The following is a 113,014-nucleotide window of genomic DNA, read 5'->3' as shown; positions in this document are numbered from 1 at the left end:
GGACACTGGTCCGGGCACCGGTCCGGACGTCGAGTCCGACCTCGACGCGGCACCGGCCGAGCCGGTGCCGGCCGCGTCCGCCTCGTTGACCGAGCGCGAACAGCGGATTCTCGACTTCGAACGCCAGTGGTGGAAGCACGCCGGTGCCAAGGAACAGTCGATCCGGGACACCTTCGGGCTCTCCGCGACCCGCTACTACCAGCTGCTGCACCAACTGCTGGACAACCCGGCGGCGTTGGCGGCGGAGCCGGTGCTGGTGGCCCGGCTCCGGCGGCTGCGGGCCGCGCGGTCGCGGGCCCGCCGCCGCTGAAGCGGAGCCTACTTCCGGTTCCTCTCCGGACCTTACTTCTCGTACATCTTCAGCCCGTTGCCGAGGGCGATGAAGGTGGGTGCCCACTCGCCGACGAAGATGCCCCACCGGTCGGCCCGCTCGATCCCGGCCGCCTCGAACTTCTTGGACAGCACCCAGCTGGTGAACGACAGCGCGATGCTGGCGATGCCGGCGGCGTACATGTGTTCGGCCCGCAGGCCCTTCTCGTGCAGTTGCTGCAACATTTCGCTGCCCCCCTGTGTCCCCCGGGGTCGAGGCCGACCGCCGCGCGGCCCGCGATCCTCGACACCCGCCTACCGGTCAAGCTACCTTCGGTAGTCGAACGGATGCCTAGAGTTAGTGGGAGATGCTCAGGGTGATTCCCGCCGTGCCGACCATGCGGGTGGACGCCTGCTCGGTCGCCGCTCCCGGTCAACCGGACAACGAGGACCAGACACTGCAGTACGGCGACCTGGTGGCGGTCCTGGACGGTGCCACCGCACCGGCCGGCTTCGACACCGGCTGTCGGCACGGACCCGCCTGGTACGTGCGCAGACTCACCGCCCGGCTCACCCTCGCCGCCGCGACCGCACCGGCCGACCCGCTGGCCGCCCTGCTCGCCGAGGCCGTCCGGGCGGTACGCGGCGACCACGACGGCGACTGCGACCTGGGCCACCCCGGCACTCCGTCGTCGACCGTGTGCCTGCTGCGCCGCACCTCCGGACACCTCGACTACCTGGTGCTCTGCGACAGCCCACTGATCGTCGACGTCGCCGGCCAGGTCGGGGTGGTGGCCGACGACCGGCTCGCCGCCACCATGGACCGGCTCTGGCAGCGTGAGCCACCCGCCACCGACACCCGACAGGAGGCCGACTACCGCCGGGCCGTCCAGTGGCAGCGGCAGCACACCAACACCCCGGACGGCTACTGGGTGGCGGCCGCCGATCCGGCCGCCGCCGACCGGGCGCTGTCCGGCACTCTTCCGCTGACCGGGCCGGGCCGGGTCCGGCGGGCGGCCCTGCTCACCGACGGCGCAACCCGGGCGGTCGACCTGTTCGGACTCGTCGACTGGCCCGGACTGCTGGACCTGCTGGCGACCGCCGGGCCGGCCGAACTGATCCGCCGGGTGCGCGCCGCCGAGGCCGGCGGTGACAGCAGTGCCGGCGGTGACGGCAGTGCCGGCGGTGACGGCCACGGCGGGTCCGACAGCACTGTGAGCCCGGCGACAGTGCCCGGCCACAAGCGGCACGACGACGCCACCGCCGTATTTTGCCTTTTCGATGGCGGGTGATGCCGATCGTCGATCCCTGCTGAGCTGGAACAACTGGCCGACGCGGTGATGCTGGACGGACGCCGGGCCCGGAACGGGCGTTTCACCACCACCGGCGCTGAGCAAATAACCCGTACAGGGGCCAGAAGCTGGGTAGGTGGGAGGTGCGGAATGAGTAAGGCGGAGCCGGCACCGGCCTGGAAGACTACCGCCGTGCGGCATGACGTGCGGTTGACCCCGATGAGCGACGACCTGGTGGAACCGTTGCTCTCCGCCGCCGTGGCCGAGGCCGAGCCGGGCGAGGTGATGCCCCCGGTGCCGGGGCCGGCGGGTTGGACCGCCGCCCGCCGCGACGCGTTCCGCGAGTTCCACCGTGCCCACTTCGGCGGTGGCCACTTCGGGCCCGCCGGCACCATCATGTACGCCGTCACCCTCGGCGGCGACGTGGTCGGCGGCGTCCGGCTCACCCGGCTCGACGCCCCGTCCGGTGTCGTGGAGACCGGAATCTGGCTCGGTCGCTCCGCGCGTGGCCGGGGCATCGGTGCCGCCGCGCTGCGGGCGGTGCTCGACGAGGCGGTGCGTCTCGGTGCCCAACTGGTCGTCGCCCGGACCACTCCGGCCAACCGGGCCGCGATCAACCTGCTGCGCCGCTGCGGCGCGATCATCCAGGTCGAGCAGGGTCAGGTGCGGGCCCGGTTCTGGCTGGACGAAGCGTTCAGCACGGACTTAGCCGGCTGACGTTCGACCCACTGCGGGGTCGTGGACGAAACCCGCTCACCGCTGGGACTGCTGGTCGGCGTACGCGGCCAGCCAGGCGACCTGCGCCGGATCCAGCGACGGCCGGATTCGTTCCCGGGCCGTCGCGACGTGCGCGGCCGTCACCGACGACGCCTCCAACGACTCCCGCATCGCGGCCAGCGCCGCCTCGCGGATCAGCGCGGCGCAGTCCGCCGCCGAGAATCCGTCCAGCGACGCGGCCAACTCGGCCAGGTCGACGTCCTCGGCCAGCGGTACCGACTTCGCCGACGCCTTGAGGATCTCCACCCGGGCCTCGCCGTCCGGCGGCGGCACGTACACCAACCGCTCCAGCCGGCCCGGCCGCAGCAGCGCCGGATCGACCAGGTCGGGGCGGTTCGTCGCGCCGACCACCACCACGTTGCGCAGCGCCTCGACCCCGTCCAACTCGGTCAGCAGGGCCGCCACCACCCGGTCGGTGGTGCCGCCGTCGGACGCCTGCCCCCGGACCGGGGCGAGGGCGTCCACCTCGTCGAGGAAGACCAGCGTCGGCGCCGCCTGCCGGGCCCGACGGAACAGCTCCCGGACCGCCCGTTCGCTCTCGCCGACCCATTTGGACAACAGTTCGGCACCCTTGACCGACAACACGTTCGCCTTGCCGGTGCCGGCCAGCGCGGTCACCAGGAACGTCTTGCCGCAACCCGGCGGGCCGTACAACAGCACCCCGCGCGGCGGCTGCACCCCCAGCCGGGCGAACGTGTCCGGGTAGGTCAGCGGCCACAGCACCGACTCGGTCAGCATCTGCTTGACCTCGACCATGTCACCGACGTCGTCCAACGTGACCTGGGCCAGCTCCAGCGTGGAGGTGGCCATCGACGTCGGCCGGACCACCTCCAGGGCCGCCTCGACGTCGTCGGCCGCGACCAGCGGCGCGTCCGCCGTCTTCTGCCGCAACGCCGCCCGTACCCCGGCCTCGCGGACCAGCGCGGCGAGGTCGGCGGCGACGAAACCAGGGGTACGCGCGGCGACGTCGTCCAGCCGGACGTCCTCGGCCAACGGCATGCCCCGGGTCAGCACGGTCAACTGCTCCCGGCGCATCGCGGTGTCCGGCAACGGCACCGCGATCTGCACCGCCAACAGGTCCGGCCCGCGTAGGCCCGGATCCAGCGCCTCCGGGTGACTGGTGGTGCAGACCACGGCCGCGCCGGCGGCCACCGTCTCGGCCAGCAACTGGCGGAACACCGTGGACACCGGTCCGGGTTCGTCGCGCGGGGCCAACGCGTCCACGTCCGAGATGAGCAGGACCGCCGGGTCACCCCGGCGGACCGACTCGGCCGCGCGACGCAGCCGCTGCGCCGCCGCGTCGTTGGTCAGTGCCGCGACCTCCGGCGCCCAGAGCGCCTCGACCCGGGCGTCCAGGGTGGCGGCGACCGCGCGGACCAGCGCCGACTTGCCGGATCCGGCCGGCCCGCTGAGCAGTACGCCGAGCGACACGGTGGTGCCCAACCGGGTCAGCACCTCGCGGTGGTGGAAGCCCAGGTCGAGCAGTTCGGTCAGCTCGTCGGCCTGGGCGCGCAGGCCGGGCAGGTCGTCCAGCTGCGGCAGCGGCTCGTCGACGAAGTCCGCCGCCGGTGGCTGCGCCACCGCACCGACCGGGCGTACCTCCTCGCCGGTCGAGCCGTGGGTGACCGGTCCGTGCCGCCAGCCGACCACGGTGTCCATGGTGACCAGCACCGCGTCTCCGGCAACCGGTGCCGTCCCGGCTGGTTCGGCCGAGGCCACCGTGAGCAGGGTGCTGGTCCAGGCGTACCCGACGACGTTGGCCAGGCTGCGCCGGGCCGCCTCGAGCAGGCCCCGGTGCGCGACGTCGGAGAAGACGTCCTGCGGCAGCAGCGACACGTTGTCGCCGGCGGTGACGACCTTGCCGAGCAACGCCAGGCGCAGCATCTCCGGGCTGACGACGGCGACGATCTCCGCCGGCCCGTCCAGCGTCACCCGCTGGGCGGCCACCTGCGGTACGGGGGTGACCGTCACCTGGCCGCCGTCGCGCAACCCCAGGTTGCCCAGGGTCAGGTCGTCGGCGTACAGCAGGGCCCGGCTCGCGCCGGCCTCGGCGCGGGCGGCGACCCCGGCGGTGCTGCGTCGCCCGGTCAGCCGGACCGGCGTGCCAGCGGTGATGCCCAGCGCGGCCAGTACCTCCGGGTGCAGTCGGACGATGCCCCGGCGGGCGTCCAGCGCCGCAGGTCGCAGGCTCGCGGTCAGGGTCAGTTCACGGTCGGCCACCGCCCGAGACTAGCCGCCGTGCGCCGCCCGGCGACGGCCGGCGCACCTGAGCTGAGAGGGTTCACAGGTTGGCGGCGGGCGGGCACCGTACGGTTTGCTCATGCCGACTCCGATGTCCGCGCGGCTGCGCCGTGCCCTGCCCCGGCCCTACCAGCGGCGGCTGGCCGGCGGGCTGCTCGCGGTCGCCGTCGTCGCCGCCGTGGTGACCTGGGCGGTCTGGCCGGAGTCGGTGCCGTACACCACCGCCGAGCAACGGATCACGGTGCTCTCCGGCCCGGACGGTGACCAGCCGGTCGACCTCGACACCACGTTCTACCTGCCGAAGTCGGCGTCGGCGGCGCAGCCGGTGCCGGCGGTGCTGCTCGCGCACGGCTTCGGCGGCTCCAAGCAGACGGTCGCCGCCGACGCCGAGGAGCTGGCCGCCCTCGGGTACGCGGTGCTGGCGTACACCGCCCGGGGGTTCGGCGCCAGCGGTGGCCAGATCCACCTGAACAACCCCGACTACGAGGTCCGGGACGCGTCCCGGCTGCTCGACTGGTTGGCGTCGCGCCCCGAGGTGCGCACCGACGCCGACGGGGATCCGCAGGTCGGCGTCGTCGGTGGCTCGTACGGCGGCGCGCTGGCGTTGCTGCTGGCCGCTGCGGACGACCGGGTCGACGCGATCGTGCCGATGATCACCTGGAACGACCTGGCCGGGTCGTTCCTGCCGGAAGCCACCGGCGCGGACCCGGTGGACGGGGTGTTCAAGAAGGGCTGGGCCGGGCTGTTCTTCGGCAGCGGCGGGGTCAGCGCGGGCGGTCCGGGGATGCCGATCGGCGCGGGACAACCAGCCCCCGATCCAGGCACCGATCCAGGCACCGATCCAGGTGCCGACCAAGGCACCGCCCCGGGCACCGGTCCGGGCGACCCGACGGTGGACCCGACGGTGGACCCGGTGGCCGGCGGGGTGGCCTGCGGGCGGTTCGCCGCCGAGGTCTGCGCCGCCTACCTGCAGATCGCCACCACCGGCCGGGGCACCCCGGAGGCGGTGGCGCTGCTCGACCAGGCCAGCCCGGACCGCGTACTGGACCGGGTCACCGCGCCGACCCTGCTGATCCAGGGCGGTGCCGACACCCTGTTCCCGCTCGCCGAGGCCGACGCCAACGCCCGGGGAATCGCCGCGAACGGCACTCCGGTGCGGGTCGCCTGGTACACCGGCGGGCACGACGGCGGGGCCGGCCCGCTCAACGACCAGGACCGGGTCAAGTTCCTCACCGCCGGCTGGCTCGACCACTACGTGGCCGGTGCAGGGGCCGCCCCCGACGACAGTTTCACCTGGTCGCGGGTTGCCGGCTTCGACGCGATGGACCGGGGCCTGGTGGCCACCGGCTACCGGATCGCCGACTACCCGGGCACCGCCGGCACCGACCGGACGAGCGTCGAGGTCACCGGGCCGGCACGGCCGGTCGCGAACCCGCCGGCCGGCAACCCGGCGGCGATCTCGTCGCTGCCGTTGGCCGGCGGCCTGGCCGGCCTGCTCGGCGGGGTGGTCAGCGAACTGCCCGGCCAGCACACCCACTTCGACTCGGCACCGCTGGCCGACCCGGTCGAGGTGGTCGGTGCGCCGACCGTGACCATCCGGGCCGCGTCGCCGACCGGCGAGGCGGTGCTGTTCGTCAAGCTGTACGACGTCGACCCGGACGGCACGATGAGCCTGCCCAGCGGGCTGGTCGCCCCGGTACGGCTGACCGGCCTGCCGGCGGACGTCGCGCAGGCGCAACCGGTCGAGGTGACCCTGCCGGCGATCGTGCACCGGTTCGAGGCCGGCAACCGGCTGCGGATCGTGGTCGCCACCTCCGACCAGGCGTACGCCACGCCGGTCGAACCGACCGTCTACACCGTCGGGATCGGGTCCGCCGACGCCGCGCCGGTGACCCTGCCGCAGGTGGCCGGTGAGCCGATCGCCACCTCGGCGGCGCTGTGGCGCTGGGTGCTCGCCGGGCTGGTCGCGGCGATCGTGATCGGGCTGGTCGTGGTCGTCACCGTCGTGCGGCTACGCCAGCGCCGGGCCGACCACACGGTGGTCGCCGCGCACGCCCAGACCCCGCTGGTGGTACGTGACCTGCGCAAGGAGTACGCCGACGGGTTCGTCGCCGTCGAACGGGTCGACTTCACCGTCGAACGTGGTCAGGTCGTCGGCCTGCTCGGGCCCAACGGCGCCGGCAAGACCACCACCCTGCGGGTGCTGATGGGGCTGACCCAGCCGACCACCGGCGAGATCCTGGTCTTCGGTCACCGGCTGGTGCCGGGCGCGCCGGTGCTGTCGAGGATCGGGTCGCTGGTCGAAGGGCCCGGGTTCCTGCCGCACCTGTCCGGCATCGAGAACCTGCGGGCGTACTGGCGGGCCACCGGACGCCCGGCGGCGGACGCGCATTTCGACGAGGCCCTGGAGATCGCCGGCCTCGGGGATTCGGTGCACCGCAGGATCCGCAACTACAGCCACGGCATGCGGCAGCGGCTCGCCATCGCCCAGGCGATGCTGGGCCTGCCGGAGCTGCTGGTGCTCGACGAACCCACCGACGGGCTCGATCCGCCGCAGATCGCCGAGATGCGCCGGGTGCTCAAGCGTTACGCCACCGGCGGGCGTGCGGTGCTGGTCTCCAGCCACCTGCTGGCCGAGGTCGAGCAGACCTGCACCCACGCGGTGGTGGTCAACAAGGGCCGGATCGTGGCCGCCGGGCCGGTCGACGAGATCGTCGGTGACTCGCCGAGCGTGCAGTTCGACGTCTCCGACGTGGCCGCCGCCGAAGCGGTGCTCGACCGGCTGCCGGGCGTACGGGCCGTCGCCGCCGACAACGGCGGGCTCATCGTCGACGTCGACGGCACCGCCCGCAGCGAGGTCGTGGCCGAACTGGTCCGGGCCGGCGTCGCGGTGGACCGGGTGGTGCCGCGTCGCCGGCTGGAAGACGCCTTCCTCGCCCTGGTCGGCGAGAACTCACGGGGGAGCGGGGACCGCTGATGAACACTGTGGAATCGCCGGACGTGCGCCAGCCGGACCGGGCGGCGCAGCGCTCCGGCGCCGCCGCCGGCTACCGGGCCCGCGTCACCTTGCCGTTGTGGGCCGAGGTACGTCGACAGGCGTCGCGCCGACGTACCCAGTTGACGCTGGGCTTCATGGCACTGCTGCCGTTGATCGTGCTGGTCGCCTTCGAGTTCGACGACGGCGACGACGACAACGGCGGCGGTGAGTTCGCCAGCCTGGTCGAGTTGGCCACCTCCGGCGGGCTGAACTTCACCCTGTTCACCATTTTCGTGTCGTCGTCGTTCCTGCTGGTGGTGGCGGTTGCGTTGTTCTGCGGGGACACCGTGGCCAGCGAGGCGAGCTGGGGGAGCCTGCGGTACCTGCTGGCCGTACCGGTGCCCCGGGCCCGGCTGTTGACGGTGAAGCTGGTCGTCGCGCTGGCGTACTCGGGGTTGTCACTGCTGGTCCTGGCCGCGACCGCGTTGCTGGTCGGCACCGTCCGGTACGGCTGGTCGCCGCTGCGCTCGACGGTGGCCGCCGAGATCCCCGCCGGGGAAGGGCTGCTGCGGCTGCTGGGCATCGTCGGCTACCTGGCGGTGGTGCTGCTGATCGTGGCGTCGTTGGCGTTCCTGCTGTCGGTGTCGACCGACGCGGCGCTCGGCGCGGTCGGCGGCGCGGTGCTGCTGTGGATCCTGTCCAGCATCCTGGACCAGATCACCGCGCTCGGGGTGCTGCGGGACTTCCTGCCGACCCATTTCAGCACCGCCTGGCTGGGGTTGCTGTCGACGCCGACGCAGACCGACGACATCGTCAAGGGCTGCGTGTCGGCGTTGGCGTACGCCACGGTCTTCCTGTCGGTGGCCTACTGGCGGTTCACCCGTAAGGACGTCACGTCCTGACCGGTGAGGGGCGGTGCCGCGGGTACCCGCGGCACCGCCCCTCACCGCCGGCGGTGGTCAGCCGACGGTCTGCTGGGCGTCGCCGGTGACCTCGATGCCGGCGGCGAACTCGACGATCTGCTCGCCGGTCCAGCCGAGGCCGTCCCAGACCTGGATGGTCAGGTAACCGCCGCCGGGCTGCTCGACGAAGAGGGTCCGGCCGTCGGTGTTGTCCTCCATCGTGACCAGGTGGCCGGCCAGGCCGTTGACCGTGACCGACTCGGACGGCAGCCCGCTGGGCATCTGGGCCTGCGTCGACACGGCGATCTTGCCGGCGAGGCTGTTCGGGTCGGTGTCGGCGGTGTCGGCCGGGGCCAGGACCAGCGACCAGGCGTCCGAGCCCTGCACGACCCAGCCCTGCGGCACCGTCGCCAGCTTGTAGCCCTCCGGCTGGCTGCCGGTGTACGCCACCAGCTGCACGGCCGTGCCGGAGCCGCCGGTGGTGGAGCTGGTCACGCTGCCGGTGTCGGACGACCCGGCGGTCGAGTCGCCGTATCCGTACATGCCGAGGGCGAGCGCGCCGGCGATCGCCAGGGCGGCGAAGGCCGAGCCGGCGACGATCGGTCCGGTACGGCGACGACTGCGCGGTTCGTTCATGGTGTTTCTCCTCTTTGTGCTGCGGACGAGCCGGGACAATTGATCTGGTACGAGCGGGTTTGTCATCGCTCATCCCGTCACGCCTCCTTGACGGATCTCCGCCAGCGGAGGTTGCACGGCGGTCGGCGGCGGGCGCCAAGTTAGGGGACCGCCTGGGGATGTCCCCCTTGGCGCAACCGGTGCCATGCTTCCTACAGTGGTGTCATGGCACCGGCGCGCTCGCTGCACGAGATCTTCGCTGGGCTGTCCGGCGACGCCGCAGCCCTCGACGAGGCGGCTGCCGTGCTGGACGCCAACGGGTACGCGGATCTGCCGGCGGAGCTGCTGGCCCAGGCCGTGGTCAGTTACGCCGAGACGGCCCCGGTCGAGGTGGCCGAGCACCTGGCCCCGTTCGTCATGGCACACAGCCAGGTCGTCGGCGAGGGCGCCGTACCGGATGATCTCGCCGCGCCGCTCGACCTGCTCGCCTCGGCCCCGGCGGCCCCGGTCGACGCAGCCGAGCTCGACGACCTGCCGGAGATCGACGCGCTGGCCGAGCCGGGCGCGGACCTTGACGCCCCCGACAGCGTCGACGGCGGTGACAGCGTCACCGGCCCGGGGGAGATCGTCGCCGGGCCCGCCGACGGGTCTGCCGGTGGGCTGACGGTCGACGGGGCGTTCGGACACGGCGAGGGTGCCCCGGTCGACCGCCTCGACCCTGCTCAGGACATGCTCGATGCGATCGAGCCCGAGTCGGGTGCCGCTGGCCCGGCCGGCTACGACAGCCAGCTGGACGGGTCGGATCTGCCGACCGACGCGCTGCTGTCCGATGATCCGTGGGCGGTGCCGCCGGTCGCCGCCGGCACCCCGGAGATCGACGACATCGACGAAGGCTGAGCGCCTGACCCGACCCGCCATGTTGGTCAGGGTCAGGTCAGGGTCGGACCGGTCGGTCAGGTCGGGTCAGGTCGGCGCTCAGCCGACGATGGCGGCAGCGTGCTCCTTCAACTGCCGCAGCCGGTCCAGCTCGGCCTTCAGGTCGCGCAGCCGGCTCTCCCGGTCGGCCTTGGTCCGTTGCGCCGCCTCCGCGGCGGCGGCCAGCGCGGCGGAGTTGGACCGGGACAGCTCCTCGGCCAGCGCGCTGTAGTGGTCGCGCAGTTGCCGCTGGATTCGGCGCAGGGTGTCCCGGGAGTCCTTGGTCATCACGAAGCTGACCTCGTCGCAGTACCGGCGGACCGCGTTCCTCGCCTGGCCCTGCCGGTTGGCGCGCTGCCGCTTCTTCTCCTCCCGCAGACCCTTGCGGCCCATCACCAGCCCGATGCCGATCCCGATCGGACCGAGCGCGATGCCGGTCAACGAACCGAGCATGACGAACATCAGTGCGCCGCCGTACGCGCTCTTGAGCGCCACCATCGCCTGCTTGCCGAGCTTCATCTTGGCCAGCTCGATCTTGTGTTCCACCTGGGCGCTGCCGACCAGCGGAACCGGGTCGGGGATCGCGACGTGCCGCAGCACCTCGCCGGCGGCCTCCTGGAAGTGCAGGGCCACGTCGTCGCTGAGGCTCATCGCCCGGTCGCGCAGCATCATGTAGTTGGCCAGCAGCTCGTTGGAGACCCTGGCCTGCAACCACCGTTCGGTCTCGTCCCAGGCGTCGGCGGGGTCGATCTCCTCGATCGCGGCGTCCGCCTCCTCGAGGATTCGGCGGAGCCGACCACGCAGGTCGTGGTCGACGTCGGCGTTCAGGTCGGAGATGCCGTCGCTCAGCGTCTGCTGCCACTTCGCCGCCGCGGCCTTGAGCGACTCGACCCGCTGCTTCACCGCGTTGAGTTCGTGCACCACCTTCGCCGCCGCCTCCGGGTCGGCGAGCGCGGCGTGTTCCGCCGTGAACTGGTTCTCCATCTGTTCGCAGATCCCCACCACCGACGCGGCGGCCTGCGCGGCGACCCGGGTCGCCGCGCCACCGGCGACCCGTTGCGTGACGAACTTGACCAGCTCGGGGAACCCGGATTCGACGTTCAGTTCCTTGTCGTTGCCGGCGACCGCGCGCAGGCGCAGCGCGGACGACACCGGGACGATCGGCATCTGCACCTCACGGCTGAGGTGGCCGGTGTTCAGGTCACGGATCTTGCGCCAGTGCGGATAGAAGTCCGTCTTGGTCATCACGCACATCACGGTCGGACAGACCTCGCGGGCCTGCCGCAGGAAGTCCAGTTCGCTGCGGGTCAGCTCCTGCGCGGCGTCGGTGACGAACAGCAGCGCGTCGGCCATCGACGCGGCGGCCAGGCTGGACGCCGCGTGCACCGAGCCCAGCCCGCCGACCCCGGGGGTGTCGACCAGGACCAGGCCGTTGGACAGGATGTTGCGGGGGAGCCGGATCTCCACCCCGGCGATCCCCGTCGGGACGTCGTCGCCGGTGGTGCGCTCCAGGACCACGTCGGAGACCTGGTCGATCGCCAGCGGCTCCCGCCGGGCCGGGTCGTCGCTGAACAGCAGCTGCGCCGACGGCTGCGGGCCGTGCCGCAGGTACGTGGGCAGGACCGTGGCCACATCGTCGTCGACCGGGCAGATCTTCGTCCCGACCAGCGCGTTCACCAGTGAACTCTTGCCCTGTTTGAACTCGCCGACGACCACGACGTGCACCACCGGGTCGGACAGGGTGGTGCGGATGGTGGCCAGCCGGCGACCGAGATCGGGGCGGTCGTACGCCTCGCAGGCGCGCGCCGCGAGGTCGACGATCTGAGTCGCCCGTTGCAGTGTGCCGTCAGCGTCCGGGGGTGTCGTTTTCGCGGTCAACGTCGCTCCTGCGGTAGTGAGGTGGGTATCGGCAGGCGGGTGGTCGGCCGGTAGGTGGTCGGCAGGCAAAGCAGGGTGAGCGCCAACGTGGCGTGGCAGGCCCCGGCCGGACCTGCCACGCCACGTTGGCGCTCACCGGGCCGGACGCCGTACGACGTCCGGCCCGCTCAGTTGTCGTCCGGTCACGCCCCGAGGGTCGGGTCCGGAGCGGTCGCCTCGGCGGTGTTGTTGTTGTTGAACGAGTCGTCGGTCGTGAACGAGTCCTCCGTGTTGAAGGAGTCCTCCTGGTTGAACGAGTCCTCCTGGTTGAACGAGTCCTCCTGGTTGAACGAGTCGTCCGTGTTGACCGAGTTGTCGGTCGACTGGTCGTTGAACGAGTCGTTGGTGGACTGGTCGTTGAACGAGTCCTGGTTGCTGGTCGAGTTCCCGCCGGAGGCCAGCGAGGAGTCCTCGATCCGGGAGTCGGTGGTGTTCTGCTGGCTGCCGCCACCGAAGTTGATGTTGATCGGCCCCAGCGCGCCACCGGCACCGCCGCTGGCGTCACCGCCGGTGCCGGCGCCACCGGCAGCGCTGCCACCGGTCGCGGTGCCGCCTGCCCCGCCGGCCCCGCCGGCCCCGCCTTCGCCCTCGCCCTCGCCACTGCCTTCGCCCTTGCCCCGGCCCACGCCGACGCCGGTCCCCACGCCGGCCCCGACGCCGGTCGCGCCGTCGCCGCCGCTGCCACCGGCGGCGTTGGCGTTTCCGCCGTCACCGCCGGCCCCGCCGGTGCCGCTGGCGTCGCCGCCGGCCGCGCCGCTGGTGTCGATGTCGAACTGGGCGGCCTGGTTGTTGTCGCCGACCACGGCCTTGTCGACGTCGTCGGCGACGATGCCGGTGTTGTCGCCCAGCACGGTCCGGTCGACGTCGCCGTCGGCGATCACCCCGGTGTTGAGTCCGGTGTTGACCACGCCGTCGATGTCGTCGCCGGCGGTGACGGCGTTGTCGCCGGTGTTGCCGACCACGTCGCCGGACTCCGAGTTGCCGAGGAACGCGCCGTCGCCGGTCGCGCCGAGCACGTCGCCGTCGCCGGTGCCGATCACGGCCCCGTCGCCGGCGGTCACCTTGTCGCCGTCGACGAACTCCAGCGAGGAGTTGTCCCCGGTGACGCCGAAGGCGTCGTCGCCGGCCGCCACCGACCCACCGGTGGCGGCGACCTGGTCGCCGTCGCCCTGCTGAGCCACGGCGCCGTCGCCGGTCGCCGCGTTGACGTCCCCGGACCCGGTGTTGGCGACGTTGCCGTCCCCGGTCTGGTTGAGGTTTTCGGTCTCGACGTCGATGTCGCCGAGCACCGGTCCGTCCACGTCCAGGTCCACCGAGTTGTCGATGGAGTTGTCGGTGAAGCTCTGCGAGTTGTCGATGAAGTTCTGGTTGGTGAAGTTCTGGGTCACCTGGGTCACCTGCTGGACGACCTCCGGGGTCGGCACGTTGGCGGCGGCGCCGGCACCGAAGCCCCCACCGGCGCCGCCGCCACCCCCACCGCCGGCGAAGCCGCCCCCGCCGCCGCCACCGGTCCCCCCACCGGCGAAGCCGCCCCCGCCGCCCCCGCCGGTCCCCCCACCAGCGAAGCCGCCCCCGCCGCCGCCCCCGCCGGAGAAACCGCCCCCGCTGGACGGACCCTCACTGCTACCGAAGGCCGCCTCGTTGACGATCTGGTTGATGTCGACCTCGTTCAGCGTCTCCGCGTCGATCCCGTTGGCGGCGAACGCGCCCTCCGGGTCGGCGAGGAACTTGGCGGTCTCCGCCTCGCTGCTGAACACCTTGTCGAAGAGGTTCTTGATCTGCTCGATGATCAGCGGGGTGACTTCTACCGCGGCCATGATGTGTCTCCTGGGGGGTTAGGGGTTCGTCGGGTTCGTGGTCCGTCCTGACCGGCCGGACAGGTACAAGAGTGCGGGTCGGTGCTCACCCGTCGCATCGGGGCTTCCCCCCTGCCAGCTTCGGGGGTCTAGGGGGTGGCACCAAGCCCGCGTCGGCCAACCGACAGCTCAGGGCTCCTCGGGCAGCAGACTTCGCAGCGTAGCGATCATCTCAGCCCGGGTCGTGGCCCCCAACTTGCCCCGGATCCTGGCCACGTGGTGCTCGACCGTCTTGGGGGACAGGAACAGCTGCGTGCCGATCTCCCGGTGGGTCCGGCCGGCCAGCACCAGCCGGGCGACCTCGACCTCCCGGTCGGACAGGCCGCCGTGCGAGGACCCCGGCGCGGTCTCGTCCGGGACGGGATCCGGCCGGGACAGCTCCCGGGCCCGCTCCAGCAGCCGGCGGGCGGCCGCCGCGTCGGTGGTCCGCACGGCTGCCTGACCGATCAGTCGGGACGACTCCCAGGGCAGCTCGGCGGCGACCAGCGCGGCGGCGTCCGTCAGCACCGCATCCGGATCCACGTCGCCGCGCAGGGCGGCGGACCATCGAGCGGCCGCCCGACACTGCGCCTGCTGCCGGAAACCGGCCGGGTCGAGGGAGCCCAACCGCGCGGCCGTCGCCTCGGCCGTGAGCGGATCCTCGTCGACGACGGCGATCTGCAGCCGGATCCACTCCACCGACACCGTCCACGCGGCCGGCCGGCCCAGCCGGTCCAGGATTGCGTCCAGGTCAGCCAGGACCGGAGCGATCCGTTGGTGCTGGCGTAGTCGGGCGGCGGCGACCAGCAGCTCCTCGACCACTTCCAACTGGGACAGGTCGACCGCCCGGCGGGCCAGCACCGGCTCGGCGACGGACCAGGCCGCCCGTAGCTGGGCGATGTCCCCACTGCGCCGGGCGATTCCCGCGGTGAGGCCGGCGTAGACCAGCCGCTCGCGCCCCGGCAGCGCGACACCGGCCAACCGGCGCAGCTCCGCGAGGGCCGAATCGTACCGACCGGTCCGCATCCGGACCCAGGCCAGCAACGTGCGATGCCGGTCGAGCGCGACGGGCCCGCCGCATCCGCTGGCCACCGCCCGTTCCAACAGGTGTTCGGCCGTCGCGCAGTCACCGGCGGCCACCGCGATCAGCGCGCCGATCGCGTGCGGCGGGTCCGGTACGGCGACCTGCGGCGGCGTCCGCTCGAAGCCCTCGGCGGCCTCGATCAGCAACGGCAGCGCCGCCTGCGGGTCCGCCATCGCCAGCGCCGCCTCGGCCAGTCGGCGTACCGGCAGCGGGGCCGACCCGGTCGCCGCCGACCGGGCGGCGGCCGGTTGCCCGGTCACCATCAGCGCCGGCACCGCGAGGACCGGGCCGGGCGGGTCGGCACCGAGCAGCGCCTCTGCCGCCCGGCCGGCCCGGCCGTCGTAGGCGGCCGCCGCCCCGGCGACCAGGGCGACCCGGCCGGCGTCGGCCGGTGCCTCGACCGGGCCGTCCAGGTCCACCGGCATCCCCAGCAGGGTCGCCGCCTCGGCCCGACCAGCTGCCACAGTGGACGGCTCGGCTCCGGCGTCCAGCGCGTCGTCGTACCAGGTGAGGGCGCTGCCAGGGTCGGTGAAGCGCAGCCGGTCGGCGGCCCGTCGGTAGACGTCGGCGGCGGTCGGGTTACGGGCCCGGGCGGCGCGCAGCTGCTCGGCGGCACGGACCGGGTCGGCATCGGTGGCCAGCAACGCCCGGGCCACGGTCTCGTGCAGCCGGCGGCGTTCCGTCGGTGGCAGCTCGACCAGCACGGCGCGGGCCACCGCCGGGATCAACCGTTCACCGTCCGGGGTCAGCAGTCCCGCGTCGCGTAGTGACCGCATCCCGGTGGCCGCCTCGGCCGGTTTCAGGCCGGCCGCCGTACAGACGGCCTCGTCGGCCAGGTCGAGTCCGAGGGCGAGGATCGCGGCCAGCCCGGCGAGATCCCGTCCGGGGCCGGCGAACCGTCGCTGCAGCCGGGCGACGAGGGTGGGCGGCGTACCGTCGGGGTCGGCGGCGATCTCGACGGCGATGGCGGCCAGCCCGGCCGAGGCCGTCTGGAGCGCCGTCACCTGCTCCGGCGTGGCCGGCCGGCCGACGGCTGCCTCGACCAGCGCGGCCAGGGCCGTCGGGGGGAGCGGACCCAGCTGCTCGACCGGGCCCTGACCGGCGACCACCCCGTCGAGGTCGGCGAGCTCCGCGGAGTCGATCGTGGGCCGACGGGCGAGCGCCATCGTCACCCCGGCGCGGGCCGCCACCGTCAGTGATCGGACCGTCTCAATGGAGAGTTGATGCGCGTCGTCGACCAGGACCAGGGCGCCGTCGACACGTGCCTGTTCGAGGAGAACGGCCAGGTCCGCGCCGGTCGCGGGAGTCACGCGTACGGTCGTACGGCCGGCGGACGCGGCGATCTCGTCGAGCCGTCGGGTCCGGCCGGAGCCGTCCACACCCACCACGACAGTCACCGGTGCAGCCCCTCCTTGCCCGCGTCAGTGAGGCAGTGTACGGACGGCTCCCGACTCCGCTGCAGGGCATGACGTCGTTCGCATGTACCGTGTACTCTCGGCCCGACCTGGGGGCCTGGTCCGCCGGATGCCGAGCAGGCACCGGGTGAGCCGTGTGGTGCCCCTCCCGGCGAGGCTGTCCAGCCGGTCAGCAACCCGTTGATCGACAGGTCAGCCGGGACGGTCCGTGGTCGGCCCGGGGTGACGGCCGACTCGCTGAGACGTAGGACACCTCCCGGCAGATCAGAAAGCAGCGGCGTGAAGAATGTGGAATCCGAGCTGGCCGGTACCCGCCCGCATCGGCAGCGCCTACCGGCGGTGACGTGATGAGCCTGATCGACCGCACCCGCAGCGTGCTCGGCCACGCCGTCGACGTCTACCGGGGCACCGCGTACGAACAGCGGCTCACCGCGGTGCGCGACCGCCTGGACGAACCACTGCGGGTCGCGATCGCCGGCCGGGTCAAGGCCGGCAAGTCCACCCTGCTCAACGCGTTGGTCGGTGACCGGCTGGCACCGACCGATGCCGGCGAGTGCACCCGGATCGTCACCTGGTACCAGGACGGGCACACCTACCGGGTGCTGGCCACGCCGACCGGAGGTGAGCCGCGTCAGCTGCGGTTCAGCCGCGAGGACGGCGCGATCGACGTCGACCTGGGCGATCTGACCGTCGACGACGTCGCGCAACTGGAGATCACCTGGCCGTCGCAGGCGCTACGTACCGTCACTCTGATCGACACGCCGGGCATCGGCTCACTGTCCGAACAGACCTCCCGGCGCGCCTGGGACCTGCTCGTCCCCGACGAGGAGGAGACCCCGGCCGACGCCGTCGTCTACCTGATGCGTCACCTGCACGCCAACGACGTCGACTTCCTCCGGGCCTTCCACGACGTGGAGGTGTCCCGACCCAACCCGGTCAACGCCATCGGCATCCTCTCCCGGGCCGACGAGATCGGCGTCGGCCGGCTCGACGCGATGGCCTCGGCCCGGCGGATCGCCGACCGGCTGAGCACCGACGCGAACGTCCGCCGGCTGGTGCAGTCGGTGGTCCCCGTCGCCGGTCTGCTCGCCGAGACCGCCGCCACCCTCACCGAGGTGGAGGTCGCCCAGCTGCGCCGGGTCGCCGAACTGCCGGTGGCCCAGGCGGAGCAGCTGCTGCTCTCCGCCGACCGGTTCGTGCAGCACCTGCCCGAGCTCGGCCTGACCACGATCGAACGGGAAGCGCTGCTCGGCCGGTTCGGCATGTTCGGGCTGCGGCTGTCGGCGGCGATGCTGCGCCACAACCCCGGCACCACCGCGACGGAACTTGCTCAGGAGTTGACCGAGCGCAGCGGTCTCACCCAGCTGCGCGAGGTCCTCACCTCGCTGTTCTTCGAGCGTCGTGACGTCCTCAAGGCCCGGTCGGCACTGCTGGCACTCTCCGACGTCACCCGGGTCTGCGTCCGGCCCGGCAGCGACCAGGTCGCCGGCGCGGTGGAGGAGATCATCGCCTCGGCGCACCCGTTCAACGAGCTGCGGGTGCTCTCCAGCCTGCGCGCCGGCTGGGTCACCGGCAAGGCGGCGGTCGTCGCCGAGCTGGAGCAGGTGATCGGCGGTGGCGGCGCGGCGGCGCACCAGCGGCTGCGGCTACCGGCCGACGCGAGTGCCGCCGAGGTGACCGAGGGCGCCATCGAGGCCCTGGGCCGCTGGCAGCGGCGCGCCGAGAGCCCGATGACCTCGTACGAGATGGCGATGGCCGCCCGAGTGGCGGTCCGGTCCTGCGAGGGCATCATCGCCGACCAGCGGCGGTCCGCATGACCATCCGCCGGACCGTCGCCGCACGGTCGACCCCCCAGACCCGGCCATTCCTGTCTCCACACACTCCCTCGGAGCGACCACGATGTACGCACTTGGCATAGACCTCGGAACAACGTTCACAGCGGCGGCGATCTGGCGGGAAGGCCGGGTGGAGACCGTCTCGCTCGGCGGCCGTAGCGCGGCGATCCCCTCGGTGGTGCTGCTGCGGCAGGACGAGACGTTCCTCACCGGTGAGGCGGCCCACCGACGCGGACTGTCCGAGCCGAACCGGGTGGCCCGGGAGTTCAAGCGGCGGCTGGGCGACACCACCCCGATCCTGCTCGGCGGCGTACCGCAGTCGGCCGAGGCGCTGATGTCGCGCCTGCTCCACGCGGTGGTGGAGGAGGTCGCCCGTCGGGAGGGCGCCCTGCCGGCGTCGATCTGCGTCTCACACCCGGCCAACTGGGGTCCGTACAAGCTGGATCTGCTCCGGCAGGCGGTCCGGATGGCGAACCTCGAGGTGCCGGTGACGTACACCACCGAGCCGGCCGCCGCCGCGATCAACTACGCCGAGCAGCAGCGGATCGAGCCGGGTTCCATCGTCGCCGTCTACGACCTGGGCGGCGGCACGTTCGACGCGGCGATGCTGCGCAAGACCCCCACCGGCTTCGAGATCATGGGTCAGCCGGAGGGCATCGAGCGACTCGGCGGGATCGACTTCGACGCGGCGGTGTTCAACCACGTCCGTACCGCGCTCGGCGGCAAACTGGAGGAGCTCGACGAGGAGGACCCGGCGGCGATCGCCGCCGTGGCCCGGCTGCGTGACGAGTGCATCCAGGCCAAGGAGGCGCTGTCGTCGGACACCGACACCTCGATTCCGGTGCTGCTGCCCAACATCTCCACCGAGATCCGGCTCACCCGGGCCGAGCTCGAGGCGATGGTCCGTCCGGTGCTGCACGGCTCCATCGAGGCGCTGCACCGGGCGGTACGGTCCGCCGGCTGCTCGCCGGAGCAGCTGCACTCGGTGCTGCTGGTCGGCGGTTCGTCGCGGATGCCGGTCGTCGCCCAACTGGTCGGCTCGGAGCTGGGCCGGCCGGTGGCGGTCGACGCACACCCGAAGTACTCGGTCTCCCTCGGCGCCGCCTGGTTGGCCGCCGCTGACGCGATGGGCCGACACGGTGCGGGTGCGGGCCACGCTGCGGTGACTCCGCCGGCTCCGGCCGCCCCGGCCGCACCGACCGCCCCGGTCGCACCGACCGCTCCGGTCACGTCGGCGTACCCGGCCGCGCCGCCGGCCGCCGCGTACCCGGCCGCGTCGACCCCTGCCGCGTCGACCCCTGCCGCGTCGGCGCCGGTCGCGCCGAGCGCCGCCGGTGGGGCGGTGGCCCGGGCGAGCGTCGGTACGACGTACCCCGCGCGGACCGAGACCTACTCCTCGGCCGGCTCCGTCGGCGCCGACGACACCCCGCCGGGGTCGTCGCGAAGTGCCGGCGACACTGCGGCGAAGCGTGGCCGTGGCCCGCTGCTGGTGGCCGCGGCGGTGGTCGTCGTGCTGCTCGCCGGCGGTGGGGTGACCTACGCCCTGACCAGCGGGCAGAACGACGACGGTCAGGTGGCGGCACCCGGTGACGGCGCGGCCCCCGGCCAGGGCCAGGAGCAGCCGGAGCCGGAGCAGGTCGTCGAGTCGGAGCCGTCCGCGCCGGAGGTTCCGGCCGACGAGCAGTGCACGGACGAGATCAAGAGCAACTGGACCTGGGTCTGCCTGACCTCGGCCCGGGTCGCCGAGGGCAAGTTCACCGTCGAGTACGACGCCGAGTTCGGCGACAACGAGCCGGCTGCCAACGGCGGCTGGCACCTGCACATCTACGGCAGCGACGGCACCACCCCGGCGGACCGGGTGATGGGCACCCACGTCTCCAGCGCCGAGCAGGGCTTCTGGTACGTCGAGGACAAGCAGCCGTCGGTGATCTGGACCGACGACCCGGCCTTCGTCAACGCCATCGGCGACTACCCGAAGGTGTGTGCCCGGATCGCGAACTCGTCGCACGCTCTGGCGAAGCACGACAACGGCAGCTACACCACCGGCAACTGCGTGAAGATCCGCTGGGAGTAGTCTCCCGCGCGTTGCGACGACGGCGGCTGTGCCTGCGACGACCCTTGTCGCGGACGCAGCCGCCGTACCGTGCGCTCCGCCGGCAATTGATCTTCAATCCGGTGGTACGGGAGTGCAATTCGCATCCTGGAAACTGCATATCGGTGGCCTGCTCGCCCGACATTTCGGGATAGCCGGATTCGTCGTCGAGAATGTGAGACGGGTGACACCCCCGCCGTCGAAGATCGATTTCTCGTTGCACAATGACGGCGTGACGATGCCTGGGCCGGCTGACACTGATCAACACATGGTTCTGGTCGAGGTTCTGAAATTCCTCGAGTCAAACAATCGGTGGCCGAGATTCTGCGAGCTGGACAAGGTGATGGACACCGTTCACGGCCTGTCCGCAGAAGGGCTGCTCCACGACATCTCTCCGGAACTGGTGTGCGGCGTCACTCCTGACGCGCCCATCCCGGACGACCAATTGATCATGCTGACCGTGGCCGGGGCGCGGGCCACCGGGCGGGCGGACGATCTTCTCGATCTTTTCTTCCGGTCGGTACGGCTGGCGGTCAGCCGGGAACCGTCGGGCGAACCCGGAGTGCCGGTCCGGATCAGCAGCGCGGATGTCGGCACCAAACTGGGTTTCAAACGCAAGAACGTCAAGGATCTCCTTCCCGCCCTGTACGCACTGCTGCTCGTCGAACCGATGGGTTGGCGCACGGTGCCGACGGATGCTACGGCCAGCGGCTGGCTGATCGAGGCTCCGGCCCGCGCGGTACGCAGGTTCCGCGAGGCCCACGACCTGCCGACCTACTGGGCCATTCGAAGCACCCCGACCGAGCCCCGACCGAAGCAGCCCGGGTCGGAGCCGGCCAGGCAACGGGTGACGAGCGACCTCGGTCAGATCTGGCCGGTCGTCGGCGCTGTTCCCGGCCTGATGATCCTGGCGGGGACGGCGACGTTGCTCGACAAGGCGTTGTTGCGAACCGTCGCGACGATAGCGCTGCTCTTCGCTGGTGCCGCCCTGTTCCGCTGGTACCAGCGGGGTCTGCGCTGGCGGCGCCGCCGGTGGTGGACGACGCTCGTCGGCGCGGTCCTCGCGGTGACGGTGCTGACCATGTCGTTCCTCGTCGGCAGTAGTGGTGACAAGGCCGAAGCGGAGCCGTCGGACGAGAATGCCACGCCGGCGCCGCCGCACGGATCCTGCGTACAGATCACTGGCGTGACCTGCCGCAATCTGCGTCTGGCGGTCGGGCAGGGGTTCGACCTAGATGCGTGGCGGTTCGACGACGGCAACCGCAAGGATGTCCGGCTGGTCACCGCAGATCAGCTCGCACCCTACAACGAGGCGTCGCTCAGTACGGCTGTCCCGAAGCCGGCCGGCCCGCTCGACCCACGTGCCTGCTGGACCGCTGGAGTGTGGCAGCCCGAGCCGCAGGTCGCTGCGGAGGGCACCCGGCTCTGCGTCCGTACCGCCGGCAACGCCTACGCCGCGCTGGTGCGGACGTCGACGCCACCGACGGCGGCGTACGACGTGGAGTTCCTGGTCGCCGTGGCGACCTCGGATGTCACCCAGGGGATCTCGGAAGGCGCGCCGGTGGTCGTCGACAACCGGGTCACCGCCGGCAACCTGATGCGCGAGGACGTGTCGGCGTACCTCACCTCGGAGCCGGCCAACTGCGGGCAGCCGTGCGCCCTGGAGCAGACGCAGCTGCACAGCGGCGCGAAACTCAACGCGATCTGTCAGACGACCGGCCAGCAGCTCACCAACGGAAACCTCGGTGACCCGGCCGACGACGCCAACCCGTACCTCGACACGTCGAACCTCTGGTACAAGATCCGCTGGCCGGACGGGCGTACCGGCTTCCTGTCGGAGGTCTGGATCCGCAGCGCCGACCGGGGCGGCCTGGGGCTGCCGCTGTGCCGCTGAAACCCGCCCGGACGCCCGGACGCCGGTCAGCCCGATGACGTGACGACGCTGGGCCGGGGGCGGTCGCCGTACAGCCGCCCCTCGGTCGCCTTCACCGTCGCGACCAGGACGAACGACAGGGTGACCAGCAGCGACCAGGAGCCGAACTTGCTGGCGTGCACGAACGTCCAGACGTGCTCCTGGTCCGGGTAGGTCCAGGCCCCGAGAAACGTGGCGACGTTCTCCGCCACCCAGAGGAAGAAGCCGGTCAGCACGAACGCCAGCGCCAGCGGCATCCGTAGCCGGGCGTCGTCGACGGTGAAGTGCACCCAGGTACGCCGCAGCACGACCAGCAGCAGCGCGGCGAGGATCCAGCGCACGTCGGGCAGAAAGTGGTGGGTGAAGAAATTGGCGTACACGGCGACGGCGAGCACGGCCAGCGCAACCGGCCGGTAGCCGGTCACCCGCAGGTCCAGGCGACGCCATGCCTGACAGATGTACGAGCCGACCGCCGCGTACATGAACCCGGAGTAGAGCGGCACTCCGGCGACCCTGGTCAATGCCTCCTCGGGGTACGACCAGGAGCCGACCCGCACCTTGAACAGTTCCAGGGCCAGCCCGACCAGGTGGAATCCGGCGATGACGGCGACCTCCCGGCCGGTTTCCCAGCCGATGCGCCACAGTACGGCCGTCACCACGATCATGCAGATCAGCAGGGCGTCGTACCGGGGGATCGGCAGTGGAACCACCGACGTCACCGCCAGGCAGGTGAAGACGGCGACCGCGAAACCGCACGATTTCGCCTCGATCCAGGCGAAGCGCAGCAGCAGTACGGTGCCTCGCCGAAGGCCCGCTCCGGTCGACACCGCCGCCGTCATGTCCGTCATGATCCGGCACCTGCCCCGGCGACGCCAACCTTCCGGTGGTGAGCCGCAGGTTGTCGCAGGGCTGCCCGGCCGTCCCCTGGGGATAGATGGCGAATTGGGATGGAGGCCGAGATTACCACGATGGTCGTCTACGTCTGGCGAGTGGCATAAAAGTTATTGATGTGAATGCAAATAATCAACAAAAACTTATCGTGGTGTAGTGGTTGCCCCAATGTTAACATTGGTCAATCGCGAGACTTGTGATCACGGCCCGCGTCATGTCAATGCAGTTGCTGACGCCCAAGGGGGTGTGTAATGGCAAAGTGGGTCAAGCCTGAAATCCGTCCGACGGACTTCGCGGCCGCGATGGCGCTGCCAGGCGTGTGCGCCTGTGGTTGCAGCGGTGGTGCTGGGGCCGGCGCGGGATCCGGACGCTAAGACCGGCTGGCACCGATTCGCGGAGAATCAGTTTCTCCGCGAGACGACGAGTGCTGGCAGAAGAGTGCTGGTAAAAGGGTGCGGTCGGGCGGTAGTCGCAAGTGTCGGAACCGCCCGACCGCTTCCGCTCTCAAAAGGTGGTGATCATGCTTGTCGGGTTCCTGTCGTCCGACTCGGTTCCGGCGGATCTTGTCTATTTTCGGGACGGTGGTCGCAATCTCGTCGTCAACCCTGAGATAGGTGCCTGGCAGATCCTGGACGAATTCGAGATCGAGGTACTGCGGCGGTTGGCGAACGACCTCCCAGTTGGCGGGGATGAGCCGGATCGAACCGAGCGTCTCCTCGCCAGGTTGGTGATGGCGCGGCTGGTCTATCTGCCCGGCCAGCGGCCTGAGCTGCGGCAAGTCGACGCTCCGCTGAAACTTGTCTACTACGCGATCACCGATGGGTGCAATCTGCGCTGCCCGTACTGCTATGCCTCCTCCGAGAAGCGGCTGCCGGGCGAACTGGACACCCGGGAGTCGCTTGAACTGGTCGAACAGTCTGCGGACATGGGTGCCAGGACGATCATCTTCACCGGTGGCGAGCCGATGTTGCGTCGGGACCTCTTCGAGGTCGCCGGCCGGGTCCGGGAACTCGGAATGCAGGCGAACATCATTACCAACGCGACGCTCATCCGCAAACCTGAGACGGCCCGGCGGGTCGCGGAAACGTTCGCCGGAGTGACCGTCAGCATCGACGGGGGAACGGCGAAGACCCACGAGCGGACCCGGGGCGTGGGGACCTTCGCCAAGACCGTCGACGCCCTGCGGATGCTCAACACCTTCGGTGTGCGCCCAATGATCAATCATGTGGTCTCTGAGGACAACGTCGGCGAACTCGCTGACCTGTCCGTCCTTTTCGCGGACATCGACGTCGCGCACGTACGCCTGATGCATCACAGCGGTCTCGGTAGGGGAGCGACCGACGACTCGTCGTTCGGTTGGTCCGGCTACCAGACCGCACACCGGTTCGTCTGGACCGATCCGCGGGCACAGAACCTCTTGCCCGACGGTCCGCTCGGACAGCGATCGTGCGACACGAAAATCAACTGCGGTATCGGCGGCAACGAGATCTACGTCAACTCGCTCGGCGACGTGTACCCGTGCAAGCTCGTCACCGAACGCCACCACAAGGTAGGCAACATCCGCAGCACCGGGCTACGGGAACTGTTCGGGTCGCCGATGCTCGCTGATCTGCGCACGAGCGCCGTCTTTGCCGGCGACAATCTCGCCGACTGTCGTCGCTGCTACATCCGTGGGGCCTGCGCGGGCGGCTGCCGGGCGTACCACATGGCAGCGACCGGTGACCTGAAGCGCAACTCGCGAGCGCTGTGCCGGGTGTTGCGACATCAGATGATCACTTCGATGTGGGTCGCGGCCGGCGCCGGCCGCGAGACCGTACTGAGCAACGAGGACGAGGCGTTCCTGCCACTGATGATCGCTACCGGCAGCGTGCACCCGGTCTACGAGGACTGGAAGAAGGAAGCCGCGCTGCTCGCCCCGTCAGCCGGCGCCACGTCCCAGCCGCAACCCGCACACCGGCGACAACTGCCGGTCACCGCTGTCCGGAGGTCGTGATGGGGTGGGTGGTCAGTCCCAGCGTCGTCTGGGTCGATTCGCCGGACGAGATCCAGATCTACGACACCACAGCTGGAGAGTTCCAGACCCTCAACGCCACTGCGGCGGCCATCTGGCGACAGCTGGTCCAGACCGGCGACGAGGATGCCATCGTGGCCGGTCTCGCCGAGGAATTCGGAGCAGAGGATGACAACCAACGCGGCCTCATCGCCGACGACACTGGTCGGTTCATCGAGCAGCTCGCAGCGCAGGGCCTCATCCGCGTCGAGCCATCCGGCCCGGACCCCTCCGCCGCCGGCTCCTGAGCCGGCCAGCATCGTCCCGATCGACCTGATCGCACAGGGGCTACGGAAGTTCGGCCGCGTCACCGTGCCGGTCGACGGCCGGAGCATGCATCCCACGCTCCAGCCGGGCGAGCGGGTCCAGGTCCACCCTGTCCCCGACAGCGGGCTACGCCCCGGTGACGTCGTGGCGGTGCGCTACCGCGACCAACTGGTGCTGCACCGCGTACATGCGCTCGTCGACGACTGGGTGACGACGGCGGGCGACAGCCGCGACCTGTTCGACCCGCCGATGCCGATGGCGGATGTCGTCGGTGTCGTCCCCGGGATCGTCGCCCGCCCCGCGCCCCGCCGGTGGCCGCCCGCCGGCCGGGCCGTGCCGCCGGCCGCCGCCGTCGACCTGCCGGTGACCGTCTGGATCATCACCGACGATCCGTCGACCGGGCCGCCGTCGGGCCTGCCGGCCGGCTGGCGGGTGCGTGTCAGACCGGCGTACGGCATCGGAGTGGACGCCGTGGTCCTGGCCGAGCTGCGGGCGGAGTTGGCGGACCGGCCCTGCGTCGGGGTCACCGAGCACGCGGTACACGCCGTCGGCGAGGTCGTCGACGGGCCGCTGCCCCCCGGTACACAGATCGTCGTCGGTGGTTCCTTCGGCCAGCTCGACGACGATCTTCCCGGGTACCTCATCCCGCCGGAACTGGCCGAGGTACGGGTGCGCTGCGGACCGCCCCGGGTCCGCGTTTCCCCACTGGCCGCGCTTTCGGCCGTGCTCCGGGCGGTGGTCCCGGTCCCGGTCCAAACCACTGGTGGAGGCAGCTGATGACCGCGATCGTCGTTGCCGCCGGACTGACGAAGAAGTACCAGGCCATGTCCCGTCCGGCGCTGTCCGACGTCTCGTTCACCCTCGACCAGGGAGAGGTGATCGGCCTGCTCGGCCCGAACGGGGCCGGTAAGACGACCCTGGTGAAACTCATGTGCGGCATCACGTCCCGGTCGGCGGGTGCGCTGACGGTGTGCGGTGGGGACCCGATCGCCGACGCGGCCACGGTGAAGCAGGCGATCGCCGCCGTGCACCAGTCGGGACCGATGGACAACATGCTGCCCGCGATCGACCAGGTAAGGATCGCGGCGGCGTTCCGCGGGCTGCGCTGGCGTGACGTGCGGCGCCGGGTCGACGAGATGCTGTCCCTGTTCGACCTGCAGGAGGTCGCCGGGCAACTGGCGTTCACCCTCTCCGGCGGGCAGCGGCGTCGCCTGCAACTGGTCCGGGCGTTGCTCACCGTGCCGAGCCTGCTGATCCTCGACGAGCCCTCCGCCGGGCTCGACGTCCAGGGGCGGCGGCAGATGTGGGAACTGATCGCGAAGCTGAACGTCGAACACGGCACCACGATCATCTGGACCAGTCACTACATCGAGGAGATCGAACGGAACTGCTCCCGGGTGCTGATCATCGACCGGGGGAGACTGTCCGCTGACGACGCGCCCGCCACGCTGGTCGCCAGGTACGGCGAACAGTCGGTTCTGGTGCGGCTACCGGACGTGGAGGATCGTGACCGGCTGCAGGCACTGCTCCCGGCGGCCCGCGTCACCGCCGCCGACGAGGCCGCCTTCACCCTCGATGCCGCTGGGGCCGACGACCATCTGCCCAGCGTGATCGACCTCGTTCGAGGCGCTGCGGTACGGGGCGCCACGATCGAGTTCCGTACCCCGTCACTCGAAGATGCCTACGTCGCCCTGGTGGATCAGGGCCGGGAAGGTGTGACCGCGTGAACGCCACGACACCGTCGACCGGATCGGTGCTGGTCGCGCCCACCCGAGGCGGGACGCCCCAGGTCGCGCCGTCCGCCCGCCGGGCCGACCGGGTGCGGCTGCGGGGCCGCAGCGGTCTGCGGGCGATCGTCTACCGCGAGTTCCTGCTGTTGACCCGCAACCGCACCAACCTGTTGCTGGCGGTGCTGCCGACCGCCATCTACCTGCTGCTGTTCGCCACGTCGCTGACGAAACTGGTCGGCAGCGTCACGTACCAGGGGATCAGCGTCGGGTACGCCGAGTTCGCCATCCCCGCGATCATGCTGTCGTCGATGCTCGCCGCGACCACGACCACCGGGACCTCCCTGTTCCAGGAGGAGATGGGCGGGATGGCGGTCGAGCTGTGGTCCTATCCGATGAGCCGGGCGGGCTACATCGCGGGGAAGATCCTCGCCACCACCGGTCTGGTGATCGCGCAGAGCGTGGCCGCCCTGCTCGTCGGGGTGCTGTTGTTCGACCTGGGCTGGCCGTTGGCCAACTGGGCCGCCCTCGGGGCGGGTACGGTCGTGGTGTCGCTGACGTTCAACGGCCTCTATCTGCTGTTCGCGTCACTCGTTCGCGACTTTCAGCGGTTCATGGTGCTGATCAACGTGCTCGGTCCGTTCCTGCTCTTCTCCAGCCCGTCGTTCTACCCGGTGGAGCAGATGCCGGAGGTGCTCCGGTGGCTGTCGGTGGTGAACCCGGTGACCTACGGAATCTCCTGCCTGCGTAGTGGTGCGCTGTTCGGCTGGCAGGCGATGTGGCCGACCGCGCTCGGCATGCTGGCCGTCGCCGTCGTCCTGTTCGCGGCGATCTCGGTCGTGCTGACCCGCCGGGTGCGGGAACTGTGAGCCGGGTCGGCCTCAGCCGACCCGCAGCGGGCCCGGCTCGGGGTCGCGGTCGTCGACGCCGCCGACCGAACCGAGCTGCATGAAGCGCCGGAGCGCATGCTCGACCGTCGAGCCGACGGGTGCGGCGGTGTGCGGTGTCCGCCGTACCCGGGCCGGCCGTCGGCGATCCGACTCGACCAGCGTGCCTCGATGACTGCGACCCTGTCCCACGGCAAACTCCGTACCCTCGAGCGTGGTCTGTCCCACACGGTCCGGCCCCACTCTATCGTTGCCGACGGTGATCGTCGAAACATGCCCGCCGCAGCTGGGCGCGCGGCTGCCGCCACGTCGCCGGTGGTGCTGCGGCACCCGTCACCCGGTGGCGAGAAATCCGGTGCTGGCCTGTGTTTTCGCGTGCTCCACTACGGACGGTGGAACACAGGCGGACCGCGCGGTCGACGCTGCGTCACGAGCGTGGCGGTCGGGTCGTGTCAGGTCACGTCACGACCGTCTGTTATCACTGTGAGTTACTGTCGTGCCGGGTGGCGGCGCCGGTCCGGTAGCGTCGTACCGGACGGGACGTCGTCCGATGGGGAGGGTGTGCGCGTGGGTTCGGTCGAAGAGGTCAAGGCAGGGGTCGCCCGGTTCGGTGACGAGCTCGGCCAGCAGGTCGGTGCGATCCGGGCGAGCGCGGAGGCGCTGAGCAGCAGCGGGGCCGCGTTGCGGGCGATCACCAGCGGGTCGAGCCACTCGCAGGTGGCCGAGACGATCGCCAAGGTGGAGCAGGCCAAGCAGAAGCTGGCCGAGGCGGCGGCGCTGGCGCAGAGCGCGATCGAGTCCAGCCGCGGCTACGCCGCGAGTTTCTGACCCGATGGCGTCACTGGACGACCTGCTTGCGGTCGCCGTGCAGGCGGCCGCCCGTGGGGCGGAACTGATGCGGACCCGCGAGCCGGGGCGGCTGGCCGGCAAGGGCGACCGGGACTACGCCTCCGAAGTGGACCTCGCGGTGGAGCGGGACCTGCGGACCTTCCTCGCCGAACGGACCCCGCACATCGGGTTCCTCGGCGAAGAGGAGGGCACCAGCGGTGCCGCGACCGACGGCGAGCAGTGGGTGCTGGACCCGATCGACGGCACGGTCAACTTCGCGCACGGCGTACCGCTGTGCGGGGTGTCCCTGGCCCTGGTCCGCGACCGCCGCCCGGTGGTTGGCGTGGTCGAGTTGCCGTTGCTGGCCGCCCGGTACACCGCGACCGCCGGTGGCGGCGCGTGGCGCGACGGCGAGCCGATCCGGATCCGGGGTGCGGCGCGGCTGTCCGACGCGCTGGCCAACCTCGGTGACTACGGGGTCGGGGCAGGGTCGGGGGAGCGCAACGCCGTCCGGTTCGCGCTCACCCGGCAGGTCGCCCACCGTGCCCTGCGGGTGCGGATGCTCGGGTCGGCCGCGATCGACCTGGTCTGGGTCGCCGACGGCCGCACCGACGTGTCGATCACCCTGTCGAACAAGCCGTGGGACATGGCCGCCGGCACCCTCATCGCCCGCGAGGCCGGGGCGGCGGTCGTCGACGTCGACGGTACGCCGCACACCCTCGACTCGTCGGCCACGATCGCCGCGCCGCCGCCACTGCTCGACGAGGTGCTGACGATGGTGGCGGCCGCGGTCGCGGAGGCCGGCGCGGCGGCGCAGGCGGGTGGTGCGGTGCCGGAGTCCGGCGCGGTGGCACCGGGTGCGGGCTTGCTCACACCTCGGGACGACCAGGTGCCCTGAGCTGTCCACGCCCGTACACTCGCTGGAAACACAACTTCATACCTCATCCAGAGGGGCAGAGGGACACGGCCCGACGAAGCCCCGGCAACCACCCCGCACGACCCGCTCGGCGACCGGATCGCCCGAGGCCAGGCGCGGCAGGTGCCAATTCCGTCCCCGTCGCAACGTGCGGCGCAGGGGAAGATGAGAGGACGGCCTCGCATGACGTCGCTGATCGACGCAACCACCAGTTCCGACTCGGCTACCGTCAGCTCCGCCAGCCCGGCGCGGGCGTTGGTCTGCCGTGGCTGCGGCACCGAGTATCCGCTCGCCGCGCAGCACGCGTGTTACGAGTGTTTCGGGCCGCTGGAGGTCGCTTACGACCCGGCGGCCATCGCCCGCGTCACCCGGGCCGACATCGAGGCGGGCCCGGCCAACATCTGGCGGTACGCCCCGCTGCTGCCCGCCGGGCAGGACCCGGCCACCCGGGTCAGCCTGGACCCCGGGTTCACCCCGCTGGTCCCGGCCGCCGCGCTCGCCGCCGAGCTGGGCATCACCGGGCCGCTGTGGGTCAAGGACGACAGCGCCAACCCGACCCACTCGTTCAAGGACCGGGTCGTCTCGGTCGCCCTCACCGCCGCCCGTACGCTCGGTTTCTCCCGGTTCGCCTGCGCCTCGACCGGCAACCTGGCCAACTCGGTGGCCGCCCACGCGGCCCGCGCCGGCGTGCCGTCGATCGTCTTCATCCCCGGTGACCTGGAGCCCGGCAAGATCGTCACCACCGCCGTGTACGGCGGGGAGCTGGTCGCGATCGACGGCTCCTACGACGACGTGAACCGGCTCTGCAGTGAGCTGGTGGAGACCGACGAGTTCGCCGACACCGCGTTCGTCAACGTCAACGTGCGGCCGTACTACGCCGAGGGGTCGAAGACTCTCGGTTACGAGGTGGCCGAGCAGCTCGGCTGGCGGATCCCCGAGCAGGTGGTGATCCCGATGGCCAGCGGTGAGCTGCTCACCAAGGTCGACAAGGCGTTCGCCGAGCTGGTCGAGATCGGCCTGGTCGAGGCGCCGGCCAACGGCTGGCGGGTGTTCGGCGCCCAGTCGGCCGGCTGCAACCCGATCGCCACCGCGCTGCACCGGGACACCGACGCGATCGTGCCGGTGAAGCCGACCGGGATCGCCAAGTCGCTCAACATCGGCGACCCGGCGGCCGGGCTGTACGCGCTCGAGGCGGTCCGGCGGACCGGCGGCTGGATGGACTACGCCGACGACGACGAGATCCGCGCCGGGATCCGGCTGCTGGCCCGGACCACCGGGGTCTTCGCCGAGACCGCCGGCGGGGTGACCACGGCGGTGCTGAAGAAGCTGGTTGACTCCGGTCGGCTCGACCCGGCAGCGGAGACGGTCGTCTACAACACCGGTGAGGGTCTGAAGACGATCGACGCGGTGGCCGGACTGGTCGGGCCGACGCACCGGGTCAAGCCGTCGTTGCGCTCAGTCCGCGAGGCGGGACTCCTCGGCTGACCGGCTGAACAGCGGTCAATCCCTTGATCGGCCGGTCGGCGTGCGCCGATCGGCCGATGTGCTGTGTGCGGTCCGTAGTCAGAGTTTTGCCATAGGTTGAGAAAACACGCCAGCGGGGTCTTGACGACTGCACTTGCACCGCGCAGGATGCTCCGTGCGGGAGGGCGACTCGCCGTAAGGGCCTCGACAGAGCTTGGCAACAATCTCAACCCTGAGGTCCAACGACCAACAGCGCCGGCGGTGCTGTGCGAGCGCCCTCCCGACCAACGTCCGCCCCGAGTTGGCGCGGTTGCCGATCACGCCAGGTGTCGGTAAATCGGTCGCGCGGGCGGCTCCACCCCGTCACCCTCGACGGCATGGACATCACCATCACCCCGCTGGATCCCGCCGATCCGACCACCGTCGATCAGGCGTACGGGATCAAGGCCGCCTCGGTTCACGTACCGGACATGCCGCCATCACCCCGCCAGTGGTTCGAGGCCACCATCGGCTTCCAGCGCAAGGACGAACGGATCGACCATGCCCTCGCGTACCTCGACGGCGTCCCGGTCGGGCTGATCAAGATCGAGTACCCGCTGCTGGACAACCTGGACAATGCCGGCCTGGACATCCAGGTGCTGCCCGAATACCGACGGCGCGGCGTGGGGCGGGCACTGTACGCGTACGGGGTGGCGCAGGTCCGCGCCGCCGGCCGGACCCGGATCATGGGGCACTCGCCGGACACCATGCCGGGCGGTGTGGTCCGGGACCCGGCGCCGACCGCCTTCGCGCAGTCGCTGGGTGCCAAGTCCGCACTGGTCGATGTCCGTCGCCGACTCGACATCGACACGGTCGACGCCGCCGCGCTCGACGCGCTGCTCGCCGACAGCCTGCCACGGGCCGCCGGCTACGAACTGCTCACCTGGGCCGGCGAGGTCCCCGACGCCCACCTCGACGACATCGCCTACCTCGACGGCCGGCTGGTCACCGACGCGCCAATGGGCGACCTGCAATGGGAGGCCGAGCAGGTCGACGCCGCCCGGATCCGCGAGTTCGAGGCGTTCCGCCGCGCCCAGGGCGTCCGGGGCTACCACGTCGTCGCCCGGCACGTCGACAGCGGGCGGATCGTCGCCTGGACCCACATCACCTGTCCGGCCACGCCCGACTGGCACGCCATCCAGCAGATCACCATCGTCGACCCGGACCATCGCGGCCACCGGCTCGGGCTGATCGTCAAGATCGAGAACCTGCGGCTGGTGACGCGGCACGAGCCGGCGCTGCGGGTCATCGACACCTGGAACGCCGACAGCAACCGCCACATGATCGCCATCAACGAGGCGATCGGCTACCGGGCCGTCGACATCTGGCAGAACTGGCAGCAGACCATCTGAGGCATCCGGTCCGGCCGTCGGTGCCGCCACCCGGCCGGCCGGTTGCGGCATGATGGCGTGCATGACGGAGACCCCGCACCCCCTGTACGTCACGCACGCCGACACCCTGGCCCGTGCGTTGACCGCGATCACCGAACGGGACTACTGGTCGGCGTACCCCGAGTCGCCGAGCCCACGGATCTACGGCGAACACGCTGCGGACGAGGGCGCCACCGCGTTCCGTGGCTACCTCGGCCAGGACTTCCCACTGGACCAGGCCAGCGCCACCGGCGGCCCGGTCGCCACCGAGCGCAGCCCGTTCGGCGTCGAACTCGGCGTACGGTATCCGCGCCCCGACGTCGACCAGCTGATCGCCGCCGCCCGCGCGGCGCTGCCCGACTGGCGCGACGCCGGCCCCCGTACCCGGGCCGGGGTCTGCCTGGAGATCCTGGCCCGGCTGCACGCGCACTCCTTCGAGCTGGCCAACGCGGTGCAGTTCACCACCGGCCAGGCGTTCGTGATGGCCTTCCAGGCGGGCGCGACGCACGCCTTCGACCGGGCGCTGGAGGCGGTGGCGTACGCGTACGCCGAAATGACCCGCCACCCGGACACCGCCGACTGGTCCAAGCCGGCCGGTCGGGGCGAACCGCTGCGGATGACCAAGACGTACCACGTGGTGCCGCGCGGCGTCGCCCTGGTGATCGGCTGCCGCACCTTCCCGACCTGGAACTCCTACCCGGGACTGTTCGCCTCCCTGGTCACCGGCAATCCGGTGGTGGTCAAGCCGCACCCGGGCGCGGTGCTGCCGCTGGCGATCACCGTCCGGTACGCCCGACAGGTGCTCGCCGAGGCCGGCTTCGACCCGGACCTGGTGCAGCTGGCGGCCGAGGCGCCGGACGAGCGGCTGGCGACCGTCCTCGCCACCCACCCGCAGGTGCGCATCGTCGACTTCACCGGCTCCACCGAGTACGGCGACTGGCTGGAGGCCAACGCCCGGCAGGCCAGCGTCTACACCGAGAAGGCCGGCGTCAACACGGTCGTCGTCGACTCCACGGCGGACTTCGCCGGCATGTGCCGCAACCTTGCCTTCTCCCTGTCGCTCTACAGCGGACAGATGTGCACCACCCCGCAGAACATCCTGGTGCCCGCCGACGGCATCGACACCGACCAGGGTCACAAGAGCCTGGACGAGGTGGCCGCCGGCATCGCCACCGCGATCGGCAAACTGACCGGCGACCCGGGCCGCGCGGTCGAGATCATCGGGGCGATCGGCGACGACGGCGTACTGCAGCGGCTCGCCGACGCCGCGAAGCTGGGCGAACCGGTCCTGGAGTCGCGCGAGCTCGCCCACCCGGCCCACCCGGACGCGGTGGTCCGTACCCCGCTGCTGGTCAAGCTGGACGCGGCGGCCGAGGAGACCTACGGCCGGGAGTGGTTCGGGCCGGTGGCCTTCGTCGTGGCCACCGCCTCCACCGCGCAGAGCATCGAGATCTTCCGGCGGACCGTCGGCACCCGTGGCGGGCTGACCGCCGGCGTCCACTCGACCGACGAGCGGGTGCTCGACGAGGTCGAGGCGGCGGCGGTCGACGTCGGCGTGCACCTGTCGACGAACCTGACTGGCGGCGTGTTCGTCAACCAGTCGGCGGCCTTCTCCGACTTCCACGCCACCGGCGCCAACGCCGCCGGCAATGCGGCGTTGACCGACGGGGCGTACGTCGCCGGCCGGTTCCGCATCGTCCAGTCCCGCCGGCACCGCTGAGCCGACTGCGTGGCATCGACGTCCCGTGCAGGCCCGATCGGCCGGCGGATCGCCCCGCCGGCCGGTCAGCGCGAGGCGCGTGCGTACCGCGTCGGTCAGCGCGACAGCGTGCGTACCGCGTCGGCGACCGCCGTCGCCACCGCCGCCGCGAAACCCAGGTCGAGGGTGTCCAGGGTGTCGGTCGGCCGGTGGTAGTGCGGGTTGCGGAAGTCGGCGGTGTCGCTGACCATCACGGCGAGCAGCCCGGCGTCCCAGTACGGCACGTGGTCGCTGCGGGCGACGTCGCCGCCCTGCCGCCGGGGCACCGGCAGCGGCACCACCGGCAGCGACGGCTCCTGGACCCAGCCGGCCGCCTGGAAGGCGGCCAACCACTGGCTGGACTCGATGCTGCCGACCACGGCGACGAAGTCGCCCCGGTCGAGCCCGTCGACGTCGCCCAGCATGTCGCCCAGCCCGGCCGGGATCCGCTGACTGCCCACAGTGGCGTCGCGGTAGCCGATCATCTCCAGCACGACCGCCCCGGCGACCGGTACGCCGTCGCTGCCCAGCCGGGCGACGTGCGCCCGGCTGCCGGTGAACGGCACGTCGTCCTCCTCGCCGCCGAACAGGCAGAACCGGGGTCGCCGGGCCGGCGGGTCGGCGGCCAGCACCCGGGCGACCTCCAGCAGCCCGGCCACCCCGCTGGCGTTGTCGTCGGCTCCCGGGCTGCCGGCCACCGTGTCCCAGTGGGCACAGACCTCGACGATCGGCCCGTCGGCCGGCCGGCCCGCGTCGGCGATCAGGTTGACCTGGTGCGGGGCGTCGCCGTACCGCTCGACGACCACCCGGTGACCGGAATCCGACAGACGCCCGGTCAGGTAGTCGAGGACCGGGCCGGTCGCGGCCGGGTTGGTGTGATGTCGCGGCCCGCGCCGGGTCAGCTCCGAGATGTGGGTACGCAGCGCCGCAGCGCTGATGATCGTCACCTGATCCTGTGTACCAACCGGGATCCACGCCTCGGGTGGCTGCCCGGTCCGCCGTCGGCGCTGGTGCCGTCGGGGCCGCCGCAGGTGCGGGTCAGGCCGGGCGGCGCATCTGCAGCTCGGTCAGGTCCGGCAGCGTCGGGTGCGGCAGGCGGACCCCGGTGTCGGTGAACCCGAGCCGCTGGTACGCCCGCAGCGCCCGGTCGTTGCCGACCACCACCTCCAGCAGCAGCTGCGGGCGGCCCGCCGCACGAGACCAGTCGGCGACCGCGTTGACCAGGGCGCCGAGCAGCCCCTGCCCGCGCCAGGGCGGGCTGACGTAGACGGCGTACAGCACGGTGACCGCCGGATCGTCGCTGGCGGCGTGCGCCCCGGCGTGGGCCACGAACCGGCCGGCGGTGCGCCGCTGGGCCGGTCCGGCGGGACGCTGCTGCGCCGGTCCGGCGGTGGCCTCCGCGACGAACTGGGCCAGCGCGGTGCCGGTGGCGGCGCGGGCGACCCTCGCCGCGTACTCGTCGTGCGGGCGGGCGGCCGCGTCGGCGAGGGTCTCGAGGTACGCCAGCGGCGAGTCGGCCAGCATCTCCAGCCGCAGCGCCCGCATCCGCCCGGCGTCGTCGGGACCGATCCGGCGTACCGTCGCCCTGCCTGTCGCAACCTCGTTCACGGGTATCTGCTTATCAGGCCACCAGCAGTAGCGCCGCACCGAGTTGCCGGCAGAAGCCGACGCCGTGGTCGAACCCCTGCTCGCCGGGGTAACGGGCCAGCGCCCCGATCACCCAGTGTTCGCCGATCGCCAGGCAGCTGATGTGCCACAGGTCGTCCTCGTCGCGCAGCAGCCAGCCGTTCTTGATGGCGACGGTGGCGGCGTACTCGGGGGTGAGGGCGTCGCGGGGCCCGAAGTCGCCCTCGCCGCGTACCGCGCGCATCTCGCCGAGCAGCCAGGGGGTCCACTGCGGCCCGGCGGCCCGGCCGTCGGCGATGCACCGGCCGAGCCGGGCGAGGTCGCGGGCGGAGACGACGGTGTTGCTCCACCGGTCGAGGACCGGGGCGGTGTCGGTCAGGCCGCAGACGCGCACCATCCGGTGGATCGAGTCCTCGCCGCCTACCCGGGCGTAGGTGGCGTCCGCGCCCGGGTTGTCGCTGTCGCGGATGATCGCGGACAGTTCGGCCAGTCGTGGGGCGCGGGGCAGCAGTCCCTGTTCGTCGGCGCGGCGCAGGTCGTCGGCGGCCAGCCAGGCCTTGATCAGGGACATGGTGTCGCTCTGCGCGGTGTAGTTGGCCGACCCGGTGAGCAGCCCGGTGCGCCGGTTCAGCGCGGCCCAGGAGTAGAACCCGTCGTCGGGCAGCGTGATCTCTCCCTCGCGGAGCAGGACGGTCCGGTGGTCGTCGCCGGGGACGGTCCAGCCGGGCTGGCGGGGTGGCGGCGTACCGGCGTCGCCGGGCAGGGCCCCGGTGAACGCGGAGAGCACGACGAGCAGGCCGATGCCGGCGGCCACCGGGTGTCGTTGGCCACCGCGTCGGTGGTCGTGTCGTGGGGCCGCGCGATCCGGTCGGCGGGCCGCGCGGGCACCGGCGGCGCGGTGCCGCCCGGACCTCACGTTCTGCGGTGTACGGAACACACATGGTCAACGACAGGCGGAGTCAGTGGGACGTGAGCGTGACCTAATGTCCCCATTTGGGGTAGTGCAGCGCCGTCGCGTCTCGTGTAGCGTGCGATTTCGGTCGCTCCGTTCGCGCGTCGCTACTCAGCGTTCGGACGGGCGACCGGGTGGGCGAGTCACGCCTGCCCATGGCCGGCAGGAGGCCCGGCGCGACAGAAGTGAGGAAGTGCACCGTGGCACAGGGCACCGTGAAGTGGTTCAACAGCGAAAAGGGCTACGGCTTCATCGCGGTCGACGGAGGTCAGGACGTCTTCGTCCACTTCTCCGCGATCGAGATGGACGGCTACAAGGCGCTCGAAGACGGCCAGCGGGTCGAGTTCGAGGTCGGCCAGGGTCAGAAGGGTCCGCAGGCCGAACGGGTCCGACTCGTCGGCTGATCGCCGGGGGCGCCGACCCGGCGCCGCCCGGTCGCACCACACGTCCGTACCTGTCAGGGCGTCGGTCTCCTCGCGGAGCCGGCGCCTTTTTTCGTGCGCGGTTCCGTGCGCGGTTCCGTGCGCGGTTTCGTGCGCGGTTTCGTGCGCGGTTTCGTGCGCGGTTTCGTGCGTGGGTGCGGCCGTGGGTGCGGCCGTCGGCCGGCCGAGGCCTCTCCTCGGGGGTGCCGGCAACCCGCCGTTCGCTTGCACTCGACAGGGGAGAGTGCTAAACAAGGATTGGCACTCGCGAACCGGGAGTGCCAATGGTCGGGGCGGTGGGGCCACCACCGCGGTTCCCTGGAGCGGAGCCGTGGGGGCTGGCCGGTCGTCGCGGGCTATCCGGCCCGGCCGGCGGACGTCACTGTCGCCAGGTAGTGACGTCCGAAGGTGCGTAAAGCAGGCGGCATACCGGAGCCGACCGGCTCCGATGCCGCGAGCGTCCAGGAGGACAACGCCGTATGGCCAAGATGATCGCGTTCGACGAAGAGGCGCGCCGCGGCCTCGAGCGGGGCATGAACACCCTCGCCGACGCCGTCAAGGTGACGCTCGGCCCCAAGGGCCGCAACGTCGTGCTCGAAAAGAAGTGGGGAGCCCCCACCATCACCAACGATGGTGTGAGCATCGCCAAGGAGATCGAGCTCGAGGACCCGTACGAGAAGATCGGCGCTGAGCTGGTCAAGGAGGTCGCCAAGAAGACCGACGACGTGGCCGGTGACGGCACGACGACGGCGACCGTCCTGGCCCAGGCGCTGGTCCGCGAAGGCCTGCGCAACGTCGCGGCCGGCGCGAACCCGATGGCCCTGAAGCGGGGCATCGAGGCTGCCGTGGCCAACGTCTCGGAGGAGCTGAGCAAGCTCGCCAAGGACGTGGAGACCAAGGAGCAGATCGCCTCCACCGCGTCGATCTCGGCCGGGGACTCCAGCGTCGGCGAGATCATCGCCGAGGCGATGGACAAGGTCGGCAAGGAAGGTGTCATCACCGTCGAGGAGAGCAACACCTTCGGCCTGGAGCTGGAGCTCACCGAGGGTATGCGCTTCGACAAGGGCTACATCTCGCCCTACTTCTGGACCGACCCGGAGCGGATGGAGGCCGTCCTCGACGACCCCTACATCCTGATCGTCAACAGCAAGATCTCCTCGGTCAAGGACCTGCTCCCGATCCTGGAGAAGATCATGCAGTCGGGCAAGCCGCTGCTGATCATCGCCGAGGACGTCGAGGGTGAGGCCCTGGCCACCCTGATCGTCAACAAGGTGCGCGGCACCTTCAAGTCGGTTGCCGTCAAGGCCCCCGGCTTCGGCGACCGCCGCAAGGCGATGCTGACCGACATCTCGATCCTCACCGGCGGCCAGGTCGTCAGCGAGGAACTGGGCCTCAAGCTCGACGCGGTGACCATCGACATGCTGGGCCGGGCCCGCAAGGTCCAGGTCACCAAGGACGAGACCACGGTCGTCGACGGTGCCGGTGACGCCGAGCAGATTCAGGGCCGGGTGAACCAGATCCGGGCCGAGATCGAGAAGAGCGACTCCGACTACGACCGCGAGAAGCTGCAGGAGCGGCTGGCCAAGCTGGCCGGTGGCGTTGCGGTGATCAAGGTCGGCGCCGCCACCGAGGTGGAGCTCAAGGAGCGCAAGCACCGCATCGAGGACGCGGTGCGCAACGCCAAGGCCGCCGTCGAGGAGGGCATCGTCCCCGGTGGTGGTGTCGCCCTGGTGCAGGCCGGCAAGACCGCGTTCGACAAGCTCGACCTGGTCGGCGACGAGGCGACCGGCGCGCAGATCGTCAAGATCGCGCTGGACGCCCCGCTGCGGCAGATCGCCGTCAACGCCGGCCTCGAGGGCGGCGTCGTGGTGGAGAAGGTCCGCAACCTGGAGCCGGGCCACGGCCTCAACGCCGCCAACGGCGAGTACGTGGACCTGCTCAAGGCCGGCATCATCGACCCGGCCAAGGTGACCCGGTCGGCGCTGCAGAACGCCTCGTCGATCGCCGCGCTGTTCCTCACCACCGAGGCTGTGGTGGCGGACAAGCCGGAGAAGAACCCGGCCCCGGCGGGTGCGCCGGGCGGCGGCGAGATGGACTTCTGAGTCCAGCTCGACAGCTCGACATCGACCGCAGGGGCGGTCACCGGCAGAGGTGCACAACCCTCCACCGGTGACCGCCCCTGCGGCCTGTCCGCCTGCCTGCCCCCCGATGATCGCCGCGATCTTGCAGTTATCGCGAAGAAATGTCCACTTTGTTCCACGATAAGCGCAAGATCGTCGCGATCATGGGTGGGAGGGTGGGTGGTCGGGAGAGTGGGGGCGGGGGTGGGGGCGGGGGTCGGAGTCGGGTCAGAGCTGTTTGCGGTACAGGAAGAAGACCCGTTCGATGCGGGCGCCGGCGGCCGAGGCGTAGAACGGCACCGGGCCCACCCAGCCGATCTCGACCTGGTGGTGCCCCGCTGCCCGCTGCTCCTGCAGACACCGCCGCAGCAGCAACGCGCCGATGCCGAGGCCCTGCGCTGTCGGTGCCGTCCCCATCGGGCCGAACCAGCTGGGCCGTGAGGAGCCGTACGCGGCGAAGCCGAGCACCTCGACCGGGCCGTCGGCGGAAGCGGCACCAGAAGCGGTGGCGGCGGGCTCACGTACCGCCAGGTGGCAGCCGGCCCCGGCCCGCCCCACCGACTGGGCGACCTCGGCGGCCCACGCGTCGCCGAACGTGGTCCGGGTGAACGCCACCAACGCCGGTACGTCGGCGGCGGTGGCCCGACGTACCGTGATGCCGGCAGCCGCCAGCCGCTGCTGCGCCGGGGCGGTGTCCCGCAGCGCCGGGGAGTCCGTGGCGGACAGGTCGGCTGTCATGTTCCAGGCGGTCCGGTCCTGCTGGTAGCCGCACGCCATCGCCAGGCAGACCGCCGGGGTGTACCGCACGTCCACGCCCGGCCAGGCGTAGTACGGCGGGTTGCCGGCGAGCAGCACCTCAGCGGCACCCCGCACGGCCAACGCGCTCTCCGCCCGGCCCAGCAGCGTCCGACCCAGGCCGTGGCGGCGAAAATCCGGATGTACGGCGATCAGGTCGACGTGCCCCACCGCCGGGTCCCGGTGTGCCAGCGAACCCAGCACCACGCCCCGTACCGTCTGGTCGACCAGGGCGACCAGGGCGACGGTCCGGCGGCGGCTGAGCCCGGCGGCGTCATCGGCCGCCAGCGCGGGCGGTGCCGGGTGCAGCCGGTCGACGATCTGCGCGGCCTCGGCGGCGTCGGCGGGCAGGTCGAGGGCGTCGCGGCACAGCTCGACGACCGCCGACCGGTGCCGGTCGGTCAGTTCCTCGATGGTGAACCCGGCTGCCGGGGCGTCCTGACCTGAGGATGCGTCGCGTTCCACGACCGTCGACCTTAACCGGCTGCCTGCGCGGCCTCGACCGCGGCGTACGCGTCGACCAGGCCGGCTCCGGTCAGGTTCGCCCGGTCGCCGCAGGGGTCGGCGAACCCGGTCGACGCGTCGCCGGCGGTCTGCCGCAGGATCTCGTCGGTGCGTTCCAGGTCGCCGATCAGTGCGGGGTTGGCCGACCACATCAGCGCCACCACGCCGGCGACGTGGGGTGCCGCCATCGACGTGCCGTCGAGGGCCGCGTACCCGCCGCCGGGCATCGCCGACAGCACCGCCGCGCCGGGGGCGACCAGGTCCGGCTTGACGTCGCCCTGCGGCGCCGGACCCCGGCTGGAAAAATCGGTCACCGTACGGTCGCTGTCGACCGCGCCGACGGTCAGCACGTCGGCGTACGGGGCCGGCGGGTCGTCGACCGAGCCGCAGAACGGGCCGGTGTTGCCGGCGGCGGCCACCATCATCAGCCCGGCGGCGGCGAGCGCCTGCGTCGCCGGCGCCAGCGAGTCGAGATCGCAGCCTTCCAGCTCCGGGCAGCCCCACGAGTTCGTCAGCACGTGCGGTGCCCGCTCCGGTCGCCCGTCGCGCAGCGGATCGCCGCCGGCCGGGAACGGTGCCAGCATGAACTGCAGGCAGTCCAGGTAGCGGGCCGGGTTGCCGAGGTTGCGGTCGAGGTTGACGCAGCCCACCCAGGAGGCGCCGGGGGCGACCCCGATGGAGGTGTCACCGACCGCCGAGCCGAGTGTGTGGGTGCCGTGTCCGTTGTTGTCGGTCGGCGTACGGGTGTCGTTCCACGGGTCGTACCAGGAGTCGTCGCCGCCCCGGAACCCTTCGGCCAGCGCCGGATGCCTACCGTCCACTCCGGAGTCGGAGGAGCCGACGACGATCCCGGACCCGTCGACGTCGAGCTCGGACCAGACTTCGTCGGCACCGAGCATCGTGATGTTCCACTGTGGTGAGGACGGGGCCGGCTCGTCGCCGCCGTCGCCGGTGACCGGGGCGGGCAGCGGCCGCAGCTGCGGGCTGAGCAGCACCCGGTCGACGTCGGCGCGGCGCGACAGCCACGCCCGTACCGCCGCGCCGCCGTCCACCTCGATCGCGTTGACCAGGTAGTACGGGGTGTACGACAGGCCCCAGCGGTCGAGGTCGGCCCGTAGGCCGGCCTGGCTGGACTCGGCGGTGTCGACCAGCCGGCGGTAGACCTCGCCGATCCGGGCGTCGCGGCCGGCCGGCCCGGTGGCCCGGGTGACGTCGGACAGGTCGGCCTGTTCGCGCAGCACCACGAAGAGGCGTTCGCCGTACAGGCCGGGTTGCCCGGCGGTGAGGTACACCGCCGTACCGGTCGCCGCGAGGACCGCGACCACGACGGCCGCGACGATCCGGCGCGGCCGCACGCTACCGGCCGGCGCGGTGCCGAGCCGGCCGGCACCGGCCCGGCCGAGTCCGACGCCGAGGATCACACTGAGTACGACGCCGAGCGCCCACGCCACGCCGGCTCCGACCGCCGCCCAGAAGGGCAGGTCCCGGCCGATCAGCAGCAGCGAGATCTCCTCGCCGTCGAGGAAGGCGAGCGGTCCGACGACGGTCGACCCGACCAGTACGCCGACCGGGGCGCTGCCGGCCATACCGCGCCCGGCCCGAGAGGTGCCGGCCCGATCGGTGCCTGCTGCGGCGCCGCCTGCCGGGGCGCTGCCGGTCCGGCGGGTGGCCCAGACGATCGCGGCGGCGGCGTAGCCGATCGGCGGCACCGCCAGCAGGGCGACCAGTTGCACCCCGGGCTGGCCGACCCCGGCGGCGAGCAGCGCCAGGCCGACCCCGGCGACCGTGCCGCCGGCCAGCACGGTCCGCACCGCCGACGGGCCGCGCGCGGTGTCGCCGATCGCCGACCAGTAGCCGGGCGGCAGCAGCTCGACGGCGTACCAGCCGACGGCGGCGGCCGCGACGAGCGCCAGCAGGGTCTCCGCGACCCCGCCGAGGGCACCGAGCCAGAGCCATGGCACCAGCATGACCAGCCCGGCCGCGACGGCGATCAGCGTCGGCGTCAGCCGGTCCCGCCCGGCCGCCGGTTCCGGCGCGGCTTCGGCGGTGGCCGCTTCGGCGGTGGCATCAGCGGCGGGGGTCGCTTCAGCAGCGGGGGCGGCTTCAGCGGCAGGGGTGGCGGTGCGGCGGCGTAGCGTCCGCAGCAGCAGTGCGCCACCGGCGGCCAGCGCGGCGAGCAGCAGCAGGTACAGCTCGTGCTGCGCGCCGGGAAGCGCCCGGATCAGCCCGAACCCGGCGAGCGCGAACGCGCCGACCAGCCAGGCGCGGCCGGTGGCCCGGACCGCGGTCGACCGGGGGACCAGGGCCAGCAGCATCGCCGGCACCCCGACCAGCAGCGCGTTGCCGAGTCCGATCAGCGGCCACACCACCGCCGGCCGGGGCAGGCCGCTGGCGAGCAGGACCTGGTCGGTGAGCCAGCCACCGGCCTGCGCCAGCACGGTGACGCCCAGTGACCAGAGCCCGACGGCGACGGCAGCGATCACCGGCCACGGGCTCGGGGCGGGGGCCGGTGCCGGGTAGGGCGCGACGGGGTAGGGATGACCGGGGAAGGGGTGTCCGGGAAATCCGGGGACCTGCGACATGTCCGCCACGATAGGCGGGCGGTTACGGTGGACGGGTGCGTGACCCAGCCGTTTCCCGGTATGCCGCCGGCCAGCTGTCCGTGACCCGTCGTGCCGCCGACCTGCGTCGGCTGCGCAGCGAGCGGTTCGACGTCCTGGTGATCGGCGGTGGCGTGACCGGCGCCGGTGCCGCCCTCGACGCCGCCTCCCGTGGCCTGAAGGTCGCGCTGATCGAGGCGCGCGACTACGCCGCCGGCACGTCCAGCCGGTCCAGCAAACTGATCCACGGCGGCCTGCGCTACCTGGAACAGTTGGAGCTGGGCCTGGTCCACGAGGCGCTCACTGAGCGTGGCCTGCTGGCCACCCGGATCGCGCCGCATCTGGTCCGGCCGGTGCCGATCCTGGTGCCGTTGCCGCACGGCGACGCCCCCGGGGTGCGGGCGCTGCCGGGCCGGGCCTGGCGACGGGCCTACTACGGGGCCGGTGTCGCCGCGTACGACGTGTTCGCCGGTGTCTTCGGCGGCGGCCGGGGCATGCCGCTGCACCAGCACCTGTCCCGCGAAGGCGCCCGGCGGGTGTTCCCGAGCCTGCGGCCGGACGTGGTGGCCGGCGCGATCCGCTACTACGACGGCCAGGTCGACGACGCCCGGCTGGTCGTGACGCTGGCCCGGACCGCCGCGAGTCTGGGCGCGGCCACGGTGACCAGCGCCCGCGTCGTCGGCCTGCTGCGGCAGGCCCGCGAGGTGACGGGGGTCCGGGTGCGGGACATGGAGGCCCGGCCCGGGGACCCGGACGCCGAGTTCGAGGTACGGGCCCGCACCGTGATCGCGGCCACCGGGGTGTGGAGCGACGACGTGTCGCGGATGCTCGGCGACGTCGGGGTCCGGCCCGGTCTGCGGGTACGGGCGTCGAAGGGCGTGCACCTGGTGGTGCCCCGGTCGGCGATCACCGGTGAGGCGGGGCTGATCCTGCGTACCGCCACGTCGGTGCTGTTCGTGCTCCCCTGGGGCGGGCACTGGATCATCGGCACCACGGACACCGACTGGCGGCTCGACCGTTCCCACCCGGCGGCCTCGGACCGGGACATCGGCTACCTGCTGGACCAGGTCAACACGGTGCTGGACCGGCCGTTGACGCCGCGCGACATCGAGGGCGTGTACGCCGGGCTGCGGCCGCTGCTGGCCGGCGAGGCGGACTCCACGTCGCGGCTGTCCCGGGAGCACGCGGTGGTCGAGCCGATGCTCGGGTTGCTGCTGGTGGCCGGCGGCAAGTACACGACGTACCGGGTGATGGCCGCCGACGTGGTGGACCGGGCGGCGGCCCGGCTCGGGGTGGCCCGGCCGTCGCGGACCGCGCAGTTGCCGCTGCTCGGCGCGGACGGCTACACCGCGATGTGGCGGGACCGGGCGGACGTGGCCCGCCGCAACGGCGTACCGGTCGGGGTGCTGGAGCACCTGCTGGAGCGGTACGGCAACCTCGCGGTGGAGCTGCTGGCGCTGATCCGGGACGATCCGCTGCTGGCCAGCCCGGTCTCCGGGGCCCCGGAGTATCTGGCCGCCGAGATCGCGTACGCCGCCCGCGCCGAAGGCGCGCTGCACCTGGACGACGTGCTGACCCGGCGGACCCGGATCTCGATCGAGACGCCGCACCGGGGCAACGACTCGGCCGAGCACACCGCCGAGGTGATGGGCCGGGCGCTCGGCTGGGACGACGCGGTCCGGGCCCGGGAGGTGGAGCACTACCAGGCGCGGGTGGCGGCAGAGTTGCAGTCGCAGCGGATGCCGGACGACGCGACGGCGGACGCGGCCCGGCTCGGTGCCGCCGACGTGCGGGGCTTCGCCGCCGACCGGGGCGTGGACTGGCCGACGGACACCGGCATCGCCACCGGCTGACGGCCGGCACCAGAGCTGGGCCGGCTCAGGAGCTCACAGCCGGCGTCTGCGCTGGGCCGGGTCAGAGCAGCTTGCCGGGGTTGAGCAGGCCGGTCGGGTCGAGCGCCTGCTTGATCGCCCGGTGCACCCGCATCCCGACCGGGCCGATCTCTTCGGCCAGCCAGTCCCGTTTGAGCAGCCCGACGCCGTGTTCGCCGGTGCAGGTGCCACCGAGGTCCAGGCCGAGCCGCATGATCACGTCGAACGCGGCCCGGCCCCGGGCCAGGCTCTGCGGGTCGGCGCGGTCGACCACGATGTTGGGGTGCAGGTTGCCGTCGCCGGCGTGCCCGACCACCCCGATCGGCACCTCGTGCGCGGTGGCGATCGCGGCGACCCCGTCGAGCATCCGGGCCAGCGCCGAGCGGGGCACCGCCACGTCGTCGATGATCAGCCCGCCGCTGCCGTCGGGGAAGGTACGGGCGGCGAAGTGCTCCATCGCCGGGTGGGCCAGCCGGCGGGCCTGCAGCAGGGCGGCGGCCTCGACCGCGTCGCTGGCGGCGTACACCTCGGTGGCGCCGGCCGTGGTGCAGACCTGGGCGATCCGGTCCAGGTCGGCGCTGGCGGCGGTGCCGGTGTCGACCGAGGCGAGCAGCAGCGCGGCGGCGTCCGTGCGCAGCCCCATCGGCCGGTACGCCTCGATCGCCTGCAGGTGGGTGCGGTCCAGCAGTTCCAGCAGGCTGGGGCTGAGCCCACCGGCGGCGATGTCGGCGACGGCGGCCCCGGCGGCGGTGGTGGAGTCGAAGACGGCGACCAGGGTGAGGGCGGTGTCGGCGGCGGGCCGCAGCGCGACGGTCACCTCGGTGATCACCCCGAGGGTGCCTTCGGAGCCGACGAACAGCCGGGTCAGGTCGTAGCCGGCGACCCCCTTGGCAGTACGCCGGCCGGTCCGCAGCACCTCGCCGCTGGCCAGGACCACTTCGAGGCCGATGACGTACTCGCTGGTCACGCCGTACTTGACGCAGCACATGCCGCCGGCGTTGGTGGCGACGTTGCCGCCGATGGTCGACGACTCCCAGGAGCCGGGGTCCGGCGGGTAGCGCAGCCCGTGCCGGCCGACCTCGGCGGCGAGCGTGGCGTTGACCACGCCGGGCTGGACGACGGCGGTGCGGTTGACCGGGTCGACGTCGACGATCGTGTCCATCGCGACGGTGGAGACGACCACCGCGCCGTCGACGGCGTTCGCCGCGCCGGCCAGCCCGGTCCGCGCCCCCTGCGGCACCACCGGTACGCCGTACCGGGCGGCGACGCCGACGGTGGCGACCACCTCGGCGGTCGTGCGGGGCCGGACCACGACGGCGGGGGTGCCGGCGGCGCAGAGGTCCGCCTCGTCGCGTTGGTGGCAGCGCAGCAGGTCGGGGTCGGTGAGCACCGCACCGTCGGGCAGCACCGCGCGGAGGGCGTCGATGAGGTCGGACATGGTCGCAGGCTAGCCAGCCGGGCGGTGCCTCGACCAGCGCGGGACACCACCAGGCTGGGGGATATGTAGGCATGCGCCGGTTTGGTGCAATTCCGCTCGGTACGCTGCGCGCATGGCCGTCGCCGGAAAGTCGTCCCGCCCGGCGGCGGGCCCGCGCCTCGCCGCGATCCTGACCGTCACCCGCAGCCGGGCGTCGATGGAGTTCCGGGAACGCTCGGAACGGGTCCGCGCCAACATCGTCCTCGCCCTGCAGGCCGGTCTGGCAGCCGCCATCGCCTGGTTCATCTCCCACCGGGTGATCGGCCACGAACTGCCGATCTTCGCCCCGATCTCGGCGGTCGTCATCCTCAGCGCGTCCATCGGCCAGCGGCTGAAACGTACCGCCGAACTGGTCGTCGGCGTCGCGATCGGGATCGCGGTCGGCGACGCCATCATCCTCTCCATCGGCACCGGCACCTGGCAGCTGGCGTTGATCGTGCCGCTCGCGGTGATCGCCGCCGTCTTCCTCGGCGGCGGATCGGCCCTGGTCACCCAGTCGGCGTCCTCCGGGGTCCTGGTCGCCACCCTGCTGCCGACGACCCAGAGTTTCTATCCGGACCGGTTCATCGACGCCCTGGTCGGCGGTCTGGTCGGCCTGGTGGTGCTGATCCTGCTGCTGCCGCTGAACCCACTGACCATCGTGCGCCGCGCCGCCGACCCGGCGCTCGACATCCTCGGCGACATGCTGATCCGCTCCGGCGACGCGCTGGCCGCCGGGGACCGCCGCCGCGCCCAGGCCGCCTCCCAACGGCTGCACGACGCCGAGAAGGAGTTGTCCGCGTTCCGCGACGCCGTCCACGCCGGGCACGAGACCGCGGTGCTGGCACCGGCCCGCTGGCGGGCCCGCGCCCCACTGGCCCAGTACGCCGAGAGCGCCGAGTACCTGACCCGTGGGTTGCGCAACTCCCGAGTGCTGTCCCGACGGGTGGTGTCGATCCTGACCGACCAGGAACCGGTGCCGCCCAGTCTGCCGCCGGCGATCTGCCACCTCGGCGAGGCGGTCCGCACCCTGCGGTACGAACTCGACGCCGGCGCCGACCCGGCCCGCACCCGGCGGCGGGCCCTGGACGCGGCCCGCTGCGCCGCCGAGGCGTACGAGTCGGGGGTCGGCTTCAACGGCTCCGTGGTGATCGCCCAGATCCGGGCCACCGCGAGCGATCTGGTCCGAGCCAGCGGCACCGCGCCGGACGAGGTCGAACGGCTGGTCGGCGAGGCGTTCGGCCGCGACGTGACGGCCAACGAGCAGACGTGATCCACGCGGTGGGACCGGGCTGGTTAGGCTGACACAATGGTCGACTCTCAGTCCGGCGGTTCCGCGCCGGAGCGTCCCCGCACGGACCCGACCGAGACCGAGGCGACCGGGCCGACGGAGGCGGTCGAGCCGGCCCCGCCCGCCTCGGCTGAAGTCGAGCCGGTCGCGGCGGTCGAGCCGGCCCCGCCGGCCTCGGCTGCGGCGTCGGTCGAGGTCGAGCCGGCCCCGCCGGCCGACGAGGCCGTGCCGGCCGGTCGGCTGCGGCGCAGCGTCTGGCTGCGCTGGCTGGCGTTGGCCGGCATCGTCGTGCTGATCGCCGGTTGCGGCGTCGCCATCCTGGTCTACCTGGGTACGGCGATCGGCCCGGTCGCGTTGACCGTCGGCGTCATCGCGGCGGTGCTGCCCGTACCGGTGCTGGTCGCCTGTTTCCTGTGGCTGGACCGGTACGAACCGGAGCCGGTGCGCTACCTGGCCTTCTGCTTCGCCTGGGGCGCGTTCGTCTCCACGTACGCCTCGCTGAACGTGAACAACTTCTCGGCGGATCTGCTCTACAACCTGGGCTACTCGGAAGCGCTGGTGGCGGTGCTGGTCGCCCCGTTCATCGAGGAGCTGACGAAGACCCTCGGCCCGATCCTGCTGCTGCTGACCCGCCGCCGGGAGTGGTCCGGCATCACCGACGGACTCGTCTACTGTGGCATGTCGGCGATCGGCTTCGCGATGGTGGAGAACATCCTCTACCTCGGCGGGTACGGCTACGCCGCCGGCGCCGAACAGTACGGCCCGGCGACCGGCGCGCAGAACGTCTTCGCCATCTTCATCGTGCGGATCCTGTTCACCGGGTTCGCCCACCCACTGTTCACCTCGATGGCCGGCGTGGGGCTGGGCATCGCCGCCCGTACCGCCGACCGCCGCATCCGGGTCCTCGCCCCGACCGCCGGCCTGCTGCTGGCGATGATGCTGCACGGTGCCTGGAACCTGATCCCGACCCTGGTCGAGGCGACCGGGCAGACCCTCATCCTGCTGTACGGCTACATCGGGCTGATGGTGCCGATCTTCTTCGGCATGGTCGGCCTGGCGGTGTGGCTGCGCAGCTGGGAAGGCCGACTCACCGAACGGGTGCTGCCCGACTACGTCCGCGCCGGCTGGTTCACCCCGCCGGAGGTGGCCGCGCTGGGCAGCCTCGGCCGGCGGCACTCCGCGCGGCGCTGGGCGCGACGGGTCGCCGGTGACCCCGGCCTGCGGGCGATGCGGGACTTCCAGGCCGGTGCGACGAAGCTCGCACTGCAGCGGGACTCGCTGATCCGTGGTCTGGAGTCCACCCCGAAGCAGTTGGCCCGGCACGCCAAGGAGGAGCACCGGCTGCTGACCGCGTTGGCCGGCTACCGGCAGGTGTTCGTCGGCCGCGATCCGCAGGCCCCGGCGGCGACCTGGGACGGCGAGCGCTACCAGATGGCCTTCCCGGACGGCGTGACGCGGCCGGTGGACGCCCCGGACGAGCCGGTGGTGCCGATCCCGGTGGTGCTGACCGCGCCACCGCCGCCGCCCCCGCCGGTGTACGCCTACGGCGGTCAGCCGGGCTGGCCGTACGGCGGATCCCCGCCGCCCCCGCCGCCGCCCGGTTACGGCCCGCCGCCCGGCTACGGCCCACCGCCTCCTGGCTACTACGGCGCGCCGCCGCCCGGCTACGGGCCCCCGCCAGGCTACGGCCCACCCACTGGCTACGGCACGCCGCCGGGTCACGGCCAGCCGCCCGGCTACGGCCAGCCGCCGCCGGAGTACCGTCCGCCGTCGGACTACCAGGTCCGGCCCGGCCACTACGACCCGCCGACCAACTGACGGTGTCGGCTCGCCTGGCTGCTGTTGCTGCACATGCCGTAGTGGCATGTGGTCTCCTCGAGACACCTCAGCACGAAAGGCTCAGCCTGTGACGTACTCCTCCGTCATGCCTCCCCGGCAGGTCAAGATCGGTGATGCGGCCGTCTTCGCTGGGACCACGCCGCGCCATCCGCCACTACCACCAGATCGGTCTGTTGCCGGAGCCCGAGCGAGGCGTGGACGGTCGTCGCCGCTACGGCTACGACGACATGATCCGCCTGCTGTGGGTCCGCAAGATGGCGGATGCCGGCATCAGCCTCGACGACATGCGGGCCGCCTTCGAGGGGACCCGGGACATCGGGGAGATGCTGGGCCGGTTGGCGCAGACCCTGGCTGCCCAGGAGGCCGACATCAGTCGCCAACGCGCGGCCGTCCAACGCCTTCAGGCCGTGGGCAGCCCGCTGGGGCTGCTCTCCGAACTGGTCACGGACCGGCTCGCCCACCTGCCGCCGGGTGCACTGCGCCCCGCCGACCTGGACGCGCTGCTGGTCACGGAACGCATCTTCGGCCCGCTGGGCGCCGCTGTCCAGGCCAGCGTGTTCATCGTGCTTGCCACCGACCCTGATCTGCGGGCGGAGCAGGAGCGTCTGGACGCGGCCGAGGCGGCTCTGGATGACAGCGTGGACCCCGAGGACCCCCGGGTGGAGGAACTCGCCGTTCAGCGATGCGCCCACCAGATAGCCCTGGATCGGGCAGTCGAGTCAGCCGGGTTGGATGCGGCTGAGGAGCAGCTCTTCGAGATCGACGACGCCGAGCCGACGGAGGAGAAGGGCCCTCGGATGAGCGCCTTCGAAGCAGTCACGAAGATGCCCTACGACTGGTCACCTGCCCGGAAACGCTGTGTGGAACGCATGACACAACTCCTCGCCGAGACCCACTGGCAGCCGACTGAACGCCCGGGTTCCTGAACCGGATGCCTAACGGGTGAGCCCGAGCGCCGTGGCCAGTCGGGCGACGCCGGCGGCGTGCCCTCCGGTGCGGGCGATCTCAGCGACGAGGGTACGGGCGGAGGGTCGGGCGCGGATTTCAGCCGGTGCGACGCGGTCGGCGTCGACGAGCCACCGTCCCGCTCCGGCGGTGTCGCCGGTGTCGAGGTGGGCGCGGGCGGCGTCGAGCAGGTACGCGGCCCGGTGTTCGGCGGGTAGTCCCTGCCAGAGTTGTCGGCTGGTGGCGGTGTCGTGTCGGCGTACGGCCTGGTGGGCGTCGCCTGACTCGACGGCCGCCACGACGTGCGCCAGTTCGACGGCGGCTGGGCCGAACGTGGAGGTGCGGTAGTCCTGCCCGTCACCGACCTGCCCGGCGACGGTGGCGGCTTGGGTGAGGAGTTCGCTGGCGCTGTGGGTGTCGCCGCTCCCGGCGGCGGCAAGGGCCGCCTGCAGCAGCAGCGTCCCGTACACCGACTGCCGTTCTGTCGACGCGGCTCCTCCGGTTGACGCGGCTACCCGGTCGGCGGCGGTGATCGTCGCCGCCATCGCGAGTCGGGGCTGGTCGAGGGCCCGTAGGGCCTGGGCGAGTGGCACCACCGCCGACCCGGCCGACACCACGTCGCCGTCGGCTGCGGCGAGCGCCCGGTCGGCGGCCAGCCACGCCAGGTCCGGCTCGCCGACCTTGATCAGCACCAGCGCGGTGACCCGGTACGCCCGCACCACCAACTCCGCGCCGTGCTCCGGCCGGGCGGAACGCAACCGGCGGGCGGTGTCCAGCAACTCGGGTGCCGCCCGCAGCAGTCGGGGATAGTCGCCGTGCCGGTACGTCGCCCACGCATGCTCCACCCGCCGCACCGTCTCCCCCGACAACGTCGGCGACACACCGCCAGGTGCGGTGCCGAATACGGCGTAGCTGGCCAGCGCTGCCCGGACCGCGTCGACACCGGCCGTCGCCTCACCGGTCTGCGGCCGACCCTCGCCGCCGTCGAGCAACTCCGCCGGGTCGACCCGCAGCACCTCGGCGACCTGCCGGATCACCGAAAACCTGTCCAGTCTGCGGACGCCGCGTTCGACCTTGTCGACCCAGCTCTTCGACCGGCCGATCCGATCGGCGAACACCTGCTGCGTCATCTGCCGCCGTACCCGCCACAGCGCGACCCGACGACCCACGCCCACGGTCACCGGCGGCCTCCCGCGTCGATCCACGTCCACGCCACGAACCGTTCATACAACTCGCGCGGATCGGTGATGCCGGCCTCCCGCGCCGCCACCGGCAACAGTTCACCGACGTCCACCGACAACGCGACCGGCTCACCCACGTAGGCCTGCGCCAACTGCACCCGACCCGGCGGACACGGCCACGGCGTCCCGTCCGGACACACCGCACACCACCACGACGGCCGCACCGGCTCATGCACCGGCCCCCTACCGGCTGCGGGTGTCCTCACGGCAGGAAGTGCCGGCCGGCGTTACCACCCCGCCGCGACGCCCGATCAGTACGGGTCGCCGGCCGCCGATCCGGCGGCGACGCGCTCACCTCGGCGAACCGCCGCCGGCCCGGCACCGGATACACCACATCCACCGGTACGTCCGCACGCTGAAACCACTTCCCGAACACGATGCCCCCTCGAAGCGAGTTGGAAGGGCGGCGACCCCGAGGTGGCTCTCCACGACAACCCCGAGGCCGCCGCCGGCTAACCGGTACGTGTCCACACTTGGCACGTTCGGTAGCCACAACGCTACGATCGGGGCGAGGTTCGTAGGACTCACCGGCAGTACGAGTAGGTAGGCGGCCAGAACCGCTTCAGAGCCCTCCCCGGTACAAACGTAAACCGCCGGTCGACGTAGGGATATGCATGGCAGATCTCGCACGATCAAGCCGCCAGCGCGGTGACACAACCGGATACCTGTTGAAGCTCATCCGGGAATCCGTCCCGTTGACTCAGGAACAGCTCGCTACAGAACTCTCCGTTGAGCGCACGACCGTGCAGAGCTGGGAATCTGGACGTCGACCGTTCGCGGCCGTGCCGTTAGGGCAGGCAGTAGCAACACGGCAGGCTCGGTGCAGACCCCACCCTGCTCTCCGCGATCGAGGACGCCGTCGAGGCTGACTTCATCCTCACGTCAGTGCTGAACGACAGGATCGAACGCACCGACATCGCCGAGCAACCGCTCGGCTGGTCAGTCCTTACCCACCGCCTCACCGATCTACTACTCTGGACGGTGATCGGTCAGACACCCGCTTTCATCCAGAGCCGCCAGGCTCCGCAGCGCCGTCGTGGACCGGTGGCTGCCAGCCCGCTGCTGTCCGCCGACGAACGCCGAGCATTTTTCACTCACCTGCAGGTACTCGCCGAGCGTGCCGCAGGTCAACGTCAACCGCATCTGCTCCTGCACCGGCAAGCATGCTTCCTAGCCGGCATGGACCCCAGCGGCACCTCCGAAGCCTGGCTCGCCCAGGACACCGCCACCAACGCCCGCCGTAGGCTTACCTTTCATACGTGGTCGCCGAAATGGCCCGACGCCAGGTCTGTAGCCACCTCGCTAGCGAAGCAGGGCAACCCTGAACCGCTCCGGGACTTCATCGCCAGAGCCCACCCGGACGACGCATGCGAACGCGCAGCCATCAACTACTCCGCCTACTGGGTCGGCGAGATCCCCTACCGCCAGCGTGACGACGCCTTCATGCCCGCTTCCACCTCCAGTTGGTACGGGTCCCGACTTCTACGACACCTGGTACACCGCCTGGAACCCGGTCACCCGTTCATCGACCTCAACATCCACAACCTCTGGTCTCTGCTCACTGCCCGGCGCACACTCATCCACGCTGACCCCGACAGCGCCCGCACCCTCGTCGACCGCAGCCCCGCACTCCTGGACAGCGACACGATCTCCGGCCAGTCCCGGCAGGAGCTAACCTCAGTGCTTTACAGCCTGCGTACCAACGGGTTTCCCGGCACAGGAACGAGCAGATGAGCGACAACCACGACGACACCGCCGGCGCGATGAAGTTCATCTTCGAGACCGGCGTACTCAAACGCGCCGCCCGCACCGGCTGGTGGTTCGCTGGCGTCGCCCAGCCCGAGTCCATCGCCGACCACTCGTTTCGTACGGCGATCGTCGGCATGATGCTCGCCGCGATGGAAGGCGCCGACCCGGCCAAGGTCACCATGCTCTGCGTCCTGCACGACACCCAGGAGACCCGCACCACCGACCTGCCGCACATCGCGAAGCGGTACCTCACAGCAGCACCCAGCACTGCCGTCACCGCCGACCAGGTCGCCGACTGCCCACCGGACGTCGCCGAGGTCATCACCGCCGCCGTCGCCGAGTACGAAGCCGGCGAAACCCTCGAAGCGGTCGTCGCCCGTGACGCCGACAAACTCGAACTGCTCGTCCAAGCCGTCGAGTACCGCCACCAGGGCATCGACAACGTCCAACGCTGGATCGACAGTTCCCGCGCCGCCCTCAAGACCGCCTCGGCCCACCGCCTCGCGGACGCCGCCCTGGCCGGACAACCACTCGCCTGGCTCGAACCACCGAAATAGGGTCGGCACCCTTTGGCGCGGCATCGGATGCGGGTGATCTGACGTGGCGTCGGCGTGTCGAGTCGATGGGGCGCAGTGGATCAAGGCGACGCCAAACGCAAGCGGCCCCGGTGAGCGGCAGGGCCGAGGAGTCAGCGCAGAGTCAGAGGTAGAGGCCGGTGGAGTCGGGTTCGACGCGGCGGGCGGCGACGGCGTGCACGTCGCGTTCGCGCAGCAGGACGTAGTCGCGGCCCTGCAACTCGACCTCGGAACGGTCCTCCGGGTCGAACAGCACCCGGTCGCCGTTGACGATCGACCGTACGTTGGGGCCGACGCCGACGGCGGTCGCCCAGGACAGTCGGCGACCCATCGAGGCGGTCGCCGGGATGACGATGCCGGCGGTGGAGCGGCGTTCGCCCTCGGCGCCTTCGAGTTTGACCAGCACCCGGTCGTGCAGCAGGCGGATCGGCAGGCCGTTGTCGTGCGGCGGGTCGGCGGTCACGTTCCGAACCGTACCGCGTGGCCATCGTCGGTCGGCCCCGGGTGGTTGCGGTAGTCGGTCTCAGGGTTTGAGCCGGACATGTTCCCGGGCACATCCGGGAGGAATCAGGGCTGCGCCGGGGCCGATTCGTGGCTGCTGAGGACTACCGTGTACCAGGCTGGGACAGATCAGAGGGGGTGCGCTTGAGCCGGCTTCAGCAGATGAGACGGCGGCTGCGCCAGGCGTACGAGGCCGGACGTCAGTCGGTGCGCACGGCGCGGGAGCGGGAGCGGTCGCGGCGGGGCAGCACGAGCGACGTCGACGGGCTCGATCCGGTCGCCGACGAGGTGGCCGAGGTCCCCCCGCCGGGTGACGGTCACCTGTCGACCAGCAGCCGCGACGACGCGGACGTACCGCACGCGCTGCGGCTGGCTGCCGCCTGGTCGTGGCGACTGATCGTCATCGGCATCGTCGGCTGGGCGCTGCTGGCGGTCATCGGCAGGGTCCGGATCGTCGTCATTCCGCTGCTGGTGGCGTTGCTGCTCGCTGCGCTGCTCGCCCCGGCGGTCGGCTGGCTGCTGCGGGCCCGGGTGCCGCGCACCCTGGCCACCGCCGTGGTGCTGATCGCCGGGCTGGCCGGTGTCGTCGGCACGTTGACGATGGTGGTCAACGAGTTCATCACCGGCCTGCCGGACCTGAGCGTGAAGGCATCCGCCGGGATCAGCCAGATCCAGGACTGGATGCGCACCGGCCCGCTGAACATGTCCGACGGGCAGCTCGACCAGTACATCGAGGCCGGCCAGAACTGGATCAACGAGAACACCCAGACGTTGACCAGCGGCGCGGTCTCCACCGCCGGCACCGTCGTGGAGCTGTTCACCGGTGCCCTGCTGGTGCTCTTCGCGACCTTCTTCTTCCTGCGCGACGGCCAGAAGATCTGGCGGTTCATGGTGGGGCTGTTCCCGACCGGTGCCCGGTGGCGGGTCGACGACGCCGGCCGGGCCTCCTGGTTGACCCTGGTCGCCTACGTCCGGGCGACGGTGCTGGTGGCGTTCATCGACGCCGTCGGCATCGGCATCTTCCTGGTGCTGTTCGACATCCCGTTCGCGTTCGCGCTGGCCGCGCTGGTGTTCCTCGGCGCGTTCATCCCGATCGTCGGGGCGACCCTGTCCGGTGCGGTGGCGATCCTGGTGGCGCTCGTCGACAGCGGCTGGGTCACCGCGCTGATCATCCTCGGGGTGGTCATCGGGGTGCAGCAGCTGGAGGGCAACGTCCTGCAGCCGCTGATCATGGGCCGGGCGGTGGCGATCCATCCGTTGGCGGTGGTGCTGGCGGTGACCGCCGGCATGGTGCTGGCCGGCATCGTCGGCGCGCTGGTCGCCGTACCGCTGATCGCGGTGCTCAACACGGCTGTCCGCCGGCTGGCCCGGCGGCGGCACGTCGCGGTGCCGCCCCCGGTGCCGGAAGCGGTGGTGATCCGCTCGACCCCGCCGTGACGGTGCCGCCCGGGCGACCACGCCCTACGCGGGGCACCGGTCAGCTGGCGGCCAGCCGGCGGAGCGCGCCCTGGACGACCTCCGGGCGGGTGGTGTACCAGAACGGTGGCAGCGACCGGCGCAGGAACGCGCCGTAGCCTCGGGCGGTCTCCAACCGGGAGTCCAGCACCGCGACCACGCCACGGTCGCCGTTCGCGCGGATCAGCCGGCCGGCGCCCTGGGCGAGGCGGACGGCGGCGATCGGCACACTGACGGCGGCGAAGCCGGAGCCGCCGGTGGCGTCGACGGCGGCGGCGCGGGCGGCAGCCAACGGCTCGTCGGGCCGGGGGAACGGCAGCCGGTCGATCACCACCAGCTGGCAGGCGTCACCCGGCACGTCGACGCCCTGCCACAGCGACATCACCCCGAACAGGCAGCTGGCCCGGTCCTGCCGGAACTGGCGGACCAGCAGCGGCAGCGCCTGCTCGCCCTGCACCAGCACGGTCAGCCCGGTCCGCGCCCGGACCAGCTCCGCGGCCTGCTGCGCGGCCCGTCGCGACGAGAACAACCCGAGGGTACGGCCACCAAGGGTGCCGATCAGCGACAGCAGCTCCTCCCCGGCCTGGGCCGGCAACCCGGAGACCGTCGGCCGGGGCAGGTGCGCGGCGACGTACAGGATGCCCTGCTTGGGGTAGTCGAACGGGGAACCGACATCGAGCGACCGCCAGGACAGGTCCTCGGCGGTGACCTGCACGGGCAGCGTGGCCTTGGCCTCGGACGCCGCCGCCCCGGCGCGCCCCGGGATGCCGGGCCGGGCGGGGTCGGCGGCCGGTGCCGGGCCGACGGTCTCCAGACCCAGCGACCGGGCGACGGTGTCGAACCGGCCGCCGAGGGTCAGCGTCGCCGAGGTGGCGACGACGGTCCGCTCCGCGTACAGATGGGTGGCCAGGGTGCCGGCGACGGACAGCGGCGCGACCACCAGGGCCCGGCGGCCGGCGGCCGGGCCTTCGGGTTTCTCCACCCAGGCCACGTCGTGCTCGGCCTCGTCGAGCAGCCGTTGCGCGGTCGTCGACAACTCGTCCAGCACCGCCTTGGACTGCTGCTTGCGCACCGGGTCCGGGTCGTCGGCCTTGACGTCGCCGATCTTGTCCAGCGCTGCCCGGGTGGCCGCCTCCAGCAGGGTGCACGCCTCCTGCAGCGGCTGCGGCAGCCCGGTGGTCAACCGCCCGGCGGGGGTTTCGGCGAGGCCGACGGCGAGGGCGTCGCCGGCCTCGGTCAACGCCTCGGCGGTATCCGGCGGCAGCAGCGGCCGGGCCCGACGGGCGGCCCGGTCCACGGCGTCCGGGGTCAGCTCCGCCTGGGCGGCCGACGACACCCGGTCGACCAGCTCGTGGGCCTCGTCGACGATCAGCAGCTTGTGCGGCGGCACGATCTGCCGGCCGGCGAGCATGTCGACGGCGAGCAGGCTGTGGTTGGTGACGACCACGTCGGCCTCCCGGGCCCGCGCCCGGGACGCCTCGGCGAAGCATTCGTCGCCGTACGGGCAGCGGCTGGCGCCGACGCATTCGCGGGCCGGCATCGACACCTGCCGCCACACGGTGTCGTCGACGCCGGGGTCGAGCTCGTCGCGGTCGCCGGTCTCGGTCTCCATCGCCCAGTCGCGCAGCCGCTGGACCTGTTTGCCGAGCCGGCCGGCGGCCCCGAGCCACTGGATGCCGCCACCTCCGCCGGTGCCGCCGTTGCGCTCGCCGCCGCCGCCGGAGGTGTCGAACAGGTCGGCCGGCTCCTCCTCGTCGGAGGCCTCCAGCCGGGCCAGGCACAGGTAGTGGTGCCGCCCCTTGAGCACGGCGAACGTCGGTCGGCGGCGCAGGATCGGCTCGGCGGCGTCGGCGATCCGGGGCAGGTCGTGTTCGACCAGTTGGGACTGCAGCGCCAGGGTGGCGGTGGAGACCACCACCGGGCCGTCGACGGTCAACGCCGGTGCCAGGTAGGCCAGCGACTTGCCGGTGCCGGTGCCGGCCTGGACCAGCAGGTGCGTACGGCTGCGGACCGCGTCGGCGATCGCCGCGGTCATCTCCTGCTGGCCGGGCCGGGCCGCGCCGCCGGGGACCGCGCCGACGGCGGCGGCGAGCAGCTCGTCGGCGCTCGGCCGGCCGCTGCCCCGGCCGCTGGCACTGCCGCTGCTGCGGCCGCCGACCCGGCCCTGACTCTGGCCGGCGGGGCGGGACGGCGTCGACTGTCCGGGCGTGGCGGTGGTGGGCAGAGCGGGAGTCACCGGGTGACAGTACCGACCGCCGCCGACGTGCGGCGGGTTGTCCACAGCGGGTCGCCGACGGTACGCGGAACGTGGCACACGGTGTACTCGGGTGTCACCTGCACGTTGCCTGCCGGCGTGATCCCATCGGTTAAGGTGCGTCACATGTCGAGCGATGTCGTGCGGGTGGTCTATCGCAAGTACGACGGCTCGGCGCACCGCGACTACCCGGCGCGCCGGTTGGCCGAGGACGATCTCGGCGTCTGGCTGGGTGTGGACCGGGGCACCCGGTCGATCTACCATGGTCGGCCCTCGGTGGAGCAGATCCCGTTCGTGCTGCTGGTGCCGCATCAGCAGTGGTGGACCTGCATGTTCAACCCGCCGCCGCGCACCAGTGAGGTCTACTGCGACATCGCGAGCCCGGCGCGGTGGGAGGACTCCGACACCGTACATCTGATTGATCTTGATCTTGATGTGGTGCGCCGCCGGGCGACCGGCCTGGTGGAGCTGCGCGACGAGGACGAGTTCGCCGAGCACCGGGTCCGGTACGGCTACCCGGACGACGTGGTCGAGTCGGCCTGGGCCGCCACCCGGTGGCTGCTCGACGCGCTCGACGACGGTACGGAGCCGTTCGCCTCGACCTACCGCAAGTGGCTGGCGCTGGTCTCCTGACCCGCCCGCGCTGGTCTGCTGACCCGGCCGGCGACGCACCGGTCCACTCGGAGGTGGGCGACCGGGCGGTGACTGCGCGATCATCGTCGGATGACTGCTGCTGAGGAGCATCCTGACGTACCGATCCGGGACCTGCTGCGGGTCGGTGCCGGCCGCCCGGTCGACCTGGCCGCGATCGACCCGAGGTCGACGCCGGGTCTGCCGCCGTTGCCGGTGACCGGCCCGGACCGCAAGGCGTGGGCCCGCGACGAGGTCCGCCGGCTCGGCGACGACCTGGCCCGCCAGCAGGAGATGCTGTACGCCCAGGCGGTGGCAGGCCTCGGCGACCGGCGGGTGCTGCTGGTGCTGCAGGCCATGGACTGCGGCGGCAAGGGCGGCGCGGTCAAGCGGGTGGCCGGCGCGATGAACCCGCTCGGCCTGCACATCCGGGCGTTCGGGCCGCCGACGCCGGAGGAGCTCGACCACCACTTCCTGTGGCGGGTGCGTCGGGCCCTGCCGGCCGCCGGCTACGTCGGAATGTTCGATCGGTCACACTACGAGGACGTGCTGGTGGTCCGGGTCGACGAGCTGGTCCCGGAGGAGGTCTGGCGACCCCGGTACGACGAGATCAACGCCTTCGAGGCCGAGCTGGTCGATGAGGGCTACACCTTGATCAAGGTGTTTCTGCACATCTCCTTCGACGAGCAGCGGACCCGGCTGATGTCGCGGCTGACCGATCCGACCAAGCACTGGAAGTACCACCCCGGTGACGTGGCGGCCCGCGCGAAGTGGCCCGAGTACCAGGCCGCGTACACCGAGGCGATGCGTCGCTGCGCCACCGACGCCGCGCCCTGGTACGTGGTGCCCGCCGACCGCAAGTGGTACCGGGACTGGGCGCTGACGCATCTGGTCCGGGAGCACTTCGCCGCGCTGGGGCTGAGCTACCCGCCGGCCGCCGTCGACCTGCGGCACGAACAGGCCCGGTTACTGGCCGGTGATGGTGCTGTGTCCGCTGATTCAAGTGAGGTGAACAGCAGATGAACGACAGCTGACCATATGGTGACTGGGGGTGGGCCGGTAGCAGACGGGATTCACGGTTCCCTAGCATTCCCTCAGCGCCGGCGGATCGTTCGCCGTGGCCAGCCCCTGTTTCCGCCATCCGTGACGAGGTCTGCTGCAGTGAAGTTCTCCTTCCGCCCCATCGAGGGCGCCTTCTACGAACTCTTCACCAAAGCCGCGCAGAACCTCGTGCGGGGAACGGAACTGCTCAACGAACTGGCGCTGCCCGGTGTCGACGTGCAGTCGGTCAGCGAGCGGCTGACCGAGGTCGAGCACGACAGCGACCAGATCACCCACGACCTCTACAAGAAGATCAACTCCGCGTTCATCACCCCCTTCGACCGGGAGGACATCTACCGGCTGGGCAGCCAGCTCGACGACGTGATGGACCACCTGGAGGCGGTCGGCAGCCTGCTCTACCTGTACGGGCTCACCCAGCTGCCGTCGCTGCCCCGGGAGATGCACGAGCTGATCGCCGTCCTCGACCAGCAGGCCCGGGTCACCGCCGAGGGGATGCCCCGGCTGCGGTCGATGAAGGACCTCGAGGACTACTGGATCGAGTGCAACCGACTGGAGAACGAGGGTGACCGGGCGTACCGGATGCTGCTGGTCCGGCTCTTCTCCGGCGAGTACGACGCGCTGACCGTGCTCAAGATGAAGGAGGTCGCCGACGAGCTGGAGGCCGCCTGTGACGCCTTCGAGCACGTCGCCAACACAGTCGAGACCATCGCGGTCAAGGAGTCCTGAGCCGCGTGAGCGCCGAACTCATCGCCGTCCTCGCGGTGATCACCGTTGCGATGGTCTTCGACTACACCAACGGGTTCCACGACGCGGCGAACGCCATCGCCACCAGCATCTCCACCCGGGCGCTCACCCCACGGGTCGCCCTGCTCATGGCCGCCGTCGGCAACTTCGTCGGCGCCCACTTCGGCGCCGAGGTCGCCAAGACCGTCGGCAGCGGCCTGGTCGAACTGCCGGCCGGGGTCTCCAGCCTCGGCATCGTCTTCGCCGGCGTGGTCGGCGCGATCACCTGGAACCTGATCACCTGGTACTTCGGCCTGCCCTCGTCGTCGTCGCACGCGCTGATCGGCGGCCTGGTCGGCGCCACCATCGCCGCCTCCGGCACGGTGCTGTGGAGCGGCATCGCCGGCGACGTGGTGATCCCGATGGTGCTCTCCCCGATGGTCGGCTTCGTCCTCGGGTTCCTCGTCATGCTCGCCGTGCAGTGGATCTTCCGTAACGGCCAGCCGGGCAAGCTCAACCGGGGCTTCCGGATCGCCCAGTCGATCTCGGCGGCGGCGATGTCGGTCGGCCACGGCATGCAGGACGCGGCGAAGACGATCGGCATCGTGGTGCTGGCCCTGTTCGTCGGCGGCTTCCAGTCCGACGCCGAGACCATCCCCGAATGGGTCTTCTGGACCTCGGCGACCGTGCTGGCGCTGGGCACCTACGCCGGTGGCTGGCGGATCATCCGTACCCTCGGTCGCAAGATCATCGACCTGCGGCCGCCGGAGGGTTTCGCCGCCGAGACCGTCGCCAGCTCGGTGCTCTACTTCAACGCCCTGGTCCTCGGCGCGCCGATCTCCACCACGCACACCATCACCTCGGCGATCATGGGCGTCGGGGTGACCAAGCGGCTGTCGGCCGTCCGGTGGAACGTCGCCGGCAACATCGTCGGCGCCTGGATCCTGACCTTCCCGGCGGCGGGCACCATCGGCGCGCTGATGTACTTCGCCGTCCGGCCGCTGTTCAGCTGACTCCGCCGACGGGTCAGCGGGTCAGCTGGTCGTGGGGAACCAGGTCGGCCAGCAGCGCCTCGACCCGGCGGCGGATCTCGTCGCGGATCGGGCGGACCGCCTCGACCCCCTTGCCGGCCGGATCGGTCAGCGCCCAGTCCTCGTACCGCTTGCCGGGGAACGTCGGGCAGGCGTCACCGCAGCCCATCGTGACGATGACGTCGGAGGACTCGGCCGTCTCCCATTCCAGCTTCTTCGGGGTCTGGTCGGTGATGTCGATGCCGACCTCACGCATCGCCTCGACCGCCGCCGGGTTGACCGTGTCGGCCGGCGCCGAACCGGCCGAGCGGACCTCGACCGCGTCGCCGCCGAGGTGACGCAGCCACCCGGCGGCCATCTGGGACCGGCCGGCATTGTGTACGCAGACGAACAGCACGCTGGGCTTGCTCACGGGGGTGTCTCCTTCGAAGGGGTGTGCCAGGGGTCAGCGTCGGGCGTCGGCCAGCTCGTCGTCGACGGCACCGGCCGGGACCACGACCTGGTCGGCGGCGCGGCCGACACCGGGGTAGAGCGCCAGCAGCAGCGCCGCGCCGACGGTGAGGCCGACGCACTGGGCGACCAGGAACGCCGGGATCGAGCCGGGGGCGATCCCGGCGAAGGTGTCGGTGAAGCCCCGGCCGATGGTGACCGCCGGGTTGGCGAACGACGTCGACGAGGTGAACCAGTAGGCGGCACCGATGTACGCACCGACCGCCGCCGGGGCGACGGCGGCCCGACCGGAGCGGGCCAATGCGAAGACCAGCAGGACCAGACCGGCGGTGGCGACCACCTCGCCGAGCCACAGGTGGCTGGCCGACCGGTCCTTCGTCGACCAGGTCACCGCCGGCAGGGCGAACATCAGGTTGGCCAGGACCGCACCGGCGATGCCGCCGCTGACCTGCGCGGCGACGTACCCGCCGAGGTCCGACAGGGTCAGGCCGGTGCGACTGCGCCGGCCGAGGAACCAGTCGGCGGCCGACACGACCGGGTTGAAGTGCCCGCCGGAGACCGGGCCGAAGATCAGGATCAGCGCGCCCAGTGCGAACGCGGTGGCGATCGAGTTCTCCAGCAGTTGCAGCCCGACGTCGTCCGGCGACAGGGTCTGGGCCATCACCCCCGACCCGACCACCGAGGTGACCAGCAGGGCGGTGCCGGCGAACTCGGCCAGCAGCCGTCGCCAGAGTGCGACCGGGTTCACGCGTTCTCCACTTTCTGCAGCTCGGTCAGCAGCCGGCGGACCCGGCGCTCGATCTCGTCACGGATCGGGCGGACAGCGTCGACGTCGCGCCCGGCCGGGTCGTCCAGCTCCCAGTTCTCGTACCGGGTGCCGGGGAAGACCGGGCAGGCGTCGCCGCAGCCCATCGTGACGACCACGTCGGCGGCGCGGACCACCTCGTCGGTCCACGGCTTCGGGTACTCGCCGGAGATGTCGATGCCGCGTTCGGCCATCGCCGCGATCGCCGCCTGGTTGACCTCGTGCCCCGGCTCGCTGCCGCCGGACCAGGCGACCACCGTCTCGCCGGCGAGGTGGGTGAGGAAACCGAGGGCCATCTGGCTGCGCCCGGCGTTGTGGGTGCACAGGAAGAGCACCACCGGCCGGCCGTCGGAGTGCAACCCCTCGACCCGGGCCAGGGCCTGCAGCCGCTGCCGGGCGAACCGTTCGGCGAGCAGCGGCAGGTAGTTGGGGATCGTGCTGCCGGTGGCGAACTGGTCGTAGCTGGACAGCAGGAACCGCTCGATCGTCTCGCTGTTGTAGGTGCCGTCGAACTCGCGGGCCAGCCGGGTGGCGGCGGTCCGCAGCGCCAACTGCTGGTCGATGGAGAGGTCAGGGCGGACGGGGACGGTGACATCAGACATGGTGGGCTCCGGGTGGTGCGGGAATGGCGGCCCTGGTGCGGGCGATGGCGGGGGCCAGCCGGTCGATCCGGCCGGCAAGATCGGTGTACGCCGACTCGAAGGCGGCGTCGGTGTCCACGCGGACCGGATCCGGCACCGACCAGTGCAGGTCCGGCGCGTCCGCCCCGGTCAGCTCCTCGTGGGCGTTGTCGCAGACCGCGATGACCAGGTCGCCGGCGGCGACGACGTCGGTGACGTGCGCCGTACGGGTGGGGTCGAGGTCGAGGCCGTGCCGGCGGGCGAGCGCCACGGCCCGGGGGTGGACGCGGCCGGCCGGCCGGGTGCCGGCGGACGCGGCCGGGGTGGGGCCACGGTGGTGCCACAGTGCGGCGGCCAGCTGCGAGCGGGCGGAGTTGCGGGTGCAGACGAAGACCACCCGCTGCGCGCCGCGCACCGGGGCCGCCGCCAGCTGGTCCAGCACACCCGGCACCAGTTGCAGGTAGCTGCGGCGGCGGTCGCCCTCGGAACGGACCCGGCGCAGCAGGCCGACCTCCTGCAGCACCTTGACGTGGTGGGCGACCAGGTTGCTGGCCAGGCCGAGCCGCCGGCCGAGCTCGCCGGGAGCGGCGTCGCCGAGGCGCAGCAGGTCGACCATGGCCAGCCGGGCCGGGTCGCCGAGTGCGGCGTGCACCCGGGCCCGGTGCTGCAGCCGGTCGGTCGGCGCCGGCTCGTCGGAAACTGCCTCAGCGTTCATTGACTCAATGATTGCTGAGGTAACTGTCGGCGTCAAGCCGGTACCGCGCGCCGCCGACTCGAAGCAGGCCGGCGGCGGGACGTCCAATCGCCGGTCGGCGGCGGGCTCGTCCGCCCCGGCGGTCAGGTGTAGCTGACGCCGATCTGGCCCCGGATCGTGTCCAGCAGCTCCATCACCTCCAGGGTCACCGCGTGCGGCACCAGCGGGCTCTCCCGCAGCCCTGCCGCCAGGCACCGGTGCACCTCGGCCGCCTCGTACTGGTAGCCGTTGCCGGCCGGCTCGACCACCCGGACCACCTCGGGGTCGCCGGTGCCCCGGCGGATGGTGAACTCGTCCGGGCAGATGAACGGATCCGGCAGCGCGATCCGGCCGGTGCTGCCGGTGATCGTCGCCGTCACCGGCGTGGCACCGACAATGCCGCAGGTCAACGCGGCCACCGCACCGGAGTCGTAGCCCAGCAGCACGCCGGTGTTCTGGTCCACGCCCTCCGGGGTCAGACTCGCCCAGGCGTGCACCGCGTCCGGCCGGCCGAGGATCAGATGCGCCAGGCTCACCGGGTAGATACCCAGGTCGAGCAGAGCGCCGCCGCCGAGCGCGGGGTTGCGCATCCGGCTCTCCGCCGCGAACGGTCCGGCCAGCCCGAAATCGGCGTGTACCGAGACGACCTCACCGATCGCGCCGTCGGCGATCAGCTCCGTCACCCGCCGTACGGTCGGGTTGCACCGCATCCACATGGCCTCCATCAGGAACACGTCCCGGGCCCGCGCGGTCTGCACCAGCTCGGTGCTGCTGGCCAGGTCGAGGGTGAACGGCTTCTCGCACAGCACCGCCCGCCCGGCGTCAAGGCAGGTCATGGTGGCGGCGTGGTGCGCCGAGTGCGGGGTGGCCACGTAGACGACGTCGACCTCGTCGTCGGCGGCGAGTTCGGCCCACGAGCCGTACGCCCGGGGGATGTCGAACCGGTCGGCGAAGGTCCGGGCGCTGTCGGCCGAGCGGGAGCCGACCGCGACCACCTCGGCGTCGGGCAGCAGACGGAGGTCTTCGACGAAGCTGGCGGCGATGGCGCCGGTGGCGAGAATTCCCCAACGAGTCATGCCGGCACGCTAGCTGACCAGCAGACCCGGTGCCGGCGGGGCCGACCGTCCGGCCCTGCGTCGGCGGGGCGTGCTGGCCGGCCGGCCGGTGGACGCCTACGCTCGGGCGCGTGCCCGCCGACGACGACACCATCGCCACCGCCGACGAACCTGACACGGGGGCCGTCGGGCCACCGCGACCGTTGCGGTTCGCCGTACCGGAGGCGATGGTCGAGCAGGCCAGCGGCTTCTACGCGGCCGGCCGCACCCCGGCACCGACCCGGCTGGCGGCGACGGTGCTGTTGCTGCGGCCGGCGGCCGACCCGGGCGGCGACGGGGTCGAGGTCTACCTGATCCGCCGGGTGCCGGCCGTCGCGTTCGGCGGGGTGTACGCCTTCCCCGGTGGCGGGGTGGATCCGGCTGACGCGGACGAGGACCTCGACTGGGTCGGGCCGGATCCGCAGACCTGGGCGCACCGGTGGGGGAGCACCCCGGAGCAGGCCCGCGCGGTGGTCTGCGCGGCGGCCCGCGAGGTGTTCGAGGAGACCGGCGTCCTGTTCGCCGGCTCAGACTCGGCCACAATGGTTGATGCTGTGGACAGTCCGATGTGGGAGGAAGAGCGGCAGGCGTTGCTGGCCCGTACGGTGAGCTTCGCACAGCTGCTGCGCCGGCACCGGCTGGCCCTGCGGTCGGACCTGCTGGCCCCGTGGAGCCGGTGGGTCACCCCGGCGTTCGAGCGGCGTCGGTTCGACGCGCACTTCTTCGTCGCCCGGCTGCCGGCCGGCCAGGCGACCCGGGAGGTCTCCGGCGAGGCCGACCACGGGCTCTGGGTCACGCCTCGGCAGGCGTTGGACCGGGCTGCGGCCGGTCGGTGGCAGCTGCTGCCGCCCACCTGGGTCAATCTCGCCGAGGTCGGTGCGTACGCCGACCCGGCGGCGGTCTTCGCCGCCTCGGCGGACCGGGACGCGGCCCGGCCGATCACCCCGGACCTGCACGTCGATCCGGACGGGACGGTCAGCTTCGTCGTCGCGGCGAGCTGACCCGGCCGACTGGCCCGGCCGACCGGCGGCCGACCGACGCGGCCGACTGGCCCGGCGGTCGGTGTCAACCCCCGGTCGCGAATAGATGATCTTGCGTTACCGAGCGGTGATACTTTGGCGCGCACAAATCGCGATCCAGGGAGTCGGGCGGTCACCGCCCGTCGCCGTGACCGGACGGGACAGATGGCTCCACGACCAGGAACCTCAGCCGCGGGTGGTGCGTCGTCGCAGGATGGCGACCTGGTGCACCTCGCCGTGCCCGCCGAGTACGTCGGCCACATCGCCCGGCTGATCGAGGAGCTCGACCAGCGCCCGCGCCCGATCCCGAAGCCCGCCCGCCGGCCCCGGGTAACCACCCGGGCGGTCCGCGAATGGCCCGTCGAGGAGCTGCGCCGGTTCGCCCAGGGCCGCTCCCGCACCCACCAGACCGTCTTCGCGATCCTCGACCTGCTCGCCAGCCGGCCGGGCGAGACGTTGGCGGTCGGTGACCTCGCTGCCGCCCTGGACAGCCCGGTCGACAAGGTCATCGGCGCGCTGGGTGGGCTGACCCGGATCGTCAAGGCGTACCACGACTATCCGAAGTGGGGGCTGCCGCTGCAGCGGGTGCCGCGCAGTGAGCCGGGCCGTTCCGGCGCGGTCGCCTACCGGGTCACCGCCGAGCAGGCACGCCGCTGGCGTCAGGTGCGGAGTCGGCAATCGGCTGAGTGAGCCTCGACCTGCGGTCGGGCCGGGCATCGGCCGAACGTCGCCGCGCGGCGCGAGCTATGTCACAGTCGAGCGTCGAATCAGCGCTGCCGGTGACCAGACAAGTCCCGTTCACCTTCTGTTCACCATGCTCCGGTCGTCAGTTTAGCCACGGCTCGTACCGTCCTCGGCGTTCGAGACGGTGAACTCGCCCCCGCTACCCGGGCGGTGACTCGCCACCCGACCTCAGAGAGGCAACGCACCGTGAATCGTAAGTCCCTCCGGCTGGCCGCCCTGCCGGCCGCCGTCATGCTTACCCTCGGCGTGGCCGCGTGCGGCAACGACGGCGACAACGGCTCGGAGTCTGGTAACGGCTCCGAGACCTCGGTCAGCGGCACCCTCGCTGGCGCCGGCGCCTCCTCGCAGGGCGCCGCGATGGAGGCGTGGATCGCCGGATTCACCTCCGTGGCCCCCGACGCGACCGTCACCTACGACCCGATCGGCTCGGGCGGCGGCCGCGAGCAGTTCACCTCCGGCGGCACCCAGTTCGCCGGTTCGGACGCCTACCTCGACGAGGAGGAGATCGCCGCGGCCCTGGCCACCTGTGGCGACCAGGGCTTCATCGAGTTCCCCGGCTACATCAGCCCGATCGCCGTGGCCTACAACCTGCCGAGCGTCGAGACGCTGAACCTGTCGCCCTCGGTGATCGCGAAGATCTTCGACACCAAGATCACCAAGTGGAACGACCCGGCGATCGCCGAGCTCAACCCGGAAGCCACCCTGCCGGACCTGGCGATCACCGCCGTGCACCGCTCCGACGAGTCCGGCACCACCGAGAACTTCGTCGACTACCTGGCCAAGGCCGCCCCGGCCGACTGGCCGTACGAGGTCTCCGGCGACTGGCCGACCCAGACCGGTGAGGCCGCCGCCCAGACCCAGGGTGTGGCCGCCGCGCTGCGCTCCGGCGAGGGCACCATCGGCTACATCGACGCCTCCCAGGCCACCGACCTCGGTGTCGCCGCGGTCCAGGTCGGCGAGGACTTCGTCGAGTACTCGGCCGAGGCCGCCGCGGCCGTCGTCGACGCCGCCGAGACCGTCTCCGGCCGCCCGGAGTTCAGCTTCGCGATCGACCTGCCCCGGGACACCACCGAGGCCGGCGTCTACCCGATCGTGCTGGTCTCCTACCAGCTGGCCTGCGTCAACTACGACAGCCAGGAGACCGTCGACCTGGTCAAGGCGTTCTTCAACTACCTGATCAGTGAGGAGGGCCAGCAGGCCGCCGCCGACAACGCCGGCTCCGCGCCGATCTCCGCCGAGCTGCGGACCCAGGCGCAGCAGGCCATCGACGCGATCACCGTCGCCGGCTGAGTCCAGCACCACGTCCAGTCCCGTCGACTCGAGGTCCGGACGGTCACCCGGTGGCCGTCCGGACCTGCGGCGTATCCGAACCCCCACCGTCACGACACGGCCTGAGGAGGCGTAACCCGTGACAAAGCCCGCCACCGCCACCAGCGGTACCCCATCGAGCGATCCGCCGCCGGGCGGCTCGCCGCGCGGCACGTCACCGGACGAGTCGCCGATCGTCACGGACCGTCGTCGGGGCCGGTCCGGCAAACGGATCGGCGACCAGATCTTCTCCGGCACCGCCGTCGGTGCCGGCGTACTGATCCTCGTCACCCTCGCGGCGGTCGCCGCCTTCCTGCTCTACGAAGGCTTCCCCGCGCTCACCGCCGACGCCGAGGATCTGCCCGGCGGCGAGGGCTTCCTCGCGTACGTCGGTCCGTTGCTGTTCGGCACGGTGCTGGCCGCCGTGATCGCCCTGGTGGTCGCCACCCCGCTGGCCATCGGCATCGCGCTGTTCATCTCGCACTACGCGCCCCGCCGGATCGCCGCCGGGCTCGGCTACCTGGTCGACCTGCTCGCCGCCGTACCCAGTGTCGTCTACGGACTCTGGGGCATCGCCTTCCTCGCCCCGCAGGTGGTGCCGGTCTACCGCTGGCTGGAGGAGTACCTCGGCTTCATCCCGTTCTTCGCCGGCCCCACCTCGACGACCGGGCGGACGATGCTGACCGCCGGGCTGGTGCTGGCGGTGATGATCCTGCCGATCATGACGGCGGTGAACCGGGAGGTCTTCCTGCAGACCCCGCGTCTGCAGGAGGAAGCCTCCCTGGCGCTGGGCGCCACCCGCTGGGAGATGATCCGGATGACCGTGCTGCCGTTCGGCCGCTCCGGCATCATCAGCGGCAGCATGCTCGGCCTCGGCCGGGCCCTCGGCGAGACCCTCGCCGTCGCGATGATCCTCTCCGCGTACGACGTGGTCACCATCAACCTGATCGACTCGGTCAACAGCAACACCATCGCCGCCAACATCGCCCTCGACTTCCCCGAGTCCAGCGGCCTGGCGGTCAACGCGCTGATCGCCTCCGGCCTGGTGCTGTTCGCGCTGACCTTCGCCGTCAACTTCGCCGCCCGGGCCGTCGTCGCCCGCCGGCGTGACTTCTCGGGAGCGAACGCATGACCACCATCACCCCGCCCCGGGCGGTGGCCACCAACTCGCTCACCAGCGGCGTGCTCCCCACCTGGGCGCCGTGGGCGGTGGTCGGCGTCAGCCTGTCCGTGGGCCTGCTCGGCGGGCTCAGCCTCGGCCTGTCCATCGCGCTGTCGGTCGTGTTCGGCGTACTGCTGACCCTGGTGGCGCTGCCGGCGGTCTCCTGGCGGGTCGAGGGCGGTCGGCGGGCCAAGGACCGCTTCGTCACCGTGCTGGTCGCCCTCGCCTTCGCGCTGGCCATGCTCCCGCTGCTCTCGCTGGTGATCACCGTCACCAGCAACGGCATCAACCGGTTCGACCTGACCTTCCTCACCAGCGACATGCGCGGGGTGCTCGGCGAGGGCGGCGGTGCGCTGCACGCCACCGTCGGCACCCTGCTGATGACCGGCGCGGCGGCGCTCATCTCGGTCCCGATCGGCGTGATGTGCGCCGTCTACCTGGTCGAGTACGGCCGGGGCCGGCTGGCCCGCTGGGTGACCCTGCTGGTCGACGTGATGACCGGTATCCCGTCCATCGTGGCGGGCCTGTTCGCGTTCGCCTTCTTCGCGCTCTTCTTCGGCCCGAGCATCCGCTTCGGCCTCGGCGGCTCGGTCGCCCTGTCCGTGCTGATGGTGCCGGTGGTGGTCCGCTCGGTCGAGGAGATGCTCAAGCTGGTGCCGAACGAGCTGCGGGAAGCCTCGTACGCGCTCGGCGTACCGAAGTGGCGCACCGTGCTGCGGGTGGTGCTGCGGACCGCCGCCCCCGGCATCGCCACCGGCGTCACCCTGTCGATCGCCCGGGTGATCGGCGAGACCGCCCCGCTGCTGATCATCTCGGGTGCCACCACGGCGCTCAACTCCAACCTGTTCGACGGTCGGATGGCCTCGCTGCCGGTCTTCACCTACTACTCGTACAGCATCCCCGGGTCCCGGCCGGAGTTCGGGGTGGACCGCGCCTGGGCCGCCGCGCTCACCCTGTTCATCCTCGTCATGGCACTGAACCTGGTGGCCCGTCTGATCTCCCGGTTCTTCTCCCTGCCGAACAGCCGCTGAACGCGGAAAGGACCCCTCAAGTGGCCAAGCGAATCGAAGTCTCCGACCTGGACATCTACTACGGCGCGTTCAAAGCCGTCGAGCAGGTCGACATGACCATCGAGCCGCGGTCGGTGACGGCGCTGATCGGCCCGTCCGGCTGCGGCAAGTCGACCTTCCTGCGCTCGCTGAACCGGATGCACGAGGTCGTGCCCGGCGGCCGGGTCACCGGCAAGGTGGCGATGGACGGCGATGACCTGTACGGCGTCGGCGTCGACCCGGTCGCCGTCCGGCGCCAGGTCGGCATGGTCTTCCAGCGTCCCAACCCGTTCCCGACCATGTCGATCTACGACAACGTGGCGGCCGGGGTGAAGCTCAACGGTGGCCGGATGCGCAAGGCGGAGCTCGACGAACTCGTCGAGCAGACGCTGCGCGGCGCGAACCTGTGGGAGGAGGTCAAGGACCGGCTGGGCCGGCCCGGTTCCAGCCTCTCCGGCGGGCAGCAGCAGCGGCTGTGCATCGCGCGGGCGATCGCGGTCAAGCCGGCGGTGCTGCTGATGGACGAGCCGTGCTCGGCGCTGGACCCGATCTCCACCCTCGCCATCGAGGACCTGATGCACCAGCTGAAGACCGAGTTCACCATCGTGATCGTCACGCACAACATGCAGCAGGCGGCGCGGGTCAGCGACCGGACCGGCTTCTTCAACATCGCCGGCACCGGTCAGCCCGGCAAGCTGATCGAGATGGACGACACGCAGAAGATCTTCAGTAACCCGAAGATCAAGGCGACCGAGGACTACATCACCGGCCGGTTCGGCTGACCGGTCGGCAACGGCCCTGACCCGATGCGGGTCAGGGCCGGCGGGCAGGCCCGGCGGAGGCGCGGCGCGGGACCGGCGCGGAGTCAGGGCCGGCGGTAGGCGACGTCGGCCGACCAGCGCAGGAAACCGAGCCGGGTGTAGAGCCGTACCGCCGCGGTGTTCGACTCGTCGACGTAGAGCATCGCCCGGGGCAGGCCGGCCCCGGCCAGATGCCGCAGCCCGGCCAGGGTGAGCGCGCGGCCGAGACCGCCGCCGTGGGCGGTCGGATCGACCCCGAGTACGTAGACCTCGCCGACCGCCGCGTCGGCGTGCACCTTGGTCCAGTGGAAGCCGAGCAACCGGCCGGCCGCGTCCTCGGCGAGCAGGAAACCGGCCGGGTCGAACCACGGTTGCGCCATCCTGGCCCGCAGCTGCGGCAGCCCCCAGCGGCCCTGCTCCGGATGGTCGGCGAACGCCACGGCGTTGAGCGCCACCCAGGCGTCGTCGTCACGGCCCGGGACGAACGCCCGCAGCCGTACCCGGGCCGGCAGCGTCGGCTCGGGCAGCGGATCGGTCAGCCGGCGGCGCAGCTGCAGCAGCACCCGGTCGCGGGTGAAGCCGTGGTCGAGGGCGAGGGCGGCAGCCGACGGATGGTCGCCGTGCGCCCAGATCCGCAGCCCGGCGGCCGGGTCGACGATGTCGAGCAGCTCGGCGAGCAGCCGTCGGCCGTACCCGCGTCGCCGGTGCGCCGGGTGCACCACCAGCTCGCCGACCGGGCCGGCCGGATCGGTCGGGTCGAGGTGCGCGTACCCGGTCAGGTCGCCGGCCGGGCCGGTCAGCGTGACGTGCCGGGCGGCGCTCGCCTCGCGCAGCGTGAGAACGACCTGTTCGGGCAGCGGGTCGGCACCGTCGGTGTCGGCGGCGGCCCGGGCCAGCGTCAGCACCCGGTCGACCTGGGCCGGGTCGAGCCGGTCGGACCGGTCGACGGTCACACTCGTTCGGGTCGCCGGCTCCGCCATGATTCCCACCGTAGCGCCCGCGTCGGTGCCGGTCCGGCGCGGTGTCGACGGGTCAGATCTGGCCGGTCTTCAGGTGCAGTCGGCGGCTGCGCTGATCGGCCCGTTCGGCGAACGGTGGAAGCGCGTCGACGAGGAAGCGTTGCCGCAGGTTGGGCAGGATCGTCCGCAGTGCCTGGACGGTGCCGGTGCGGTTGCCGCCGGCGTCGTGCAGTAGGACGACCGAGCCCGGTACGGCCTGGGCGGTGACAGTGGCGGTGATGCTGCCGGCCCCGGGCTGGTGGTAGTCGGCCGGGTCGATGGTCCAGTGCACCGAGGCCATCCCCAGCTCCTGGGCGACCTCGACCACGGTCGGGGTCCAGAAGCCGCCCGGCTGACGGAAGTAGGAGACCGGGTGGCCGGGGGCCGCCGCCCGGATCGCCTCGGAGGTCCGGGTCAGGTCGGCCCGGACCGCGGCCGGCGGGTAGCTGCCGAGGGCGAAGTCGTGACTCCACGAGTGGTTGCACAGGGTGTGGCCCTCGGCGGCGATCGCCGCGACCAGTTCCGGGTACGCCGCCGCGTTCCGCCCGACCAGGCAGAACGTGGCCTTGACGCCGTACTGGCGCAGCACGTCGAGGGTCTGTCGGGTGTGCACCGGGTGGGGGCCGTCGTCGAAGGTGAGTGCCACGGCGGCGCTGCCGCTGGTCAGTCGGGTGCCGTGCGGCCCGCTGCGGTCGACGGCCAGCGGTGCGTACTCGGGCAGCGGCACCGCCGGGCCGGTGGTCGCCGGGTTGGCGGTCGGTGGGTTGGCGGTCGCTGGTCCGACGGTCGGCGGCGGGCCGAGGTCCGGGTCGTGGCCGGAGGGGGTGACCACCGGTGCCGGAGCCGGCGTGGGGCTGGGGCCAGGGCCGGCCACCTGGGTCGGTGCGGTCCCGAACCCGATCACGTACGCGCTGGTCAGCACCGCCGTCGCGGCCACCGCCGCCAGGGCCAGCACACGGGAACCCACCAGCACCGCCACCATCGCCCTCCCGGATCCGCACCGTCGGGGGCGACGTTAGGTCGGTTCAGCGGGTCACGAGAGGTGAATGGGTCAATAGCGCCCTAAAACGGGTCCATTCCGATAAAAGTCGAGGCGCCATCCGGACGGAACCGGATGACGCCTCGGCTGATGTCGCGGTGTTCGCCTGCGCGCCGGTCACCACCTGTGCAAGGCGGCGCGACCACGTCAGACGGGCAGCGGAGCGGGCTCGTTGTCGGGCAGCGGCGAGCGGCTCGGTGGCACCACGAACTTGTAGCCCACCTGGCGGACCGTGCCGATCATCGACTCGTACTCCGAGCCGAGCTTGGCGCGCAGCCGCCGCACGTGCACGTCGACCGTGCGCGTACCGCCGAAGTAGTCGTAACCCCAGACCTCACGCAGCAGCTGGTCGCGGGTGAAGACCCGGCCCGGGTGCTGGGCGAGGAACTTCAGCAGCTCGAACTCCTTGTACGTCAGGTCGAGCGGCCGGCCCTTGAGCTTGGCGGCGTAGGTGTCCGGATCGATGCTCAACTCACCGGCCCGGATCAGCCCGCCGGCACCGGACGTGGCGTTGGTCAGCCGACCGACCGCCAACCGCAGCCGGGCCTCCACCTCGGCGGGGCCGGCGCTGGCCAGGATCACGTCGTCGACGCCCCAGTCGGCGTTGAGCGCGATCAGGCCGGCCTCGGTGACCACCGCGACCAGCGGGACGCCCAGACCGGTGGCATGCAGCATCCGGCAGGTCGCGCGGGCCTCGGACAGCTCTGACCGGGCATCCACCAGGACCGCGTCGGGGCTGGGCCCGGACACCAGGGTACGTACGTCACGGGGTGCGGTCCGCACCGAATGGGGGAGCAGGTCGAGTGCGGGCAGTACGGCCGACGGCTCGCCTGCACGGGCCGTCACCAGCAGCAGGATTTCCACACATCACCTCCGTCCTCGCGGCCTGTCCTGGCCGCGCGTGGTGACCGCGGGCTGACGACCGAACCGGCCGTCACCGCAGACAGTGGCGTCGAGACCCCGGCTTCGCTGACGGGTGGTTAAGCCAAGAGCTTAACCGATCAGGTGCCGGAAACACCCGGGCGGCCAGCCGTTCATCTGTGCGGTTGGCCATAACGGTTGAAGGTTGCACTACCGCGACCAACCGTGCCGTCGCCAGCGGGCGGCCCGGCCGGTCTGGCACGATCGGGGCGTGTATCCCTCCACGCCATCCGAGACCGGCCGCGACCAGTGGCCCGACGGCGGCCGGCCGGGCCCGGCCGGACGGCCGTCCGGGCCGACGCCCGGCGGGCGTGCCCCGGCACCGGGTCCGATGCCGGGCCGCGCTCCCGGCCCGACGCCGGGGCGGGCCCCTGCCCCTGGCCCTGGTCCCGGCCCTGGCCCTGGCGGGTCACCGGGCCGGGCGGCGGTCCCCGGTCCACCGCCGGGCCCACCGCCGGGCCCCGGTCGGGCCCCGGCACCCGGTACGGCGGCAGCGGCGGTGGCCGCCGTACGGCCGCCAGCCGCAGCGGGGCCGGGCCGAGCGACGCCGCCGCGTCCGGACGCCGCCGCCCCGCCACGTCGGGACTCGGCCGGCCCGGCCGACGGGGACGCCACGGACGACGACGGGCCGTCGCGGGCGGCTCCGGTGCCGGTCAGCCGGACCCTGTCGCTGACCGTCGCCGGGTTCTCGGTGCTGCTCGCGTTGGGGCTGATCTTCGGGGCGCAGACCGCCGGCCCCGGGCTCGCCCGGCTGCCGTTCGCCGTGGTCGTCTTCGGCGTACAGCTGCTCTTCGTCATCTCCTGGACGCTGGCGATTCGGCCACCGGCGATGTGGGTGGTCGGTGGTGTCGGCCTGGCCGCCGCGGCCGGCGCCACCCTCGGCGCGCTGCTGCCGACGGTCGCCACCCTGGCCCCGGTCGGGTACGCCGCCGCCGGCGGGTTCGTCGCCGCGGTGCTCGCCCAGCTGGTCCGCCCCGCCGACCGGACCCGGGTCACCGAGTCGCTCGGTGCCAACCTGCAGATCGTCGTCGGCGCGGTCGCCTTCGCCACCCTCATCGTGCTCAGCCGGCTGCAACTCGGCGGCACCCAGACGATCGTGGTGGCGCTCGCCGGCACCGGCAGCGCCCTGATGCTCGCCCGGCTCACCGACGCGGTGCTGTCCCGGCCCCGGCTCGCCCCACAGGTGCCCCGGGGCGCCGCCGGAGTGGTGTTCGGCGCGATGGGCGGCACGCTCACCAGTGCCGTACTCGGCATCTACGTGGTCGGCTACACCCCGATGACCGCCGCCGTGGTCGGCCTCGTCGCGGCCAGCGCGGCCGTGCTGGTCGACCTGGCCACCGGGTACGCCGAGGCCAGTCGGCAGATGGCCGGTGACCCGCCGACGATGTGGGTGGCCCGGCACATGCAGGGTCCACTCGGTGGGTTCGCGCTCGCCGCACCGCTGTCGTACGCCCTCGGTGTCCTGATCTTCAACTGACGGTCCGGGTCGCCGACCGCGTGAGGGGCACTCAGGTTGGGTAGATACGGTACGGCGCGACGAACCCCAGCCGAGGAGGGACAGTGTCGACGTATCCGGCATTTCCGGAGCCAGCTCCTCGGAGCCGGCCCCGCCGACGTACCGGGCGTCGCCTGCTCGTCGTCGCCGCCGTCCTGCTGGTGATCCTCGGCATCGCCCTGGTCGTCGCCGACCGGGTGGCGGTCGCCTACGCCGAACGTGCGGTCACCGACCAGATCCGGCAGCAGATCGCCGCGCAGAACATCGAGTCCTCCGAGCCGGACGTCTCGATCGGCGGCTTCCCGTTCCTGACCCAGGTGCTCGCCGGCGACTACCGGTCCATCTCGATCGTGCTGCGTGACGTCTCCGCCCCGGTCAACGGCAACAGCGTTCGGCTGCCGACCCTGGACGTGGACGCCCGCGGCGTACAGGCGTCACTGGACACCCTGCGGACCGGCCAGGGCGAGGTCGTCGCGGAGACCGTGCAGGGCGAGGCCACCGTCGCGTACGGCAGCGTGGTCACGCTGATTGACCAGCCCGGCGTCGAGCTGTCCGAACGCGACGGCCAGCTCGCCGTCACCGCGCCCGTGGAGATCCTCGGCCAGCAGGTGGTGCTGACCGGCACGGCCGACCTGGAGGTCGCCGACGGTCAGGTCCTGCTGCGCTTCGCCAACCTCGACGCCGAGGGACTGCCCGGCGACGACGCCGCCCGTGGCTTCGTCGACGCCTACGCGCAGCAGCTGTCGATCGCCGTACCGTTGCCGGAGCTGCCGTTCCAGCTCGACCTGCAGCAGGTGCACGTGACCCCGGCCGGTCTGGTGGTCACCGCGACGGCCCAGGACGTGCCGCTGAGCGCCCTCGGCTGAGGCCGGCGCCCGGATCCGGTCACCTGGTCACCCGGTGACGTGGCGGCCGTCTCAGTGCGTGGTCGGATCGGTGACCGGCCGGAAACAGGCTGGTAAGCTTCGGCCCCATGGGGAAGTTCCTCACCAAGCGGCGCGCGGTCGACCTGTGCCGTGTGGCCACCTGCCTGTGTCGCCCGGTCCTCTGACGGCGGGCTGACCCGGCGGGCTGTCCACCGACCTCTCCAACGGTCGGGTGGCAGTGCCCGAAGAATCCTCCACCAACGCCCGGCAGCGGCGCCGTCGCACGTCCGTGATCCGTCCTCCACGGGTTCACGCACAGGTGCGACACCTGCGGCGTGGACTCACCACCGACCCGCGTTCCCCGTCCGGCCACCGGCGCCGTCGGGGAGAACCAACCAGGGAGTGATCTGATGAGTCGCGACACCGCACTCGTTTCGGCCGACTGGGCCGAGAAGAACCTCGACGCCCCGGGCGTCGTCTTCGTCGAGGTCGACGAGGACACCAGCGCCTACGACGGTGGCCACATCGCCGGCGCGATCAAGATCGACTGGAAGACCGACCTGCAGGACCCGGTGCGCCGCGACTTCATCAACAAGTCGCAGTTCGAGGCGCTGCTCTCCGAGCGCGGTATCAGCAACGACGACGTCGTGGTGCTCTACGGCGGCAACAACAACTGGTTCGCCGCGTACGCCTACTGGTACTTCAAGCTGTACGGCCACGGCGACGTCAAGCTGCTCGACGGCGGCCGCAAGAAGTGGGAGCTCGACGCCCGCCCGCTGACCACCGAGGTCGTCACCCGCCCGGCCACCCAGTACGTCGCCCAGGAGCCGGACAGCTCGATCCGGGCGTTCCGCGACGAGGTCGTCGCCGCCATCGGCACCCAGAACCTGGTCGACGTCCGCTCGCCCGACGAGTACGCCGGCCGGCTGCTCGCCCCCGCCCACCTGCCGCAGGAGCAGGCGCAGCGGGCCGGGCACATCCCGACCGCGGTCAGCGTTCCGTGGTCCAAGGCGGCCAACGAGGACGGCACCTTCAAGTCCGACGACGAGCTGCGTGCGCTCTACGCCGACGCCGGTCTCGACGACGGCAAGGACACCATCGCGTACTGCCGCATCGGCGAGCGGTCCTCGCATACCTGGTTCGTGCTCAAGGAGCTGCTCGGACACTCCAACGTCAAGAACTACGACGGATCCTGGACCGAGTACGGCTCGCTGATCGGCGTGCCCGTGGTGCTCGGCGACGAACCCGGAAAGGCGTGACCATGACAGCTGCGACAACGCCGAGCGCCGCGACCGCTGCGGGCTGCGCCGCGCCGGACCAGTCCGCGCCGCTGCCCGCCAGCGTCGACCTGGCCAAGGAGACCGTGATCACCGGCACCGTACGGACCGCTGACGGCGAGGTCGTCGCCGGCGCGTACGTGCGGCTGCTGGACGCCACCGGTGAGTTCACCGCCGAGGTGGTGACCTCCCCGGCCGGCCAGTTCCGGTTCTTCGCCGCCCCGGGCAGCTGGACGCTGCGGGCCCTGTCCCGGCACGGCAACGGCGACACGCCGGTGACCGCCGCCCAGGGCGTCAACGAGGTCGGGGTGACCGTCGGCGGCTGAGGCCCCGACACCCCTGCGACAAGCTGCGGCCCTCGGAACGTCACGTTCCGAGGGCCGCAGCTCATGATCAGGGTCACTGCGCGTGACGCCGCCCCACCGGGACATGCGCCCGGACGGTATTCCTCAGAGGTATAAATATTCCTCAGAGGAATACCGCTCTACCGCAGTACGGGTCCGCCGGGACCGGCAGCCATCAGGGCTGTCGCGTCGCCGACAGCGGCACCCCCGGTGTCGCGCTGTCGACAACAGAAACGGCTGACCGGTGGCGTCACCCCGGTCACTCGCCGCTCCGCATCGCCGACAAGCCCGCCCCTCATCGGCACTCCGGCGAACGATGACGAACTGACTTGATGACGTCACTACCTGGATTGTTCCTGGGTCGGTCGCGCACAATTTTCCTGCCGGGGCGAGCGGACGAAGAATCGGCATTCGACATTCCGGCGCCCGTGAAAATCGTTCATCCCATGGGGGGAAATCATGCGGAGAACTGTCGGTATCCTGACGGCCGTGGCGATCGGAGTCGTCGCCTCACTGACCACTGCGGCGCCGGCGACGGCCCGTGCCGAAGCTTCTGAACTGCGAGTCCACAGCGTCCAGTACCACCCGAACGGGCTTGACGACGGCAGCGGAGCACTGCTCAACCGGGAATGGTTGCAGCTGATCAACCGGAGCAAGCAGGCCATCAATCTGCGCGGCTACACGGTGCACAACAACAACGGCCGGACCTACCGATTCGGCGATGTCGTCATTCCGGCAAACGGCGGCCGGGTGTGGCTGCGGTCGGGTTCCGGCGACGACACCGCACGGACCGTCTACTGGAACAATGGCGGATTCGTGTGGAACGTCAACGGCGACAAGGCATTCCTGCGGAACCGGAAAGGCCAGTCTCTGCACACCTGCTCCTGGTCCTACGTGAAGGGCCGGGACTGGGTGCGGTGCCCGGTCAACCCGTGATCGTCGAGGGTTGACCGCCGGCGGGTGCCGGGCCAGAGCTGGGCTGGCCCGGCACCCGTTCGTGCCGTCACGCCGTGGCGGCCGGAGCCGCCACACCGTGGCTGTCAGACCCCGCCGAGCCGGGGCGGACACGGGTCGACCTGCTCCAGCAGGGTGTCGACCGTCGTCACGATCCCGGCCGGGAGCCGGTGCTCGTGGGCCTGCGGCACCCAGCCGTCCTTCGCGGTGATGATCTGGTACTGCCCCCGGGGCAACCAGTAGGCGAACCCACCGGTCGCGTCGGTGCGCAGCGTGAACCCGGTGCCCGGCTCGGTCAGCGAGTTCAACCGTACGGTCGCCCCGGCGATTCCGACCTCGACCCCGGCGCAGCTGAGCCCGGAGACGGTGCCCTGCACCTTCGCCCAGGACGCCGGCGGCGAGACGTTCATCTGCACGTCCACCGCACCGACCGGGTACGGGGTGTTCGACCGCAGCCCGAGGGTGGCGGTGTAGCGACCCGGCTGGTCGACCCCGGCCTCGGCGGTCGCCGACAAGGTGACCGTCACCGTCCGGGACGCGCCGGGAGCCAGCGTGAAGCTGCCCGGAGCGGGATCCAGCCACGGGATGTCGGCCGCCGCGTCACACGAGGCCAACCCGTTAAGCAGCTCCACCTGCGGCGATCCGACGAACGACGTCGGCGAGCCGCCGATCTTGTACGCCCCGCAGGCGCCGGCGCCCCGGTAGCGGGCGAACTGGGTGTTCGGCAGGTCCCGCCACACCCCGGCGGTCGGGTCGAAGCCGACCGTCCGGTTGGTCACCGTGGTCGACGACCCGGTCACCCCGCCGGCGATCACCAGCAGGCCACCGGCGGCGGCGTACTGGCCACCCCACAGGTCCAGTGGCAGGTCCGGCAGCGGGCTCCAGGCGTCGGCCGCCGGGTCGTAGGCGTACGCCGACCGGTACTCGACCGCCCCGGCCCCACCGGCGCAGTACGCCCGGTCGCCGATGCCGCCGCAGGCCAACCAGGACGCCGCGAGCGGGTAGTCGGCCCGGGACCGGAAGGTGCCGGTGCCGGTGTCGAAGGCCAGCACGGTACGGGAGTCGGTGCAGGTGCCGTCGACGCAGCCGCCGATCAGGTAGACCGTGCTGCCGACCACGGCCGAGCCGGCCGCCGCCCGTGGTGCCGGGCTGGTCACGCCGGGCAGGGTCGACCATGCCCCGGTCGCCGGGTCGAACATGTCGACGCTGGCCACCGGGGTGCCGCCGGCACCCCACCCACCGAACAGGTACAGCTTGCCGCCGACCGCGGCGAGCACCGGCTTGCTGCGGGCCACCGGCAGGTCCGGCAGGGCACTCCAGGCATCGGTGACCGGGTCGTACACCCAGGCGTCGCGTTCGGTGCCGGTGGTGCTGCCGCCGGCCACCGAGTAGATCTTGCCGTCGAGCGTGGCGGCGGCGTTGTCGAAGACCGCCGTCGGGTGGTCCGGTGCCCGGGTCCACGCCTCGTCCGCCGCCGAGCCGGCCGCTGAGCCGGCCGCCGGGGCCGGGCTGATCCGGGTCGGCGCCGCGCCGGCCGGAGCCCCGTACGCCTGACCCTGCCAGGCCTTGCTGATCCCCTTGACCCGGTGCTCGGTCAGGGCCGCACCGGCGGCCGTGCCGAGCAGGTCGAAGTCGCCGCCGCTGGGCAGCATCTCCACGGTCGCCGGGGCGCTACCGGTGTTGGTCACCGTCACGCTGGCCTTGCGGGTGCTGCCGTACGGCTGGTGGGAGACGACCGGGGTGGTCGGGCTGAGCGTCACCCGGCCGGCCTTGACGGAGAAGTCGGCCCGTCGGGCACCGTCGGGCACCACCGTCACCGTCCGGCTGCGCACCTGGTACGGCGCCCGGGTGGCGGTGAACTCCTGCTCCCCGGTCAACGGCGAGAACAGCTGGTAGAAGCCGTCCGGCTGGGTCGGGTCGGCCGGCGTGGCGGCGGAGACGGCGGCGACCGTCGGGTCGGCGACGGCGGCCACGGTGACGCCGTTCAACGCGGCCCCGGTGTTGTGGTCGGTGGTGGTGCCGACCAGCAGACCGCCGGGCAGCGGGGTGCAGCTGCGGTCGACCACCTCGACGTCGTCGACCTGCCACCACCAGGCGTAGGTGCCCTGGAAGCGGAACCGGACGAGGACCTGCGCGGCACCGGCCACCTCGGTCAGCGGGATCTCCTCGACCCGGGGGCCGCGTCGGCTGCTGGTCTGGCGCCACACGGTGGTCCAGGTGTCGCCGCCGTCGACGGAGACCCCCACCTCGGCGCTGTCGCTGAGGCCGACGGCCCGCCAGTCGCTGGCGAACCGCAGGTACGGCGCGTCCGTACCGGACATGTCCAGGGTCGGGGTGACCAGGTCGGTGTCCTGGGTCTGCCCGACGCCGAGTGCGTCGGAGTCGATGTTGGCGAAGCCGCCGTCACCGCCGGTGAGGTTGCCCCGGGAGCCGATGTCCGTGAAGTCCCAACCGCCGCCGGCGGTGCGCTCCACCACGGACCAGCCGTCCGGGGCGGTGTCGGCGGAGAAGTCCTCGGCGAGCAGCGGCGCACCGAAACTGGCCGCGTAGCCGGGGGTGACGCAGGCGGCGGTGACGCCGACCCTGACGTTGACGGTCCGGTCGCTGGCGCCGGCCGGGACGTCGACCCGGGCCGGCTGGTAGCCGGTCAGCACCGGGGTGACCAGCAGGGCGACGGCGGTGTCGCCGGGGACGGTGAGGGTGTAACGCCCGGACGCCGGGTCGGTGTAGGTGAGCGTGTCGGGCTGTCCGTCGACCTCGACCCGGGCGTACAGCGGCCAGCCGTGCCCGGAGCCGTCGGTGACCCGGCCGGTCAGGGTGACCACGGTGGTGGCCGCCAGGTCGAAGTCCTGCGTGACGGTGCCGTCCTCGGTGACGGTGACGGTCGCGGTCACCGGCCGGTAGCCGAACGCGCTGGCGGTGAGGGTGTGCTCGCCGGTCGGCAGGGTCAGCGCGTAGCTGCCGTCGGCTCCGCTGGTGACGCTGCGCTCGCCGGTGGCGACGGTCGCGCCGGCCAGCGGCTCGCCGTCGCCGGTGACGACGCCGCCGACCCGGCCGGCGGGTCCGCGCGGGGCGGCCTCGACGACGGCGTACGCATCGAGCCGACCCTCGCCGAAGTTGTTGTTGTTCGCCGCGGTACCACCGCAGCTGGTGTCGTCGGTGTCGATCGCGGTGCCGTCGAGCAGGGCCCGGGTCGCGGCGATGTCGCCGTACAGGGTCGGTGCCGCCGACCAGGCCAGCGCGACGGTGCCGGCGACGTGCGGGGAGGCCATCGAGGTGCCGCTGAACGCCGCGTACCCGCCGCCGGGGACGCTGGAGCGGATCGCGGTGCCGGGCGCGGCGATGTTCGGCTTCACCGCACCGTCCACCAGGGAGGCGCCCCGGCTGGATCGGGCGGCGATCACGTTGTTGACGTCGTAGTTGCCGACGGCGTACGCCTGCGGGTAGTCGCCGGGGGAGCTGGCGGTGCCGCAGGCCGGTCCCTCGTTGCCGATGGCGAAGGCGGGGAACATGCCGGCGGCGACCCAGGCGTCGACGGTCTGCCGGTACCACGGGTCGTTCTGCCCGCCGCCCCAGGAGTTGTTGACCACGTCGGCGCGCAGGTCCGGTCGCGGGTTCGCGCCGGAGCTGTCGGTGGGGGCGAGCACCCACTGGCCGGCGGCCAGCAGCGAGGCGTCCGAGCAGGTGTCGACCTCGCAGCCCTTGGCCGCGATCCAGCGGGCGCCCGGTGCCACACCGGTCTGGTTGGTGCCGCCGTCGTCGCCGGTGATGGTGCCGGTCACGTGGGTGCCGTGGTCGTTGTTGTCGCACGGGGTGCCGGCCGGGCAGATGCCGGTCGGGTCGAACCAGTTGTAGTCGTGGTCGTAGCCGCCGGCACCGTCGGCGCCCCGGTAGCTGGCCGCCAGCGCCGGATGGTCGTACTGCACACCGCTGTCGATCGTGGCGACCACGATGCCCTCGCCCCGGGTGCCGAACTCGGCCCAGGTCTGCGGGGCGCGGACGTTGGTGAGGTTCCACTCGACGGCGGCGGTGCCGGCCCCGTCGGTGCCGGTCACCGGTGTGGCCGGTTCCGGGGTGAGCAGCGGGTAGCTGCGGGCCGGGTCGATGCGTTCCACCTCGGGCAGCGTGGCGATCCGGTCGGCGAGGGCGCGGTCGCCGGTGACCCGGACCGCGTTGGCGATCCAGTACGGGGTGTAGCTGGCCTTGCGCTCGTCGAGCAGCTCGCGCAGGCTCTGCTGGCTGCGTTCGGCGGTGCTGGTCAGTTCGCGGAACACGGCGGCGGCACGGGCGTCGGCCTGTCGTGACCCGGCCGGCAGCCCGGCGGTGGCGGCGGTGGCGGCGCGCGGCAGGTCGGCGCGTTCGCGCAGGTACACCATGAAGTCGGCGGTGCCCTGCCGGTCCAGGGTGGCGGCGAGTTCGGCGCTGAGTTGCGCGCCCGCCGATCCGGTCGACGGGGCGGCGCCCGCGCCGACGGGCGGGACGGTGACGACGAGCAGGGCGACCAGCGCGGCGGTGACCGTGGCCCGGGTCCGGGCGGCCCAGCCGCCGGCGGTGGAACGTTTCCGCCGGCCCGGACCGCGACGGGTCCGGTGCAGGTGTCCGGCACGACGGCGAGGCAGGTCGACCACGTGGTCCCCCAAGCTCGTGGCGGCCCGCACCCGGCGGGCCGCAGACCAGCGACCCGGAAAGCCCGGAGTCCGCTCGGCGCGTGCGCGGAGATGATCTACGGAAAGTCCTCGCACGACGGCTACGAGTCATGCTTTAGCGGGTGGCGTGGGTGATCAATGGGGAATGTTGGGCAGTTTTCAGGCAGTAACCGGACAGTTTGTGGTCGAGCGTCGGGCGGGACTGGTATCGGTGACTGTCGCTGTTGACTACGGCGACTAAACGGCGTTGTCTGATGACACGCAGCTACCTGGGGAGGAATGCGGTGGTCAACGGTGAAGTGCCACTGGTTGTCTGTGTCACCGCTGACGTTGCGGTCCGCGAGCGCGTGGTGAGACGGCTCGACGACTGCGGCACAGTAGTGATATGTGCGGATCTTTCCGAGCTGCGGGCGATGCTCTTTCCGCCCGTACCCACCGAGACCCCGCCGCCGACGGCGCCGGTCGTCCTCGGTGACCTCGTCGTCGACGTGCCGGGACATCTCGTCACCTGGCGCGGCGAGCCACTGGCCCTGACCCGCCTGGAGCGGGAACTGCTCGCCCGGCTCGCCACGCCGCCCGTCGTCGTCTGGACCTACGAACGTCTCTTCGGCACCGTCTGGGGTGGGGCCTACCTCGGCGACACCGCGATCCTGCACTCCGCGGTCAAACGCCTGCGCCGCAAGTTGCGCAGCGCCGGCGGCGGCCTGGAGATCCAGACCGTACGCGGAGTCGGTTACCGGCTGGCCACCCCTGCGACAGCCGACGGGGTGGACGACGGCTACCCGGTCGACGACGGTTACGCCGACCCCGACGACCACGGGTACGCCGGCTATCCCGGCGCACACCTGGATCCCCTGGTCCCGACGCCCCTGGCGCCGGCACCGGAGGACCAGACCGTCACATCGCCGGCCGACAACCGGGTCCGGACGCCGGCCTGACGCGGACCTGTCGGCGGGTCCGGTCGCCGGCCTGGCGTGGGCAGTCGCCGGCACCTGGCACGATGGGCCGGTGAGTCTCGATCCGCCGTCAACTCCGCCGGGGCGGTCACGCCGCCGCTGGGTGCTGGCCGCCGTCTCCGGTGCGTGGGCGGTGCTGCTGCTCGGCCTGGCCGTCGTCTCGGTCCGACAGGACGCCCCGACGGTCAGAGAGCAACGCAGCATCGCCGACGCCCGTCCGGTCGTGGACCGGGTGGCGGTCGACCTCACGGCGGCCGTCGGCGACGCCGGCGTGATGGTCGTCGGCGCCGAGGTGGTCCGGTCCGGCTGCCGGATCACCCCGGTGCGCCCCGGCGCGGAGCTGACCCGGGTGTTGACCGCGCACACCGGTGCCGAGTCGGGCCCGGCGCTGCTGGACCGGGTCGCGCAGCGGCTGCCGGCGCACTACGTGGCGCGGACCCGCCACGGCGACACCACCGGCGGGTCCTCCCGGCTGACCGCCGACGCGGGGGAGTTCGTCGCCGTACGGGGGTTGCTGACCGCGCCCGGCGTGCTGGAGTTCCGGATCAGTTCGGGCTGTCGGCCGGTGGAGTCCGGCGCGGTGGACGTCACCGCGTCGGCCGGCGACTCCGATGACGAACCCGCCCGGCTGCTGGCGCTGCTCGGGGCGACCGATGTGCGGACCGAGCGGACGGTCATGGTGCCCTGCCCGGCGGGCGGCTGGCTGCGCAGCGCCGTCGCGGCCGGCACCGGCCAGGCCGAACGGATCGCCGAGGCGCTGGCAACCGAGGTCGGTGACCCGGCGGTGGTGGTCGCCGACACCGCACCGGCGCGGTACGCCTACCGCGACGGCGATGCCGGCGTCGTGGTGCAGGCCGACGGCGACAGGCTCCGGATCGCCTCGACCGTCTTCGGTTGCTGAGTATCCACACTCATGCCGGGCCGGCGGCGGGCGGCGAGACTGAGAGACATGACCGAAGCTCGTCTCTCCGCCGCACCCCGTACCGACCTCTCCGCTCGTGCGCCGGGGCTCCGGATCCCCGGCGCGGTCGTCGCGATCGGATCCGCTGTCGTCACCGTGGCCGGCTATCTGCTGCTGCTCGGTTGGCACGGGGAGAGGGAACTGGCCGCCGGTTCCCTGGAGGAGACCGGTCCATACCAGCCGTGGCGGGTCGTCGCCCTGGTCGGGGTGCTGGCAGTGCTCGCCGCCGCTGGCGGCTGGCTGCGCCGTCCGTCGGCCGTGACGATCGCGGTGCCGGTCACGCTCACCGCGATCTGGGTCGCCGACGCGGTGACCGTCCCGTCCGAGGGTGACGCGAGTCTCTGGCCGATCGGCGCGTCGTTGATCGCCGTCGGCGCGTTCGCCGGCGTCGCGGCCGTGGCCTACAGCGCGGCTGCGGTACGCCGAGCCACCAGCCGCCGCTGACCCCACCCCCATGATCCCGACGATCTTGCAGTTATCGAGAAGATTTATCCGATTTGTCCAACGATAAGTGCAAGATCGTCGCGATCATGAGGCGTGGGTGGGGATCAGTAGACGAGGGCCTGCACCTCGTCGGCCATGATCTCCTCGACGAAGACAGCGGCCCCGGCGATGCGCACGCCGGGCAGTACGTCGTCCGGGCCGATCCCGCGCCGCGCCGCGCACTGCGTACAGACGGTGACAGTTCCGCCGCTGGTCAGCACCGCGTCGAGCAGGTCGGGCAGCGGAGCCGAGTGCGGCAGATCGAACGCGGCCGCCCGGTCCGGCAGCCCGAACCAGGCCGATTCGCCGGTCAGCCAGAGCGACACCTCGACGCCGGCCGCGGCGGCGGTGCCCGCTACGGTGAACGCCTGGGCGCACCGCTCCGGCTCGTCGGAGCCGGCGGTCGCCTTCACGACGAGAGTGCGAGCCATGCGGCCAGCATAGGATGACCGTGTCATGGTGACCGAGATCGGGTTCGTCAGCCTGCTGGTGGCGGGCTTCGGCGCGCTCACCGGTGGCCTGGTCTACCTCGCGGTCCGCATCTGCCGTGGACGATGATGCCGTGGACGACAGCGCCATGGGCGACGGTGCCATGGACGACGGTGACGAAGCGGAGGACCGATGAGCGCGAGCAGCGCGCCCGGGACGGGACAGCCGGGCAGCGCGCCCGGGACGCAACGACCGGCCGGGGCGGACCCGGATCCGGTCCGGCCGCCGTGGCTGGACGCCCCGCCGGTGGAGCCATACCCCTTCGAGGAGAGCCACGACCTGCGGGTCGGCCCGAAGCTGCATCCGGCGCTGAACGCCCTGCTGCCGTACATCGGCCTGTGGCGCGGCCGCGGCCGGGGCGGGTACCCCACGATCGAGGACTTCGACTACGCGCAGGAGATCCGGATCAGCCACGACGGCCGGCCGTTCCTGCGGTACGAGTCCCGGGCCTGGCTGCTCGACGAGCAGTCCCACCCGGTGCGCCCGGTCGGCCGTGAGCTCGGCTGGTGGCGGGCGGTCACCGACGCCGAGGGTCGGGCGACCGGCGAACTGGAGGCGACGATGATGACGCCGACCGGGGTGATGGAGCTCTACCTGGGCCGGATCACCGGGGTGCAGGTCGAGTTAGCCACCGACGCGGTGGTCCGGACCGGCACCGCCAAGGAGGTCACCGGCGGGCACCGGCTGTTCGGCATCGTCGAGGGCGCCCTGCTGTACGCGCAGGAGATGGCCGCGGTGGGCCAGCCGCTGTCGCCGCACCTGTCGGCCCGGCTGATCCGGGTCGGCGGCTGATCCGGCTCGCCAGCGGATGGGCGGAGCGGCGCTAGGATGGGAACGGTGGTCGACTCATCGCTTGCTGAGATGCTGCGTTCGCGCGGGCTACGGCTCACCGCGCAGCGCCAGCTGATCCTGGAAGCGGTGCACGAGCTGGGCCACGCCACCCCGGAGCAGGTGCACACGGCGGTCCGCGAGGTCGCCGCCGGCGTGAACATCACCACCATCTACCGGACGCTGGAGCTGCTCGAAGAGCTCGGCCTGGTCACCCACACCCACCTGTCGCACGGGTCACCCACCTTCCACCCGGTCACCGACGACCAGCACGTGCACCTGGTCTGCCGGTCCTGCAAGTCGGTGGCGGAGATGGATCCGGCGCTGGCCGAGCCGCTGATCACCGCGCTGGCCACCGAGCGGGGTTTCCAGGTCGACATCGGGCACATGGCCCTGTTCGGCATCTGCCAGCAGTGCGGAGGCAACCGATGATCGATCAGTGCGGAGGCAAACGATGATCGATCTGCCGGGCGCGGTGGACGTCGCCGCGATCACCCCCGGAGCCCGTGACGGCGGGGTCGCCGCCCACTACGGCGACCCGATGCGCGAGCAGCGCCGGCTGGACACCGAGGTCGGGCTGGTCGACCGGAGCAACCGGGGCGTGCTGGCGGTGCCGGGCGCGGAACGGATCGGCTGGCTGCACACCCTCACCACCCAGCACCTGGCGACGCTGCGGGCCGGGCAGGGCACCGAACTGCTGGTGCTCTCCCCGCACGGCCACGTCGAGCAGCACGCCATGGTCGCCGAGGACGGCACCACCACCTGGCTGGACACCGAGCCGGCGATGGCCGACGACCTGTTGGCGTACCTGCTGAAGATGCGGTTCTTCACCCAGGTCGACCCGGCCGTGGTGACCGCCGACTGGGCGCTGCTGTCGCTGGTCGGGCCGGCGGCGGCCGACGCTGCCGCCGCGCTGGGCGTGACCGGGCTGGCCGCGCCGGACCTGCTGGCGGTGCCGGGGCCGAAGTTCGCCGCCGGGTCGCTGCCCGGCCGGCCCACCGCGCTGTACGCGGTGACCGAGCTGCCGGGCGACGGCCCGTACGCCGGCGGGTGGGCGCGTCGGGTGCCGCTCGGTGTCGACCTGCTGGTGCCCCGGGCCGCGATGGCGCAGCTGGTGGCCGCAGCGACCGAGGCCGGGATCGCCCCGGCCGGGTTGTGGGCGTACGAGGCGGTCCGGGTCGCCGCGCGTACCCCTCGGGTGGGCCTGGAGACCGACCACCGCACGATCCCGGCGGAGGTCGGGCTGCTCGGGCCGGCGGTCCACCTGGACAAAGGCTGCTACCGGGGGCAGGAGACGGTGGCCCGGGTGCACAACCTGGGCCGGCCGCCGCGCCGGCTGGCGCTGCTGCACCTGGACGGGGTGGCCAGTGACATCCCGCCGGACGCCGGCACCCCGCTGACCGTGGACGGCCGTACGGTCGGGTTCGTCGGCACCGCCGTGCGCCACCACGAGCTCGGGATGATCGCGCTGGCGGTACTCAAACGCAACGTGCCCGCCGACGCCCCGCTGCGCGTCGGCGAGTTCGCGGCGGCCGTCGAGGAAGACTGACGGGAAAGCCCCGACAGTCGAGCCCTGACCGGCCACGCAGCCGGCATGCGAAGATCGCGCCATGACGACAACGACGTTGATCACGGTCGCGCCGACCGGTGCCGAAACGGCCCGGCACGAGGCGCCCGCGCTGCCGGTCACCCTCGACGAACTGCTGCGTACGGCGGTCGAATGCGCCGCGATCGGCGCGTCGGTGATCCACGTCCACGTCCGTGACGACGACGCCGCCCCGACATTGGACCCGGGCCGGTTGCGAGCCACGGTAGAGGCGCTGCGGGAGCGGACCGACCTGATCGTCCAGCTCTCCACCGGCGGGGCCGTCACCGACCCGGAAGCCGACCGGCTGGCCGTGCTCGACGCCGGCCCCGAGATGGCGTCCTGCACGATGGGCACGGTCAACTTCGGCGACGACGTGTTCAGCAACCGGTGGGAGTTCATCGTCGAGCTGCACACCCGGATGCAGGACCGGGGCATCGTGCCGGAGTACGAGATCTTCGACCTGGGGCAGCTGGCCGCGCTGCAGCGACTACTCGACCGGTACGGGCTGCCGGCCGGCGGTCACGTCCACGTCGACCTGGTGATGGGGGTGCCCGGCGGCATGCCCGGCACGACGGCCGCGCTCGTCGCCTGCACCCGGGCGATCCGGGACCTGCCGGCGGGCACCACCTTCTCGGCCACCGGGATCGGCCGGTCCAGCCTGCCGGTGATGTTCGCCGCGCTGTCCGCCGGCGGGCATCTGCGGGTCGGCATGGAGGACACCCTCAGCTACGCCAAGGGCCGCCCGGTCGAGTCGAACATGCAGCTGGTGGCCCGCGCGGTCAGCCTGGCCCAGGTGGCGCAGCGTCCGCCGGCCACCCCGGCGCAGGCCCGGGAACTGCTCGGCCTGGCCGCCCGGTGAGCGGGCCCGGCGCGGTGGCGGCCCCGGCCCGGTACGCCGGTGGGGTCCCACTGGTCGAGGTGGTCCGGTCCGGTTTCGTGGAGAGTACGCACCGGGGGTCGCTGGTCGTCCTCGGAGCCGACGGCGCCTGCCGGGAGCAGTTCGGTGACGTGACGTCGCCGGTCTTTCCCCGGTCGGCGAACAAGCCGCTGCAGGCGGTCGGCATGTTGCGGGCCGGGCTGCGCCTGACCGATCCGGCCGATCTGGCCCTGGTCTGCGCCAGCCACAGCGGCGAGGACTTCCACCTGGCCCGGGTGGCGGCGCTGCTGCGCTGCGTCGGGTTGACCGAGGCGGCGTTGCGGTGCCCGCCGGACCTGCCGATGGGCGAGGCGGCGGCGGCCGCCGTACTGCGGGCCGGCGGCGGGCCGAGCCGGCTGCAGATGAACTGTTCCGGCAAGCACGCCGGGATGCTGTTGACCTGCCGGGCGGCCGGCTGGCCGGTGGACGAGTACTGGCATCCGGAGCATCCGCTGCAGGAGCGGATCCGGGACGCGGTGCAGGAGCTGGCCGGTGAGCCGGCGGCCGCCGTCGGCGTGGACGGCTGCGGCGCGCCGGTGCTCGCGGTGTCGTTGACGGCGGTGGCGCGGGCGTTCCTGCGGTTGGTGTCCGGCCAGCCCGGCTCGGTGGAGCGGACCGTGGCCGATGCGATGCGCGCGTACCCGGAACTGGTCGGCGGCACCGGCCGGGCGGACACCCGGTTGATGCGGGCGGTGCCCGGTCTGCTGGCCAAGGTCGGCGCGGAGGGTGTGCTGGCGGTCGCCGTACCGGACGTGGGCGCGGTCGCGGTGAAGGTCGACGACGGGGCGATGCGGGCGGCGGTACCGCCGGTGGTGGCGGCGCTGCGTCGGCTCGGGGTCAGCGACGACGACGCGGCCGAGCCGGCGTTGGTGCAGCTCGCCGGGGCGGTGGTGGTCGGCGGCGGCCAGCCGGTCGGCACCGTACGGGCACTGCCCTGACCGCCCAGGGGGGGTCAGCGCGGTCTGACCGCCCTGGGCGGTTCAGCGCGGTCTGACCGCCCAGGGCGGTTCAGTGCGGTAGGGCGGCGAGGAAGTCGTGCAGCGCGGCGTTGACCTCGGCCGGGCGTTCCAGCGGCAGCAGGTGCGCCGCGCCGGGCACGTCGGGCAGCCGCCGGGCCTGCGGGATGCCGGCGGCGAGCAGGTCGGCCAGGGTGCGGATGTCCGGCACGTCGAGGGCGCCGGCGGCGACGAGCACCGGTACGCCGATCTCGCCGAGCCGCCGGGCCGCCGGTGGGTCGAGTTCGTGCTGGGTGACGTCGCCGAGTGCGGCTTCGGCGGCGAGGGCACGTCGGTCCATTTCGCGGGCGAGGCTGAGCAGCGTCGGGTCGACGTCGGCCGGTTGGCGGTGCGGGCCGACGACCCAGAACCGCACCTCGGCGTCGGCCATCGCGTCCAGGTCCTCGGGGTCGACCTGCCCGACGAGGTCGTCCCAGAGCGTCTCGGTGGCGTCGGACCAGTCGTGGCCGCCCAGCGCGGAGCCGAACAGGGCGAGCCCGGTCACCCGGTCCGGGTGGGCGAGCGTGGCGTCGAGGGCCACCGCGCCGCCGAACGAGCAACCGACCAGGGTGGCGCGGGCGACGCCGAGCGCGTCGAGCAGCCCGATCACGTCGTCGTGGTGGGCGAACACCGCCGACGGCAGGTCGGATTCGCCGTACCCGCGCAGGTCCATGGCGATCAGCCGGGCCTGGCCGGACAGCGCGGCGAGCTGCGCCTGCCACATGCGGCGGTCGGCGATGCCAGCATGGATCAGCAGTACGGGTGGCCCGTCGCCGATCTCGTCGTAGTGGATCGTCGCGTCGCCTACTCGGGTCGATGCCATCGTCCGGGGAGCCTAGCGCCGGCGGTCGGGGGCGGGCGACCGGGTTTCGGGTGACCGCGTTGCGGGTGCTCAGCCGGGTCGCGGGTGCTCTGCCGGGTGACTCCGCTAACTTTCGCAAGCATTCGCTAGCAGAAGCAAGCACCTCGGGCTACCGTCGAGTCATGGCCACACCCAAGGACCTGCCTCGCGACATCGGGGGCTTCATCCGCGACCTGCGGCACAACGCCCGCATCTCGCTGCGCCAACTCGCCGAGCAGGCCGGCGTGAGCAACCCGTACCTCAGCCAGGTCGAGCGTGGCCTGCGTAAACCCAGCGCCGAGGTGCTGCAGCAGCTCGCCAGCGCGCTGCGGGTCTCCACCCCGGTGATGTACCTGCGGGCCGGGCTGCTCGACGACAACCACGGCCAGGGAGTGCTCGCCGCGATCGCGGCCGACCCGGACCTGTCGATGGCGCAGAAGCAGTCGCTGAGCCAGATCTACGAGACCTTCCGCCGGGAGAACGCCCGGCACGCCGAGACGCACACCGACACCACGGCGCCGAGCGCCGCCGCCGACGAGGCCGAGGACCAGGCGCTGCGGTCCGTGGCCGTCACCGAAGCCGGTGCCGCGCCCGCCCCGCCCACCGCGGCCCCGCCAGCGGATCCGCCGAAGAAGACCACCGCCCGGCGCCGTACGCCCCGCGCCGGGACCACCGACCAGGCCGCCGCCGCAGCCAAGGAGGAGCAGTCATGAGCCAGCCGAAGACCAAACGGATCCCCGCCCCGCTGTACGCCGTCGCCGGCGCCGGTGACCTGGCGTACCAGCAGCTGCGTAAGTTGCCGACGGCCGTCACCGAGCTGACCGGCAAGGCCACCGTCACCACCGCCGACCTGCGGACCAAGGCCGCGCAGAGCACCGCCGACCTGCGGACCAAGGCTGTGCAGAGCACCGCCGAGCTGCGTGAGCGGGCCAACAACGGCGCCGACCTGGACCGGCTGCGGGCGCTGGCGCTGCGCAACCGGGACGCCGTTCTCGCCGGTGCGCAGGCCGCGAGCCAGCGGGCGATGGCGATCTACGGCACCCTGGTCGCCCACGGCGAGCGGGTCGTCGGCACCGGTGTCGTGCGGGCCGCCGACACCGTCACCGCCGACATGGAAGCCACCGAGGCCCCGGCCCAGGTGACCGCGACCACGCAGACCCAACCGGAGCCGACCCCGGCGACGGTCGCGACAGCCACCGAGGCTCCAGCGGCCACCGAGGCCCCGCAGGCCACCGCGCCGACCGCCACCGAGACCACGCCGGCGGCGGCCGAGGCCCCGGCGAAGATCAACGGGTCGAAGCCGACCAAGCGGACCCGGCCCTCGACCAAGTAGTTCGAGTTCGTCCGCGCCCCGGACGCAGGTGGCACGCGTCCGGGGCGCGCGGCATAAGCTTTGCTCATGAACTCTGCCGCGCCGCTGTTCTATGCCGACGTTCGGTACATCCTCGACCTGGCGCTGTTCGTGTTCGCACTGGTGGTCCAGGGTGTCGCCCTGGTGCACTGCGTCACGCAGAAGGGCGAGGCGTTCCCGGCGATCGGCACCCTGCCCAAGGGTGCGTGGCTGGCCATTCTCGGCATCTGCCTGCTGCTCACCCTGCTGTTCCAGGTCAGCCTCTTCGGGCTGATCGGGATCGCCGCCGGACTGGTCTACCTGCTCGACGTACGGGTCGGGCTGCGGGACATCTCCGACGGCAGAGGGTCCTGGTGAGAGATTTCCGTTGGCCGCCGCCACCTGACGGCGGCCCGCGCACGTACGGACCTGGACCGTCCGGCCCCCGCACCGGCCGACCGGCGCTGCCGGAGCCGGAGACCGACATCGTCGCCACCGCGCACGGCGTGGCGCTGGAACAGCTGATCACCGGGGCCGGCGAGCCGACGACCGTGTTCGCGCACGGCCTCGCGCACGGCATCGCCACCACCCGACCGCTGGGCAGCGGGGTGGCCGGCCGCAAGGTCTTCTTCCAGTTCCGGGGGCACGGCCGGTCGGCCGCGCCGACCGGCCCGTGGGACTACCCGGACCTGGCCCGCGACCTGCGGGCGGTGGCGGACCTGTCTGGCGCCAGCCGGGCCGTCGGGATGAGCCTCGGCGCAGGTGCGCTGGCCCGGCTGCTCGTCGACAGCCCGCAACGGTTCGACCGGGTCGTGCTGTTCCTGCCGGCCGTGCTGGACACCGCCCGGCCGGTCGCGGCCCGGCACCGGTTCGCCGAACTGGTCACCGCCGTCAACGACGGTGACGTGTCCGGAGTCGCCGAGGTGATCGCCGCCGAGACGCCGGTGCAGGTGCGTAACACCCCGGGCGCCTGGGCGTACCTGCGTACCCGGATCGACCAGTTGCTGCGCGACGGCCTCGCCACCGAGCTGGTGGATCTGGCCACGGCGGTGCCGGTGCCCGACCCGGCCGCGCTGGCAGCGGTCACCGCCCGGGTCCTGGTGATCGGCTGCGTCGGCGACGACCTGCACCCGGTCGAGATCGCCGAGCGGTACGTCGCTGCGCTGCCGGAGGCGACCCTGCACGTCTACGACCGCCCCGGTGTGCTCTGGAACCACCGGACCGACCTGAGGCAGCGGGTCAGCGACTTCCTGAACGCCCCGTAGCCGGGTCCGGTGACTTCCGGCCGACGGCGGCCACCGCCGTCGCGGCGACCACGCAGCACCCCGCGACGGCGGCCCACACCACCGTCCAACTGCCGGTGACCTGCTGCAGTACCGCCGCGCCGAGCGGGGCGAGCGCGGTCACCAGTGTCACCGGCACGACCAGCACCGCCGAGATGGTCGCGAAACCGGAGGCGCCGAAGAGTTGGCTGAGCAGCGTCGGTCGGGCGAGCGTGGCCACCCCGAATCCGAGGCCGAAGCAGACGATCCCGGCGACCGCACCGACGGTCCCGCCGGCCACCGCCGGCAGCGCCCCGGCGGCCACCGCCTGCACCCCGAACACTCCGGCGATGACCAGCGTCGGGGTCTGCCACCGCTGCAGCACCGTCATGATGATCCGCCCGGCGACCGACAGCACGCCGAGCCCGCCGACGACCGTCGCCGCGAACGTGGCGTCGTGTCCGGCGTACTGCAGGAAGCTCACCAGGTGGATGGTGACGGTGACCAGCCCGGCGGCGTGCGCCACGAAGGCGGTGGCCAGCAGCCAGAACCGGTGGTCACGCACAGCGCGCCCGAGCGCGGCCCGGCCGGGATCCGACCGGCGGTCGGCGCGCGGGCCACGCCGGCCACGTCCGGACCCGCGAGGTGCGACCGCCCGTCCCGGTGGTCGGCGGATCACCACCGCATGCAGCGGTACGGTGAGACAGCCGTGTACGGCGGCCAGGACCAGAGCGGTGACCCGCCAGCCGTACCGGTCGACGAGCAGCCCGGTCAGCGGCAGGAAGATCGTGCTGGCGAAACCGGCGACCAGGGTCACCGCCAGGAGCGCGGTGGGTCGGCGGGCGGCGTCGAACCAGCTGACCACCACGGCGAACGCCGACTCGTAGAGCACCAGCGCGCCGACCGCCCCGATCGCCGTCCACATCAGATAGAGTTCGGCCAGCGTGTCGATCCGGGAGAAGCCGACCAGTGCCAGGGTGCCGGCGATCGAGCCGACGGTCATCGAGGCGCGGCCACCGTACCGGTCGAGCCAGCGCCCGACCGGCACCGCGAGCGCCGCGCCGGCCAGCACCGACGCGGTGAAGGCGCCGGTCGCCTGGGTCGGGCTCACCGCCAGGTCGGCGGCGACCGCCGGCAGGAAGACCGGGAACGAGTAGTACAGCGCGCCGTAGCCGACGGTCTGGGTGACCGCCAGCGCCGCCACGATCCACCAGGCCCGACGGTGGTCAACCGCAGCAACCACCGGAACCGGCCGCGCCCTGCCCAGCGTCGGCTTCGGCGTCAGCCGGCGACACCGGGTAGGCCTGCGTCACCGAGCAGACCCCGGTCTCCGGCAGGTCGAGCTGGACGTCGCGGGCGGCGGTCCAGTCGCCGGCCAGCGCCGCCGCGATCGACCGGACCTGTTCGTAGCCGGTGGCCAGCAGGAACGTCGGCGCGCGCCCGTAGCTCTTCATCCCGACCAGGTAGTAGCCCGGCTCCGGCTGGCTGAGCTCGTCCACCCCGTGCGGGCGGACGGTGCCGCAGGAGTGCTCGTTCGGGTCGATCAGCGGGGCCAGCATCCGGGTGCAGCCGAGTGCCGGGTCCAGGTCGAGGCGCAGCTCGTCGGCGATCCGGTGATCGGGGCGGAAGCCGGTGGCGCTGACGACCCGGTCGGCGGTCGACGTCCGTCCGTCGGTGGCGACCAGCTCGACGCCGCCGTCGTCCGGCAAGGTCCGGACACTGTGTACGGCGAAGCCGGTGACCAGCTCGACCCGACCGGAGTCGACCAGCAGTCGCAGCCCGGTGCCGAGCTCACCACGGCCGGGCAGCGCGTCGGCGTCCCCGCCGCCGAGGGCCCGGTCGATGCTGGCACCCCGGGTGGCCCAGGTGATCCGGGTGCCGGGCTCCTGGTCGGCGAGTTCGGCGAGGGCCAGCAGGGTGTTGGCGGCGGAGTGGCCGGATCCGACGACGACGGTGCGGCGGCCGGCGTACGTGGCCCGGTCGGCACCGAGCACGTCCGGCAGTGCGCCGCTGATCAGGTGGGCGGCCTGCTGCTCGCCGTGGGCGGGCAGCCCGTTGGCGCCGAGCACGTTGGGCGTACCCCAGGTGCCGCTGGCGTCGATGACGGCGCTGGCGCGGATCTCCGTACCGTCGGCGAGCCGGACCACGAACGGTGCCTGCTGCCGGCCGGCGGTGCGGACCCGGTCGACGCCGGCGCGGCCCAGCGCGACCACCCGCGCGTCGTACCGGATGCGCTCGGCCAGTGCGGGCAGCTTGGCCAGCGGTTCGAGGTAGTCGCCGACGAGTTCGGTGCCGGTCGGCAGGTGGTCGGGGTCCGGGGCGGCCCAGCCGGCGGCGTCGAGCAGCCGGCGGGCGGCGGCGTCGATGTCGTAGCGCCACGGGGAGAAGAGTCGGACGTGGCCCCACTGGTCGACCGCCGCGCCGGCCCGGCTGCCGGCTTCGAGCACCAGCAACGGCAGTTGGCGTTCGTGCAGGTGGGCGGCGGCGGCCAGGCCGACCGGCCCGGCGCCGATGACGACGACCGGCAACTCCTCGTTGTTCATGGACCCCTCCGTGGCGGGCTGACGTGTTGTCTTGATGGTTGTCGAACCAGTCCTACGATGCCGGCTGATTCGACGACAGTCAAGTTCGACACTTATCGAATCACGCCGGACTGGTCCTCAGGTACTAGGCTCTCGCCTCGTGGCAGGACAAGGCGGCATGGTCCGCTCGTTCATCGACGGCGTGCGGCTGTTCCTGCGCGGATTCGGCACCTACGCCCGCAACCCGAAGATGGTGCTGCTCGGGCTGATCCCGGCGGTCATCTCCGGGGTGCTCTTCGTGGCCGCCTTCATCGGCTGGGTCAGCATCGTCGTCGACCTCGCCGACTGGCTCACCCCGTTCGCCGACAGCTGGTCGACGGGCCTGCAGGACGCCGTACGCGGCACCGTCGCCATCGCCCTGCTGGCCCTCGGTGGCCTGGTCGGGGTGCTCACCTTCACCGCCGTCACCCTGCTGATCGGGGATCCGTTCTACGAGAAGATCTCCGAGTGGGTGGAGGAGCACCACGGCGGCGTGCCGAACGCGGTCGACGTGCCGTGGTGGCGGTCGCTGTGGCACAGCCTGCTCGACTCGTCCCGGCTGATCGCGTTCGGCATCATCATCGGTGTCCCACTGTTCGTCCTCGGGTTCATCCCGATCGTCGGGCAGACCGTGGTGCCGGTGTTGGCTGCCCTCTTCGGCGGCTGGCGGCTCGCCCTGGAGCTGGTCGGCTCCGCCTTCTACCGCCGTGGCCTGCGGCTGCCGGACCGGCGGGCCGCGCTGCGGGGCAACCGGCCCAGGGCGATCGGGTTCGGGGCGGCGGTCTTCTGCTGCTGCCTGATCCCGTTCGGCGCGGTGCTGATCATGCCGGCGGCGGTGGCCGGCGCGACCCTGCTCGCCCGCCAGTCGCTCGGCCAGCCGACCAGCGGGCCGTTGCCTGCGGGCGGGCCGACCACCGACCCTGAGTGACGCGCCGCCCGGCCGGCCTGAAAGGTATCCGCGTTCGACGGTATTCCTGTGAGGAATAATTATTCCTCACAGGAATACCGGTGGTTGGCGACAGTGCGTCCAGAGCCAGCCAGCCGTCAGCGGCTGGCGGCCTGCGCGGCGTCGCGGACCTCGCCGACCAGCTCCTCGATGACGTCCTCCAGCGCGGCCAGCCCGGTCAACCGGCCGTCGGTGTCCACCACCCGGGCCAGGTGTGCGCCCTGCTGCTGCATGACGGTGAGGGTGTCCCGCATCGGCTGGGTGCCCCGGACAGTGACCAGCGGCCGGATCAGGTGGGCGTCGACCGGTTGGTCCCGGTCGGCTGCCGGCGCCCCGAGGACGTCCTTGACGTGCAGGTACCCGGTCACCTCCGCGTTGCCGTCCAGGACGGGGAACCGGGAGTAGCCCGTGTCGGCACACCGCTGCTCCAGCTCGACCGGGGTGCTGGCGGCCGCCACCGTGACCAGAGACTCCAGCGGGATCGCCACTCGCGCCGTCGGCTGGTCGCTGAACGCCAGTGCCCCGGTCAGCAGTCGGTGCTCGTGCTCGTCGATCAGGCCCTCACGGCGGGACTGGGCGATGAACCCGGAGACCTCCTCCCGGGTGAACGCGGAGGTCACCTCGTCCTTGGGCTGCACCCGCAGCAGCCGCAGCACGATGTTCGCGACCTGGTTGAGCAGCCAGATCAGCGGCCGCAACACGGTGACGACGCCGTACAGCACCGGGCCCAGGACCAGGGCGGAGCGCTCCGGGCCGGCGAGGGCGATGTTCTTCGGCACCATCTCGCCGATCACCATGTGCAGGAAGACCACGATCGCCAACGCGATGGCGAACGCGATCGGATGCACCAGCGCCTCCGGCACCCCGAGCGCGGCGAACCCCGGCTCCATCAGGTGCGCCACCGCCGGCTCGCCGATGGCACCGAGCCCGAGGGAACAGACGGTGATGCCGAGCTGGGCGCCAGCCATCATCAACGACACGTTCTCCATCGCCCGCAGGGTGACCCGGGCCAGCCGGGAGCCGGCCGCGGCCCGTGGTTCGATCTGCGTCCGGCGGGCGGAGATCAACGCGAACTCGGCGCCGACGAAGAAGGCGTTGCCGGCGAGCAGCAGTACGCCGACGAGGATCGCTACGCCGTCGCTCATGATCCGTTTCCGTTCGAGTGGCCGGCGGAGTGTCCGTTCGCGCGGCGTAGCAGCAGCAGCCGGTCGACCCGGCGGCCGTCGACCCTGGTCACGGTCAGATCCACCGGTACGGCCGTCGGCAGTCCGTCGCTGTCCGGGTGCTCCCGGTCGTCGGCGACCACCATGACGGTGTCACCGACCCGGGGGAGCCGGCCGAGTTCTTCGATGATCACACCACCGAGGGTGTCGGAGATCCGGCCCTCCGGCAGGTCGAGCCCGGTCAGCCGGGCCGCCTCGTCGGGCCGCAGCAGCCCGGAGAGCTGCCACGAGCCGTCGGCGGCCTGCAGATGCCGGCCGGTCGGGCGGTCCTGTTCGTCGGCGATCTCGCCGACGATCTCCTCGACGAGGTCCTCCAGGGTGACGATGCCGGCGGTGCCACCGTACTCGTCGACCACCACCGCCATCTGCAGCCCGCGGCCGCGCAGCGTGGCGAGCAGCGGATCGAGCTCGGCGGTCTCCGGCACCTCGGGCAGCTCGACCATGACCGAGCGGACCGGTCGGCCGTCGCGTTCGCCGGCCGGTACGGCGAGCGCATGTTTGAAGTGCACCGCGCCGAGCACCTCGTCGACCCCGTCCCCGGTGACCGGGAACCGGGCGTGGCCGGTCGCGGCGGCCAGCCGCAGCACCTCGGCGACGGGCGCGTCGGCGGCGACGAACCGTACCCGCGGTCGCGGGGTCATCACGTCGGCGGCGGTCCGCTCGCCGAAATCGATCGACCGGGAGACCAGCTCGGCGGTCTCCGCGTCCAGGGTGCCTTCCGCGCCGGAGCGGCTGACCAGTGACGCCAGCTCCTGAGGGGTACGGGCGGAAGCCAGCTCCTCGGTGGGTTCGATGCCGAACGCGCGCAGGATCCGGTTCGCCGTACCGTTGAGGAAGCGGATCAGCGGGCCGGCGGCGGTGGTGAAGCCGCGCTGGGCTCCGGCGACGACCCGGCCGACCCGCAGCGGTTCGGCGATGGCCCAGTTCTTCGGCACCAGCTCGCCGAAGATCATCTGGAAGCAGGTGGCCAGGATCAGCGCCAGGGTCAGCGAGATCGCGGTGGTGGCGGCGTCGGGCAGGCCGGTCAGCCCGAGCGGGCCGCGCAGCACGGTGGCCAGTGACGGCTCGGCCAGGAAGCCGACGACCAGGCTGGTCACGGTGATGCCGAGCTGCGCCCCGGAGAGCTGGGTCGACAGGGTTCGCAGGCCGCGTAGCAGGCTGGCGGAGCGCCGGTCACCGGCGGCGGCCTGCCGCTCCACGGTTGCCCGGTCGACCGTGACGAACGCGAACTCAGCGGCCACGAAGAGGGCGTTGGCGGCGATCAGCAGCACCGCGACACCCAGCAGTATCCATTCCATCACCGCCTCGCCGAGCCTTCCGGGTCGACGGGGCGGCGGGGACTGTGTGGGTCACTGTCGTCGGACATGTCGCTCAGCCTAGACGGTACGAACGAGGGCCAACCTGGGAGTTGACTGGGAATTACTCCGAAGAGTATTCGCAATATAACTTTTCGTAGTTGATACCTGCCGTTCAGGTTCCTCCCAGCCTGGGTGGTTACGATGTCGGCGTCCCAATTCCTTAATAGACGATCGTGTTCGTCTTGTGGGACAAGGGAATTCTCTACCCTCCGACTTCATCGCAGCTGCGACCTCAGGGAGAACGTCAGGTGGTCTTCAAACGGATGCTCGGAGCCTTCGGAGTCGGCGGGCCGAGCGTCGACGCCGTACTGTCCAACCCGAACACCCGGCCCGGCCTGACGCTGGCCGGCCAGGTCGACCTCGCTGGCGGCAACTTCGACACCGAGATCGAGCAGGTCACGGTCGGCCTGGTCACCCGGGTCGAGATCGAGGGCGGCGAGCAGGAGGAGACCGCCGGCGTCGAGTTCCATCAGGTGTACGTCGCCGGAGCGCTTCGGTTGGCCGCCGACCAGCAGCTGAGCCTGCCGTTCCAGGTCGAACTGCCCTGGGAGACCCCGATCACCCACTTCTACGGCCAGCCGCTGGCCGGGATGACCCTGGGCCTGCGTACCTCGGTCTCCGCACGCGGCGCGGCCGACCCGGGCGACCTCGACCCGGTCGCGGTGCACCCACTGCCGGTGCAGGAGCGGATCCTGGAGGCGTTCGGCACCCTCGGCTTCCAGTTCGTCGGTGCCGACCTGGAGTACGGGCAGCTGGCCGGGCTTGCCCAGACGCTGCCGTTCTACCAGGAGATCGAGTACGTCGCCCCGCCGCAGTACCCCGGCGTGCGGCAGGCCGAGCTGACCTTCCTGGCCGATCCGTACGGCGTCACCGTGGTGCTCGAGTTCGACAAGCAGGCCGGGTTGTTCACCCCCGGCCACGACTCGTACGGCCACTACCGCGTCGCGCACGACGACGCCGACCGACTCGACTGGACCAGCCACGTCGACGGTTGGATCCGCCAGGCACTCGACCAGCGGCAGGCGCTGCTCGGCGGCGGCTACCCCGCGCCGGGCTACGGCGCTCCGGGTCCGTACGGGCACGGCCATCACCAGGAGCACGAGGGTCGCGGCCCGGGGATGGGCGGCGTGATCGCCGGTGCGGTCGGCGGCGCCGCGCTGGGCTTCGGCGCCGGGATGCTCGCCGAGCAGGCGTTCGACGCGTTCGGCGACGACGACAGCGCGGTGGCCGAGGGCGACGAGGAAGAGCTCGACGAGGAGTAGCCGCCGCGCGTGCTGCCGGGCGATCGCCCGACAGCCCACGACCTGGCCGGCCCGACCGGGCCGTGCCACGACCCCGAACAGAAGGAGAAGACACCCGATGCCGGTCACCGCTGACCTCACGACCCTGGTCGACAAGGCCTACCAGGACAAGTCCCTGGCCGAGATCGTCGACGCTCCGGTCGCCGCCCTGAAGGGCGTCAGCGACAGCGATGCCAAGCTGCTCAAGGACGCGTTCGGCGTGGTCACCGTGGGCGACCTCGGCCGTAACCCGTACTTCCGGACCGCGCAGGCGTTGGTGAGCCTGACCGACGGCACGAAGTAGTTCGACGGCGGGCGGCGGGCCGGCCGGGGCGGAGCGCCCCGGCCGGCCCGCCTCGTTTCACGCAGGTGTCGAAAAGATGTCGGACAACCCTTGACCCTGGTCGATGTTAACGCAAACATGCGGTGGAACCCGGTGCGGCGTCGCGTGTGGGCGGCGCGACCCGGCCCGTCCGTCGAAAGGCACCCTCGATGCAGCGAACGAGACCGGTGACGAGGCGGCTGGCGACAGCCGTCATCCTGGCCACCGTGGCGACGACCCTCGCGACGACCCCGGCCGGCGCGGAATCCGCCACACCCGCCACACCAGCGGACACCGTGACGGCGTCGGCGGACACTGTGACGGCGTCGGCGGACGCGGTCACGGCGTCGAACCTCTCCGCCACGGCGCAGTTCACCAACCCGATCGCCGAACAGCGCGCCGACCCGCACGTCCACCGGCACGCCGACGGCTACTACTACTTCATCGCCACCGTCCCCGAGTACGACCGCATCGTCATGCGCCGCGCCACCACCCTGCAGGGCCTGGCCACCGCCACCGAACGGGTCATCTGGCGCAAGCACGCCACCGGCGAGATGGGCGCACACATCTGGGCACCCGAGCTGCACTTCATCGACGGCAAGTGGTACATCCACTTCGCCGCCGGCCGGGCCGAGGACATCTGGGCCATCCGCCCGTACGTGCTGGAATCCTCCGCCGCCAACCCGCTCGACGGGCCGTGGATCGAACGCGGCCAGATCCAGCCGCCACGCAGCAGCTTCTCCCTCGACGCCACCACCTTCGTCCACAACGGAGTGCGTTACCTCGCCTGGGCCGAGTACGCCGGCAGCAACTCCAACATCTACCTGGCCCGCATGGTCAACCCCTGGACGTACACCGGCACCCCGGTCATGATCAGCACCCCGACGTACGCCTGGGAGACCCGCGGCTACCGGGTCAACGAAGGCCCAGCGGTGATCATCCGCAACAGCCGGGTCTTCATGACCTACTCGGCCAGCGCCACCGACGCCAACTACGCCGTCGGGCTGCTCACCGCCCCGGCCGGCAGCAACCTGCTGAACGCGTCATCGTGGACCAAGAGTCCCAACCCGGTGCTGGCCAGCAACAGCCGTACCGGCCAGTGGGGGCCGGGGCACAACTCGTTCACCGTCGCCGAGGACGGCAGTGACGTGATCGTCTACCACTCCCGCAACTACGAGCGCTACCTCGGCAACGGCTACGACCCGCTGAGCGACCCCAACCGGCGTACCCGGGTGCAGAAGATCTACTGGAACGCCGACGGCACACCGAACTTCGGCGTACCGGTGCCGGACGGCCGCACCCCGGTCCGGCTTGCCGCCCACGACCAGCCGGACCGCTACCTGCGGCACTGGGAGTACCGGGTCCGCCTGGAGGCGAATGTCGCCAACCTGGCCGACTCGCAGTTCCGGGTCGTCCCGGGCCTGGCCAACTCGGCCGGCGTCTCGCTGGAATCGACCAACTTCCCCGGCTACTACCTGCGGCACCGCAACCACCAGATCTGGGTGGAGGCCAACGACGGGTCCAACCTGTTCCGGCAGGACGCCACGTTCATGGCCCGCAGCGGGCTGGCCGACGCCGGCAAACTGTCGCTGGAGTCGGTCAACTTCCCCGGCCAGTACGTGCGGCACCGCGACGGCCTGCTCTACCTGGAAGCCGTACCGGACGCCGCCGGCCGAGCCTCGGCCACCTTCACCGTCAGCTGACCCGACCAACCCCACCTCCATGATCGCGACGATCTTGCGCTTATCGCGAGAATTTGTCCGTTTTATTCAGCGATAAGCGCAAGATCGTCGCGATCATGGGCGGAGGGCTTCCCGGCATGGGAGGTGCCGTACGGTGCGGGGGTGGCACAAGCGGAGATCTACGTCAGCACGGACGTCGAGGCGGACGGGCCAATCCCCGGCCCACACTCGATGTTGAGCTTCGCCTCGGCGGCGTACACGGCAGGCAAGGAGCTGGTCGGCACATTCAGCGCCAACCTGGTCACGCTGCCCGGGGCGACCGGCGCCCCGCAGACCATGGCGTGGTGGGAGACGCAGCCGGAAGCGTGGGCGGCGTGCCGGGCCGACCAGGAGGAGCCGGCGGTAGCGATGGCCCGCTACACCGAGTGGCTCGCCCAGCTGCCGGGGCGGCCGGTGTTCATCGGTTTCCCGGCGGCGTACGACTTCATGTTCGTCTACTGGTACCTGATCCGCTTCACCGGATCGAGCCCGTTCTCCCACTCGGCGCTGGACATCAAGACGTACGCCATGGCGCTGATGGGCACCGGCTACCGGACGACGTCGAAGCGGACCATGCCCCGCGAGTGGTTCGGCGAGCACGAGCATGAGCATGTCGCCCTGGACGACGCGATCGAGCAGGGAGCCCTGTTCTGCGCCATGCTCGCCGCCAACCCCGCGACCCGCTGACGCGGCGCGAGCCGGTGTAACTACCGAAGTGTCCCGGCGGGCGCGATCCACTCACTGCGCGGTCCGCCAGCCTCGGTGATCAGGTCGAAGTCACGGTCGTAGTGCAGGACTGTCGCGCCGTGCTCAGCCGCTGCTGCGGCGGCGATCAGATCGACCGGGCTGGCCGCCCGGTGGTACCCGCGTCTGGTCAGCGCTACCTGGATGTCCCGGGCCCGAGTGGCGACTGCCGAGTTGATCGGCAGATCAGTCATGATTTCGGCCCGGCGGGCGCGGATTGCCATCGCGTCCCGGAAGTTGCGAGCGCTGCGACCGTCTTCGAGGTCCAGCGGGAGACAGGTCGCTGCTGCCCCTTCCTGCAGGATCATGACGAGCCGCTTGTTCACTGCCGGTGCGGACATCCGGGCCCAGGCCGAGGTATCGATCAGGTACAGCCCTCGGGGGATGTTCACGCCGCGTCTCGGCCGCTGGCGGGCGTCTTGTCGTCATCGACGATGCCGTCCCAGTCCCGGTCGATGGACATGAGCTCCTGGATCGCAGCCAGTCGGGCCCCGCGTTCGGCGACCAGACGCAGCGCCTCGTGGATCGTCTCCTTCTTGGTGCTGGTCCCGAGTTCACGACGGGCGCGGTCGAGCAACTCCTCGTCCAGGTCGATCACCGTCTTCAACGTCTACCTCCTTGTGAATACTAGATGCTCCCGAGTATATACACCTCTACCGGCCTCGGTGCTGATCCCCACGACCATCCCCCGTTCGTCGTCGGCCGGCGCTTCCAGCATGCAGGTGCGGCGCCGGAAGTCGATGTTGATCGAGCCGGCGAACTCGGTCGAAGGCGGGACCCGGTCGTCTCCGCAGCCGCCAGCGCGGACACCGAGGACGCCGACAGGCTGCGAGTCGCCCCGCCGGCTGCTCGGCGATCAGGCAGGTTTGCAACGCGGGTCAGCAATGATTGCGCTGGCGGTGGTGTTCATCAGTCGTGACGCAACGGCTCGCCGCTGTTGACGTGGAAGTGCAGATGTTTGGAGTCCTGGTACTCACCGAGGTTGGTCAGGACGCGGGCTGCGCCGTGTTCGGCGGTGACCTGTGCCGCGATATCGCGGACGACGGCCAGGACTTGATGAACCTCGGCGACATCGGCGTCGCCCAGGTCCACCAGCGACGGAACATGGCGTTTCGGAACGACGACGATATGGACGGGCCAGAAGGGCCGGGTGTGATGGAAGGCGAGCACGTGGGCGGTCTCGGCCACGACCTGGATCGGGGTCTTGCCGCTGAGTGCCTGTTCGCAGTAGAAGTCGTCGGTCATCGGACCGATGGTAGTGGTGTCCACAGACGAAGATGGTTATTCGCGCCGACGACGTCTTTGTCGGTCAGCGGTAGCCGGACGGGGTGGCGGTCGCGGTGTGGTTGCTCTGCCAGCGGCGCAGGGCGTCCTTGATCCGGTCGTTCTGTTCGTACGTGCGGTCGAGCTCGGCGTAGAGGATGCCGAGGTCGTGGGCGACGCGTTCGAGGAACGCGGCGACTTCGCCCGGGTCGAGGCCGCGCCCGTGGGCGCGCCGGCTGGCGGCGGGGAAGTGCTGGCTGCGGACCTGCCGCGGCCGGATCGGTCGGTACGCGGTCGGTCGCTGGTTGCGCCCGTGTTCGGGTACGCGGTACACGCCGCTGCCGCTCGGCCAGTCGCGCGGTGGCAGGGACACCATCCGACGCCGTTGCCGTCGCATCCGCCACCGTCGCCACAGTTCTCGCATCACGTTTCCTCCCCTTGCATGTCGGGTTTGTGGAAGGGGTGGCCCTGCCGCTTGCCGATCCGGCAGGGCCACCCCGCCCCAATCACCGCAGCCTTCCTCGGCAGTACGGCAACCAGGGCAGTCTTCGATTCACGGAGCACCAATCAGGTGAGTGGGCCCGGGGCGCGTGCGTACTCCATTTCGGTGTTACTTGCGGGAACGCGGTGTCGGCCGCGTCGTGGCCACGGACCAGCATCGGAGCGGCCATGGCACGGGGGTTCCTGGCTGTTCCGGTGTTGACGGACGTGGCCGTGAAATGGTTTCTCGCATGCGCCCCGGGAGCTCGGTCCTCCGTGGATCTTGCTCTCTCAACTTCCTACCCCTCCACCCTGGACTATCCACCCCACGCGATGGAAGATGTGGGAGTCGGAGGGTTCTCGGAGAGTTCCTACGAATCTGATAAGGGGGCCGATAATGATCGACTTGCAGGAAGCCATCCGCAAGGAGCGGACCGCGCGAGGGCTGTCGCAGGAGCAGCTCGGCGCGCTGGTCGGGGTGAGCGGGTCGTCGATCGGCAGCTACGAGGCGGGGCGGCTGATCCCGGTGCCGGCGATCGCCAAGGCACTCGACGGCGTCTTCGAGACCGGCGACCGGATCCAGCGGCTGGCGGCCCAGGCGCGCGGGCAGTCGATCGCCCCGTTCCTGCGCTCGTGGGCCGAGAACGAGGCGCAGGCGAGCATCCTGCGCTACTTCGAACTCTCCGTCGTGCCGGGGCTGTTGCAGACCGAGGCGTACGCCCGACAGTTGCTCACCGACGTCGGCCCGGTCGACGATGTCGAGACGGCGCTGGCCAACCGACTGGCCCGGCAGGAGATCATCATCCGGGCGGAGAGTCCGGCGCACTTCGTCGCGGTGCTCGACCGGTCGGTGCTGCACCGGCAGATCGGCTCGCCGGACGTGATGGTGGAGCAGTTGACCGCGCTCGCCGCCGCCTGCGACCGGCCCAACGTGCGGGTGCACGTCGTGCCGGCGACCGCCGGGGCGTACGCCGGGCTCAACGGTCCGTTCGTGCTGGGCACGGTGCACGACCGGAGAGTGGGCTACCTGGACACCCACTTCGGCGGCGAGCCCATCGACGATCCGCAACGGGTGCGTCGGCTCGAACAGGTGTGGGAAGATGTCCGCAGCCACGCCCTGCCCATCGCGGAGTCCCGCGAGATGATCGAGAAAGCGGCGCTGACATGGAGCTGACCGGCACCCCGCGCTTCCGCAAGTCGACCAGGTCCAACGGTGCCGGCGGCGCGTGTGTCGAGGTCGCCGACAACCTGCCCGGCGCGGTGCTGGTACGCGACAGCAAGGACCAGACCGGCCCGGTGCTCACCTTCGCCCCCGCTGCCTGGTCCACCTTCGTCGCCCACCTCCCCACCCACCCCTGACCGGCTACGTAGCCGGTCAGGGGTGGGTGGGCTTCCTGGCTGGGCTGACCGCGTCTCCTGTCCGCCTTGAAGTAGGTCAAGTAGATAGGGTTACGGTGAGCAAATCTGTCGTAACCCTATCTACTTTGACTATTCTGCAACTACCTCAAGTGCATAGCGGAATGCGGTTGCCGCAATTGCCGCAAAGATCGCCTTCGCTGCCTGTTCTAGTTTTCGGCTCAACCAGCTTGTTGAATCCGCCTCCGACGTTGGGCACGAATTCAACGCTCTCGCTGGGGTGACTGCCTTTTTGGGTGCAGTTAACAAAATATTCTTGATTTTGTTAAACATGGCTTCGCCTCCCGTCTCCTAAAGGTTTTCTGCGTGATCCCCCCCGGTGGTTGGTCACGGTGGAAAACCTACCACAGGCGTGGCCCCTGCTGGCGGTCGTACCTAGGGGGGCGGCGCCCTCAGGCAAACGTAGCGAGGGTGGCGATCGAGGGGCGGTGCCCCCCCATTGGTTCCACAAATAGATTGTTGAGAACGGTTTTTTTTAAATGGCTGAAATAAATCGATTTGAGCACTTTGAGTGCCGTGTGTCGTCGGTCACATCTCTCCTGGGGTCGGGTGGGCGAGGTGGGGTGGATCGGCAACCGGTAGGGGCAATCCGGTCGGGGTGCGGGTGCCTCACCCGCTGGTCCGGTCGGCCGTACGGTCAGTGCAAGTTGGTGGATGTGTTCGACGATCATGTCGGCGGTACCACACTCAGGGCCGAATGTAGTAACATTGCTACTTGCTGGTCGTCGGGAGGTGGTGGCACTGACCGTTACTACGGTGTCGAGTCGTGAGTTCAACCAGGACACGGGTCGGGCGAAGATCGCTGCTCGCAGTGGGCCAGTCTTCATCACCGATCGGGGCCGTCCGGCGCACGTGCTCCTGACATTCGAGGACTACCAGCGGTTGACCGGGGGCCAAGAGAACATTATCGACCTGATCGGGCTGTCTCCGGACGAAGCGGACATCGAGTTCGAGGTTTCGCCGCAGCGTGATCTCGCCCGGCCGGCGGACCTGAGCTGATGTTCCTGCTCGATACGAACGTGGTGTCCGAACTGCGGAAGGCCAAGGCCGGTAGAGCGGACAAGAACGTTGTTGCGTGGGCCGCCAGCGCCTCGACCGGCAGCCTGTTCGTGTCGGCGATCACCGTGCAGGAGCTGGAGATCGGGGTTCTGCTGGCCGAGCGCCGGGATCCGGCGCAGGGCGCGGTCCTGCGTCGCTGGCTGGAAACGCAGGTGTTGCCCGCGTTCGCCGAGCGCGTTCTCCCGGTCGACACGGCGGTCGCCCGGCGCAGCGCGATGCTCAACGTTCCCGACCCGCAGCCCGTGCGCGACTTACTCATCGCCGCCACCGCCCTCGTGCACGGGATCCCGGTCGTCACCCGCAACGTAGCCGACTTCGCGCCCACCGATGCCGAGATCATCAACCCGTGGCAGCCTGCCGACGACTGCACCTGAGCGCGACTGCTGCTATGGATCCGGCCGGCCAAGCCTTCCAACGTAGGGTTCGTCGTGCGCGTTCGGGGACGACCTGGGTTGCAGGAGGTGATGACTCGGCGGATCAACCGACTTCCGACGGCTCCTCGCCCGGTGGGGAGATCATCGTCGCCGCGTCCCGGCAGTACTGAGCCTGAGGCTCGCCAGGACCATCTCAGCTTGCGGTTTCCTGCCACGGGTCGACGACTGTGATGCCGGTGTCGAGGAAGTCTTTGGCGTTGCGGGTGGCGAGGGTCGCTGCCTGGGATCGGCAGATAGCGGCGATCTGGGCGTCGAAGCCGTCGATCGGGTTACCGAGCCTTTCCCGGCCGGAGACAATGTCGGCGTACGCGTTGGCGGCGGCCAGGTCGAAAGGGAGGACCTGGCGGGGGAACGCCGCGAAGATCTCGTTGGCGGCCTGGTGGAGTGACTCGCGGCGGCGGCCCTCCGGCAGCCGCGCGATGCCGTAACGGATCTCGGCAACGGTGACGGTCGTGGTGTACAGGCCGCCGGCCGGGTCCCGCCGTAGCCACCGAAGAACGGCGGGTGCCGGCTCGGCGCGCATGAGCTCGGAGACGACGTTGGTGTCGAGGACGATCATTGTGCGGTGAAGTCGGCCGCGCGGGGTCGGGTGGCTCGAGCTGGGATGTCCAGATCGGCGCCGCCGAGTTGCGCGAACCGTTCGGTGAGCGCGCTGAAGAGATCCGGGTGGGTCGGCTCCTCAGTGACTACTGCGGTCAGGATCGCGCGGACCTCCGCCTCCATCGACCGACCGTGCCGCGCTGCGCGGATACGGAGCTTCTCCTTCACCGAATCATCCAGGTCCCGGATGCTCAGAGCCGCCATCATCGTGCTCCAGATCGCTGCGTCGTCCGTGGTCTGACAGCAATGCTAGCACTGGTTCCGGCGACGCGAACTTAGTCCGGGACGACGAACTCGGCGCCGGCGGCCAGCGCCACCTCAGGGCCGAAGAGCCTGGCCGGGGTGTACGCGCCGGGACGGCCCTCGCCCTTGGTCAGGCGCTGGGCCACCTCGACGACGGCGTCGGCCGTGAACGTCATGGCCTCGCCGGTGCGCAGCCAGCCCTCCCGTACGCGGCCGGACGGCCATTCGACCCGGGCGCGGCCCCAGGACGACCGGCGTGGGCGCTCCCGGGCCGTGGTCGTGGTGACGCGGGCGAGTCGCCGGGTGGCGAAGGCGGCAAGGCCGGGCAGCCGCAGCAGACCACCGGCCGCCGACGTCGCCGCGCGGGCGGCCGGGGTGCCGGGGGCGAGAGCCGAGGCGCCGATCACCGACGGGGCGCCGCTGGCCTGCCAGGCCGCGAAGAGTTCGCCGCTGCCCATGGCGGCGGTGGTGACCAGGTCGCCGTCGGGGGTGGTCAACCGCTCGGCGGCACCGCCGGCCCGGACGCGTACCAACCGGCCCTGTCGCACTTCGCGACCGCCGTCGCGCAGCGCCTGCACGATGGTGGGCGGTCAGGGCTTCGCCGAGGGCACCTGGTTCGACCTCGACCGACGCGAGCGCGTCGATGCGTACCCGGGAAGGTTTTTCCTCGCCCGCCAGCAGGTGCAGCAGGATGCTCTCGGTCGCGAGCACACCGAAGCCCGCCCCGCAGACCAGGGTGCGACCGGTCGCCGCCGCCTCCCGGTGCATGGCGTGCAGCGACTCGAACGCGCTCAGCTCGTTGCCGACGTCGACGTAGTGGGTGCCGGCCGGGCAGGCCCGCGCGACCTGCGGCGCGGTGACCGCGAACGGGCCCACCGTGTTGATCACGACGGCCGGCGACTCGGCGGCGAGCCGCGCGCAGACCTCGTCGAGTGAGCCGGTCACCGCCCGGGTGTCCGGAACCGTTCGGGTCAGCCGCTCCCGGTCGCGGCCGACCACCACCACCTCGGTGCCGGCCTGCCGCAGGCGCTGCACCGCCTGCCGGCCGACCCGGCCGGTCGCGCCGAGCACCCAGATCTCACCCGCCATGTTCGCCTCCATCAGTCATGGCACGTCATGTCATCACTATTGCACGGCACGACACGTCGTGTCATCACTAGGATGTGCGGCATGGGTCGATGGCAGCCGGGGGCGCGGGAACGGCTCGAGCGGGCCGCGCTCGATCTCTTCCTCGAGCAGGGCTTCACCGAGACCACCGTGCCGCAGATCACGGCACGGGCCGGGCTCACCACCCGTACGTTCTTCCGGCACTTCGCCGACAAGCGGGAGGTGCTGTTCGCTGGCGAGGAGTCGATGCCCGAGCAGGTGGCCCGCCTCATGACCGGGGCCCCGCGGTCGCTCGGCCCGATGGAGCTGATCGCCACGGGCCTGCCCCCCGCCGCGTCCGCGATCTTCGAGGGCCGCAGCCTCGACTACCTGCTCCGCCGACGTGCCGTGATCGGCGCCGAACCCGCCCTGCAGGAGCGCGAGCTGCGCAAGTTCTCGCTGCTGTCGCAGGCCATGGAGCAGGGCTTCCGCGATCGCGGCAGCGACGACCTGACCGCCCGGCTGGCGGCCGAGATCGCTGTGACCACGTTCCGGATCGCGGTGACCCGCTGGCTCGACCAGCACGGCGACCCTGACCTCCCAGCCACCATCGACCAGACCCTGACGGCGATGAAACGTCTGACCTCATCGCCTACCCACGACTAGAAAAGTGCGTGCCGCGAATATTTGCGTGTCACGCAAGTTGTGCTAGCGTCGTGGTGTGAGCGGGCTGCGGGAGCGGAAGAAGGCGGCGACCAGGGCGGCGCTGAGCTGGGCGGCGATCCGGCTGACCGTCGAGCGCGGCTTCGACGACGTGCTGGTCGACGACATCGCGCAGGCCGTCGGGGTGTCTGCCCGTACGTTCAACAACTACTTCTCCAGCAAGGCCGAGGCGATCGCCGCCCGGCACCTCGACCGCAGTCTGCGGCTGGCCGACGAGCTCCGGGCCCGCCCGGCCGACGAGCCACTGTGGGCGGCGATCCGGGCGGCGGCAATGGTGCAGTTCGAGCCGGGTCCGGAGGTCGAGCAGGCACCGCCGGGCGACCACGCCGACTGGGTGAGCGGGCTCAAGGTGATGCTCGCCGAGCCGGCGCTGCAGGGCGAGATGCTGCGCGCCGTCGCGGCCGCCGAGGCCGAGCTGGCCGTGGCCGTCGCCGAACGGACCGGCACCGACGTCAAGCAGGACCTGTACCCGAACCTGGTCGCGGCGGCGGTCAGCGCCGCGGTCAACACCGCGATGCGGCACTTCGTGTACGCCGACCCGCCGGTGTCGATGGAACGACTGCTCTCCGACGCGTTGACCCAACTGGCCGCTGGGCTGCCGGTGCCTGTCACACGCTGACCGCCAGCTCCAGTCCACCTCGGAAC

Annotated in this window: 108 protein-coding genes, 3 pseudogenes and 1 riboswitch (1 of these 112 cut by a window edge); of the genes and pseudogenes, 70 read left to right on the top strand and 41 right to left on the bottom strand. The window is 71.8% G+C overall.

The features are described 5' to 3' along the window. A protein-coding gene (locus tag O7608_RS00820; RefSeq protein WP_289208170.1) for a DUF3263 domain-containing protein crosses the window boundary here: on the top strand, positions 1–310 show its 3' portion. 101 nt of this gene lie to the left of the window's left edge; only the last 310 of its 411 coding nucleotides appear in the window; its start codon lies off the left edge, out of view; the stop codon is at positions 308–310. A gap of 32 nt (positions 311–342) precedes the next feature. Here the strand turns inward: O7608_RS00820 and O7608_RS00815 are convergent, their stop codons facing one another. Next, a complete protein-coding gene (locus O7608_RS00815; RefSeq protein WP_289208169.1) occupies positions 343–555 on the bottom strand; it encodes a hypothetical protein in 213 nt (70 codons plus the stop codon). A gap of 122 nt (positions 556–677) precedes the next feature. Here O7608_RS00815 and O7608_RS00810 point away from each other — a divergent pair, with 122 nt between their 5' ends. Continuing rightward, entirely contained in the window at positions 678–1,601 is a 924-nt protein-coding gene (locus O7608_RS00810; protein WP_289208168.1) for a protein phosphatase 2C domain-containing protein, read from the top strand. 150 nt (positions 1,602–1,751) lie between these two features. Further along, positions 1,752–2,318 carry a GNAT family N-acetyltransferase gene (locus O7608_RS00805; RefSeq protein ID WP_502959161.1) on the top strand — a complete coding sequence of 189 codons (567 nt, stop codon included), beginning with the start codon at positions 1,752–1,754 and terminating at the stop codon, positions 2,316–2,318. Positions 2,319–2,354: 36 nt separating this feature from the next. Here the strand turns inward: O7608_RS00805 and O7608_RS00800 are convergent, their stop codons facing one another. Continuing rightward, a complete protein-coding gene (locus tag O7608_RS00800) occupies positions 2,355–4,598 on the bottom strand; it encodes an AAA family ATPase (protein WP_289208167.1) in 2,244 nt (747 codons plus the stop codon). Between the two features lie 100 nt (positions 4,599–4,698). Here O7608_RS00800 and O7608_RS00795 point away from each other — a divergent pair, with 100 nt between their 5' ends. Next, the gene (locus O7608_RS00795) at positions 4,699–7,596 is read left to right on the top strand and encodes an alpha/beta fold hydrolase (RefSeq protein ID WP_289208166.1); all 2,898 of its coding nucleotides are present in this window, start codon (positions 4,699–4,701) and stop codon (positions 7,594–7,596) included. After that, positions 7,596–8,498, top strand: a complete 903-nt coding sequence (locus tag O7608_RS00790) for an ABC transporter permease (RefSeq protein WP_289208165.1) — start codon at positions 7,596–7,598, stop codon at positions 8,496–8,498. Before O7608_RS00795 ends, O7608_RS00790 begins: the two co-directional genes overlap by 1 nt. A gap of 57 nt (positions 8,499–8,555) precedes the next feature. Here O7608_RS00790 and O7608_RS00785 read toward each other — a convergent pair whose 3' ends face one another. Then, positions 8,556–9,134: a hypothetical protein gene (locus tag O7608_RS00785; protein WP_289208164.1), complete on the bottom strand. Its 579-nt coding sequence runs from the start codon at positions 9,132–9,134 to the stop codon at positions 8,556–8,558. Between the two features lie 204 nt (positions 9,135–9,338). Here O7608_RS00785 and O7608_RS00780 point away from each other — a divergent pair, with 204 nt between their 5' ends. Next, the gene (locus tag O7608_RS00780; protein ID WP_289208163.1) at positions 9,339–10,010 is read left to right on the top strand and encodes a hypothetical protein; all 672 of its coding nucleotides are present in this window, start codon (positions 9,339–9,341) and stop codon (positions 10,008–10,010) included. 78 nt (positions 10,011–10,088) lie between these two features. Here the strand turns inward: O7608_RS00780 and O7608_RS00775 are convergent, their stop codons facing one another. The 3 genes from O7608_RS00775 to O7608_RS00765 all read right to left on the bottom strand — a co-directional run bounded on the left by O7608_RS00775 (position 10,089) and on the right by O7608_RS00765 (position 16,261). After that, on the bottom strand, positions 10,089–11,906 hold the full coding sequence (locus O7608_RS00775) for a dynamin family protein (RefSeq protein ID WP_289208162.1): 1,818 nt from the start codon (positions 11,904–11,906) through the stop codon (positions 10,089–10,091). A gap of 182 nt (positions 11,907–12,088) precedes the next feature. Then, positions 12,089–13,762, bottom strand: coding sequence for a hypothetical protein (locus O7608_RS00770; protein WP_289208161.1), 1,674 nt, complete (start codon positions 13,760–13,762; stop codon positions 12,089–12,091). A 168-nt stretch (positions 13,763–13,930) separates the two neighbouring features. Further along, positions 13,931–16,261, bottom strand: coding sequence for a helix-turn-helix transcriptional regulator (locus tag O7608_RS00765; RefSeq protein ID WP_289208160.1), 2,331 nt, complete (start codon positions 16,259–16,261; stop codon positions 13,931–13,933). Between the two features lie 365 nt (positions 16,262–16,626). On the opposite strand from O7608_RS00765, the gene O7608_RS00760 reads away from it, so the two are divergent. The 3 genes from O7608_RS00760 (at position 16,627) to O7608_RS00750 (ending at position 22,100) form a co-directional block, all read left to right on the top strand. Beyond that, positions 16,627–18,096: a dynamin family protein gene (locus O7608_RS00760; protein WP_289208159.1), complete on the top strand. Its 1,470-nt coding sequence runs from the start codon at positions 16,627–16,629 to the stop codon at positions 18,094–18,096. An 82-nt stretch (positions 18,097–18,178) separates the two neighbouring features. Further along, entirely contained in the window at positions 18,179–20,188 is a 2,010-nt protein-coding gene (locus O7608_RS00755) for an Hsp70 family protein (RefSeq protein WP_289208158.1), read from the top strand. A 361-nt stretch (positions 20,189–20,549) separates the two neighbouring features. Further along, positions 20,550–22,100 (top strand): hypothetical protein, encoded by a 1,551-nt coding sequence (locus tag O7608_RS00750; protein ID WP_289208157.1) that lies wholly within the window; start codon positions 20,550–20,552, stop codon positions 22,098–22,100. Positions 22,101–22,126: 26 nt separating this feature from the next. Here the strand turns inward: O7608_RS00750 and O7608_RS00745 are convergent, their stop codons facing one another. After that, entirely contained in the window at positions 22,127–22,966 is an 840-nt protein-coding gene (locus O7608_RS00745) for a DUF817 domain-containing protein (RefSeq protein ID WP_289208156.1), read from the bottom strand. Between the two features lie 294 nt (positions 22,967–23,260). Between O7608_RS00745 and stsA the strand changes: the two genes are divergently transcribed. From stsA to O7608_RS00720, 6 genes are all read left to right on the top strand, one after another. Next, positions 23,261–23,383 (top strand): StsA family sactipeptide RiPP, encoded by a 123-nt coding sequence (stsA, locus tag O7608_RS31895; protein ID WP_353850482.1) that lies wholly within the window; start codon positions 23,261–23,263, stop codon positions 23,381–23,383. 146 nt (positions 23,384–23,529) lie between these two features. Continuing rightward, on the top strand, positions 23,530–25,002 hold the full coding sequence (stsB, locus tag O7608_RS00740) for a StsB family radical SAM/SPASM domain sactipeptide maturase (protein WP_289208155.1): 1,473 nt from the start codon (positions 23,530–23,532) through the stop codon (positions 25,000–25,002). Continuing rightward, the gene (locus tag O7608_RS00735; protein ID WP_289208154.1) at positions 25,002–25,307 is read left to right on the top strand and encodes a PqqD family protein; all 306 of its coding nucleotides are present in this window, start codon (positions 25,002–25,004) and stop codon (positions 25,305–25,307) included. Before stsB ends, O7608_RS00735 begins: the two co-directional genes overlap by 1 nt. A gap of 85 nt (positions 25,308–25,392) precedes the next feature. Continuing rightward, the gene (locus O7608_RS00730; protein ID WP_289208153.1) at positions 25,393–26,103 is read left to right on the top strand and encodes a S24/S26 family peptidase; all 711 of its coding nucleotides are present in this window, start codon (positions 25,393–25,395) and stop codon (positions 26,101–26,103) included. Then, positions 26,103–27,053, top strand: coding sequence for an ABC transporter ATP-binding protein (locus O7608_RS00725; protein WP_289208152.1), 951 nt, complete (start codon positions 26,103–26,105; stop codon positions 27,051–27,053). Before O7608_RS00730 ends, O7608_RS00725 begins: the two co-directional genes overlap by 1 nt. Then, positions 27,050–27,922 (top strand): ABC transporter permease, encoded by an 873-nt coding sequence (locus O7608_RS00720; protein ID WP_289208151.1) that lies wholly within the window; start codon positions 27,050–27,052, stop codon positions 27,920–27,922. The genes O7608_RS00725 and O7608_RS00720 overlap by 4 nt, the downstream gene beginning before the upstream one ends. 12 nt (positions 27,923–27,934) lie before the next feature. On the opposite strand, the gene O7608_RS00715 is transcribed toward O7608_RS00720, so the two are convergent. Then, positions 27,935–28,132 (bottom strand): hypothetical protein, encoded by a 198-nt coding sequence (locus O7608_RS00715; RefSeq protein ID WP_289208150.1) that lies wholly within the window; start codon positions 28,130–28,132, stop codon positions 27,935–27,937. A 375-nt stretch (positions 28,133–28,507) separates the two neighbouring features. Between O7608_RS00715 and O7608_RS00710 the strand changes: the two genes are divergently transcribed. The 5 genes from O7608_RS00710 to paaN all read left to right on the top strand — a co-directional run bounded on the left by O7608_RS00710 (position 28,508) and on the right by paaN (position 34,277). Then, positions 28,508–28,768 (top strand): hypothetical protein, encoded by a 261-nt coding sequence (locus O7608_RS00710; RefSeq protein ID WP_282225283.1) that lies wholly within the window; start codon positions 28,508–28,510, stop codon positions 28,766–28,768. 4 nt (positions 28,769–28,772) lie between these two features. Then, positions 28,773–29,666, top strand: a complete 894-nt coding sequence (locus O7608_RS00705) for an inositol monophosphatase family protein (RefSeq protein WP_289208149.1) — start codon at positions 28,773–28,775, stop codon at positions 29,664–29,666. A 40-nt stretch (positions 29,667–29,706) separates the two neighbouring features. Further along, positions 29,707–29,856, top strand: a riboswitch (SAM riboswitch). A gap of 11 nt (positions 29,857–29,867) precedes the next feature. Further along, positions 29,868–31,169 (top strand): threonine synthase, encoded by a 1,302-nt coding sequence (gene thrC / locus O7608_RS00700; RefSeq protein WP_289208148.1) that lies wholly within the window; start codon positions 29,868–29,870, stop codon positions 31,167–31,169. Between the two features lie 356 nt (positions 31,170–31,525). Next, a complete protein-coding gene (locus O7608_RS00695) occupies positions 31,526–32,539 on the top strand; it encodes a GNAT family N-acetyltransferase (protein WP_289208147.1) in 1,014 nt (337 codons plus the stop codon). 61 nt (positions 32,540–32,600) lie between these two features. Then, complete coding sequence (paaN, locus tag O7608_RS00690) at positions 32,601–34,277, top strand: phenylacetic acid degradation protein PaaN (RefSeq protein WP_289208146.1); 1,677 nt, start codon at positions 32,601–32,603, stop codon at positions 34,275–34,277. Positions 34,278–34,372: 95 nt separating this feature from the next. On the opposite strand, the gene O7608_RS00685 is transcribed toward paaN, so the two are convergent. The 3 genes from O7608_RS00685 to O7608_RS00675 all read right to left on the bottom strand — a co-directional run bounded on the left by O7608_RS00685 (position 34,373) and on the right by O7608_RS00675 (position 36,735). Next, positions 34,373–35,242, bottom strand: a complete 870-nt coding sequence (locus O7608_RS00685; RefSeq protein WP_289208145.1) for a M28 family peptidase — start codon at positions 35,240–35,242, stop codon at positions 34,373–34,375. 91 nt (positions 35,243–35,333) lie between these two features. Then, positions 35,334–35,840 carry a GNAT family N-acetyltransferase gene (locus O7608_RS00680; RefSeq protein ID WP_289211147.1) on the bottom strand — a complete coding sequence of 169 codons (507 nt, stop codon included), beginning with the start codon at positions 35,838–35,840 and terminating at the stop codon, positions 35,334–35,336. A gap of 76 nt (positions 35,841–35,916) precedes the next feature. Next, positions 35,917–36,735: a serine hydrolase gene (locus tag O7608_RS00675; RefSeq protein ID WP_289208144.1), complete on the bottom strand. Its 819-nt coding sequence runs from the start codon at positions 36,733–36,735 to the stop codon at positions 35,917–35,919. Between the two features lie 338 nt (positions 36,736–37,073). Here O7608_RS00675 and O7608_RS00670 point away from each other — a divergent pair, with 338 nt between their 5' ends. Both O7608_RS00670 and groL read left to right on the top strand, forming a co-directional pair. After that, positions 37,074–37,277: a cold-shock protein gene (locus O7608_RS00670; RefSeq protein ID WP_289208143.1), complete on the top strand. Its 204-nt coding sequence runs from the start codon at positions 37,074–37,076 to the stop codon at positions 37,275–37,277. Positions 37,278–37,774: 497 nt separating this feature from the next. Further along, positions 37,775–39,397, top strand: coding sequence for a chaperonin GroEL (gene groL / locus O7608_RS00665; RefSeq protein ID WP_289208142.1), 1,623 nt, complete (start codon positions 37,775–37,777; stop codon positions 39,395–39,397). A 246-nt stretch (positions 39,398–39,643) separates the two neighbouring features. Here groL and O7608_RS00660 read toward each other — a convergent pair whose 3' ends face one another. Continuing rightward, complete coding sequence (locus tag O7608_RS00660) at positions 39,644–40,675, bottom strand: GNAT family N-acetyltransferase (protein WP_502959160.1); 1,032 nt, start codon at positions 40,673–40,675, stop codon at positions 39,644–39,646. Positions 40,676–40,686: 11 nt separating this feature from the next. Beyond that, positions 40,687–43,296 carry a S8 family serine peptidase gene (locus O7608_RS00655; RefSeq protein ID WP_289208141.1) on the bottom strand — a complete coding sequence of 870 codons (2,610 nt, stop codon included), beginning with the start codon at positions 43,294–43,296 and terminating at the stop codon, positions 40,687–40,689. Positions 43,297–43,331: 35 nt separating this feature from the next. On the opposite strand from O7608_RS00655, the gene O7608_RS00650 reads away from it, so the two are divergent. Beyond that, complete coding sequence (locus O7608_RS00650) at positions 43,332–45,167, top strand: glycerol-3-phosphate dehydrogenase/oxidase (protein ID WP_289208140.1); 1,836 nt, start codon at positions 43,332–43,334, stop codon at positions 45,165–45,167. A gap of 61 nt (positions 45,168–45,228) precedes the next feature. Here O7608_RS00650 and O7608_RS00645 read toward each other — a convergent pair whose 3' ends face one another. Beyond that, the gene (locus tag O7608_RS00645) at positions 45,229–46,623 is read right to left on the bottom strand and encodes an FAD-binding oxidoreductase (protein ID WP_289208139.1); all 1,395 of its coding nucleotides are present in this window, start codon (positions 46,621–46,623) and stop codon (positions 45,229–45,231) included. A gap of 112 nt (positions 46,624–46,735) precedes the next feature. On the opposite strand from O7608_RS00645, the gene O7608_RS00640 reads away from it, so the two are divergent. The 3 genes from O7608_RS00640 to O7608_RS00630 all read left to right on the top strand — a co-directional run bounded on the left by O7608_RS00640 (position 46,736) and on the right by O7608_RS00630 (position 50,697). Next, positions 46,736–47,914: an FUSC family protein gene (locus tag O7608_RS00640; protein WP_289208138.1), complete on the top strand. Its 1,179-nt coding sequence runs from the start codon at positions 46,736–46,738 to the stop codon at positions 47,912–47,914. A gap of 36 nt (positions 47,915–47,950) precedes the next feature. Beyond that, a complete protein-coding gene (locus O7608_RS00635; RefSeq protein WP_289208137.1) occupies positions 47,951–49,750 on the top strand; it encodes a PrsW family intramembrane metalloprotease in 1,800 nt (599 codons plus the stop codon). 134 nt (positions 49,751–49,884) lie between these two features. After that, positions 49,885–50,697 carry a MerR family transcriptional regulator gene (locus tag O7608_RS00630; protein ID WP_289211145.1) on the top strand — a complete coding sequence of 271 codons (813 nt, stop codon included), beginning with the start codon at positions 49,885–49,887 and terminating at the stop codon, positions 50,695–50,697. A 9-nt stretch (positions 50,698–50,706) separates the two neighbouring features. Here O7608_RS00630 and O7608_RS00625 read toward each other — a convergent pair whose 3' ends face one another. Both O7608_RS00625 and O7608_RS00620 read right to left on the bottom strand, forming a co-directional pair. Then, positions 50,707–51,897: a helix-turn-helix domain-containing protein gene (locus tag O7608_RS00625; protein ID WP_289208136.1), complete on the bottom strand. Its 1,191-nt coding sequence runs from the start codon at positions 51,895–51,897 to the stop codon at positions 50,707–50,709. After that, complete coding sequence (locus O7608_RS00620; RefSeq protein ID WP_289208135.1) at positions 51,894–52,055, bottom strand: hypothetical protein; 162 nt, start codon at positions 52,053–52,055, stop codon at positions 51,894–51,896. Before O7608_RS00620 ends, O7608_RS00625 begins: the two co-directional genes overlap by 4 nt. Before the next feature lie 516 nt (positions 52,056–52,571). Between O7608_RS00620 and O7608_RS00615 the strand changes: the two are divergent. Together O7608_RS00615 and O7608_RS00610 are read left to right on the top strand one after the other, a co-directional pair. Then, positions 52,572–53,691 (top strand): annotated as a pseudogene (locus tag O7608_RS00615) (helix-turn-helix transcriptional regulator). Next, entirely contained in the window at positions 53,688–54,263 is a 576-nt protein-coding gene (locus O7608_RS00610; RefSeq protein ID WP_289208134.1) for an HD domain-containing protein, read from the top strand. The pseudogene O7608_RS00615 and the gene O7608_RS00610 overlap by 4 nt, the downstream one beginning before the upstream one ends. Positions 54,264–54,405: 142 nt before the next feature. Here the strand turns inward: O7608_RS00610 and O7608_RS00605 are convergent, their stop codons facing one another. Next, positions 54,406–54,744, bottom strand: a complete 339-nt coding sequence (locus tag O7608_RS00605; protein ID WP_282225299.1) for a GroES family chaperonin — start codon at positions 54,742–54,744, stop codon at positions 54,406–54,408. A gap of 200 nt (positions 54,745–54,944) precedes the next feature. Between O7608_RS00605 and O7608_RS00600 the strand changes: the two genes are divergently transcribed. Further along, on the top strand, positions 54,945–56,219 hold the full coding sequence (locus tag O7608_RS00600) for an AI-2E family transporter (protein WP_289208133.1): 1,275 nt from the start codon (positions 54,945–54,947) through the stop codon (positions 56,217–56,219). A 40-nt stretch (positions 56,220–56,259) separates the two neighbouring features. On the opposite strand, the gene O7608_RS00595 is transcribed toward O7608_RS00600, so the two are convergent. After that, the gene (locus O7608_RS00595) at positions 56,260–58,473 is read right to left on the bottom strand and encodes an ATP-dependent DNA helicase (protein WP_502959159.1); all 2,214 of its coding nucleotides are present in this window, start codon (positions 58,471–58,473) and stop codon (positions 56,260–56,262) included. Positions 58,474–58,617: 144 nt separating this feature from the next. Here O7608_RS00595 and O7608_RS00590 point away from each other — a divergent pair, with 144 nt between their 5' ends. The 4 genes from O7608_RS00590 to O7608_RS00575 all read left to right on the top strand — a co-directional run bounded on the left by O7608_RS00590 (position 58,618) and on the right by O7608_RS00575 (position 61,919). Further along, positions 58,618–59,124, top strand: a complete 507-nt coding sequence (locus O7608_RS00590) for a DUF402 domain-containing protein (RefSeq protein WP_289208132.1) — start codon at positions 58,618–58,620, stop codon at positions 59,122–59,124. A 90-nt stretch (positions 59,125–59,214) separates the two neighbouring features. Further along, positions 59,215–60,144, top strand: a complete 930-nt coding sequence (locus tag O7608_RS00585) for a PPK2 family polyphosphate kinase (protein WP_289208131.1) — start codon at positions 59,215–59,217, stop codon at positions 60,142–60,144. 138 nt (positions 60,145–60,282) lie between these two features. Continuing rightward, entirely contained in the window at positions 60,283–60,909 is a 627-nt protein-coding gene (locus O7608_RS00580; protein ID WP_289208130.1) for a DUF47 domain-containing protein, read from the top strand. A 5-nt stretch (positions 60,910–60,914) separates the two neighbouring features. After that, positions 60,915–61,919: an inorganic phosphate transporter gene (locus tag O7608_RS00575; protein ID WP_289208129.1), complete on the top strand. Its 1,005-nt coding sequence runs from the start codon at positions 60,915–60,917 to the stop codon at positions 61,917–61,919. 13 nt (positions 61,920–61,932) lie between these two features. On the opposite strand, the gene O7608_RS00570 is transcribed toward O7608_RS00575, so the two are convergent. The 5 genes from O7608_RS00570 to O7608_RS00550 all read right to left on the bottom strand — a co-directional run bounded on the left by O7608_RS00570 (position 61,933) and on the right by O7608_RS00550 (position 65,621). Then, entirely contained in the window at positions 61,933–62,349 is a 417-nt protein-coding gene (locus O7608_RS00570) for an arsenate reductase ArsC (protein ID WP_289208128.1), read from the bottom strand. A 33-nt stretch (positions 62,350–62,382) separates the two neighbouring features. Next, a complete protein-coding gene (locus tag O7608_RS00565) occupies positions 62,383–63,135 on the bottom strand; it encodes an aquaporin (RefSeq protein WP_289208127.1) in 753 nt (250 codons plus the stop codon). Further along, entirely contained in the window at positions 63,132–63,794 is a 663-nt protein-coding gene (locus O7608_RS00560) for an arsenate reductase ArsC (protein WP_289208126.1), read from the bottom strand. The genes O7608_RS00565 and O7608_RS00560 overlap by 4 nt, the downstream gene beginning before the upstream one ends. Beyond that, positions 63,787–64,527 carry an arsenate reductase/protein-tyrosine-phosphatase family protein gene (locus O7608_RS00555; protein ID WP_289208125.1) on the bottom strand — a complete coding sequence of 247 codons (741 nt, stop codon included), beginning with the start codon at positions 64,525–64,527 and terminating at the stop codon, positions 63,787–63,789. Before O7608_RS00555 ends, O7608_RS00560 begins: the two co-directional genes overlap by 8 nt. 122 nt (positions 64,528–64,649) lie before the next feature. Continuing rightward, entirely contained in the window at positions 64,650–65,621 is a 972-nt protein-coding gene (locus O7608_RS00550; protein WP_289208124.1) for a Gfo/Idh/MocA family protein, read from the bottom strand. A gap of 206 nt (positions 65,622–65,827) precedes the next feature. On the opposite strand from O7608_RS00550, the gene O7608_RS00545 reads away from it, so the two are divergent. The 6 genes from O7608_RS00545 (at position 65,828) to pstB (ending at position 71,703) form a co-directional block, all read left to right on the top strand. Continuing rightward, positions 65,828–66,640 (top strand): NUDIX hydrolase, encoded by an 813-nt coding sequence (locus O7608_RS00545; RefSeq protein ID WP_289211143.1) that lies wholly within the window; start codon positions 65,828–65,830, stop codon positions 66,638–66,640. 243 nt (positions 66,641–66,883) lie between these two features. Next, entirely contained in the window at positions 66,884–67,348 is a 465-nt protein-coding gene (locus O7608_RS00540) for a hypothetical protein (RefSeq protein WP_282225308.1), read from the top strand. Positions 67,349–67,588: 240 nt separating this feature from the next. Next, entirely contained in the window at positions 67,589–68,692 is a 1,104-nt protein-coding gene (gene pstS, locus O7608_RS00535; RefSeq protein WP_289208123.1) for a phosphate ABC transporter substrate-binding protein PstS, read from the top strand. A 118-nt stretch (positions 68,693–68,810) separates the two neighbouring features. Next, complete coding sequence (gene pstC, locus O7608_RS00530) at positions 68,811–69,842, top strand: phosphate ABC transporter permease subunit PstC (protein ID WP_289208122.1); 1,032 nt, start codon at positions 68,811–68,813, stop codon at positions 69,840–69,842. Further along, on the top strand, positions 69,839–70,903 hold the full coding sequence (gene pstA, locus O7608_RS00525; RefSeq protein WP_289208121.1) for a phosphate ABC transporter permease PstA: 1,065 nt from the start codon (positions 69,839–69,841) through the stop codon (positions 70,901–70,903). The genes pstC and pstA overlap by 4 nt, the downstream gene beginning before the upstream one ends. Before the next feature lie 20 nt (positions 70,904–70,923). Continuing rightward, positions 70,924–71,703 carry a phosphate ABC transporter ATP-binding protein PstB gene (pstB, locus tag O7608_RS00520; RefSeq protein WP_289208120.1) on the top strand — a complete coding sequence of 260 codons (780 nt, stop codon included), beginning with the start codon at positions 70,924–70,926 and terminating at the stop codon, positions 71,701–71,703. Between the two features lie 83 nt (positions 71,704–71,786). Here the strand turns inward: pstB and mshD are convergent, their stop codons facing one another. From mshD to O7608_RS00505, 3 genes are all read right to left on the bottom strand, one after another. Then, entirely contained in the window at positions 71,787–72,701 is a 915-nt protein-coding gene (mshD, locus tag O7608_RS00515; RefSeq protein WP_289208119.1) for a mycothiol synthase, read from the bottom strand. Between the two features lie 52 nt (positions 72,702–72,753). Next, a complete protein-coding gene (locus tag O7608_RS00510; RefSeq protein ID WP_289208118.1) occupies positions 72,754–73,686 on the bottom strand; it encodes a polysaccharide deacetylase family protein in 933 nt (310 codons plus the stop codon). Positions 73,687–73,905: 219 nt separating this feature from the next. Then, on the bottom strand, positions 73,906–74,622 hold the full coding sequence (locus O7608_RS00505; RefSeq protein WP_289208117.1) for a winged helix-turn-helix transcriptional regulator: 717 nt from the start codon (positions 74,620–74,622) through the stop codon (positions 73,906–73,908). Between the two features lie 556 nt (positions 74,623–75,178). Here O7608_RS00505 and O7608_RS00500 point away from each other — a divergent pair. The 6 genes from O7608_RS00500 (at position 75,179) to O7608_RS00480 (ending at position 79,597) form a co-directional block, all read left to right on the top strand. Further along, complete coding sequence (locus O7608_RS00500) at positions 75,179–76,156, top strand: hypothetical protein (RefSeq protein ID WP_289208116.1); 978 nt, start codon at positions 75,179–75,181, stop codon at positions 76,154–76,156. An 83-nt stretch (positions 76,157–76,239) separates the two neighbouring features. Further along, on the top strand, positions 76,240–77,040 hold the full coding sequence (locus tag O7608_RS00495; protein ID WP_289208115.1) for an LmeA family phospholipid-binding protein: 801 nt from the start codon (positions 76,240–76,242) through the stop codon (positions 77,038–77,040). A gap of 107 nt (positions 77,041–77,147) precedes the next feature. After that, on the top strand, positions 77,148–77,225 hold the full coding sequence (locus O7608_RS31890) for an Ms5788A family Cys-rich leader peptide (RefSeq protein ID WP_421361375.1): 78 nt from the start codon (positions 77,148–77,150) through the stop codon (positions 77,223–77,225). A 225-nt stretch (positions 77,226–77,450) separates the two neighbouring features. Continuing rightward, positions 77,451–78,299 (top strand): sulfurtransferase, encoded by an 849-nt coding sequence (locus O7608_RS00490; protein ID WP_289208114.1) that lies wholly within the window; start codon positions 77,451–77,453, stop codon positions 78,297–78,299. Between the two features lie 2 nt (positions 78,300–78,301). Next, complete coding sequence (locus O7608_RS00485; protein ID WP_289208113.1) at positions 78,302–78,643, top strand: DUF1416 domain-containing protein; 342 nt, start codon at positions 78,302–78,304, stop codon at positions 78,641–78,643. 507 nt (positions 78,644–79,150) lie between these two features. Further along, positions 79,151–79,597, top strand: a complete 447-nt coding sequence (locus tag O7608_RS00480; RefSeq protein WP_289208112.1) for a lamin tail domain-containing protein — start codon at positions 79,151–79,153, stop codon at positions 79,595–79,597. Positions 79,598–79,701: 104 nt separating this feature from the next. Here O7608_RS00480 and O7608_RS00475 read toward each other — a convergent pair whose 3' ends face one another. After that, on the bottom strand, positions 79,702–84,120 hold the full coding sequence (locus tag O7608_RS00475) for a S8 family serine peptidase (RefSeq protein WP_502959236.1): 4,419 nt from the start codon (positions 84,118–84,120) through the stop codon (positions 79,702–79,704). A gap of 425 nt (positions 84,121–84,545) precedes the next feature. Here O7608_RS00475 and O7608_RS00470 point away from each other — a divergent pair. From O7608_RS00470 to O7608_RS00460, 3 genes and pseudogenes are all read left to right on the top strand, one after another. Then, positions 84,546–85,031 (top strand): annotated as a pseudogene (locus O7608_RS00470) (winged helix-turn-helix domain-containing protein); the annotation flags it as partial. Positions 85,032–85,269: 238 nt separating this feature from the next. Further along, a complete protein-coding gene (locus O7608_RS00465; RefSeq protein ID WP_289208111.1) occupies positions 85,270–86,118 on the top strand; it encodes a hypothetical protein in 849 nt (282 codons plus the stop codon). 48 nt (positions 86,119–86,166) lie between these two features. Then, entirely contained in the window at positions 86,167–86,622 is a 456-nt protein-coding gene (locus O7608_RS00460; RefSeq protein WP_289208110.1) for a hypothetical protein, read from the top strand. A gap of 104 nt (positions 86,623–86,726) precedes the next feature. On the opposite strand, the gene O7608_RS00455 is transcribed toward O7608_RS00460, so the two are convergent. Then, on the bottom strand, positions 86,727–87,092 hold the full coding sequence (locus O7608_RS00455; protein ID WP_289208109.1) for a DsrE family protein: 366 nt from the start codon (positions 87,090–87,092) through the stop codon (positions 86,727–86,729). Between the two features lie 25 nt (positions 87,093–87,117). Between O7608_RS00455 and mtfM the strand changes: the two genes are divergently transcribed. The 6 genes from mtfM (at position 87,118) to O7608_RS00425 (ending at position 91,420) form a co-directional block, all read left to right on the top strand. Continuing rightward, the gene (gene mtfM, locus O7608_RS00450) at positions 87,118–87,219 is read left to right on the top strand and encodes a small membrane protein MtfM (RefSeq protein WP_289208108.1); all 102 of its coding nucleotides are present in this window, start codon (positions 87,118–87,120) and stop codon (positions 87,217–87,219) included. A gap of 63 nt (positions 87,220–87,282) precedes the next feature. Next, entirely contained in the window at positions 87,283–87,942 is a 660-nt protein-coding gene (locus O7608_RS00445; protein WP_289208107.1) for a heme-binding beta-barrel domain-containing protein, read from the top strand. 45 nt (positions 87,943–87,987) lie between these two features. Next, positions 87,988–88,410, top strand: a complete 423-nt coding sequence (locus tag O7608_RS00440; RefSeq protein WP_289208106.1) for a Fur family transcriptional regulator — start codon at positions 87,988–87,990, stop codon at positions 88,408–88,410. 22 nt (positions 88,411–88,432) lie between these two features. Then, positions 88,433–89,527, top strand: coding sequence for a CAF17-like 4Fe-4S cluster assembly/insertion protein YgfZ (ygfZ, locus tag O7608_RS00435; protein ID WP_289208105.1), 1,095 nt, complete (start codon positions 88,433–88,435; stop codon positions 89,525–89,527). A 61-nt stretch (positions 89,528–89,588) separates the two neighbouring features. After that, positions 89,589–90,425 carry a beta-keto acid cleavage family enzyme gene (locus O7608_RS00430; protein ID WP_289208104.1) on the top strand — a complete coding sequence of 279 codons (837 nt, stop codon included), beginning with the start codon at positions 89,589–89,591 and terminating at the stop codon, positions 90,423–90,425. After that, complete coding sequence (locus O7608_RS00425) at positions 90,422–91,420, top strand: asparaginase (RefSeq protein ID WP_289208103.1); 999 nt, start codon at positions 90,422–90,424, stop codon at positions 91,418–91,420. The genes O7608_RS00430 and O7608_RS00425 overlap by 4 nt, the downstream gene beginning before the upstream one ends. A 70-nt stretch (positions 91,421–91,490) precedes the next feature. Here O7608_RS00425 and O7608_RS00420 read toward each other — a convergent pair whose 3' ends face one another. After that, positions 91,491–92,300, bottom strand: a complete 810-nt coding sequence (locus O7608_RS00420) for an alpha/beta fold hydrolase (RefSeq protein WP_289208102.1) — start codon at positions 92,298–92,300, stop codon at positions 91,491–91,493. A 161-nt stretch (positions 92,301–92,461) separates the two neighbouring features. Between O7608_RS00420 and O7608_RS00415 the strand changes: the two genes are divergently transcribed. The 4 genes from O7608_RS00415 (at position 92,462) to O7608_RS00400 (ending at position 94,913) form a co-directional block, all read left to right on the top strand. Next, positions 92,462–93,031, top strand: a complete 570-nt coding sequence (locus O7608_RS00415; protein ID WP_289208101.1) for a helix-turn-helix domain-containing protein — start codon at positions 92,462–92,464, stop codon at positions 93,029–93,031. Next, positions 93,028–93,651, top strand: a complete 624-nt coding sequence (locus tag O7608_RS00410; RefSeq protein ID WP_289208100.1) for a hypothetical protein — start codon at positions 93,028–93,030, stop codon at positions 93,649–93,651. The genes O7608_RS00415 and O7608_RS00410 overlap by 4 nt, the downstream gene beginning before the upstream one ends. 66 nt (positions 93,652–93,717) lie before the next feature. Then, positions 93,718–94,026 (top strand): DUF2516 family protein, encoded by a 309-nt coding sequence (locus O7608_RS00405; RefSeq protein ID WP_289208099.1) that lies wholly within the window; start codon positions 93,718–93,720, stop codon positions 94,024–94,026. Next, positions 94,023–94,913 (top strand): alpha/beta fold hydrolase, encoded by an 891-nt coding sequence (locus O7608_RS00400; RefSeq protein WP_289208098.1) that lies wholly within the window; start codon positions 94,023–94,025, stop codon positions 94,911–94,913. Before O7608_RS00405 ends, O7608_RS00400 begins: the two co-directional genes overlap by 4 nt. Here O7608_RS00400 and O7608_RS00395 read toward each other — a convergent pair. Beyond that, positions 94,888–96,153 carry an MFS transporter gene (locus O7608_RS00395; protein ID WP_289208097.1) on the bottom strand — a complete coding sequence of 422 codons (1,266 nt, stop codon included), beginning with the start codon at positions 96,151–96,153 and terminating at the stop codon, positions 94,888–94,890. The genes O7608_RS00400 and O7608_RS00395 overlap by 26 nt on opposite strands. Next, positions 96,137–97,453, bottom strand: a complete 1,317-nt coding sequence (locus O7608_RS00390) for an NAD(P)-binding domain-containing protein (protein WP_289208096.1) — start codon at positions 97,451–97,453, stop codon at positions 96,137–96,139. Before O7608_RS00390 ends, O7608_RS00395 begins: the two co-directional genes overlap by 17 nt. A 157-nt stretch (positions 97,454–97,610) precedes the next feature. Between O7608_RS00390 and O7608_RS00385 the strand changes: the two genes are divergently transcribed. After that, positions 97,611–98,399 (top strand): EI24 domain-containing protein, encoded by a 789-nt coding sequence (locus O7608_RS00385; protein WP_289211141.1) that lies wholly within the window; start codon positions 97,611–97,613, stop codon positions 98,397–98,399. 116 nt (positions 98,400–98,515) lie between these two features. Here O7608_RS00385 and O7608_RS00380 read toward each other — a convergent pair whose 3' ends face one another. Together O7608_RS00380 and O7608_RS00375 are read right to left on the bottom strand one after the other, a co-directional pair. Next, entirely contained in the window at positions 98,516–99,562 is a 1,047-nt protein-coding gene (locus O7608_RS00380; protein ID WP_289208095.1) for a hemolysin family protein, read from the bottom strand. Further along, the gene (locus tag O7608_RS00375) at positions 99,559–100,938 is read right to left on the bottom strand and encodes a hemolysin family protein (protein WP_289208094.1); all 1,380 of its coding nucleotides are present in this window, start codon (positions 100,936–100,938) and stop codon (positions 99,559–99,561) included. Before O7608_RS00375 ends, O7608_RS00380 begins: the two co-directional genes overlap by 4 nt. Before the next feature lie 308 nt (positions 100,939–101,246). Here O7608_RS00375 and O7608_RS00370 point away from each other — a divergent pair, with 308 nt between their 5' ends. The 4 genes from O7608_RS00370 (at position 101,247) to O7608_RS00355 (ending at position 105,008) form a co-directional block, all read left to right on the top strand. Further along, complete coding sequence (locus O7608_RS00370) at positions 101,247–102,260, top strand: sporulation protein (protein ID WP_289208093.1); 1,014 nt, start codon at positions 101,247–101,249, stop codon at positions 102,258–102,260. Positions 102,261–102,357: 97 nt separating this feature from the next. Further along, a complete protein-coding gene (locus tag O7608_RS00365; protein WP_289208092.1) occupies positions 102,358–102,582 on the top strand; it encodes a hypothetical protein in 225 nt (74 codons plus the stop codon). Positions 102,583–102,788: 206 nt separating this feature from the next. Then, the gene (locus O7608_RS00360) at positions 102,789–104,303 is read left to right on the top strand and encodes a family 43 glycosylhydrolase (protein WP_289208091.1); all 1,515 of its coding nucleotides are present in this window, start codon (positions 102,789–102,791) and stop codon (positions 104,301–104,303) included. Positions 104,304–104,444: 141 nt separating this feature from the next. Continuing rightward, positions 104,445–105,008 (top strand): 3'-5' exonuclease family protein, encoded by a 564-nt coding sequence (locus tag O7608_RS00355; protein WP_289208090.1) that lies wholly within the window; start codon positions 104,445–104,447, stop codon positions 105,006–105,008. Between the two features lie 20 nt (positions 105,009–105,028). Here O7608_RS00355 and O7608_RS00350 read toward each other — a convergent pair whose 3' ends face one another. The 4 genes from O7608_RS00350 to O7608_RS00335 form a co-directional block, all read right to left on the bottom strand. Then, entirely contained in the window at positions 105,029–105,457 is a 429-nt protein-coding gene (locus O7608_RS00350) for a PIN domain-containing protein (protein WP_199757978.1), read from the bottom strand. Continuing rightward, positions 105,454–105,663, bottom strand: a complete 210-nt coding sequence (locus tag O7608_RS00345) for a type II toxin-antitoxin system VapB family antitoxin (RefSeq protein WP_289211140.1) — start codon at positions 105,661–105,663, stop codon at positions 105,454–105,456. The genes O7608_RS00350 and O7608_RS00345 overlap by 4 nt, the downstream gene beginning before the upstream one ends. A gap of 311 nt (positions 105,664–105,974) precedes the next feature. Then, positions 105,975–106,310, bottom strand: coding sequence for an HIT family protein (locus O7608_RS00340; protein WP_289208089.1), 336 nt, complete (start codon positions 106,308–106,310; stop codon positions 105,975–105,977). Positions 106,311–106,374: 64 nt separating this feature from the next. After that, entirely contained in the window at positions 106,375–106,752 is a 378-nt protein-coding gene (locus O7608_RS00335; protein ID WP_289208088.1) for a DivIVA domain-containing protein, read from the bottom strand. A gap of 453 nt (positions 106,753–107,205) precedes the next feature. On the opposite strand from O7608_RS00335, the gene O7608_RS00330 reads away from it, so the two are divergent. The 4 genes from O7608_RS00330 to O7608_RS00315 all read left to right on the top strand — a co-directional run bounded on the left by O7608_RS00330 (position 107,206) and on the right by O7608_RS00315 (position 109,657). Further along, a complete protein-coding gene (locus O7608_RS00330; protein ID WP_289208087.1) occupies positions 107,206–107,982 on the top strand; it encodes a helix-turn-helix domain-containing protein in 777 nt (258 codons plus the stop codon). After that, the gene (locus tag O7608_RS00325; protein WP_289208086.1) at positions 107,973–108,167 is read left to right on the top strand and encodes a DUF397 domain-containing protein; all 195 of its coding nucleotides are present in this window, start codon (positions 107,973–107,975) and stop codon (positions 108,165–108,167) included. The genes O7608_RS00330 and O7608_RS00325 overlap by 10 nt, the downstream gene beginning before the upstream one ends. Before the next feature lie 813 nt (positions 108,168–108,980). Further along, a complete protein-coding gene (locus O7608_RS00320; protein ID WP_289208085.1) occupies positions 108,981–109,223 on the top strand; it encodes a type II toxin-antitoxin system prevent-host-death family antitoxin in 243 nt (80 codons plus the stop codon). Next, positions 109,223–109,657, top strand: a complete 435-nt coding sequence (locus O7608_RS00315) for a type II toxin-antitoxin system VapC family toxin (RefSeq protein ID WP_289208084.1) — start codon at positions 109,223–109,225, stop codon at positions 109,655–109,657. The genes O7608_RS00320 and O7608_RS00315 overlap by 1 nt, the downstream gene beginning before the upstream one ends. A 193-nt stretch (positions 109,658–109,850) precedes the next feature. Here the strand turns inward: O7608_RS00315 and O7608_RS00310 are convergent, their stop codons facing one another. The 3 genes from O7608_RS00310 to O7608_RS00300 all read right to left on the bottom strand — a co-directional run bounded on the left by O7608_RS00310 (position 109,851) and on the right by O7608_RS00300 (position 111,138). Then, positions 109,851–110,276 (bottom strand): type II toxin-antitoxin system VapC family toxin, encoded by a 426-nt coding sequence (locus tag O7608_RS00310; protein ID WP_289208083.1) that lies wholly within the window; start codon positions 110,274–110,276, stop codon positions 109,851–109,853. Further along, positions 110,273–110,521, bottom strand: a complete 249-nt coding sequence (locus tag O7608_RS00305; protein WP_289211139.1) for a FitA-like ribbon-helix-helix domain-containing protein — start codon at positions 110,519–110,521, stop codon at positions 110,273–110,275. Before O7608_RS00305 ends, O7608_RS00310 begins: the two co-directional genes overlap by 4 nt. Positions 110,522–110,592: 71 nt before the next feature. Then, positions 110,593–111,138 (bottom strand): saccharopine dehydrogenase family protein, encoded by a 546-nt coding sequence (locus tag O7608_RS00300; protein ID WP_289208082.1) that lies wholly within the window; start codon positions 111,136–111,138, stop codon positions 110,593–110,595. A 1-nt stretch (position 111,139) separates the two neighbouring features. On the opposite strand from O7608_RS00300, the gene O7608_RS32100 reads away from it, so the two are divergent. Further along, positions 111,140–111,496 carry a hypothetical protein gene (locus O7608_RS32100; RefSeq protein ID WP_289208081.1) on the top strand — a complete coding sequence of 119 codons (357 nt, stop codon included), beginning with the start codon at positions 111,140–111,142 and terminating at the stop codon, positions 111,494–111,496. Here O7608_RS32100 and O7608_RS31885 read toward each other — a convergent pair. Next, a pseudogene (locus tag O7608_RS31885) lies at positions 111,389–111,649 on the bottom strand (NAD(P)H-binding protein); the annotation flags it as partial. The gene O7608_RS32100 and the pseudogene O7608_RS31885 overlap by 108 nt on opposite strands. An 81-nt stretch (positions 111,650–111,730) precedes the next feature. On the opposite strand from O7608_RS31885, the gene O7608_RS00290 reads away from it, so the two are divergent. Then, positions 111,731–112,312 (top strand): TetR/AcrR family transcriptional regulator, encoded by a 582-nt coding sequence (locus tag O7608_RS00290; RefSeq protein WP_289208080.1) that lies wholly within the window; start codon positions 111,731–111,733, stop codon positions 112,310–112,312. Between the two features lie 55 nt (positions 112,313–112,367). Next, positions 112,368–112,988 (top strand): acyl-CoA-like ligand-binding transcription factor, encoded by a 621-nt coding sequence (locus O7608_RS00285; RefSeq protein ID WP_289208079.1) that lies wholly within the window; start codon positions 112,368–112,370, stop codon positions 112,986–112,988. Positions 112,989–113,014 lie beyond the last annotated feature (26 nt).

The sequence above is a fragment of the Solwaraspora sp. WMMA2056 genome, assembly GCF_030345095.1.
Classification (GTDB): Bacteria; Actinomycetota; Actinomycetes; order Mycobacteriales; family Micromonosporaceae; genus Micromonospora_E.
Note: the sequence above shows the minus strand (reverse complement) of the source record. Positions and strands in the feature narration are given on the sequence as shown.

What these genes read in the sequence shown, in the direction of transcription:
- O7608_RS00815 (WP_289208169.1), bottom strand. Translation starts at nt 555, where the DNA reads ATGTTGCAGCAACTGCACGAGAAGGGCCTGCGGGCCGAACACATGTAC.
- O7608_RS00810 (WP_289208168.1), top strand. Translation starts at nt 678, where the DNA reads ATGCTCAGGGTGATTCCCGCCGTGCCGACCATGCGGGTGGACGCCTGC.
- O7608_RS00805 (WP_502959161.1), top strand. Translation starts at nt 1,752, where the DNA reads ATGAGTAAGGCGGAGCCGGCACCGGCCTGGAAGACTACCGCCGTGCGG.
- O7608_RS00795 (WP_289208166.1), top strand. Translation starts at nt 4,699, where the DNA reads ATGCCGACTCCGATGTCCGCGCGGCTGCGCCGTGCCCTGCCCCGGCCC.
- O7608_RS00790 (WP_289208165.1), top strand. Translation starts at nt 7,596, where the DNA reads ATGAACACTGTGGAATCGCCGGACGTGCGCCAGCCGGACCGGGCGGCG.
- O7608_RS00785 (WP_289208164.1), bottom strand. Translation starts at nt 9,134, where the DNA reads ATGAACGAACCGCGCAGTCGTCGCCGTACCGGACCGATCGTCGCCGGC.
- O7608_RS00780 (WP_289208163.1), top strand. Translation starts at nt 9,339, where the DNA reads ATGGCACCGGCGCGCTCGCTGCACGAGATCTTCGCTGGGCTGTCCGGC.
- O7608_RS00770 (WP_289208161.1), bottom strand. Translation starts at nt 13,762, where the DNA reads ATGGCCGCGGTAGAAGTCACCCCGCTGATCATCGAGCAGATCAAGAAC.
- O7608_RS00760 (WP_289208159.1), top strand. Translation starts at nt 16,627, where the DNA reads ATGAGCCTGATCGACCGCACCCGCAGCGTGCTCGGCCACGCCGTCGAC.
- O7608_RS00755 (WP_289208158.1), top strand. Translation starts at nt 18,179, where the DNA reads ATGTACGCACTTGGCATAGACCTCGGAACAACGTTCACAGCGGCGGCG.
- O7608_RS00750 (WP_289208157.1), top strand. Translation starts at nt 20,550, where the DNA reads ATGGACACCGTTCACGGCCTGTCCGCAGAAGGGCTGCTCCACGACATC.
- O7608_RS00745 (WP_289208156.1), bottom strand. Translation starts at nt 22,966, where the DNA reads ATGACGGACATGACGGCGGCGGTGTCGACCGGAGCGGGCCTTCGGCGA.
- stsA (WP_353850482.1), top strand. Translation starts at nt 23,261, where the DNA reads ATGGCAAAGTGGGTCAAGCCTGAAATCCGTCCGACGGACTTCGCGGCC.
- stsB (WP_289208155.1), top strand. Translation starts at nt 23,530, where the DNA reads ATGCTTGTCGGGTTCCTGTCGTCCGACTCGGTTCCGGCGGATCTTGTC.
- O7608_RS00735 (WP_289208154.1), top strand. Translation starts at nt 25,002, where the DNA reads ATGGGGTGGGTGGTCAGTCCCAGCGTCGTCTGGGTCGATTCGCCGGAC.
- O7608_RS00730 (WP_289208153.1), top strand. Translation starts at nt 25,393, where the DNA reads ATGCATCCCACGCTCCAGCCGGGCGAGCGGGTCCAGGTCCACCCTGTC.
- O7608_RS00725 (WP_289208152.1), top strand. Translation starts at nt 26,103, where the DNA reads ATGACCGCGATCGTCGTTGCCGCCGGACTGACGAAGAAGTACCAGGCC.
- O7608_RS00705 (WP_289208149.1), top strand. Translation starts at nt 28,773, where the DNA reads ATGGCGTCACTGGACGACCTGCTTGCGGTCGCCGTGCAGGCGGCCGCC.
- thrC (WP_289208148.1), top strand. Translation starts at nt 29,868, where the DNA reads ATGACGTCGCTGATCGACGCAACCACCAGTTCCGACTCGGCTACCGTC.
- O7608_RS00695 (WP_289208147.1), top strand. Translation starts at nt 31,526, where the DNA reads ATGGACATCACCATCACCCCGCTGGATCCCGCCGATCCGACCACCGTC.
- paaN (WP_289208146.1), top strand. Translation starts at nt 32,601, where the DNA reads ATGACGGAGACCCCGCACCCCCTGTACGTCACGCACGCCGACACCCTG.
- O7608_RS00680 (WP_289211147.1), bottom strand. Translation starts at nt 35,840, where the DNA reads ATGCGGGCGCTGCGGCTGGAGATGCTGGCCGACTCGCCGCTGGCGTAC.
- groL (WP_289208142.1), top strand. Translation starts at nt 37,775, where the DNA reads ATGGCCAAGATGATCGCGTTCGACGAAGAGGCGCGCCGCGGCCTCGAG.
- O7608_RS00655 (WP_289208141.1), bottom strand. Translation starts at nt 43,296, where the DNA reads ATGTCGCAGGTCCCCGGATTTCCCGGACACCCCTTCCCCGGTCATCCC.
- O7608_RS00645 (WP_289208139.1), bottom strand. Translation starts at nt 46,623, where the DNA reads ATGTCCGACCTCATCGACGCCCTCCGCGCGGTGCTGCCCGACGGTGCG.
- O7608_RS00640 (WP_289208138.1), top strand. Translation starts at nt 46,736, where the DNA reads ATGGCCGTCGCCGGAAAGTCGTCCCGCCCGGCGGCGGGCCCGCGCCTC.
- O7608_RS00635 (WP_289208137.1), top strand. Translation starts at nt 47,951, where the DNA reads ATGGTCGACTCTCAGTCCGGCGGTTCCGCGCCGGAGCGTCCCCGCACG.
- O7608_RS00630 (WP_289211145.1), top strand. Translation starts at nt 49,885, where the DNA reads ATGCGGCCGTCTTCGCTGGGACCACGCCGCGCCATCCGCCACTACCAC.
- O7608_RS00610 (WP_289208134.1), top strand. Translation starts at nt 53,688, where the DNA reads ATGAGCGACAACCACGACGACACCGCCGGCGCGATGAAGTTCATCTTC.
- O7608_RS00600 (WP_289208133.1), top strand. Translation starts at nt 54,945, where the DNA reads ATGAGACGGCGGCTGCGCCAGGCGTACGAGGCCGGACGTCAGTCGGTG.
- O7608_RS00590 (WP_289208132.1), top strand. Translation starts at nt 58,618, where the DNA reads ATGTCGAGCGATGTCGTGCGGGTGGTCTATCGCAAGTACGACGGCTCG.
- O7608_RS00585 (WP_289208131.1), top strand. Translation starts at nt 59,215, where the DNA reads ATGACTGCTGCTGAGGAGCATCCTGACGTACCGATCCGGGACCTGCTG.
- O7608_RS00560 (WP_289208126.1), bottom strand. Translation starts at nt 63,794, where the DNA reads ATGTCTGATGTCACCGTCCCCGTCCGCCCTGACCTCTCCATCGACCAG.
- O7608_RS00555 (WP_289208125.1), bottom strand. Translation starts at nt 64,527, where the DNA reads ATGAACGCTGAGGCAGTTTCCGACGAGCCGGCGCCGACCGACCGGCTG.
- O7608_RS00550 (WP_289208124.1), bottom strand. Translation starts at nt 65,621, where the DNA reads ATGACTCGTTGGGGAATTCTCGCCACCGGCGCCATCGCCGCCAGCTTC.
- O7608_RS00545 (WP_289211143.1), top strand. Translation starts at nt 65,828, where the DNA reads ATGGTCGAGCAGGCCAGCGGCTTCTACGCGGCCGGCCGCACCCCGGCA.
- pstA (WP_289208121.1), top strand. Translation starts at nt 69,839, where the DNA reads ATGACCACCATCACCCCGCCCCGGGCGGTGGCCACCAACTCGCTCACC.
- mshD (WP_289208119.1), bottom strand. Translation starts at nt 72,701, where the DNA reads ATGGCGGAGCCGGCGACCCGAACGAGTGTGACCGTCGACCGGTCCGAC.
- O7608_RS31890 (WP_421361375.1), top strand. Translation starts at nt 77,148, where the DNA reads ATGGGGAAGTTCCTCACCAAGCGGCGCGCGGTCGACCTGTGCCGTGTG.
- O7608_RS00490 (WP_289208114.1), top strand. Translation starts at nt 77,451, where the DNA reads ATGAGTCGCGACACCGCACTCGTTTCGGCCGACTGGGCCGAGAAGAAC.
- O7608_RS00485 (WP_289208113.1), top strand. Translation starts at nt 78,302, where the DNA reads ATGACAGCTGCGACAACGCCGAGCGCCGCGACCGCTGCGGGCTGCGCC.
- O7608_RS00460 (WP_289208110.1), top strand. Translation starts at nt 86,167, where the DNA reads ATGACCGAAGCTCGTCTCTCCGCCGCACCCCGTACCGACCTCTCCGCT.
- O7608_RS00455 (WP_289208109.1), bottom strand. Translation starts at nt 87,092, where the DNA reads ATGGCTCGCACTCTCGTCGTGAAGGCGACCGCCGGCTCCGACGAGCCG.
- mtfM (WP_289208108.1), top strand. Translation starts at nt 87,118, where the DNA reads ATGGTGACCGAGATCGGGTTCGTCAGCCTGCTGGTGGCGGGCTTCGGC.
- O7608_RS00445 (WP_289208107.1), top strand. Translation starts at nt 87,283, where the DNA reads ATGAGCGCGAGCAGCGCGCCCGGGACGGGACAGCCGGGCAGCGCGCCC.
- ygfZ (WP_289208105.1), top strand. Translation starts at nt 88,433, where the DNA reads ATGATCGATCTGCCGGGCGCGGTGGACGTCGCCGCGATCACCCCCGGA.
- O7608_RS00430 (WP_289208104.1), top strand. Translation starts at nt 89,589, where the DNA reads ATGACGACAACGACGTTGATCACGGTCGCGCCGACCGGTGCCGAAACG.
- O7608_RS00420 (WP_289208102.1), bottom strand. Translation starts at nt 92,300, where the DNA reads ATGGCATCGACCCGAGTAGGCGACGCGACGATCCACTACGACGAGATC.
- O7608_RS00415 (WP_289208101.1), top strand. Translation starts at nt 92,462, where the DNA reads ATGGCCACACCCAAGGACCTGCCTCGCGACATCGGGGGCTTCATCCGC.
- O7608_RS00410 (WP_289208100.1), top strand. Translation starts at nt 93,028, where the DNA reads ATGAGCCAGCCGAAGACCAAACGGATCCCCGCCCCGCTGTACGCCGTC.
- O7608_RS00405 (WP_289208099.1), top strand. Translation starts at nt 93,718, where the DNA reads ATGAACTCTGCCGCGCCGCTGTTCTATGCCGACGTTCGGTACATCCTC.
- O7608_RS00390 (WP_289208096.1), bottom strand. Translation starts at nt 97,453, where the DNA reads ATGAACAACGAGGAGTTGCCGGTCGTCGTCATCGGCGCCGGGCCGGTC.
- O7608_RS00385 (WP_289211141.1), top strand. Translation starts at nt 97,611, where the DNA reads ATGGTCCGCTCGTTCATCGACGGCGTGCGGCTGTTCCTGCGCGGATTC.
- O7608_RS00380 (WP_289208095.1), bottom strand. Translation starts at nt 99,562, where the DNA reads ATGAGCGACGGCGTAGCGATCCTCGTCGGCGTACTGCTGCTCGCCGGC.
- O7608_RS00375 (WP_289208094.1), bottom strand. Translation starts at nt 100,938, where the DNA reads ATGGAATGGATACTGCTGGGTGTCGCGGTGCTGCTGATCGCCGCCAAC.
- O7608_RS00365 (WP_289208092.1), top strand. Translation starts at nt 102,358, where the DNA reads ATGCCGGTCACCGCTGACCTCACGACCCTGGTCGACAAGGCCTACCAG.
- O7608_RS00340 (WP_289208089.1), bottom strand. Translation starts at nt 106,310, where the DNA reads ATGACCGACGACTTCTACTGCGAACAGGCACTCAGCGGCAAGACCCCG.
- O7608_RS00335 (WP_289208088.1), bottom strand. Translation starts at nt 106,752, where the DNA reads ATGCGAGAACTGTGGCGACGGTGGCGGATGCGACGGCAACGGCGTCGG.
- O7608_RS00330 (WP_289208087.1), top strand. Translation starts at nt 107,206, where the DNA reads ATGATCGACTTGCAGGAAGCCATCCGCAAGGAGCGGACCGCGCGAGGG.
- O7608_RS00325 (WP_289208086.1), top strand. Translation starts at nt 107,973, where the DNA reads ATGGAGCTGACCGGCACCCCGCGCTTCCGCAAGTCGACCAGGTCCAAC.
- O7608_RS00315 (WP_289208084.1), top strand. Translation starts at nt 109,223, where the DNA reads ATGTTCCTGCTCGATACGAACGTGGTGTCCGAACTGCGGAAGGCCAAG.
- O7608_RS00310 (WP_289208083.1), bottom strand. Translation starts at nt 110,276, where the DNA reads ATGATCGTCCTCGACACCAACGTCGTCTCCGAGCTCATGCGCGCCGAG.
- O7608_RS00305 (WP_289211139.1), bottom strand. Translation starts at nt 110,521, where the DNA reads ATGGCGGCTCTGAGCATCCGGGACCTGGATGATTCGGTGAAGGAGAAG.
- O7608_RS32100 (WP_289208081.1), top strand. Translation starts at nt 111,140, where the DNA reads ATGGTGGGCGGTCAGGGCTTCGCCGAGGGCACCTGGTTCGACCTCGAC.
- O7608_RS00290 (WP_289208080.1), top strand. Translation starts at nt 111,731, where the DNA reads ATGGGTCGATGGCAGCCGGGGGCGCGGGAACGGCTCGAGCGGGCCGCG.